103 protein-coding genes and 1 riboswitch (1 of these 104 only partly in view) are annotated in these 114,099 nt (G+C 70.6%); of the genes, 27 read left to right on the top strand and 76 right to left on the bottom strand.

Translation table 11 applies throughout. The features are described 5' to 3' along the window. From G3I60_RS25885 to G3I60_RS25955, 15 genes are all read right to left on the bottom strand, one after another. Positions 1-790, bottom strand: a 790-nt coding sequence (locus G3I60_RS25885; RefSeq protein WP_164607783.1) for an adenosylhomocysteinase, incomplete at its 3' end; no start/stop codon positions are given. Further along, on the bottom strand, positions 768-1,661 hold the full coding sequence (metF, locus tag G3I60_RS25890; protein ID WP_138356801.1) for a methylenetetrahydrofolate reductase [NAD(P)H]: 894 nt from the start codon (positions 1,659-1,661) through the stop codon (positions 768-770). The genes G3I60_RS25885 and metF, both read right to left, overlap by 23 nt. Further along, positions 1,658-5,155: a methionine synthase gene (gene metH / locus G3I60_RS25895; protein ID WP_164607785.1), complete on the bottom strand. Its 3,498-nt coding sequence runs from the start codon at positions 5,153-5,155 to the stop codon at positions 1,658-1,660. Before metH ends, metF begins: the two co-directional genes overlap by 4 nt. After that, positions 5,152-6,135, bottom strand: a complete 984-nt coding sequence (locus tag G3I60_RS25900) for a carbohydrate kinase family protein (protein ID WP_138356803.1) — start codon at positions 6,133-6,135, stop codon at positions 5,152-5,154. Before G3I60_RS25900 ends, metH begins: the two co-directional genes overlap by 4 nt. Before the next feature lie 25 nt (positions 6,136-6,160). Then, positions 6,161-7,369 (bottom strand): methionine adenosyltransferase, encoded by a 1,209-nt coding sequence (metK, locus tag G3I60_RS25905; RefSeq protein WP_138356804.1) that lies wholly within the window; start codon positions 7,367-7,369, stop codon positions 6,161-6,163. A 123-nt stretch (positions 7,370-7,492) separates the two neighbouring features. After that, on the bottom strand, positions 7,493-8,359 hold the full coding sequence (locus G3I60_RS25910) for an NAD(P)-dependent oxidoreductase (protein ID WP_164293541.1): 867 nt from the start codon (positions 8,357-8,359) through the stop codon (positions 7,493-7,495). 17 nt (positions 8,360-8,376) lie between these two features. Further along, a complete protein-coding gene (locus G3I60_RS25915) occupies positions 8,377-8,736 on the bottom strand; it encodes an antibiotic biosynthesis monooxygenase (protein WP_244809613.1) in 360 nt (119 codons plus the stop codon). A gap of 204 nt (positions 8,737-8,940) precedes the next feature. Continuing rightward, positions 8,941-9,786, bottom strand: a complete 846-nt coding sequence (locus tag G3I60_RS25920) for an NAD(P)H-binding protein (RefSeq protein WP_164293540.1) — start codon at positions 9,784-9,786, stop codon at positions 8,941-8,943. Between the two features lie 12 nt (positions 9,787-9,798). After that, the gene (locus G3I60_RS25925; RefSeq protein ID WP_244809611.1) at positions 9,799-11,046 is read right to left on the bottom strand and encodes an FAD-dependent monooxygenase; all 1,248 of its coding nucleotides are present in this window, start codon (positions 11,044-11,046) and stop codon (positions 9,799-9,801) included. Then, positions 11,039-12,295, bottom strand: coding sequence for an NAD(P)/FAD-dependent oxidoreductase (locus tag G3I60_RS25930; protein WP_164293539.1), 1,257 nt, complete (start codon positions 12,293-12,295; stop codon positions 11,039-11,041). Before G3I60_RS25930 ends, G3I60_RS25925 begins: the two co-directional genes overlap by 8 nt. A gap of 59 nt (positions 12,296-12,354) precedes the next feature. After that, complete coding sequence (locus tag G3I60_RS25935; protein ID WP_138356809.1) at positions 12,355-13,212, bottom strand: LLM class flavin-dependent oxidoreductase; 858 nt, start codon at positions 13,210-13,212, stop codon at positions 12,355-12,357. A gap of 89 nt (positions 13,213-13,301) precedes the next feature. Then, positions 13,302-14,780 (bottom strand): right-handed parallel beta-helix repeat-containing protein, encoded by a 1,479-nt coding sequence (locus G3I60_RS25940; protein WP_164293538.1) that lies wholly within the window; start codon positions 14,778-14,780, stop codon positions 13,302-13,304. Positions 14,781-14,994: 214 nt separating this feature from the next. Further along, positions 14,995-15,657, bottom strand: coding sequence for a TenA family protein (locus G3I60_RS25945; protein WP_164293537.1), 663 nt, complete (start codon positions 15,655-15,657; stop codon positions 14,995-14,997). Position 15,658: 1 nt separating this feature from the next. After that, positions 15,659-16,411 (bottom strand): SDR family NAD(P)-dependent oxidoreductase, encoded by a 753-nt coding sequence (locus G3I60_RS25950; protein ID WP_138356812.1) that lies wholly within the window; start codon positions 16,409-16,411, stop codon positions 15,659-15,661. A gap of 118 nt (positions 16,412-16,529) precedes the next feature. Continuing rightward, complete coding sequence (locus tag G3I60_RS25955) at positions 16,530-17,594, bottom strand: methyltransferase (protein WP_138356813.1); 1,065 nt, start codon at positions 17,592-17,594, stop codon at positions 16,530-16,532. A gap of 196 nt (positions 17,595-17,790) precedes the next feature. Here G3I60_RS25955 and asnB point away from each other — a divergent pair, with 196 nt between their 5' ends. The 4 genes from asnB to G3I60_RS25975 all read left to right on the top strand — a co-directional run bounded on the left by asnB (position 17,791) and on the right by G3I60_RS25975 (position 22,333). Further along, a complete protein-coding gene (gene asnB, locus G3I60_RS25960; RefSeq protein WP_164293536.1) occupies positions 17,791-19,647 on the top strand; it encodes an asparagine synthase (glutamine-hydrolyzing) in 1,857 nt (618 codons plus the stop codon). 133 nt (positions 19,648-19,780) lie between these two features. Then, entirely contained in the window at positions 19,781-20,785 is a 1,005-nt protein-coding gene (locus G3I60_RS25965; RefSeq protein WP_138356815.1) for an ATP-binding cassette domain-containing protein, read from the top strand. A gap of 25 nt (positions 20,786-20,810) precedes the next feature. Next, positions 20,811-21,620 (top strand): ABC transporter permease, encoded by an 810-nt coding sequence (locus tag G3I60_RS25970; RefSeq protein ID WP_138356816.1) that lies wholly within the window; start codon positions 20,811-20,813, stop codon positions 21,618-21,620. 17 nt (positions 21,621-21,637) lie between these two features. Continuing rightward, entirely contained in the window at positions 21,638-22,333 is a 696-nt protein-coding gene (locus G3I60_RS25975) for a class I SAM-dependent methyltransferase (protein ID WP_138356817.1), read from the top strand. Between the two features lie 76 nt (positions 22,334-22,409). Here G3I60_RS25975 and G3I60_RS25980 read toward each other — a convergent pair whose 3' ends face one another. The 8 genes from G3I60_RS25980 to G3I60_RS26015 form a co-directional block, all read right to left on the bottom strand. Further along, on the bottom strand, positions 22,410-23,180 hold the full coding sequence (locus G3I60_RS25980) for an SDR family NAD(P)-dependent oxidoreductase (RefSeq protein WP_164293535.1): 771 nt from the start codon (positions 23,178-23,180) through the stop codon (positions 22,410-22,412). A gap of 30 nt (positions 23,181-23,210) precedes the next feature. Beyond that, positions 23,211-23,912, bottom strand: coding sequence for an SDR family NAD(P)-dependent oxidoreductase (locus tag G3I60_RS25985; protein WP_164293534.1), 702 nt, complete (start codon positions 23,910-23,912; stop codon positions 23,211-23,213). A gap of 18 nt (positions 23,913-23,930) precedes the next feature. Beyond that, complete coding sequence (locus G3I60_RS25990; protein WP_164293533.1) at positions 23,931-25,142, bottom strand: cytochrome P450; 1,212 nt, start codon at positions 25,140-25,142, stop codon at positions 23,931-23,933. Between the two features lie 44 nt (positions 25,143-25,186). Further along, on the bottom strand, positions 25,187-25,855 hold the full coding sequence (locus G3I60_RS25995) for a TenA family protein (RefSeq protein WP_138356821.1): 669 nt from the start codon (positions 25,853-25,855) through the stop codon (positions 25,187-25,189). Between the two features lie 101 nt (positions 25,856-25,956). Further along, positions 25,957-27,309: an NAD(P)/FAD-dependent oxidoreductase gene (locus G3I60_RS26000; protein WP_164293532.1), complete on the bottom strand. Its 1,353-nt coding sequence runs from the start codon at positions 27,307-27,309 to the stop codon at positions 25,957-25,959. 142 nt (positions 27,310-27,451) lie between these two features. Beyond that, positions 27,452-28,642, bottom strand: coding sequence for a nucleotide disphospho-sugar-binding domain-containing protein (locus tag G3I60_RS26005; protein WP_331284073.1), 1,191 nt, complete (start codon positions 28,640-28,642; stop codon positions 27,452-27,454). Positions 28,643-28,766: 124 nt separating this feature from the next. Continuing rightward, positions 28,767-29,027: a ferredoxin gene (locus G3I60_RS26010; RefSeq protein ID WP_244809609.1), complete on the bottom strand. Its 261-nt coding sequence runs from the start codon at positions 29,025-29,027 to the stop codon at positions 28,767-28,769. A 5-nt stretch (positions 29,028-29,032) separates the two neighbouring features. Next, positions 29,033-30,226, bottom strand: coding sequence for a cytochrome P450 (locus G3I60_RS26015; RefSeq protein WP_164293531.1), 1,194 nt, complete (start codon positions 30,224-30,226; stop codon positions 29,033-29,035). A 250-nt stretch (positions 30,227-30,476) separates the two neighbouring features. Between G3I60_RS26015 and G3I60_RS26020 the strand changes: the two genes are divergently transcribed. Together G3I60_RS26020 and G3I60_RS26025 are read left to right on the top strand one after the other, a co-directional pair. Next, positions 30,477-31,487, top strand: a complete 1,011-nt coding sequence (locus tag G3I60_RS26020) for a methyltransferase (RefSeq protein WP_138356825.1) — start codon at positions 30,477-30,479, stop codon at positions 31,485-31,487. A gap of 50 nt (positions 31,488-31,537) precedes the next feature. Continuing rightward, positions 31,538-32,557 carry a methyltransferase gene (locus G3I60_RS26025; RefSeq protein ID WP_164293530.1) on the top strand — a complete coding sequence of 340 codons (1,020 nt, stop codon included), beginning with the start codon at positions 31,538-31,540 and terminating at the stop codon, positions 32,555-32,557. A 171-nt stretch (positions 32,558-32,728) separates the two neighbouring features. On the opposite strand, the gene G3I60_RS26030 is transcribed toward G3I60_RS26025, so the two are convergent. Continuing rightward, positions 32,729-33,937 (bottom strand): cytochrome P450, encoded by a 1,209-nt coding sequence (locus G3I60_RS26030; protein WP_164293529.1) that lies wholly within the window; start codon positions 33,935-33,937, stop codon positions 32,729-32,731. Positions 33,938-34,396: 459 nt separating this feature from the next. Here G3I60_RS26030 and G3I60_RS26035 point away from each other — a divergent pair, with 459 nt between their 5' ends. Beyond that, positions 34,397-35,689, top strand: coding sequence for a cation:proton antiporter (locus tag G3I60_RS26035; protein WP_164607787.1), 1,293 nt, complete (start codon positions 34,397-34,399; stop codon positions 35,687-35,689). Between the two features lie 186 nt (positions 35,690-35,875). On the opposite strand, the gene G3I60_RS26040 is transcribed toward G3I60_RS26035, so the two are convergent. Beyond that, positions 35,876-37,267: an NAD(P)/FAD-dependent oxidoreductase gene (locus tag G3I60_RS26040; protein WP_138356829.1), complete on the bottom strand. Its 1,392-nt coding sequence runs from the start codon at positions 37,265-37,267 to the stop codon at positions 35,876-35,878. Positions 37,268-37,545: 278 nt separating this feature from the next. On the opposite strand from G3I60_RS26040, the gene G3I60_RS26045 reads away from it, so the two are divergent. Further along, on the top strand, positions 37,546-39,663 hold the full coding sequence (locus G3I60_RS26045) for an MMPL family transporter (RefSeq protein ID WP_164293527.1): 2,118 nt from the start codon (positions 37,546-37,548) through the stop codon (positions 39,661-39,663). 80 nt (positions 39,664-39,743) lie between these two features. Here the strand turns inward: G3I60_RS26045 and G3I60_RS26050 are convergent, their stop codons facing one another. After that, on the bottom strand, positions 39,744-40,763 hold the full coding sequence (locus G3I60_RS26050; protein WP_138356831.1) for a methyltransferase: 1,020 nt from the start codon (positions 40,761-40,763) through the stop codon (positions 39,744-39,746). 211 nt (positions 40,764-40,974) lie between these two features. On the opposite strand from G3I60_RS26050, the gene G3I60_RS26055 reads away from it, so the two are divergent. Then, the gene (locus G3I60_RS26055; RefSeq protein ID WP_138356832.1) at positions 40,975-42,582 is read left to right on the top strand and encodes an FAD-dependent monooxygenase; all 1,608 of its coding nucleotides are present in this window, start codon (positions 40,975-40,977) and stop codon (positions 42,580-42,582) included. Between the two features lie 175 nt (positions 42,583-42,757). On the opposite strand, the gene G3I60_RS26060 is transcribed toward G3I60_RS26055, so the two are convergent. The 13 genes from G3I60_RS26060 to G3I60_RS26120 form a co-directional block, all read right to left on the bottom strand. Then, positions 42,758-43,615: an LLM class flavin-dependent oxidoreductase gene (locus G3I60_RS26060; RefSeq protein WP_164293526.1), complete on the bottom strand. Its 858-nt coding sequence runs from the start codon at positions 43,613-43,615 to the stop codon at positions 42,758-42,760. A gap of 2 nt (positions 43,616-43,617) precedes the next feature. Beyond that, the gene (locus G3I60_RS26065; protein WP_138356834.1) at positions 43,618-44,355 is read right to left on the bottom strand and encodes an SDR family NAD(P)-dependent oxidoreductase; all 738 of its coding nucleotides are present in this window, start codon (positions 44,353-44,355) and stop codon (positions 43,618-43,620) included. 11 nt (positions 44,356-44,366) lie between these two features. After that, on the bottom strand, positions 44,367-44,687 hold the full coding sequence (locus tag G3I60_RS26070; RefSeq protein ID WP_164293525.1) for an antibiotic biosynthesis monooxygenase: 321 nt from the start codon (positions 44,685-44,687) through the stop codon (positions 44,367-44,369). Further along, complete coding sequence (locus tag G3I60_RS26075) at positions 44,677-45,000, bottom strand: antibiotic biosynthesis monooxygenase (protein WP_138356836.1); 324 nt, start codon at positions 44,998-45,000, stop codon at positions 44,677-44,679. The genes G3I60_RS26070 and G3I60_RS26075 overlap by 11 nt, the downstream gene beginning before the upstream one ends. After that, on the bottom strand, positions 45,000-45,752 hold the full coding sequence (locus G3I60_RS26080; protein WP_164293524.1) for an SDR family NAD(P)-dependent oxidoreductase: 753 nt from the start codon (positions 45,750-45,752) through the stop codon (positions 45,000-45,002). The genes G3I60_RS26075 and G3I60_RS26080 overlap by 1 nt, the downstream gene beginning before the upstream one ends. Positions 45,753-45,762: 10 nt before the next feature. Next, on the bottom strand, positions 45,763-46,224 hold the full coding sequence (locus tag G3I60_RS26085) for a DUF1772 domain-containing protein (protein WP_138356838.1): 462 nt from the start codon (positions 46,222-46,224) through the stop codon (positions 45,763-45,765). A gap of 27 nt (positions 46,225-46,251) precedes the next feature. After that, a complete protein-coding gene (locus G3I60_RS26090; RefSeq protein WP_164607790.1) occupies positions 46,252-46,707 on the bottom strand; it encodes an SRPBCC family protein in 456 nt (151 codons plus the stop codon). A gap of 41 nt (positions 46,708-46,748) precedes the next feature. Then, positions 46,749-47,990, bottom strand: coding sequence for a ketosynthase chain-length factor (locus tag G3I60_RS26095; RefSeq protein ID WP_138356840.1), 1,242 nt, complete (start codon positions 47,988-47,990; stop codon positions 46,749-46,751). A gap of 2 nt (positions 47,991-47,992) precedes the next feature. Beyond that, the gene (locus tag G3I60_RS26100) at positions 47,993-49,270 is read right to left on the bottom strand and encodes a beta-ketoacyl synthase (protein ID WP_138356841.1); all 1,278 of its coding nucleotides are present in this window, start codon (positions 49,268-49,270) and stop codon (positions 47,993-47,995) included. Then, complete coding sequence (locus G3I60_RS26105) at positions 49,267-49,695, bottom strand: cupin domain-containing protein (protein WP_138356842.1); 429 nt, start codon at positions 49,693-49,695, stop codon at positions 49,267-49,269. Before G3I60_RS26105 ends, G3I60_RS26100 begins: the two co-directional genes overlap by 4 nt. Next, entirely contained in the window at positions 49,692-50,027 is a 336-nt protein-coding gene (locus G3I60_RS26110; protein WP_138356843.1) for a TcmI family type II polyketide cyclase, read from the bottom strand. The genes G3I60_RS26105 and G3I60_RS26110 overlap by 4 nt, the downstream gene beginning before the upstream one ends. Before the next feature lie 203 nt (positions 50,028-50,230). Beyond that, on the bottom strand, positions 50,231-50,611 hold the full coding sequence (locus G3I60_RS26115; RefSeq protein WP_138356844.1) for a SchA/CurD-like domain-containing protein: 381 nt from the start codon (positions 50,609-50,611) through the stop codon (positions 50,231-50,233). Between the two features lie 69 nt (positions 50,612-50,680). Beyond that, positions 50,681-50,938: an acyl carrier protein gene (locus G3I60_RS26120; RefSeq protein WP_138356845.1), complete on the bottom strand. Its 258-nt coding sequence runs from the start codon at positions 50,936-50,938 to the stop codon at positions 50,681-50,683. Positions 50,939-51,186: 248 nt separating this feature from the next. Here G3I60_RS26120 and G3I60_RS26125 point away from each other — a divergent pair, with 248 nt between their 5' ends. From G3I60_RS26125 to G3I60_RS26135, 3 genes are all read left to right on the top strand, one after another. Further along, complete coding sequence (locus G3I60_RS26125; protein ID WP_187145135.1) at positions 51,187-51,648, top strand: DUF1772 domain-containing protein; 462 nt, start codon at positions 51,187-51,189, stop codon at positions 51,646-51,648. Beyond that, the gene (locus tag G3I60_RS26130) at positions 51,645-52,178 is read left to right on the top strand and encodes a hypothetical protein (protein ID WP_164293522.1); all 534 of its coding nucleotides are present in this window, start codon (positions 51,645-51,647) and stop codon (positions 52,176-52,178) included. Before G3I60_RS26125 ends, G3I60_RS26130 begins: the two co-directional genes overlap by 4 nt. 173 nt (positions 52,179-52,351) lie before the next feature. Continuing rightward, complete coding sequence (locus tag G3I60_RS26135; protein WP_138356847.1) at positions 52,352-52,720, top strand: SchA/CurD-like domain-containing protein; 369 nt, start codon at positions 52,352-52,354, stop codon at positions 52,718-52,720. 33 nt (positions 52,721-52,753) lie between these two features. Here G3I60_RS26135 and G3I60_RS26140 read toward each other — a convergent pair whose 3' ends face one another. From G3I60_RS26140 to G3I60_RS26150, 3 genes are all read right to left on the bottom strand, one after another. Further along, entirely contained in the window at positions 52,754-53,596 is an 843-nt protein-coding gene (locus G3I60_RS26140; protein WP_138356848.1) for an AfsR/SARP family transcriptional regulator, read from the bottom strand. Positions 53,597-53,617: 21 nt separating this feature from the next. Next, positions 53,618-54,337: a thioesterase II family protein gene (locus G3I60_RS26145; protein WP_138356849.1), complete on the bottom strand. Its 720-nt coding sequence runs from the start codon at positions 54,335-54,337 to the stop codon at positions 53,618-53,620. 138 nt (positions 54,338-54,475) lie between these two features. Next, positions 54,476-55,285: an AfsR/SARP family transcriptional regulator gene (locus G3I60_RS26150; protein ID WP_138356850.1), complete on the bottom strand. Its 810-nt coding sequence runs from the start codon at positions 55,283-55,285 to the stop codon at positions 54,476-54,478. 284 nt (positions 55,286-55,569) lie between these two features. Here G3I60_RS26150 and G3I60_RS26155 point away from each other — a divergent pair, with 284 nt between their 5' ends. The 4 genes from G3I60_RS26155 to G3I60_RS26170 all read left to right on the top strand — a co-directional run bounded on the left by G3I60_RS26155 (position 55,570) and on the right by G3I60_RS26170 (position 60,990). Next, positions 55,570-55,815, top strand: a complete 246-nt coding sequence (locus tag G3I60_RS26155) for a hypothetical protein (protein ID WP_138356851.1) — start codon at positions 55,570-55,572, stop codon at positions 55,813-55,815. Positions 55,816-55,851: 36 nt separating this feature from the next. Beyond that, positions 55,852-58,137 (top strand): TOMM precursor leader peptide-binding protein, encoded by a 2,286-nt coding sequence (locus G3I60_RS26160; RefSeq protein WP_164293520.1) that lies wholly within the window; start codon positions 55,852-55,854, stop codon positions 58,135-58,137. Positions 58,138-58,175: 38 nt separating this feature from the next. Next, a complete protein-coding gene (locus G3I60_RS46875) occupies positions 58,176-59,807 on the top strand; it encodes a SagB family peptide dehydrogenase (protein ID WP_138356853.1) in 1,632 nt (543 codons plus the stop codon). Positions 59,808-59,922: 115 nt separating this feature from the next. Then, on the top strand, positions 59,923-60,990 hold the full coding sequence (locus G3I60_RS26170) for a sensor histidine kinase (protein WP_232485772.1): 1,068 nt from the start codon (positions 59,923-59,925) through the stop codon (positions 60,988-60,990). Between the two features lie 16 nt (positions 60,991-61,006). On the opposite strand, the gene G3I60_RS26175 is transcribed toward G3I60_RS26170, so the two are convergent. The 3 genes from G3I60_RS26175 to G3I60_RS26185 all read right to left on the bottom strand — a co-directional run bounded on the left by G3I60_RS26175 (position 61,007) and on the right by G3I60_RS26185 (position 63,890). Next, positions 61,007-61,612, bottom strand: coding sequence for a DNA-binding response regulator (locus tag G3I60_RS26175; protein ID WP_138356855.1), 606 nt, complete (start codon positions 61,610-61,612; stop codon positions 61,007-61,009). 147 nt (positions 61,613-61,759) lie between these two features. Beyond that, positions 61,760-63,487: a fatty acyl-AMP ligase gene (locus G3I60_RS26180; protein ID WP_164293518.1), complete on the bottom strand. Its 1,728-nt coding sequence runs from the start codon at positions 63,485-63,487 to the stop codon at positions 61,760-61,762. Positions 63,488-63,593: 106 nt separating this feature from the next. Continuing rightward, entirely contained in the window at positions 63,594-63,890 is a 297-nt protein-coding gene (locus tag G3I60_RS26185) for a DUF6059 family protein (protein ID WP_138356856.1), read from the bottom strand. A gap of 209 nt (positions 63,891-64,099) precedes the next feature. On the opposite strand from G3I60_RS26185, the gene G3I60_RS46880 reads away from it, so the two are divergent. Then, entirely contained in the window at positions 64,100-65,269 is a 1,170-nt protein-coding gene (locus G3I60_RS46880) for a cytochrome P450 (protein ID WP_343240936.1), read from the top strand. Here G3I60_RS46880 and G3I60_RS26195 read toward each other — a convergent pair. The 11 genes from G3I60_RS26195 to G3I60_RS26245 are packed head-to-tail and all read right to left on the bottom strand — an operon-like array spanning position 65,259 to position 78,131. Next, on the bottom strand, positions 65,259-65,741 hold the full coding sequence (locus tag G3I60_RS26195; protein WP_164607792.1) for a DUF4260 family protein: 483 nt from the start codon (positions 65,739-65,741) through the stop codon (positions 65,259-65,261). The genes G3I60_RS46880 and G3I60_RS26195 overlap by 11 nt on opposite strands. Next, positions 65,741-66,817 (bottom strand): alpha/beta hydrolase, encoded by a 1,077-nt coding sequence (locus G3I60_RS26200; RefSeq protein ID WP_164607793.1) that lies wholly within the window; start codon positions 66,815-66,817, stop codon positions 65,741-65,743. Before G3I60_RS26200 ends, G3I60_RS26195 begins: the two co-directional genes overlap by 1 nt. Continuing rightward, on the bottom strand, positions 66,814-68,088 hold the full coding sequence (locus tag G3I60_RS26205; protein ID WP_343240935.1) for an FAD-dependent monooxygenase: 1,275 nt from the start codon (positions 68,086-68,088) through the stop codon (positions 66,814-66,816). The genes G3I60_RS26200 and G3I60_RS26205 overlap by 4 nt, the downstream gene beginning before the upstream one ends. After that, complete coding sequence (locus G3I60_RS26210; RefSeq protein ID WP_244809605.1) at positions 68,085-68,912, bottom strand: 4'-phosphopantetheinyl transferase superfamily protein; 828 nt, start codon at positions 68,910-68,912, stop codon at positions 68,085-68,087. The genes G3I60_RS26205 and G3I60_RS26210 overlap by 4 nt, the downstream gene beginning before the upstream one ends. Beyond that, positions 68,905-69,816: a 2-oxo acid dehydrogenase subunit E2 gene (locus G3I60_RS26215; protein ID WP_203673877.1), complete on the bottom strand. Its 912-nt coding sequence runs from the start codon at positions 69,814-69,816 to the stop codon at positions 68,905-68,907. Before G3I60_RS26215 ends, G3I60_RS26210 begins: the two co-directional genes overlap by 8 nt. Then, complete coding sequence (locus G3I60_RS26220; RefSeq protein ID WP_164293515.1) at positions 69,813-70,040, bottom strand: phosphopantetheine-binding protein; 228 nt, start codon at positions 70,038-70,040, stop codon at positions 69,813-69,815. Before G3I60_RS26220 ends, G3I60_RS26215 begins: the two co-directional genes overlap by 4 nt. A gap of 37 nt (positions 70,041-70,077) precedes the next feature. After that, positions 70,078-71,106 (bottom strand): 3-oxoacyl-ACP synthase III family protein, encoded by a 1,029-nt coding sequence (locus tag G3I60_RS26225; protein ID WP_164607796.1) that lies wholly within the window; start codon positions 71,104-71,106, stop codon positions 70,078-70,080. Positions 71,107-71,135: 29 nt separating this feature from the next. Beyond that, the gene (locus tag G3I60_RS26230; protein WP_164607799.1) at positions 71,136-74,087 is read right to left on the bottom strand and encodes a type I polyketide synthase; all 2,952 of its coding nucleotides are present in this window, start codon (positions 74,085-74,087) and stop codon (positions 71,136-71,138) included. Then, a complete protein-coding gene (locus tag G3I60_RS46885; RefSeq protein ID WP_138354164.1) occupies positions 74,084-74,485 on the bottom strand; it encodes an acyl carrier protein in 402 nt (133 codons plus the stop codon). Before G3I60_RS46885 ends, G3I60_RS26230 begins: the two co-directional genes overlap by 4 nt. Before the next feature lie 29 nt (positions 74,486-74,514). After that, a complete protein-coding gene (locus G3I60_RS26240; protein WP_138354165.1) occupies positions 74,515-76,323 on the bottom strand; it encodes an acyl-CoA dehydrogenase in 1,809 nt (602 codons plus the stop codon). Next, positions 76,317-78,131: an acyl-CoA dehydrogenase family protein gene (locus tag G3I60_RS26245; RefSeq protein WP_164607801.1), complete on the bottom strand. Its 1,815-nt coding sequence runs from the start codon at positions 78,129-78,131 to the stop codon at positions 76,317-76,319. The genes G3I60_RS26240 and G3I60_RS26245 overlap by 7 nt, the downstream gene beginning before the upstream one ends. A 311-nt stretch (positions 78,132-78,442) precedes the next feature. Between G3I60_RS26245 and G3I60_RS26250 the strand changes: the two genes are divergently transcribed. Next, complete coding sequence (locus tag G3I60_RS26250; RefSeq protein WP_164293512.1) at positions 78,443-79,309, top strand: thermonuclease family protein; 867 nt, start codon at positions 78,443-78,445, stop codon at positions 79,307-79,309. Between the two features lie 83 nt (positions 79,310-79,392). Here G3I60_RS26250 and G3I60_RS26255 read toward each other — a convergent pair whose 3' ends face one another. Next, positions 79,393-79,608, bottom strand: a complete 216-nt coding sequence (locus G3I60_RS26255; RefSeq protein WP_164293418.1) for a hypothetical protein — start codon at positions 79,606-79,608, stop codon at positions 79,393-79,395. Between the two features lie 110 nt (positions 79,609-79,718). On the opposite strand from G3I60_RS26255, the gene trxA reads away from it, so the two are divergent. From trxA to G3I60_RS26270, 3 genes are all read left to right on the top strand, one after another. After that, positions 79,719-80,087 (top strand): thioredoxin, encoded by a 369-nt coding sequence (gene trxA / locus G3I60_RS26260; RefSeq protein WP_138354169.1) that lies wholly within the window; start codon positions 79,719-79,721, stop codon positions 80,085-80,087. A gap of 108 nt (positions 80,088-80,195) precedes the next feature. Further along, a complete protein-coding gene (locus tag G3I60_RS26265) occupies positions 80,196-81,926 on the top strand; it encodes an AMP-binding protein (protein WP_164293511.1) in 1,731 nt (576 codons plus the stop codon). 52 nt (positions 81,927-81,978) lie between these two features. Then, the gene (locus G3I60_RS26270) at positions 81,979-83,703 is read left to right on the top strand and encodes a bifunctional 3'-5' exonuclease/DNA polymerase (protein WP_164607803.1); all 1,725 of its coding nucleotides are present in this window, start codon (positions 81,979-81,981) and stop codon (positions 83,701-83,703) included. 43 nt (positions 83,704-83,746) lie between these two features. Here G3I60_RS26270 and G3I60_RS26275 read toward each other — a convergent pair whose 3' ends face one another. From G3I60_RS26275 to G3I60_RS26325, 11 genes are all read right to left on the bottom strand, one after another. Further along, on the bottom strand, positions 83,747-84,598 hold the full coding sequence (locus G3I60_RS26275; protein ID WP_239070254.1) for a hypothetical protein: 852 nt from the start codon (positions 84,596-84,598) through the stop codon (positions 83,747-83,749). A 36-nt stretch (positions 84,599-84,634) separates the two neighbouring features. Beyond that, on the bottom strand, positions 84,635-84,859 hold the full coding sequence (locus G3I60_RS26280; protein ID WP_164607807.1) for a hypothetical protein: 225 nt from the start codon (positions 84,857-84,859) through the stop codon (positions 84,635-84,637). After that, positions 84,856-85,248, bottom strand: a complete 393-nt coding sequence (locus G3I60_RS26285; RefSeq protein ID WP_138354174.1) for a hypothetical protein — start codon at positions 85,246-85,248, stop codon at positions 84,856-84,858. The genes G3I60_RS26280 and G3I60_RS26285 overlap by 4 nt, the downstream gene beginning before the upstream one ends. A gap of 48 nt (positions 85,249-85,296) precedes the next feature. Continuing rightward, positions 85,297-86,865: a HAMP domain-containing sensor histidine kinase gene (locus tag G3I60_RS26290; RefSeq protein ID WP_343241967.1), complete on the bottom strand. Its 1,569-nt coding sequence runs from the start codon at positions 86,863-86,865 to the stop codon at positions 85,297-85,299. Then, positions 86,862-87,584, bottom strand: a complete 723-nt coding sequence (locus G3I60_RS26295; protein ID WP_164607809.1) for a response regulator transcription factor — start codon at positions 87,582-87,584, stop codon at positions 86,862-86,864. The genes G3I60_RS26290 and G3I60_RS26295 overlap by 4 nt, the downstream gene beginning before the upstream one ends. Before the next feature lie 67 nt (positions 87,585-87,651). Next, positions 87,652-88,632: a lysylphosphatidylglycerol synthase transmembrane domain-containing protein gene (locus G3I60_RS26300; protein WP_138354176.1), complete on the bottom strand. Its 981-nt coding sequence runs from the start codon at positions 88,630-88,632 to the stop codon at positions 87,652-87,654. Positions 88,633-88,973: 341 nt separating this feature from the next. Beyond that, on the bottom strand, positions 88,974-91,037 hold the full coding sequence (locus G3I60_RS26305; RefSeq protein WP_164293506.1) for a PQQ-dependent sugar dehydrogenase: 2,064 nt from the start codon (positions 91,035-91,037) through the stop codon (positions 88,974-88,976). A gap of 277 nt (positions 91,038-91,314) precedes the next feature. Next, positions 91,315-92,076, bottom strand: a complete 762-nt coding sequence (locus tag G3I60_RS26310) for a dienelactone hydrolase family protein (RefSeq protein ID WP_164293505.1) — start codon at positions 92,074-92,076, stop codon at positions 91,315-91,317. A 124-nt stretch (positions 92,077-92,200) separates the two neighbouring features. Further along, positions 92,201-92,833 (bottom strand): hypothetical protein, encoded by a 633-nt coding sequence (locus tag G3I60_RS26315; RefSeq protein ID WP_164293504.1) that lies wholly within the window; start codon positions 92,831-92,833, stop codon positions 92,201-92,203. Next, on the bottom strand, positions 92,830-95,937 hold the full coding sequence (locus G3I60_RS26320) for a DEAD/DEAH box helicase (RefSeq protein WP_164293503.1): 3,108 nt from the start codon (positions 95,935-95,937) through the stop codon (positions 92,830-92,832). Before G3I60_RS26320 ends, G3I60_RS26315 begins: the two co-directional genes overlap by 4 nt. A gap of 54 nt (positions 95,938-95,991) precedes the next feature. Next, complete coding sequence (locus G3I60_RS26325; RefSeq protein ID WP_164293554.1) at positions 95,992-97,797, bottom strand: ricin-type beta-trefoil lectin domain protein; 1,806 nt, start codon at positions 97,795-97,797, stop codon at positions 95,992-95,994. 337 nt (positions 97,798-98,134) lie between these two features. Between G3I60_RS26325 and G3I60_RS26330 the strand changes: the two genes are divergently transcribed. Continuing rightward, positions 98,135-98,962, top strand: coding sequence for an SDR family oxidoreductase (locus G3I60_RS26330; RefSeq protein WP_164293502.1), 828 nt, complete (start codon positions 98,135-98,137; stop codon positions 98,960-98,962). 213 nt (positions 98,963-99,175) lie between these two features. On the opposite strand, the gene G3I60_RS26335 is transcribed toward G3I60_RS26330, so the two are convergent. After that, positions 99,176-100,753, bottom strand: a complete 1,578-nt coding sequence (locus tag G3I60_RS26335) for an acetolactate synthase large subunit (RefSeq protein WP_164293501.1) — start codon at positions 100,751-100,753, stop codon at positions 99,176-99,178. Positions 100,754-101,150: 397 nt separating this feature from the next. Here G3I60_RS26335 and G3I60_RS26340 point away from each other — a divergent pair, with 397 nt between their 5' ends. After that, positions 101,151-101,675: an SgcJ/EcaC family oxidoreductase gene (locus tag G3I60_RS26340; protein WP_164293500.1), complete on the top strand. Its 525-nt coding sequence runs from the start codon at positions 101,151-101,153 to the stop codon at positions 101,673-101,675. A gap of 180 nt (positions 101,676-101,855) precedes the next feature. Here the strand turns inward: G3I60_RS26340 and G3I60_RS26345 are convergent, their stop codons facing one another. Further along, entirely contained in the window at positions 101,856-102,623 is a 768-nt protein-coding gene (locus G3I60_RS26345; protein ID WP_164293499.1) for a (2Fe-2S)-binding protein, read from the bottom strand. Positions 102,624-102,753: 130 nt separating this feature from the next. Here G3I60_RS26345 and G3I60_RS26350 point away from each other — a divergent pair, with 130 nt between their 5' ends. Beyond that, entirely contained in the window at positions 102,754-103,617 is an 864-nt protein-coding gene (locus G3I60_RS26350; protein ID WP_138354185.1) for a serine protease, read from the top strand. A gap of 123 nt (positions 103,618-103,740) precedes the next feature. On the opposite strand, the gene G3I60_RS26355 is transcribed toward G3I60_RS26350, so the two are convergent. The 3 genes from G3I60_RS26355 to G3I60_RS26365 form a co-directional block, all read right to left on the bottom strand. Further along, positions 103,741-104,751, bottom strand: a complete 1,011-nt coding sequence (locus G3I60_RS26355; RefSeq protein ID WP_164293498.1) for an enoyl-CoA hydratase/isomerase family protein — start codon at positions 104,749-104,751, stop codon at positions 103,741-103,743. A 69-nt stretch (positions 104,752-104,820) separates the two neighbouring features. Beyond that, on the bottom strand, positions 104,821-106,074 hold the full coding sequence (locus G3I60_RS26360) for an MFS transporter (RefSeq protein ID WP_164293497.1): 1,254 nt from the start codon (positions 106,072-106,074) through the stop codon (positions 104,821-104,823). An 85-nt stretch (positions 106,075-106,159) separates the two neighbouring features. Beyond that, the gene (locus tag G3I60_RS26365; protein WP_343240932.1) at positions 106,160-107,560 is read right to left on the bottom strand and encodes a GH1 family beta-glucosidase; all 1,401 of its coding nucleotides are present in this window, start codon (positions 107,558-107,560) and stop codon (positions 106,160-106,162) included. Positions 107,561-107,710: 150 nt separating this feature from the next. Here G3I60_RS26365 and G3I60_RS26370 point away from each other — a divergent pair, with 150 nt between their 5' ends. Together G3I60_RS26370 and G3I60_RS26375 are read left to right on the top strand one after the other, a co-directional pair. Continuing rightward, the gene (locus G3I60_RS26370; protein WP_164293495.1) at positions 107,711-108,403 is read left to right on the top strand and encodes a TetR/AcrR family transcriptional regulator; all 693 of its coding nucleotides are present in this window, start codon (positions 107,711-107,713) and stop codon (positions 108,401-108,403) included. A gap of 39 nt (positions 108,404-108,442) precedes the next feature. Further along, a riboswitch (ZMP/ZTP riboswitch) is annotated at positions 108,443-108,535 on the top strand. A gap of 21 nt (positions 108,536-108,556) precedes the next feature. Next, positions 108,557-110,032, top strand: a complete 1,476-nt coding sequence (locus G3I60_RS26375) for a glycine hydroxymethyltransferase (protein WP_164293494.1) — start codon at positions 108,557-108,559, stop codon at positions 110,030-110,032. A gap of 131 nt (positions 110,033-110,163) precedes the next feature. Here G3I60_RS26375 and G3I60_RS26380 read toward each other — a convergent pair whose 3' ends face one another. The 3 genes from G3I60_RS26380 to G3I60_RS26390 all read right to left on the bottom strand — a co-directional run bounded on the left by G3I60_RS26380 (position 110,164) and on the right by G3I60_RS26390 (position 113,244). Beyond that, complete coding sequence (locus tag G3I60_RS26380) at positions 110,164-111,324, bottom strand: serine protease (RefSeq protein ID WP_164293493.1); 1,161 nt, start codon at positions 111,322-111,324, stop codon at positions 110,164-110,166. Between the two features lie 155 nt (positions 111,325-111,479). After that, positions 111,480-112,394 carry an SDR family oxidoreductase gene (locus tag G3I60_RS26385; RefSeq protein WP_164293492.1) on the bottom strand — a complete coding sequence of 305 codons (915 nt, stop codon included), beginning with the start codon at positions 112,392-112,394 and terminating at the stop codon, positions 111,480-111,482. Position 112,395: 1 nt separating this feature from the next. Further along, positions 112,396-113,244 carry an SDR family oxidoreductase gene (locus tag G3I60_RS26390; RefSeq protein WP_164293491.1) on the bottom strand — a complete coding sequence of 283 codons (849 nt, stop codon included), beginning with the start codon at positions 113,242-113,244 and terminating at the stop codon, positions 112,396-112,398. Positions 113,245-113,323: 79 nt separating this feature from the next. Between G3I60_RS26390 and G3I60_RS26395 the strand changes: the two genes are divergently transcribed. Then, positions 113,324-114,099, top strand: the 5' portion of a protein-coding gene (locus G3I60_RS26395; RefSeq protein WP_164607811.1) for an enoyl-CoA hydratase family protein. 49 nt of this gene lie beyond the right edge of the window; the window shows 776 of its 825 coding nt (coding positions 1-776); the start codon lies at positions 113,324-113,326; its stop codon lies beyond the right edge, outside the window.

Raw genomic sequence — 114,099 nt, forward strand, 5'->3', positions numbered from 1 at the left:
CGCCGATGAGGACGTCGGTGGCGCGGTTGATGCCGTCGATCAGGGAGTGGCGGCAGCCGTACTTGTTGTCGAACTTCGACTTGGTGACCGCGTCATTGACGTTGATGGCCGGGAAGAGCAGCGAGCCCTCCTGCATCATCTCGTACAGGCGGTGAACACCGGTGGTGGTCTCCTCGGTGACGCCGCGGATCTCCGACGCCAGCTGCGTCCACTTCTGGGAGTTCTCACCGATGGTGCGGCGGAGGAGCTGGAGGATGTGGCCGTACTCCTCGGAGTCGTCGGCGGCGGTGGCCGGGACCTCGCCGGCCTTCTCGAACTCGACGCCCTTGTGGATCAGGAGGGTGGCGTCGCCGCCGTCGTCCAGGATCATGTTCGGGCCGCCGGTGGGGGTGTTCGGCCAGGTCAGCGCCTGCTCCGTGCACCACCAGTACTCCTCCAGGCTCTCGCCCTTCCAGGCGAAGACCGGCACACCCTGCGGGTTCTCGGGGGTGCCGTTCGGGCCGACCGCGATGGCGGCGGCCGCGTGGTCCTGGGTGGAGAAGATGTTGCAGGACGCCCAGCGGACCTCGGCACCCAGCGCGACCAGGGTCTCGATGAGGACGGCGGTCTGGATCGTCATGTGCAGCGAGCCGGTGACCCGCGCGCCGGCCAGCGGCTGCGCCTCGGCGTACTCGGCACGGATCGACATCAGGCCGGGCATCTCGTGCTCGGCCAGCGTGATCTCCTTGCGGCCGTAAGCGGCCTGGGAGATGTCCGCGACCTTGAAATCAGCGGCGGTGAGGAACGGCATCTGCACTCCTAATGTTTCGGTGAATGTCCAAGGCGGCCGTGGACCGATTGAGGGTGATGTAGTGGAGCCCCGGAGCGCCGGCGTCGAGCAGGCGCTGGGCCAACCGGGTCGCGTGGTCGACCCCGATCCGGTGGGCGACGTCCGGGTCGTGCTCGGCCGCCGCCAACTGGGCTGCCAGATCGTCCGGGAACGTCGCATTGCTCAGTTCGGCGAAGCGGCGGATCTGCCGGACGTCGGTGGCGGGCATGATCTCCGGGATGATCGGCAGATCGCATCCGGCGGCGGCCACCCGGTCCCGGAGCCTGAAGTAGTCCTCGGCCCGGAAGAACATCTGGGTGATGGCGTAGTCGGCCCCGGCCCGCGCCTTGGCGACGAAGTGCCGGACCTCGGTCTCCCAGTCGGGTGAACGCGGGTGGCGCTCGGGGAAGGCCGCGACGCCGATGCTGAAGTTCCCCGACCCCTTGACCAGCGTGACCAGTTCCCGGGCGTGGTTCAGCCCGTCCGGGTGCGGCACCCACGCACCGCGCGGATCGCCCGGTGGATCACCGCGCAGCACCAGGACGTCCCGGACGCCCGCGTCGGCGTACTGCCCGATGATGCGCCGCAGTTCACCGACCGAGTGCCCGACCGCCGTGAGATGGGCCACCGGGCGCAGACTCGTCTGGGCGGCGATCCGCTGGGTGACCGCGATGGTGCGGGAGCGGGACGAGCCGCCGGCGCCGTAGGTGACCGAGACGAAGGTGGGGGCGACGGCCTCGATCCGCCGGATGCTCTCCCACAGCGAGCGCTCGCCCGCGTCCGTCTTCGGCGGGAAGAACTCGAAGGAGAAGGACCGGGTTCCCGAGGCCAGGATCTCGCGCAGCGTGCTCATGAGGGGCCTCCATGAGCGTTGAAGTAGCTGGCTTCCGGGTGGTGGATGACGATCGCGTCGGTGGACTGCTCGGGGTGCAGCTGGAACTCCTCGGAGAGGTTGACCCCGATGCGTTCCGGCTGGAGCAGGTCCATGATCTTGGCGCGGTCCTCCAGGTTGGGGCAGGCCGGGTAGCCGAGGGAGTAGCGGCAGCCCTGGTACTCGGTGCGGAACATCGCGTCCAGGTTGTCCGGGTCGGCGCCCGCGATCCCCAGCTCGGACCTGACGCGTCCGTGCCAGTACTCCGCAAGCGCTTCGGTCAACTGGACGGACAGCCCGTGCAGTTCCATGTAGTCGCGGTAGGCGTTCGCGGCGAAGATCTCGTTCGCCGCCACCGAGACCCGGTTGCCGACGGTGACGACCTGCATCTCGATGACGTCGGTCTCGCCGGAGTCCTCCGGGCGGAAGAAGTCCGCCAGGCACAGCCGGCGCCCGCGGCGCTGCCGGGGGAAGGTGAAGCGGGTCCGTTCGCCGCCGTCCTCGCCCAGGATGATCAGATCGTCGCCCTTGGACACGCAGGGGAAGTAGCCGTAGACGATGGCCGCTTCGAGCATGTTCTCGGTGTGCAGGCGGTCCAGCCACATCCGCAGCCGCGGCCGGCCCTCGGTTTCCACCAGCTCCTCGTACGAAGGACCGCTGCCGCGAGCCGACTTCAGGCCCCACTGGCCCTTGAAGAGCGCGGCCTCGTCCAACCAGGCCGCGTAGTCCTTGAGCGGTGTGCCCTTGATGATGCGGCTGCCCCAGAACGGCGGGGTGGGGACCGGGTTGTCGGTGACCACGTTCGACCGGACCGAACCGCGTTCCTCGTCCGGCTCCTCGATGACGATGGCCGGACGTACCGGTACCCGCCGCTGCTTAAGCTCCGGCAACGTCGCGCCCGGCACACCGCGCTTGACGGCGATCAGCGCGTCCATCAGCCGCAGGCCTTCGAACGCGTCGCGGGCGTAGCGGACCTCGCCCTCGTAGATCTCGTGCAGGTCCTGCTCGACATAGGCGCGGGTCAATGCTGCGCCACCCAGAATGACGGGGTAGTCGGCGGCCATCTTGCGCTGGTTGAGCTCCTGCAGGTTCTCCTTCATGATCACCGTCGACTTCACGAGGAGTCCCGACATCCCGATCACGTCGGCCTTGTGCTCGGTCGCCGCGTCCAGGATCGCCGCCACCGGCTGCTTGATCCCCAAATTCACGACGTTGTAGCCGTTGTTGGACAGGATGATGTCGACGAGGTTCTTGCCGATGTCATGGACGTCGCCGCGCACGGTGGCCAGCACGATGGTGCCCTTGCCGTCGGCGTCGGACTTCTCCATGTGCGGTTCGAGGTAGGCGACCGCGGTCTTCATGACCTCCGCGGACTGCAGCACGAACGGCAACTGCATCTGACCGGACCCGAACAGCTCGCCCACGACCTTCATGCCCTCCAGCAGGGTGTCGTTGACGATCGCCAGCGCGGGACGGGTCGTGAGCGCCTCGTCCAGGTCCCGGTCCAGGCCGTTCTTCTCCCCGTCGATGATCCGCCGCTGCAGCCGCTCGTCCAGTGGCAGGGCGGCGAGCTCCTCGGCGCGGCCGGCCTTCACCGACTTCATGTCGACGCCCTCGAAGGCCTCCAAGAAGGCCTGCAGCGGGTCGTAGCCCTCACGGCGCCGGTCATAGACCAGATCAAGAGCGATCTCCCGCTGCTCCTCGGGGATACGAGCGATCGGCACGATCTTCGCGGCGTGCACGATCGCGGAGTCCAGACCTGCCGCAACGCATTCGTTGAGGAACACGGAGTTCAGTACGACGCGGGCGGCCGGGTTGAGCCCGAAGGAGATGTTCGACAGGCCGAGGGTCGTCTGCACCAGGGGGTGGCGGCGCTTCAACTCCCTGATCGCCTCGATGGTGGCGATGCCGTCCTTGCGGGACTCCTCCTGGCCGGTGGCGATCGTGAAGGTCAGGCAGTCCACCAGGATGTCGGACTCATGGATGCCCCAGTTGGTGGTCAGATCCGTGATGAGGCGCTCAGCGATGGCGACCTTGTGCTCGGGGGTGCGGGCCTGGCCCTGCTCGTCGATCGTCAGCGCGATCAACGCGGCACCGTGCTCCGAGGCCAGTGCGGTGACTTGCGCGAAACGTGACTCAGGTCCGTCACCGTCCTCGTAGTTGACGGAGTTGATGACGGCGCGACCACCGAGCTTCTCCAACCCGGCCTTCAGTACAGGAACTTCGGTGGAGTCCAGCACGATGGGCAACGTCGACGCGGTCGCGAAACGGCCCGCGATCTCACTCATGTCGAGGGCGCCGTCGCGGCCGACGTAGTCCACGCACAGGTCGAGCAGGTGCGCGCCCTCGCGGATCTGGTCGCGGGCCATCTCGACGCAGTCGTCCCAACGGCCTTCGAGCATGGCCTCACGGAACTTCTTCGAGCCGTTGGCGTTCGTCCGCTCACCGATCGCCAGATACGACGCGTCCTGCTTGAACGGCACCGTCTGGTAGAGCGACGCGGCACCTGGTTCGGGGCGCGGGTTGCGCGGCGACAGGTCCAGGCCCCGCACCCGCTCCACGACCCGCCGCAAGTGCTCGGGGGTGGTGCCGCAGCAGCCGCCGACCAACGACAGCCCGTACTCCCGCACGAAGGTCTCGTGCGCGTCAGCGAGGTCCTCCGGCGACAGCGGGTAGTGCGCGCCGTCCTTGCCCAGCACCGGCAGGCCGGCATTGGGCATGCACGAGACGGCGATACGGGCATGCTGCGACAGATAGCGCAGGTGCTCGCCCATCTCGGCCGGCCCGGTAGCGCAGTTCAGCCCGATCATGTCGATACCGAGCGGCTCCAGCGCCGTCAGCGCCGCACCGATCTCGGAACCCAGCAGCATCGTGCCCGTCGTCTCGACGGTCACATGCGTGATGATGGGCAGGTTGCTTCCGAGTTTCCGCAGAGCGCGATGCGCGCCGAGGATGGCGGCCTTGGTCTGCAGGAGGTCCTGAGTGGTCTCCACCAGGATCGCGTCCGCGCCGCCCTCGGCGAGCCCGGCCACATTCGCCTCGTAGCCGTCCCGCAGCGCCACGTAGGGTGCGTGGCCGAGCGTGGGCAGCTTGGTGCCGGGGCCGACGGAGCCGAGCACCCAGCGCGGCCGGTCGGGCGTGGCGAAGCCGTCCGCCACCTCACGGGCCAACCGGGCGCCCGTCAGGGACAGTTCGTGGATCCGTTCGGGGATGTCGTACTCCCCCAGTGCCGCCAGGTTGGCGCCGAAGGTGTTGGTCTCGACGCAGTCGACACCCGCCGCGAAGTACTCCTCGTGCACCGACCGGACGATGTCCGGCCGGGTGACGTTCAGAACCTCGTTGCACCCCTCCAGGTTCTCGAAGTCGTCCATCGAGGGGTCCTGGGCCTGCAGCATCGTGCCCATCGCGCCGTCGGCCACCACCACCCGGGTGGCGAATGCCCGACGCAGCGCGTCCGACCGGGCGGCCGCGCTCATGACACGCCCACCAGTTGGGGCTCGATCGCATCGGCCGCCTCGTCGCCGTGGGCGATCTGGATACGGGCGGTGAGCTCGGCCGGTGAGATCTCGTACTCCTGGGTCCCGATGGATTCCAGCACCACTGACGCCAGCGCGCAGCCGAGCTGGGCGGAACGGATGTCGGACCACTTCCAGGCGACGCCTGCCAGGAAACCCGACCGGAAGGCGTCACCGACTCCCGTCGGATCCACCACCGTGGCGTCCGGCACCGCGGACACGGAGAGGGTCGGCTCGCCGGCCCGCGCGATGTCCACACCGTCGGCGCCGCGGGTGGTCACCCAGGTGCCGACCTGGTCGAGCAGCTGGGAGTGGGTCCATCCCGTGCGCTCCTGGAGCAGCGAGGCCTCGTAGTCGTTGGTGAACAGGTAGGTCGCACCGGTCACCAACTGCCGGGCCGATGGTCCGTCGAGACGCGCGAGCTGCTGCGAGGGATCGGCGGCGAACGAGATGCCCAACTCACGGCACTCCGCGGTGTGCCGGAGCATCGCGTCCGGGTCGTTGGGCGAGACCACGACCAGATCGAGACCACCGGCCCGCTCCACGACCGGGGCGAGGGCGATCTCCCGGGCCTCGGACATCGCACCCGCGTAGAAGGTCGCGATCTGGTTCTGGTCCGCGTCGGTGGTGCAGACGAAGCGCGCGGTGTGCCGGGTCTCGCTCACCCGTACCGAGGCGGTGTCGACGTCGTTGCCCTCGAGCCACTGCCTGTACTCCGCGAAGTCGACGCCCGCCGCCCCGACCAGCAGGGGCCGGATTCCCAGCCGTCCCAGGCCGATGGCGATATTGGCCGCCACCCCGCCCCGCCGGACCTCCAGGTCGTCGGCGAGGAAGGAAAGAGATACCTTGTCGAGCCGGTCGGCGAGCAACTGCTCGGTGAAGCGGCCGGGGTAGAACATCAGATGGTCGGTCGCAATGGATCCGGTGACGGCGATCTTCACAACTGTTTCTCTCCTTTGGCTGAGGTCAGCCCCGCACTGCGGCGACCAGCTTTTCGGTGCGGTCGGTCCGCTCCCAGGTGAAGTCGGGCAGCTCCCGGCCGAAGTGCCCGTAGGCGGCGGTCTGGGCGTAGATCGGCCGCAGCAGGTCGAGGTCCCGGATGATCGCGGCGGGACGCAGGTCGAAGACGCTTCCGACGGCCTCCTGGATCTGCTCGACCGGTACGGTCTCGGTTCCGAAGGTCTCCACGAACAGCCCGACCGGAGCGGCCTTGCCGATCGCGTAGGCGACCTGTACCTCGCAGCGGCGGGCCAGGCCGGCGGCGACGACGTTCTTGGCGACCCAGCGCATCGCGTAGGCGGCGGAACGGTCCACCTTGGACGGGTCCTTGCCGGAGAACGCGCCACCACCGTGCCGCGCCATACCCCCGTAGGTGTCGACGATGATCTTCCGGCCGGTCAGCCCCGCGTCACCCATCGGACCGCCGACCTCGAACCGGCCGGTCGGGTTGACCAGCAGCCGGTAACCGTCGGTGTCCAGGCCGATGCCGGCCTCGGCAAGTGCCCTGAGCTCCGGCTCCACGACGTATTCGCGCACGTCGGGTGCGAGCAGACCGTCAAGGTCGATGTCGGAGGCGTGCTGGGAGGAGACCACCAGGGTGTCCAGCCGCGCCGCCTTGTCGCCGTCGTACTCGACGGTGACCTGGGTCTTGCCGTCGGGCCGGAGATAGGCGATGGTGCCGTCCTTGCGCACATCGGTGAGCCGTCGGGCCAGCCGGTGGGCGAGGGCGATCGGGAGCGGCATCAGTTCCGGGGTGTCGTCGCAGGCATAGCCGAACATCAGGCCCTGGTCGCCGGCGCCCTGGCGGTCGAGGTCGTCCTCGCCACCCTCGATGCGGGATTCGTAGGCGGTGTCAACGCCCTGGGCGATGTCCGGGGACTGCGCTCCGATGGAGACCGAGACACCGCACGAGGCGCCGTCGAAGCCCTTGGCGGACGAGTCGTAGCCGATGTCGAGCACGGCTTCCCGGACGAGGGTGGCGATGTCGGCGTAGGCGTTGGTCGTCACCTCTCCGGCGATGTGCACCTGCCCGGTGGTGATCAGGGTTTCCACGGCGACCCGGGATGTCGGGTCCTGCCGGAGCAGCGCGTCCAGGATGGTGTCGCTGATCCGGTCGGCGATCTTGTCGGGGTGACCTTCGGTCACGGACTCCGATGTGAACAGGCGGCGGGACACGGTTCCTCCAGATGGTCGGCAACCTCAGGCCATGTTGCGTGCAGTGCCTGCAAGGCCGCTCAAGACGGGGTTGACGCGGTTACGGCGTCGGGGGGCGGCTCTCAGGAGCCGAACGCGGACTGGTCACGCCTTGGTGTGCTCGACGAGAACCGACGCGTCCTTGTCGCCGTCCCCGGCCTCGATGACCTCGGCGAACCGGGCGCGGACCATGTCGAGGACCGGCAGCGTGACACCTGCCTCCTGTGCGGCCTGGTTGGCCAGCCGGAGGTCCTTCTCCATCAACTCGGCTCGGAAGAAGGCTGGTTCGTAGGTTCCGTTGAGCATCAGATTCGCCCGGAAGCGCATCACGACCGAGCTGAACCCGCTGCCGACGATGGAGGAGATGAGCATGTCGCGGTCGAGTCCGGCGCTCACCCCGTAGGCGACGCTCTCGGCGAGTGCGGCTACCTGGGCGCCGAGCAGCAGGTTGAAGATGAGCTTGATGGTGGTGGCCATGCCGGGTGCCCCGGCCGGCACCACTTCGGAGCCGATGGTGTCGAGGATGTCCCGCACGTAGGCGATGTCATCGTCCCGGCCCGAGGCGAACACCCGAAGCTCACCCTTGCGGGCCTGGAAGGGATTGCCCACCACGCACGCCTCCACCCGGCGTACGCCCAGCTGCGCGAGGCGCTCCGCGGACTCCCTGGCGTAGCGGGGCGAGACGGTGGAGGTGTCGATCACCACGGTGCCGGGCTCCAGCACCGGCGCGAGCAGGCCGAACAGGATCTGCTCCACGGCGTGCTCGTCGCTCAGGCTGAGTATCACCACCCCATGGCCGGTCGCCGCCTCGACGGGGGTGGCGGCGGCCCGGGCTCCTGCGGCGACCAGCGGCTCGGCCTTGCTTGCCGTGCGGTTGTACACCGTGAGCGGGTAACCGGCGTCGAGCAGGGTGTGCGCCATTCCGCCACCCATGTTTCCCAGTCCGATGAAGGCGAGCTGCTTCGCGTCCATGTCACTCCTCGCTGAGGTCAGGCGGTCGCTGCGGCGGCGCCCAGACCGCCGAGGTCGTACACGATCTGGCTGAGGATCATCTGACCCCCGACCCGGAAGGGCTTCAGTCGGCGACGGTGCTCGACATGCGCCTCACTGCGCTCGAACGCCCGGAAACTGGGTTCGTCGATCCAGTCGGTGAAGACGTAGTAGACGAACTCCTCCTCGGCGCTGCGCACCAGCACCTGGCCGAGGTTGGCGGGATCGAGGGCGATCACCCTTGCGACCTCCAGCCACGCGTGCTCGAAGTTGACCGCCGCCCCCGGGCGGATCTCCATCCGCAGAATCACCCGGAAGGGCGGGGCATCGGTGCCGCCACTGCTCGTTTTGCCGTTCACGTCTCACCGCCGGTCTCTTGGACGCCGCCGGAGCACCTCCGGTGGTCGGCGGAACGCTGGCAGGACCCGATCGAGACCGGCTCAAGGGGCACCCCTGTCGCGATGTGACGGCCGGCGGTCAGGACGCTGGACGGCCCTCGGGCACGCACCCCGCCGCGCGGAGGTGTGCATGCCCGAGGGCCGTTTCTGTGAAGTCAACTCCGCTCAGCTGTAATCCTCCTGATGGTCCTTCAGCCAGCTGTCGAAGGTGCGGGGAGGAAGACCGGTGACGGACTCCACGGTCGGCAGCGGGATACCACCGCGCGCCGGATCAGGATCACTCTGCACGGCCAGCAGCCCTTCGGTGAACTCGGCGGACAGACCCGCGCCGACCATGGCCTGCTGGGCCTTCTCCACCGGCATCTCCACGTAGCTCAGAGGCCGCCCGAGCAGCTTGGCGATCCGCTGGACCGCGTCGTCGGTGGTGAGCGCCTCCGGGCCGGTGACCGTGTAGTTACGGCCCTCGTGGCCCGGGGTGACGAGGGCGGTCGCGGCCACCGCGGCGACGTCCGCCGGATGCACCAGGGCGCGGGCGATCGTCCCGTACACCCCGTAGACGGTGTCGTGGGACCTGATCGACGCCCGCCACTGCAGCGCGTTGGTCATGAAGGTCGCACCGCGCAGCATCGTGCACGCCGCGCCCGAGTCCGCGAACGCGCGGTCCGCCTCGGCGTGCGCGCGGCCGTACGAAGTCTCGACCGGCGGCAGCGCGGCCACCGAGGACATCCGCACCACCCGCGCCGTACCCGCGCGCCGTACCTCTTCGGCCACGGCGAGGTCGTAGGACAGGGCGTCGGGGCCCGCGGAGAGCATGAACACCGCGTCCACCCCCTCCAGCGCGGCCCGGATGCTCCGGCTGTCGTCGAGGTCTCCCGTGTGGACCTCCACCTCGCTGTCGAAGACGGCCCGGGACGGGTTCCGGCTGAAGGCCCGGACCTGCTTCCCGCGCTCGACCAGCCCGTTGACCACCTCTTTGCCGACATTGCCGGTGGCTCCGAAGACCAGGATCATCGTTCGTCCTCCTCAAGGACGCCGGGTGGAAACCGGCCCGGCAGGTTCCGGAACCGGGACCGGTTCCGGCAGCGCCGGGGGGTGCCAGTCGCCAACACCGGCCACCCCTTTCTGTCCGGCACGCGGTGGCGCGATTCTCAGCTTCACGTTGCGCACCAGTAGCTCCAGGCGCCGCTCGTTCAGCTTCAGCTCTCCCATCCGGCGGGAGGCCTCGACGATCGCCTGTGACCGCGGCCGCCGCAGTTCGTCGTAGCCGGCGAGCGCGCGGGGGATGTCGGCCTCGGCCGCCAGCACGGAGCAGAGCACGGCCGAGTCCTCCAGCGCCTGGCAGGCACCCTGTCCGAGGTCCGAGGTCATGGCGTGGGCGGCGTCGCCGAGCATCACCACACGGCCCGAGACATAGCTGGGCAGCGGCTGTGCCAGCTCGAAGACGTCGTGGCGCAGCACCCGGTCGGGCGGCGTGGCGGCGATCAGCGCGGGGATCGGGTCATGCCAGGAGCCGAACCGCTCTCGCACCTGCGCGTGTTCGTCGGGGTATCGGACACCTTCGGGAAGATTGGCCACGGCGAACCAGTAGACGCGGTCCGCGGCCAGTGGCATCCGCCCGAACTCCCGGCCGCGGCCCCAGGTGCTGCCGCCGGGCTCGGCGCTGCCGTCGCACCCCTCGGCGATGCCCCGCCAGACGCTGTGGCCGCTGTAGACCGGCGGTGGCACCTGCGGCCAGCGGGCGCTCCTGATCCGGCTGAACGTGCCGTCCGCGGCGACCACCATGTCGCCGTGCACGGTCCGCTCGCCGCCCTCGGTCCGGTAGCTGACGCGGGCGCCGTCGGTCACGTCGGTGACCTCGGTGACGTCGGCGCCGGTGTGCAGCGATGCCTCCGGCAGGGCTGCGCGCAGCGTGCCGTGCAGGTCCGGCCGGGGCAGGACGATGATCGACAGTCCGCGCTCGCGCAGGAAGGCCGGATCGGCCGGCCGTTGCAGCCGCCGCCCGGACGCCGCCCGCAGGCCCTCGCCGCCGGGATCCATGGTCGCCGAGAGGGCGCGTACCGCATCGCCGACCCCGAGCCGGTCGAGCGCGCGCTGGGCGTTCGTCAGCAGCGAGATACCCGCCCCCGACTCACGCATCCGATCGGCGCGCTCCAGTACGGTGACGCGCCAGCCGAGCCGGTGCAGCCCGACAGCCGCGGACAGGCCGCCGATGCCGCCGCCCACCACCACGGCATGGCGGCCGGCACCGGCCGAACCGTTCCGATCAGACACTGGACACGCTCGAAGGTGTCTGTCCCCCGTCGACATCAATCTGGATGGACCACTTGGCGATCTTCAACGACATGTCGACGGCCTCGGTCGCGTACTTGACCATCTCCGTCTGGTACTCCGTCACGGCATCGGTCAGTGACTGCTCACCGCGGCTCACCCGGGTCAGTGCCCGGGTGAGTGCGGCCCCGTCGCGCAGCGCGGTGTTGGCACCGACCCCACCGGTGGGAGGCATGGTGTGCACCGCGTCCCCGAGCGGGACCACATTGCCGGGCTCCCAGGGCTCGACCGGCGACGTCGCCCGCAGCGCGACCGGGTGGGTCTCCTCGGGTTCCGCGTGGGCGAACACGGCCCGCAGGTCCGGGTGCCAGTTGGTGGTCCGTTCCAGCACCAGCTGCTTGAGCTCCTCGCCGCTCATCGCGAAGAACGTGTCGTCGGACAGCCCCAGGGAGTCCTGGTGCACGCTGAAGACCGACATGTAGTAGTCGTCGGTCTTCTCGAATTCCAGTCCTGGCCACAGCCGGGCCGAGGCGTCGTCCGGCTGCTCGCGGAAGACCATGGGCATCAGTCCGAGGTGGTATCCGTCCGAACCGATCACATAGACGAAGCGGTCCTTGAAGGCATCCGGCAACCCGGCAGCGACGGCCTGGGCCCTCGGGGTGCGCGACAGGACACCCCGCACGCCCAGGTCGAGCGCGCGGTCAGCCGGCCGCAACTGGGTGCGCACCGTGGAGTTCACCCCGTCGGCGGCGACCAGCACATCGCCCACGTCCGAGTCGCCGTCGTCGAAGTGCGCCACCACGCGGCCGCCCACCTGCTCGCAGTGGGTGAACCGCTTGCCGAAGCGCACTGTGTCGTCCAGGCCGGCGAGCAGGATCCGGCGCAGCGTCGCCCGGTCCACGGCGTCCACCTTGTCCGGTGAATCTCCGCGCGGATCGCTGAACGTGGGCGCCCACTTCGGTTCGAGGTGCTCGTCGTACGCCGCCAGGCCCTCCTCGCCGCGCTGGTTCGAGGTGGCGCTGAGGAGCTCCTGCAACCGGGGAGGCAGGACCTCTCGCAGCGCCTGCTCCCCGTCGGGGCTGATCCTCAGCCGGTACCCCTGCATCCGGCCCCGGGCGGACTGATCGCGTTCATAGACGGCGACGTCCTCAATACCGACCTGCTTCAGCCCCTGGGCGAGGCACAGTCCGCCGATGCCACCACCGATGATGATGATCCGAAGCGGCCGGCCCGAATCGCGGGCAGTGTCCATCAACTACTCCTGTTACGAGGTCGGGGCCGGATGCGGGTGTGATGCGGAGGCGCTGGTTGTCAGCGCAGCACCACGTCGGCTATCCGGTCCAGGTGATCGGGATCGGCCGTGACCGACAGCAGCAGCAGCTCGTCACAGCCGTTCGCCGCGTAGGCGTCCACCACTTGGCGCAGCCGGTCTTCCTCAGTGATCGCGCCCGCCGCGAGGTGCTCCGCCACCTTGCCCATGTAGGCGTAGTAGCTGAGCATGTGCTCGGTGGCGAGTTCCTTGCCGCCGGGACCGAGCGACACATAGCAGTTGGCGGCCATTCTCGGCGTACCGGTGCGGCCCTCCTCGGCCCACAACTTCGCGAAGTTCGCGACCAGTTCGCCGAACTTGTGCGGTGGTCCACCGGGTGAGATCCAGCCGATGCCGTACTTCGCGGAACGGCGCAGGCCGCCCGGCGAGTGGCCGCCACCCCAGAACGGGATGTCACCGTTGGTGGGGCGGGGACCGACACCGGGAACCGGTCCCCTGCCCTGCCAGACTTCGCGCATCTCTTCGATCATGGCGTCCAGGCGGCGCCCACGCGTCGCGTAGTCGGTTCCGGTCGCCACGTAGTCGTCCTCGCGCATCCCCGCGGAGAGCCCGAGTATGAGCCGCCCGTCGGAGAGCCGGTCCAGACTGGCGAGCTGCTTGGCCAGCTCCACCGGGCTGGGCCTGGTGGCGGCCAGCAGAATCGCTGTCACCAGGTTGATCCGCTCGGTGACCGCCGCTGCTGCGGCGAGCGTCACAATGCCCTCGTAGTTGTCGTAGACGACCCGGTCCGTCACCGTCAGGCTGTGAAATCCGAGACGGTCGGCGCGGCGCGCGAACTCGATCAACTGACTACTGTCGGCGCCGTGCACGGCGGTCGGCAGGCAGACCCCGATATCCATGGCGTTCCTCCTCGAGCTCGTGTCCCGTGATTGTGTGAGTGACGGCTGGGGAGCCGGTCGAGCCGCGGTTGACGGCCCTGCGCCGTGTCCTAGACGTGGACGCAGGGTGACTGGTGCGGCCCGATGTTCGGCGGCGCGTCGTGCGGCACCGGGAATCCCAGGAAGTCGTGTCCGGTGTCACCGGCGATGAGGACACCCGCACCGATGGCGGGCGATCCGCACTTCAGCAGGTACCCCAGGGGGCCGGCGCCGGGCCGGACGAACGCCGGGTCCGCGGCGACGGCGTGTGCGTCGACCGTCGGTGCGGAGGTGACGTTGAAGTACAGGTTGTGGTCGAAGGACGCCATCGGGTCGCCGATCGTCGAACCGCCCGGCCTTCCGGAGAAGATGTTGTTGCTGTACGCGACAGCCGTCTCCCCGAAGTTCCCGATCAGCCCACTCGCGTACTTGGTGTGGATCACATTGTTGTAGAAGCGGACATCCGGCTGCACGCTGCCGCAGCCATTGGTGACCAGCGGGAGTTCGGTGGTACCGAACAGTGCGCCCCGGTCGTTCTCGCTGACGTTGTAGCGGATGGTCGCCCCGGCGCTCTTCTCGCCCGGATTCGTGCACAGCAGCATGAACCCGGCATTGTCGTGGCTGTAGTTGTACTGGTAAAGAACACCGGCAGCCGCGATGTCGACGTCGAAGGCGAAGGCAGGCGGAGAGGAGGAGCCGTGCGACACGTCGTTGTACTGCATCACCGGACGGTCGGAGTTCCACGACCAGATTCCGGCGTGGAAGGCCGTGGCGCGCTTCCCGAATCCGTCGATCACATTGCCTTCGACCAGCGGGTCGATGCCGTTCTGTACGACGATCCCGTCACCGCCGAGATCGGACAGCCGGTTTCCGGCGATCCGCACATGGGAGATCGGCACGAAGGTGTTCGTTCCGGAGGTGAGCAGCGGGCGGAGCGACCATTGGGACGATGTCGCTATTCCGTAGCCGTCGACGCCGGAGACGGTGTTTCCCGTGACCTGGATCCCGTCGAACCCGGTGGCCACGGTGGATCCGGTGGCCTTGAACAGGATGCCCGCACTGTCCTCGTTCGCCGGTCCCGTGGCGTCGATGCCCACCACGTGATGGACGTTCACGCCGTCGATCACGTAGTGATGGCCGGTGCCGTAATCCTCCAGCAGCACGTAGATCCCGGTGCGCGAGGTACCGTTGCCGGCTGCCCGGTCGGAGATGTCGAGGTTCCGGAGCTCCCAGTACTGCACGTTGTGCAGGAAGACCACCGCGCGGGCGCCGTCGGCGACGATGGCCGGACGCGCTCCCGAACCGTAGGAACCGGCGACGATCGGCCGGTCCTCGGTACCGGAACCCTTTGGCGAAAAGGTGCCTTGGCAGGTGGTGCCGCTGCGTAGCAGAATGGAATCACCAGGGTGGAAGACCAGCGCGTTGACGTGGTCCAGAGTCCGCCATGCCGACCCCTGCGCCGTACCGGCCGCCGCGTCGTTCCCGGCCGCGCAGTCGAGGTAGTACCGCTGGCCGCCCTGTGAATCGGCGGCGGCCGAGGTGCTTGACACACCGAGGGTCATTCCGGCCATCAGGCCGAGAACGAGAACGAGTACTCTCCGGGCCGGTCTTCTGTCCTGACCCCCGCGACGCGCTCTGTTCGAGCGCCAGGTGATAACCATGCCGTTGCTCCTCGCGGTAACTTTGGCCGAAAATCGTTGTCTCGGCGAGTCTGCGACGGCGTGGTCAACCCTTGCTCAAGAATTGCGTGAACCGGGCGGAAGGTCAGACGCTCCAGGCTTGCAGCCGGAAAGCAGAATCGGCGAAAGCCAGTTCATGCCGTGCGCCGAACAGGAAGTGTTCGGCCAGCGTGGCACGGTCGGTGGGCGAGCACTGCTCGCCGAATTCATCGATCATGCTCAGATAGGCTTCCACGTAGTCGTGGAAACCGCTTTCCGGGCAGTACTGATCGATCCACGCCTCGTACCGCGACCCGGGCACGCACCGTTCCCGCAGATCGCGCGAGACGGCCTGGTGGAACCAGGTCATGGGCAGCAGCCCGCCGAACGCGGCGCCGAACGAGACCGCCGGGGCCGCCAGCATGAAGCAGGTGTGTGCATGGGTCGCGGGACTCACCGCCACGGTCCGCACCGTCCTGCCGAGCTCCGTCGCCAGGGCGGCCAGTTCGCCGTCCATCCTGCCGACCGCGTCCAGGGTGACGCTCGCCGCTCCGCTCATCAGGGCGCTGTGCGCGTCCTGGTCGGCGATCGCGGCCGTGCGGGCCAGCGCCCGCGCATAGGCCGGCACGGCATAGCGCGCGTCCTGCTCCGCGAAGTACCACAGCGAGTCCGCAGGCAGCGTGCCCTTGCGCAGACCGTCCCAGAAGGGATGCTCCAACACTGCGGCCAGCACCGGTTTCGCGATCGCCGACAGCTCGTCCCGCAGCATCTCAGCGCCCGCCGGCGGGATGGATGACCTGCCCGTTGACATTGCCGTTCGCCTCGGACGACAGGAAGACGATGAGCCGGGCCACATCGTCCGCGGTGCTCAGACGGCCGCTGGGCGTCTCCCGTACGGCGACCTCCAGCAGCGCCGGGTCCACCGCCTCCAGGCTCTCGGTCAGGGTGCCGCCGGGCGCCACCACATTCGCCAGCACGCCGTCGCCGGTCCACATGAGTCCGCGGACAAATCCGTGCAGGGCCGCCTTGGCCGCGCTGTAGATCTCAGAACCGGGGTTTCCGTGGGTCGCGGTGACCGAGGACAGCAGGACGACCCGGCCCCAGCCGCGTTCCCGCATCCCGCCCAGGGCCTGACGCACCGTCCACAGATGGCCTTCGACGTTCTCCCGGTACTTGGACAGCCAGAAGTCCATCGGGAAGTCCTGGTACTGGGGCATCTCCTGGGGGTTGATCCACTCCCAGGTCTGGGCGTTGGCCACCACCACGTCGACGCCGCCCCACCGGTCCTCGATCGAGCGCACAGCCTGCTCGATCGACTCGGGTACCGCGAGGTCGTAGGGGACCGCGCAGGCCCGGTCCGCTCCGCCGAGTTCCTGGACGAGCTCCTTCGCCGCCACCTCGTTGCTGTGGTAGGTGACCGCGACCCGTGCGCCCTCCGCGGCGAACACTCGGGCAGTGGCCCGGCCGATGCCCCGCGTGGCGCCGGTGACCAGCACCCGCTTGTCCGTCAAACCCAGATCCATCTCGAACTCCTGAGGCCGTTACCACAACTCCGCCGTACGGTCCCGCCCGCCGCCCCTGCCGGTCCGGCGCCACGGGCTCCCCGTACTGGAGCCTGGCACGGATTCCCGGCGCGCGCTCCTAGACCGGCCGGTACTCCAGCAGGGCGATGTCACCCGGGACCGGCTCGTTGGCCGGCGCGAAACCGGCTGCGGCGGTGAGGTGGTTCCATTCCTCGCGACTGCGCTCACGGCCGCCCAGCACGGCGAGGGACTCGACGTCGATCAGCTTGCCGATGTCCCACTCGCCGGGACCGCGCAGCAGGTTCTCCACGATGAGCAGCCGCGCCTCGCCGTTGCCGCCGATGGCCTCCCTGATCCGGCGCAGGATCAGCTCGGCCTTGTCGTCGGCCCAGTTGTGCAGCGTGTGCTTGATGAAGTATGCGTCGCAGCCGGCGGGCACCTCGACGAAGAAGTCGGTCGGGACGATCTCGACCCGGTCCGCCAGCCCGTCGTCCGCGAAGGTCTCCTTGGCGTCGGCGACCGTGTGGGCCTGGTCGGCCAGTACGCCGGTGACTCCGGCGTGGCGGCGCAGCACCTCGGCCAGGAACTGGCCCCTGCCGCCGCCGACATCCGCGATCCGGGGAAAGCGCCCGAAGTCGAATTCGGCGAAGATCCGGTCGGTACCGGGATAGTGGTTCTGCTTCATCGCCCGGTCCAGCACCGCGCCGCTGGCCGGATTGGCCTTGGTGTACTCGTAGTACGACATCCCGAAGACGTTGTTGAAGGCCGCTTCGCCGGTGCGGACGCTGTGCGCCACATTCTCGTACGGCCGCCAGAGGGTGGGGTCGGAGGCGAACAGGAACATGTCCCGGATGCCGTCGGTGGCGTCCGAAACCAGACCCGCCGAGACGGGCGTCAGTACGAAGCTGCCGTCGGTCCGCTCCTCCAACACGCCGGCCGCGGCGACCGCACGCAGCACCCGGTAGAGGGCGTCGGCATCCGTGCCCGTCGTCTCGCTGATCTGCGCGACGGTCCGCGGTCCGTCGGCCAGCGCGTCGGGCACTTTCAGCTCCACCAGCGCCCGCAGCGCCCCGATGACCCACTTGGCGTAGAGGAATCCGAGCACCTGCTGCTGTGGGGGGAGGCTCGCGTCGAACCATCCGGCTGTGCCCTGGGCCCCGGAAGCGCTGTCCTGCGCGGTCATCGACGTCCACCTCTCGTCCGGATCAACGTCCGCACAGGTTCGGGGCTCCGCCTCGAACCTCACTTGAACCACGGTGGAGGCCTGGTGGAACGGCGGGATCTAGCAGGCGTCAAGGTCCCTTCGAACCGGCACCCGCATGCTGCCGACGACTTTCGGAAGACAGACGGCTTTCAGAACACAACTGAGGGAGACACAGATGTGCGGCATCGCCGGCTGGGTGGACTTCGGGCAGGACCTGTCGCAGAAGCGGTCGGTGCTGCAAGCGATGACCGACGCGGTCGCCAAGCGAGGTGTGGACGACCAGGGGCTGTGGGTCAGCAGGCACGCCGCGCTCGGGCACACCCGTACCGCGATCATCGATCTGGCCGACGGCGTGCAGCCGCTCACGGTGGAGGAGGACGGGCGCCCCGTCGCCGTCATCGTCTACAACGGTGAGGTCTACAACTACAAGCAGCTGCGTACCGAGTTGCAGGGGCGCGGCCACCAGTTCCGCACCCGCAGCGACACCGAGGTGGTGCTCCGCTCCTACCTGGAGTGGGGCCCGGACTGCGCCAAGCGGCTGGAGGGGATCTTCGCCTTCGCCATCTGGGACCTGCGCCGCGAGGAACTGCTCCTGGTCCGCGACCGGTTCGGCGTCAAACCGCTCTTCTACCACCGGCTGCCCGAAGGCGTCCTGTTCGGCTCCGAGCCGAAATCCCTGCTGGCCAACCCGCTGATCCGCCCGGTCGTCGACGCCGACGGCCTGCGGGAGATGTTCGCCGTCGCCAAGAAGCCAGGGCAGGCGGTCTTCCGCGACATGCGCGAGCTGCTGCCCGGCCACACCCTGACCATCGGCAGCGCGGGCGTCGTCGACCGTACCTACTGGGAGCTCGAGGCCCGGCCGCACACCGACACACTGCAGGAGACCATCACCAACGTCCGCTCGCTGCTGGAGGACATCGTGCTGCGCGAGCTGGTGGCCGACGTGCCGCTGTGCACCGCGCTCTCCGGCGGCCTGGACTCCAGCTCGCTCACCGCGATCGCCGCCCAGTGGCGCTGGAAGCTGGACGGCGCGCGGCTGCGCACCTTCGTGACCACATTCGACGACTACGCCGAGAAGTTCCAGGCGGACGACGTCCGCTTCTCGCCGGACGAGCCCTTCGCGATCGAGGTCGCGGAGCACCTCTCCTCCGACCACGTCAACATCCGGCTGAGCAGCCACGACCTGATGGACCCGAAGACCCGTCTGGCGGCGCTGCTCGCGCAGGACGCGCCCTCGACGCTCGGCGACATGGACACCTCGAACTACCTCACTTCACGCGAGATCAGGACGCACTCCACGGTGGCGCTGGTCGGCGAGGTCGCGGACGAGATATTCGGCGGATACAACTGGATGTTCAATCCGGAGACCGTGGGCGCCGACGCCTTCCCCTGGGTGGCGCATGAGGCGCTGCAGCCGAGCTCCATGAAGGGACAGGGCCGGGGGCTCTTCGACGACGGGCTGCTGCAGAAGCTGGACATGCGGCGCTACTACACGGACTCCTTCCACGAGGCTGCCGCGGAGGCACCGCACCAGGAGGGCGAGAGCCCCGAGGAGTACCGGATGCGGGAGATCGGCTATCTCACGCTCACCCGGTGGATGCCGATGCTGCTGGACCGCAGCGACCGGCTCTCCATGGCCCACGGCCTCGAACTGCGGGTGCCCTACTGCGACCACCGGCTCGTCGAGTACCTGTACAACACTCCGTGGAGCTTCAAGACCTTCGACGGCCGGGAGAAGGCCATCCTCCGGGCAGCCGTGCGCGATCTGCTGCCGGCGTCCGTGCTGGAGCGCAAGAAGAGCCCGTGGCCGGTCACCCAGGATCCCGCCTACACGGCGATGCTGCACGAGGAACTGACCGCGCTGATCAGCGATCCGAACTCACCGATCCTGCCGTACCTGGACAACAAGGCGGTGGAACACACGTTGCGCAACCCGGGCGCCGCCAATGACTGGCCGAGCCGGATGCACATCGAGACGGCGCTGCAGTTCAACTCCTGGCTGTCGCACTACAACGTGGAACTGGTGGTCTGACGGACAGCCGATCGCGTGTCGTGCCGCCGTGCCGCCGATCAAGTCCCGCTCCAGTGGCACTCCGGTGCCGTTTTACACCATGGGCCGGAGGCCATGCCCTCACACGGATGCGAAGCAAACGAGGTGAAATCTTGTGGCGCTGACGATTGAAGCTCGAGGACTGGTCAAGCGTTTCGGAAAGAAGACCGCCCTCAACGGACTCGACCTGGAGGTCGAGTCCGGGAGGGTGGTGGCGGTGCTGGGCCCCAACGGGGCCGGGAAGACGACCTTCGTGCGGGCGGTGGCGACCCTCCTCTACCCGGACGAGGGTGAGCTGCGCGTCGTCGGCCACGACACCCGGCGAGAGCCGGAGGCGGTCCGCCGGGCGATCGGCCTCGCCGGCCAGTTCGCCGCCGTGGACCAGGCCATGACCGGCCGGGAGAACCTGGAGTTGGTGGCCCGGCTGTTCGGCCAGCGGGCCAAGCAGGCCCGCGCCAATGCCACCGCCATCCTGGAGCTGTTCGACCTGACCGACGACGCCGACCGGCTGGTGCGCACCTACTCCGGCGGTATGCGGCGCAAACTGGACCTGGGCGCCAGCCTGGTGAGCGCCCCGCGCCTGCTGCTCTTGGACGAGCCGACGACCGGGCTGGACCCGCGCAGCCGGCTCGATCTGTGGGACGCGATCGACGCCCTCCTCGAACAGGGCACCGATGTCCTGCTGACCACGCAGTACCTGGACGAGGCCGATCGCCTTGCCAGCCACATCGTGATCATCGATGAGGGGCGCACGGTCGCCTCCGGGACCCCTGCCGAGCTCAAGAGCAGGATCGGTGGCAAGGTCTTCGAGGTCCATGTGCACGACCGCGCGGACCTGCCCAAGGTCGCCGCCGCGCTGGCCCGCGAGAACGGCGCCGAGCCGCAGGTGGACGAGGCGACGCGGTGCGTCAGCGTGGCCGCGGGACCCGGCAACGACGACACGGCCCAGTGGCTGATCGCGGGACTGCGGTCGATCGAGGGAACGGCCGTGGATCTCGCCGACATCAGCGTGCGCGAGCCCAGCCTCGACGAGGTGTTCCTCGCGCTGACCGATCAGCGGCCGGAGGAAGAGGTCGGAGCCAACAAGCAGCACGCCCTGTCCGCCGCCGAATCGGTGTGACCGGATCCGGAAGGATGGAATGCCCATGACGACCGCGGTCGCCACATCACAGAGCAGGGCCGGCCTGCTGACGAGTACGGGGCTCCTGGCGAAACGGACCACGCTGACGTTCTGGCGAAGGACCGAACTCATCGTGCTGAGCGTCCTGCAGATGACGTCGATCATGCTGACCTTCCGCTACATCTTCGGCGGCGCCATCGGCACGAGTCAGGGCCTGGACTACGTCGACTTCTCCGTCCCGGGCTTCATCACCGCCGGTGTGCTCTTCCAGACGCTGGGCACCGCCATCGGGATGGCCGAGGACGTCGAGGGCGGCTTCATCGACCGGCTGCGGTCGATGCCCTTTCCGTCCTCGGCCGTGCTGACCGGCCGGGTACTGGCGGACACCGGGATCCTGGCGTTCGTCCTGGCGATCACCACAGGGGTCGGTTTCGCCGTGGGCTTCCGGCTGCACGCATCCGTCCTGAGCGGGTTGGCGGCGTTCGCGCTGTGCCTGCTGTTCGGGGTCGCCTTCAGCTGGGTCTTCATCGCCGTCGGGCTGTTCACCGGCAACGTCAAGTCCGCACAGGGCGTGTCGATGGTCGTCTTCATCGTGACCTTCGCATCGAGCGCCTACGTGCCGGTCGGGACCATGCCGGGATGGCTCCAGGCATTCGCCGAGAACCAGCCGGTCACCGTGATGGCCGACGCGGTGCGGGCGCTCACCTTGGGCAGCCACGCCCATGCTCTGCTCGGTCATGACGCCGGGTACTTCGTCTCACGTTCGCTGATCTGGACCGCCGGGATCACGGTTGTCTTCGCTGCCCTGGGCAGCGCCCGTTTCCGGCGCCGCTGAGAACACTGGAGAGCCATATGACGAGCGACACTCCCGCCTCCGCTCCCGAGTCCGCGGAGCTGGACCCACGGATCGTTCATGCGCAACAGGTGTACAGCCGCAGCAGGCTGGGGATCTACGACAAATGGGTGCTGGGGGTGTTCTGCCGTGTGGTGTGGCGCTGCCCGGCCGGAGTCATGCGGCGGCTCTACAACTCCTCCGCCGGCAACCGTCACCTGGACATCGGCCCCGGCACCGGTTACTTCGTGGACAAGTGCCGGTTCCCGACCAAGACGCCGGAACTCACCCTGCTCGACCTCAACTCCGAATGCCTTGACATGTCCGCGGGCCGACTGGCCCGCTACCGGCCGGCGATCTGCCAGGCCAATCTGATGGAACCGCTGCCACTGCCGAGCCGGCACTTCGACTCGGCCGCCATGAACCTCGTGTTCCACACCATCCCCGGCGGCTGGGACACCAAGGGCATCATCCTCAAGCATGTCGCGGAGACCCTCCGGCCCGGTGGTGTGCTGTTCGGCACCACCGTGCTCGCCGAGGGCGTTCCGATGAACAGGCTGACCAGCAAAATGGTGCTGGAGCAGCACCGGCGCGGCAACTTCCAGAACCAGGGGGACGACCCGGCGGGCCTCGAACGGCAGCTGGCGAAGTACTTCCCCGAGTACCGTGTGACGATTCGCGGTGCGGTCGCCATCTTCACCGCGACCGCCGGCTGACGTAAACAACAAGGAGTCGGCCCCAGCCTGATGGCTGGGGCCGACTCCTTGTTGTTCCCGCTCGCGGGTGACCCGGTCAGCGCACGGCGGCCCGACTCATGCCGCCGTCGATGAAGTAGTCGGAGCCGGTGATGCTCGGCACCTTGCCGGAGGCCAGCAACAGCACCAGCGCCCCGATCTCATCGGGCTCGATCATCTTGCCGGTGGAGAGACCGGCCATCTTGGGGACGGTCTCCAGGAACTCCTCGGTCGTGATCCCGAGCCGGCGCGCGATCTCCGGATTGGTCCACAGCCGCGTCCGCACCGGTCCCGGGGAGATGGTGTTGACGGTGACGCCCTGCGAACTGAATTCCAGGGAGAGCGATTTGCTGATGTTGGCCAGTGCGGCCTTGGCAGCCGAATAGTGGCCGAGTGCCGGGTCCGCCATGCTCGCGTTCATCGAGCCGATATTGATGATCGCGCCCCTTCGCTCGACCAGACTGGGCAGCGCCGCTCTGGTCGTCCTGATCATGCTGAAGACATTCAGCTCGAAGGTGTGGCGCCAGGTCTCGTCCTCGATGTCGAGGAACCCGGTCGCCAGCTTCACCCCGCCACCGACGTTGTTGACGAGAATGTCGACGCCCCCGAATTTGCCGAGCGCGTGTTCCAGCAGCGCCGTCGGTCCCGCCTCGGTGAGCAGATCGACCTCGAACACGTGCGGCGTGGCGTCCAGCAGCTCCGGGCTGATGGTCCGGGAACCGCCGAGCACCTGGGCGCCCGCCGCGGCGAGTGCCTGGACGGACGCCAGCCCGATCCCGCTGCCGGCCCCGGTGACCACGGCCGTTTTGCCGGTCAAGTCGAATTGCATCGGATCTCCTGTTCCTGGGACGCCGCGGGCTCAGCCCGGTCCGCGTTTCTCGGTGAGGAAGTGCCCGGTCGGTCCGTCGTCCGGAAGGGTCGCCACCTCGGCGATGAACCGGGCGGCAGCTTCAGGGAGTTGCTCCTGGGTCGGCATCATCCGGGTGCGCACCCGGCCCGGGTTCACGGCGTTCACCAGGACACCGGTCCCGGCGGTCTGGGCCGCCAGCATGGTCGTCAACCCGTTGAGCGCGCTCTTCGAAAGGGAGTAGCCGGGAGTACCGGCGAAGAGCCGGCCCCCGAAGTCGGCGGTGGTGCCGCTGGAGATGATCACCACCCGGCCCCATCCCCGCTGGACCATGGGCGGAACGAACTCCTGCAGAACGCGCCAGGTGCCGAGCAGGTTCACCCGCAAGGTCCGTTCGACGAGTTCCAACGGCACGGAGAGCGGATCGGTGCGGGCGTCCAGCAGTACGCCGGCGTTGCACACCAGCACATCGACGGGCCCGGCCTCCGAGCCGGCCAGCTTCACGCTGTCCGGATCGGTGACATCCAGTACGCACGACCGCACTCCGGGACCGATCCCGGCAGCCGCGGCCTGGCCCTCGCCGGCCAGCCGCGCGGCCACCACCACCTGGAGCTCCCGGTGGTGGAGCTCGGCGGCGACCGCGCGGCCGATGCCGCGGTTGGCTCCGGTGATCAGGGCGGTACGCGGCGGGGTCGCCGCGTTCTCACTGGTCATTCGTCACATCCACCCGGGTCAGCGAAATCGCATGGGCAGGTACTTGATGCTGTTCATGAAATTGGTCTCGGGGCGCACCGGCGTACCGGCGATCTCCAGCCGCGGCAGCAGGTCAACGATGCCTTCGAGGAACTGGCGCAGCTCCATGGTGGCCAGCGCGTTGCCGATGCACACATGCGGACCGCCGCCGCCGAAGGCGAGGTGCGGGTTGGGAGTGCGGGCGATGTCGAACCGGTCCGGGTCGGTGAACACCTGTTCGTCCCGGTTGGCCGACGTGTACCACATCACCACCCGCTCGCCCGCGCCGATCGGCTGGCCGGCGATCTCGGTGTCGACGAGTGCCCTGCGGGCGAAGTGGGTCACCGGAGTTACCCAGCGCAGCACCTCGTTCGCGGCGCCGGGCATCAGGGTGCGGTCGCCCCGTAACGCGGTCAGCTGGTCGGGGTTCTCCATCAGGGCGAGGACGCCGCCCGTGACGGAGCAGTATGTGGTCTCGCTGCCGGCCGTGATCAGCGTGGAGGCGAACAGCCCGACCTCGTCCGGGGTGAGCCGGTCAGGGAGCCCCAGCCGCTCACCGTTGAAGCGGGCGGACAGCAGGACGGAGAAGCAGTCGTCGGTGAGGTTCTTGGCTCGGTAACGGGCGAAGTCCAGCAGGTACTCGTAGATCTTCTGGAAGGAGTCCAGGCCGCCCTCGGCGGCGGCCGCCTCGTACTCCGCGTCACCCAGGTTCACCGTCTGGCCGGCCCAGCCGAGCATCATGGCCCGGTCGCCGGCCGGGATGTCGAGCAGCTCGAGCAGGACCTCGAAGGGGAGACGCAGCGCGATGTCCTCCGCCAGGTCGAACTCGCCCTTCTCGGCCACCTCGGCGAGCAGCGAGTCGACGATGCGGCGGATCGGCCCCTCCAGAGCGGCGAGCCGTGCCGGGGCGAACGCCTTGAAGGTCAGTTTGCGCAGTCTGGTGTGGTCGGGGCTGTCCAGGAAGGTGATGATCGGCGGGCTGGGGTCCACCTTGCGGATGGAGGTCATGGTGGTCGGGCTGGACGAGAACCGCTTGGTGTCCCGGGAGACCTCGGACACGTCCCGATGGCGCGTCAGGTACCAGAACCGCTCGCCGTCGGTGTCCTTGCCCAGCGGCAGCCCTTCGGAATGGCGCAGTTGGCGGAAGTAGTCGTAGGGGATCCCGTTGTTGAACACCTTGGGATCCATCAGGTCGAGATCGTTGGTGGCCATTGCTCGCCTTTCTCGTCGGCCCGCCGGTGCGGTGGCCGCTCGTCTCAGACCGGCCACGAGGGCTGTCCCGCGCAGCATTCGGCGAATGCCCACTCGTACCGGATGCTGAGGGAGAACTGGTCGATGATCACCCGGCGCTGGGCGGCCGAGGAGCTCTCGCCGACCCGGTCGGCCATGTCGCGGAAGGCCTGCACCGCGTACTGGTACGACTCACCGGGGTGGTAACTGCGAATCCAGGGCACGTAGCGCGTGCCGGGTACGGCGTTCCGCAGGAGGTTGTCGGACACCTCGGCGTTGAACCACACCATGGGCAGCAGCGCGCCGACGCCCGCATGGAAGGAAGAGGCGCTGGCAGCCGTGAAGAACGAGGTGTGCGCGTGGGTGGCCGCGTGGATCGCCGGCCGGGCGTCGAGTTCCGGCAGGCCGAGTTCGCCGGCCAGCGAGAGGTACGACGAGCGCAACTCGTCCCTGGCGTCCAGCGTGCCGGTGACCGACTGCCCGAACAGAAAGGTGTCCGCCTCGTCGGGCGCGACGGCCGCGCAGCGGGCCAGCGCGCGGGCGTAGGCCGGCAGCAGGAATCCGGCGTCCTGCTCGACGAAGCGTGCCAGTGACCCGACCGGAAGCGAGCCGTCCCGCAGGCCGGCCCAGAAGGGATGGTCCAGCACTTTCCGCAGCACCGGGCCGCAGATCTCGGCGAGTTCCTCGTACAGCATCTGTTCCCTCCCGCGCGCCGTGTTCTCCCGATGAGGGACCGTATCGACCACTGCTCGAATGAGCCTGGTGGCGTCCTGGACGGTTGACCGGCCGAACCGTCCTAGTCCTCCCGGCCGTGCCCGCGGTAGGACCGGTCGGAGTCGGCCAGTCGGCGCTTGAGGGCAGGCAGGTGATTGACGACGCGCATCGTGGTACGCAGCGCGGCCAGCAGGATCCGGCCGACGAACGGCTGGTCGGGCCCGGTGCCGCCGCCCGATTTACGGGACTCCTTGACGGCGTCGAACCCGTACTCGATCATCTTCGTCTCGTAGTCGCGGATGGCCGCCAGCAGCGGTTCCCGCCCTTCGTGGGCGGCGACGAGCATCCGGCACAGCAGCCGGGCGTCGCGCAGTGCCGTATTGGCGCCGACCCCCCGGCCGGGGGTCATGGTGTGGATCGCGTCGCCGAGCAGCGTGACGTGGGTGGTCTCCCACTGCGGAATGGGGACCGCGGTACGGATCTTGATCGGGAAGCAGCTGTTGGGGTCGGCGAGCTCGAAGAGCTTGCGCAGGTCTGGGTGCCAGTCCGTGGTGCGCTCATTGACCAGCCGGTACAGGTCGGGGCCCTTCATCTTCAAGGTGTCGTCCGGCAGCCGCTTGGCACGGGTGACATAGCCCCAGTTGATGTAGTCACGGGTGTTGTCGAAGGTCAGCCCGGGCCACTGCCCGAGGAGCTCGGCGTCGCTGGAACCGATGCCGTCCTTGGGGGCGCCATCGGCGTCCCAGGGGAACTCCATCGCGTGGTAGATGCAGAAGACGCCCTTGGGTGCGTAGATCATCGAGATGCCGCGCCGCATCTTCGGGGTGAGCAGCGCCACGGTCTCATCGGTGACCGGTACCTTGCCGGTGATGCCGATCGGCCCGCAGTCCTCCAGCCGGGCGTGCGGCAGGTACTGCCGCCGGACCCGCGAGTTGCTGCCGTCCGCCGCGACCAGCACGGTGCCGTCCACCGAGCTGCCGTCCTCGAAGAACGCCGTGACGGAACCGTCGTCATTGGTCCGGTAGCGCTTGAAGGTCTTCCCGAAGTGGACGACGTCCTGCAGGCCGGTCAGCAGTACCTGACGTAGCGTCATCCGGGACACGGACTTCTCGCTGTCGACCGCGTCGTCGGACTTGAAGCCGTCCAGCGACAGGACCTCCTTGCGCCCCTCGGTCAGGAAGTTCACGTACTCCGGCGGCCGCGCGCAGGTGGCCAGGAACGTGGCGTACAGATCGGGGGGCAGGCAGTCGCGCAGGGCGCGGGTGCCGTCCGGGTTGATTCCGACCCGGTATCCCTGCAGCCCGTCGGCCCGTGTGGCGTCCCTTTCGTAGACCGCGACACTGACTCCGGCGCGCTTGAGGCCGTGCGCCAGGCACAGCCCGCCCGTTCCCGCGCCGATGATGACGACATGCAGAGTGGAGGTGGGCGCCGACATGAGGAACTCCTCATCCAGGGGTGATCGACCGGACAGGGCCTGGGCCCTGGCCGGCCGGGAGTCCTGCGAGGCTCGCACCGGGGCACTGAGAGCCGGTCGAAGAATCCTGGACACGGAGTCGGGGGGCGGCCGGCCGCGACCGTCACGTCGCGGGTGCGCCCGCAGCGATGCTCTCCAGCTCTCCGACGACCTGCGCCGGTGCGGGTTGCCGGCGCATCTCCTCCTGCAGCCGTTGGGCGCTCTCCCGGTATCCGGGCCCGGCCAGCAACTCGGCGAGCCGCTCCCGGATCGGCTCCGGTCCGTCCACCGGCGCCGGGAGGACGACTCCGGCGCCCGCCTCGGCGAGCCGGCCCGAGTGCCGCACATGGTCGGGCAGCCGGGGAACGAGGAGTTGAGGCAGACCCTGGGACAGGGCGGTCAGCAGCGTCCCCGCGCCGCCGTGGGCGACCATCAGGTCGCACTGGGGCAGCAGCAGGTGCAGTGGTGCGGACTCCACCACGTCGACGCCGTCCGGCAGCGTGCCGAGCAGCTCCCGCTGGCCGCGCGTGCTCGCGACCACCACATCCACGTCGAGGCCGTCGATCGCCCGGGCCACGTCGCCGGCGAGGAAGAGCCCGGGATCCAGCCGGCCCATGGTGGTACCCCAGCTGATGCAGACACGGGGCCGGCCCGACCGTTCGGGCAACCGAGGCGGCGCCAGCCCCGGGCCGTTGTACGGGATGTACCGCATCGGCAGGCGCCGCGAGGCGGTGGGGACCTGCAGTCCCCCGGGGCACGGGTCCACGGTCCCCACCCCGAACGGGTCCACGCCGTCCAGGCCGAGCTTCTCGCTCAGCGGACCGAGCGCACCGGTCACGAACCGCCCGACGACGCTCATCAGATCGGTGCCGTAGAGATGGCGCACGGCCGGGATGCCCAGCTTGGCGGCGGCCAGCGGCCCCGCGAAGGCCGTGGGATCGAAGACGACCAGGTCGGCGCGCCATTCCCTTCCGAGCTCGACGAGGTCGTCGACCATGGCCTGGGCCAGGTTGCTCAGCAGGTCGAGGACGCGCGGACCGCCGCCGGATCCCGGCTGCGCGGAAGGCGGCGTCAGCACGATGTTCCGGAAGACCGCCTCCGCGTCCACATTCTGCCCGACCGGTGCGGCGGGCAGGCCGGTACGCAGAACGGCGTACGTGAGGGCCGGCTGACTGGCCATCAGCACATCATGACCGGCGACCCGGCAGGCCCACGCGAGAGGCACCATCGCGTAGAGGTGTGACGGCCACGCCCAGGAAGTGAAGACGATACGCATACCGCCATGGCAGCACGCGGCGCTTGCCGCTGCCTCCATTGCCGCTTGAGGGCTCGCCGCACCCCGGCCCCGGGTACGGAGTGCGGCGGCCCGGCGGACACGGCCGGGCCCCGCCGCTCCCAGGAGGGGAACGGCGGGGCCCGGCCGGAACTCTGCCCGGTGCTCAACCGGTCGCGGCCTGCCCTGAACCGCTGTCGGCGCCGTCGGCTCCGGCGCCGACCGCCGGTTCCTCGATCCGGATCGACCGGGTCGGACAGCTCCGCTGGGCGTGCAGCAAATCCTCACGCAGCTCCTGCGGCGGCTCCGCGTTCACGACGAGTACCAGGCCGTCCTCGTCCTGGTCGAACACCTGGGGCACCCGGTAGACGCACAGGCTGCTCGTCACACACGTGTCCTGGTTGGCGGAGACTCTCAGGCTGCCCACCGCCGTCACCAGGTCACAGGGACGTTGGTGTACCCGGCGAGGAAGCCGCCCTCGGGACGCACCAACTCGTCACCCGGGATGGCCAGTTTCAGTCCGGGGAAGCGCTGCAGCAGGCCCTCGGTCGCCTCCTGCAGCTCCATGCGGGCCAGTGCCGCGCCGGCGCAGAAGTGGATGCCGGCACCGAAGGTCAGGTGGTGGTTGTCCTCGCGCCGGATGTCCAGCTTCAGCGGGTCCTCGAAGACCTCCTCGTCGTGGTTGGACTCCTGGGAGAGCAGGACCGAGGAGCCCTTCGGGACGATGGCGCCGTCGGACAGTTCGATGTCCTCGACCGCGTACCGCAGCGTGCCCAGCGAGGTGCCCATGATCTGGTAGCGCAGCAGCTCCTCCACCGCCGACGGCACCAGCGACAGGTCGGCCTTCAGATCGTCGGCGACCTCCGGGCGGTGCAACAGGACGGCCATGCTGGTACCGAGCTGCGAGGCCGTGGTCACATAGCCCGCGATCAGCAGGGTCTTGACCCAGTTCTGCAACTGGTAGTCGGTCAGCTTGCCCGGGTCCTCCCGGCTGATCTCGATCAGCTCGCTGATCAGGTCGTCACCGGGCTGGGCCCGCTTGGAGTCGATCAGTTCGGTGAGGTAGTCCCAGTACTGCTTGCGGCACTCCTCGACCTCGTCCTCCGGCAGCCGGGTCACCGACAGATAGCCGTCGATCAGTCGGCGGAACTTCGTGCGGTCCTCCGCGGGCACTCCCAGCATCTGGCAGATCACCAGGATGGGGAGCGGATATGCGAACGCCTCCATCAGCTCGGCGGGCTGCGGTCCCGCCTCCATCTCGTCCAGCAGGTCGATGACGACCTTCTTGACGAACACGCGCAGCGCCTCGATGCGGCGGGCGCTGAACGCCCGCATCACCACGGAGCGCTCCTCCAGATAGCGCGGTGGATCGTTGTCGACGTTCGGGTCGCCGAACAGGTCGTTGCTGGCGGACACCCTCGACGCCCGGCCGAACGTGTTGCGGCTCAGCCGCTCGTCTGCGAACAACCGCCGTACGTCCTTGTACCTGGTGACCAGCACGGCGGGTTCGCCGCTGGGCAGAGTGATCTCCACGAGCGACCGCTCGCGCAGTGCCTTCCACTCCTCAGGGATGTCCGGGGTCGGGGCCCAGGGGATGGGGTAGCCGACGGGGCACGACTCACTCATACGGGAACCGCCCTCTCAATACACTCACCGCTTGTATCGCGCACAGCTTGGGCGCTCGGTCTGGTGACCGGCTCGAAGCCCGGTCGATACCCGCCCCACCGCACCCGCCCGAGGCGGGGACCACCTCCCAGCGGTAGCTATGAGGTGCCCTTCATGTCCGCCCCATGTCCGGCCGGACAGGCCCTAGCGCCAGTCGAGCAATCCTCGGTCCGCCGCTGCGAGATTGCCGCCGGTGAAAGGAGAACCGCCCATGACATCGACCGGAGCGGACCCTGGGACCGCAGCGGGGATCATCCGGCTCGGCACCGCGTTCTGCGACGCCAAGGCCCTGCTCACCGCCGTCCGTCTGGATCTGTTCACGGTCCTCGCCCAGAACCCGGCGACCGCCGGTGAACTGCGCACGCTCCTACGCCTGCACGGCCGCGGGCTGCCGGAATTCCTTGCCCTGCTGGCCGCCCGCGGCCTGCTGCGCCGGGACGTGGACGGCCGCTACCACAACGCCGAGGGCGCCGATCGCCATCTGGTCGCCGGCCGTCCGGGCGCCGTCACCGGCTTCCTGATCGGCGCGGACATCAATCTGTACGACGTCTACGGGCGGCTGGGAGAGGCACTGCGCACCGGCAAGCCGCAGGCCGACGGCGACTTCGCCGGAATGCTGCAGGACCCGGTGGCGGTCGACCGCTTCGCGCGGATGATGGACGGCCTCACCGAGGGGTTCGGCGCCAAGCTTCTGGACGCCCTGGACGGCACCAGGTTCCGCACCGTGCTCGACGTCGGCGGCTGCCGGGGCCATCTGACCGGGCAGCTGCTCGCCGCCCGTGACGACCTGGTCGGGCATGTCTTCGACCTGCCCCAGATGGAGCCGGTCTTCGACGAGCACATGGCCGAACTCGGCCTCACGGAACGGGCGCACTTTCACGCGGGAGACTTCTTCAGAGATCCGCTGCCGCCGGCAGACGTGATCATCTTTGGCCACAACCTGAGTGACTGGGACCCGGACCAACGCCGGCTGCTGCTGACCAAGGCATACACGGCCCTGAGCCCCGGCGGCACAGTGCTGGTCTACGACCGGATGCTCGGCGAACGCCGGGACGACACCGAGAACCTGGTGGCCAGCCTGAACATGCTGCTGGTCACCGAAGGCGGCAGGGAGTACACCGTCGCCGAGCTGGGAGCACAGGCCCGAGCCACTGGCTTCAGCTCCATCACCCACCGGCCACTGGCCGACCACGACACGCTGGTGTCGTGCCGGAAGGACTGACCGCCGCCGCGCCGCGCGGCGGGCCGAACTAAGGAACCATGGGGAGTGCAATGAGCAGTCAGATCTCTGGACAGCCGGCGACCGCGGCGGAATACCTTCCGCTTTCCTTCGGCTTCGCCCTGCACCAGATAGGCGCCGCCGTGTCATCGCTCGGCGTCCTCGACGCCCTGGCCGACGGGCCGCGTACCGCCGCACAGTTGGTCGAGGTCACCGACGCACATGCCGGCAGCCTGCGTCGCCTGCTGTACGCCGCCACGAAGGCCAAGCTGCTCACCGTCGACAGCGAGGGCTACCACCTCGCTCCGCTGTCGGCCTTCTTCGGCCCGCTGTCCGACTACCACGCCGCGCCCGAGATCTGGGCGGCCTGGGGAGCTTTCGAGGAGTCGATCCGTACCGGTGTGGACGCGTTCCAGATCGCCAACGGCGCACCGCTGTTCGACTACATCAAGACCAATCCCAAGCTCGCGGCCACCTTCCACGCCGCGATGTCCGCAGGCAGCGACGCCCAGGTGCCGGCGATCGTCGAGCACTTCGACTTCAGCCGGTTCAAGACCATCGTGGACTGCGGTGGCGGCAAGGGCACCCACCTGACCGCCATTCTGGCCGCCAATCCACACCTTCAGGGCACCGTCTTCGACACCGCCAACGGTGTGGTCGAGGCCGCTGCCGTGATCGAGGCCGCCGGGGTCGGTGACCGCTGCGAGGTCGTCGTGGGCTCGTTCTTCGACTCGGTTCCCGAGGGCGCCGACCTGTACGTGCTGAAGAACATCCTCCACGACTGGAACGACGAGGAGAGCGTCCAGATCCTCTCCAACATCCGCAAGGCGATGGCACCGGGCGGACGGGTGGTCGTGCTGTCCTCAGTACTCTCCGAGGGCGAGGACGAGGACCCGGGCGACGCGCTGGGCGGTGCCATCTCCGACATCGAGATGCTGGTGATGACCACCGGTCTGGAGCGCAGCCAGAGCGAGTATGCCCAGCTGTTCACCGACGCGGGACTGAAGCTCTCGACCGCGACCGCGCTTCCCTGCCCCTGGCTCTACTACGCGCTGGAGGCCACCGCCTCCTGAATCCGCAGCAGGGCAGTCGGTCGGGCGGGCCCGGAGCAAGCAGCTCCGGGCCCGCTCGGCGCTGCCCTGGCGAAGCCGATGCGACGCAGCGGCCCAGTGGCGCAGCGAGAAGCCGGCCCCGGCTTTCGACCGGGACCGGCTTCGTTTCGCGCTGTCACTTCCCGCGGTGGATCAGGTGTCCCAGGTCACCGGGAGCGAGTGGACTCCGTAGAAGACCTTGTCCACACCGGTGGGCACTTCCTCGGCCGGCACCGCGAGCCGCAGCCCGGGCAGTCTGCGCAGCAGGGCCTCGAAGGCAATCTTCATCTCCACCCGCGCGAGATGGGCGCCGAGGCACTGGTGCACACCGAAGCCGAACGCCATGTGCGGCGCCCCCTGGCGGCTCACGTCCAGCTGGTCCGGATCGGGGTACACACCGGGGTCACGGTTGCCCGCGGCCAGTGAGGTGACGACGGTCTCGCCGGCCCTGATCAGCTGCCCGGCGATCTCGGTGTCCTCACGCGCCGTGCGGGTGAGGCCGAACTGCACGATGGTCAGGTATCGCAGCAGCTCCTCGACAGCCGTGTCGAGCAGATCCTCGTTGGCCCGCAGTTTCGCGGCCTGGTCAGGGTTCTGCAGCAGGGCGAACGTGCCGAGGCCGAGCATGTTGGCGGTGGTCTCCAGCCCGGCGATCAGCAGCAGCGCGCTGATGCCGACGACTTCGTCGTCGTTGAGCGGACTGGTGCCGTGGTGCAGCAGGTCGCTGACGATGTCGTCCCCGGGCGCCGTGCGCTTGGCACGGACGAGTTCGCCCAGGCTTCCGTAGAGGCCGTCGCTGGCCTCGCGCAGTTGGTCGGCGTCGGTCTTCAGGGAGAGCATCGCCAGGATCCAGCGCTGGTACTCGGCCCGGTCCGGCTCGGGGATGCCGAGCATCTCGGTGATGACGCGGGTCGGGATGGGCTGGGAGAACCAGCTGACCAGATCGACGGGCGGGCCGTGGTCGATCATGGCGGTCAGCTGGTCGTTGATGATCTGTGTGAGTCGGGGAGTGATCTCACGGGTGCGCTTGCGGGTGAAGTACCGGCTGACCTGCCGGCGGTACCGGCTCTGCTCGGGAGGGTCCATCGCGGAGAACACCCCGGGCGGTACCTGGAGCTCCTCCTCGGGCAGCGGCAGGTCCGTCGCGGGGGTCACCTGGATGAGGGGCGGGCTGAAGCGCTGGTCCGCCAGCGTCGCGCGCACGTCCTCGTAGCGGGTGACGAGCCAGCCGATCCGCCCGCCCGGAAGCCGCAGACGGCTCAGCGGCCGTTCGGCACGCAACTGCGCGTATTCTTCCGGCGGATCGAGCGGGCAGCGTCGCTCGGCCGGCAGGTTCATCGGGTCGGGCAGCGGGATGGGCATCCACACACCTTCTTGCTGTGTCGTCGGGTCCGTACCGGGGCCGGGTAGGGCCTGTCCAGCCGGACAGACCCTGGCACCGGTCGGTACTCCAGCAGGGCGATGTCGCCCGGGACCGGTTCGTCGGCCGGCTCGGGGCCGGCCATCGGCGGTGGGACGGTTCCATTCCTCCAGGCTTCCGCGCACAGGTTCCCGGCTCCCGCTCGAACTCCGATGGGGATGCGGTCGACCGGTGCCGCCCGGGCGGGCGCGGCGGCCCCGTGGCGGCGGGTCCTGACTCGTCTGCCAGGCGTCCTTGAGGCAGGCCCGGTACTCATCGGGGGCATGTCAGTCAGGTGACGCGACATCCAGTGGTGTGGGAGCCCGGTACCGACCGACGGGCGGGGCCCCGACGGGTCCCGGTCACCCGCTCCCCGCGGGGCATGACATGACACTGTCCGCCACATACGAGGAGTAGACGCCATGACAGGAAGTCAGGCTGCCACACTGTTCTTGGGAATCGCCGTAATCCTGCTATTAGCCCGGCTGTTGGGCGCCGGCGCGAAGGCCATCGGCCAACCTCCCGTGCTGGGTGAGATCCTGGGCGGGATACTGCTCGGCCCCACGCTCTTCAACGGCGCTGTCGCCCGGCACCTCTTCCCTGCCTCGGTCGGTCCGTTCCTCTCGGCACTGGCCAACCTCGGGCTGATCCTCTTCATGTTCGTCATCGGCTTCGAGCTCGAACACTCCCTGGTGCGCGGCCGCGGCCGGATCGCCGCCGCGGTGTCACTCAGCTCGATCCTGCTGCCGTTCGGCCTCGGGGTGCTACTGGCGCTGCACCTGAGCCACCGTCACCCGGCCCACAGCACCGCCGGTTTCGTCCTCTTCTTCGGAGCGGCGATGTCGGTGACCGCCTTTCCGGTGCTCGCACGGATCCTGACGGACCGCGGAATGCAGCGCACACCCGTCGGCAGCCTGGCGCTGGCCTGCGCGGCCGTCGACGACCTGCTGGCCTGGTCGCTGCTGGCGGTGGTGACCACCATCGCCAGCGGTACCGGGCAGTGGCACACCCTGCTCGCACCGGTCTATCTGGCCCTGATGATCGGCGTGGTCCGACCACTGTTCCGGCGGCTGTTCGCCACGCACTCGACGTCCGGCCGGCTCTCGCCGCAGGTGCTGACCCCGGTGCTGATCGGGCTGATGCTGTCCTGCTGGGCCACCGAGTGGATGGGCGTGCACTTCATCTTCGGCGCCTTCCTCTTCGGACTCGTCATGCCGCGCGGCGGCCCGCAGGTCGTCCGCGAAGGACTGTTGAACAGCTTCGAGAACGTCGGCATGGTCTTCCTGCTCCCGGTCTTCTTCGTCACCGCCGGGCTGAAGGTCGACCTGTCGCACCTGAGCACGCGCGATCTGGGCGAGCTCGGACTGATCCTGCTGGTGGCCATCTCCGGCAAGTTCATCGGAGCCTTCACCGGGGCGAAGCTGCAGGGCGTCTCCACCCGGCACTCCGGCGTACTGGCCACCTTGATGAACACCCGCGGGCTGACGGAGCTGGTCATCCTCACCGTGGGCGTGCAGCTCGGCGTCCTCGACAAGGGGCTGTACTCGCTGATGGTCGTGATGGCCATGGTCACCACCTTCATGGCAGGACCGATCCTGCGGCTGATCTACCCGACCGAGCAGATTGAACGCGACACCCTGCCGGCATCGCTGGTGGTGGTGGAACCGAACCTGGAATCCGAGCGGGAAGCCGAGCGCGTCGCGCACTCGGCCTAGAAGTCGGGCCACACGGCAGCGGGCGGAGGGGGAACTCCCCTTCCGCCCGCTGCCGTGCTGTGCCGTGCTGCCGAGTGTGCACGGCGAACGGCTGTGGGCGGGGAGCCTCAGCTCCCGCCCCCGGCCGCTGGGCCGTTCCCGGGTCCTTCACGGACAACCGGTGTCAGGACGCCGCCCGCACCGCGCTCACTCGCCGGCCCGCCGCAGACCGAGCTTGGGGAAGAAGGAGAGATACAGCCCCCTCACTGCGCTCTCCTCGGTCATCGGCGCCGCCTTCTGCTCGTGCACCCGGTTGAGGTTGTTCAACGGGATGGGGTCGCCGCTCTCCGCGCCGGTGAGGTGCTGCTGCACCTTGGCGTAGACGTCCTGGGCGTCCTCAAGGTCGGCGATGCCGGTGATGATCCGGTCGAAGGCATCCTGGATGTTGAGCCCGTCGCGCTGCTGCTCGGTGAGACGCTGCGCGTTGTAGAAGTGGTAGTCCTTGCCGCGGTAGCTCTCGTAGAAGACGGACACCAGGACCAGCAGTCGCTCGTAGGCGTGGCGGTAGACCGTCCCGTAGAACTCCCAGGCCTGCTCCTCCGTCACCTCTCCGCGCAGCACGCTGGAGATGGAGGCGGCGGCCAGCATGGCGCTGTAGGTGGCGAGGTGGACGCCGGTGGACAGCAGCGGGTCCAGGAAGCAGGCGGCGTCGCCGCTGAGCAGGAAGCCGGGGCCGCCGAAGGACTCCGCGGCGTAGGAGTAGTCCTGCTCGACCTTGAAGTCGGCGACCCGCTCCGCGCCGGCGATCAGCTCCTGAATGATGGCCGACTGCTCGACCGACTGGTCGTAGACGGCCTGGATGCTGCCCAGTTCGGCGCGCTGCGCGTTGAACCTGTCCCTGCCGGTGACCAGCCCGATGCTGGTGGTGCCGTCGTGCAGCGGGATCACCCAGAACCAGCCCTCGGCCGTCGAGGCCACCCCGATGGCGCCCGCGGGGCCCTTGGGCAGCGGCTTGGCGCCCTTCCAGTACGTCCAGGCCGCGACGTTGCGGAAGACCTCGTGGAGCTTGCGGTTCTTCAGGTGCTTGGTGGCGATGACACCGTTGCGGCCGGAGGCGTCGACGATGTAGTCGAAGGCGATGCGGCCCTTACTGGCGGCGTCCTTGGTCTCGGCCCACAGCGCGGCCACCGGACGGTCCCCGTCGAATTCCAGCTCCTTGACGGAGATGCCCTCGACGACCTCGACGCCCAGCTCGCGGGCATGGTCCAGGAGGATCTCGTCGAACTCGGACCTGACGACCTGCCAGGCACTGGGGTTGTCATCGCCCATGGCGCTGAAGCGGACCTCCCACTCCTCGTCCCCCCAGAAGAAGTAGGCGCCTCCCTTGGGCTGGAAGCCGTGGCGTTCCACCTTGTCCCATACGCCGAGCAGCTCCAGGATCGGCCGGCAGGACGGCAGGATCGACTCGCCGATGTGATAGCGCGGGAAGCGCTCCCGCTCCAGCAGCGTGACTTCGAATCCCTCCTTCGCCAACAGGCCGGCCGCGGTGGCTCCCGCGGGTCCGCCTCCCACTACGAGGATCTGGGTCGACTCACGCATGGACATCTCCATCCTCCGACGAATGCAACTTCAGGTAGTGAGGGCACGCGATCGGCACACCGTGTCCCCACCGGGTGGAGGTCCGCTGGACGGGTGCTCGAAAGGGCCGGTCACCGGCCGGGCCAGCGGGCGGGACTCCCCCGATACAGGCCCGCTTCAGGCCAACAGGGGCCGAAATTGTACGCGCCGGTCGCTCGACCTGCGCTCAAGCCCCGAGCGGGACCATGAGCACCCCCGCATCACGCGATGTGTCACCGAATGTACGGAGGAACCCCACCATGACCCCTAGGCGCACGGAGGCGTCAGGTCGCCGGCTGCGGTGGCTGGTGCCGCTGCTGCTCATCCTCGGATGGCTCCTGGTGAGCGGTGCGACCGGCTCGTTCAGTCAGAAACTGGGCGATGTGGCCACGAACGACGGCGCGGCGTACCTGCCCGCCAAGGCCGAGTCAGTACACGCCGACCAGTTGCAGTCCACGTTCTCCGACAACAAGACCTACCCCGCCGTAGTGGTCTACGAACGGGCGTCCGGTGTCACCTCCGCCGACCAGGCCGCCGTACGGTCCGACGCCGCCGCCGCGGGCAAGCTGGCCGGTCTGCGCGGCCCGGTGAGCCCGGTGAGCGTGTCGAAGGACGGCCGCGCCCTGCAGTTCACCGTTCCGCTCGTCAACGAGGCCCAGCCGGTCAGCGACGCGGTCAAGGTGCTGCGGGCGAACGCGTCGCAGCACCCGGGGCTGGCCGGGCATGTCACCGGACTCGGCGGGATGTTCGCCGACTTCGCCGGGGCGTTCAGCAATATCGACGGGCAGCTGCTGCTGGTCGCCGTCGGACTGGTGATCCTGGTCCTGCTGCTGGTCTACCGCAGTCCCACGCTGCCGTTCCTGGTCCTGCTCGGAGTCATGTGCGCCAGCGGCGTGGCCGGGGCCGTGGTCTACGGGCTCGCCAAGCACGGCTCGATCACCTTCACCGGCCAGAGCCAGGGCGTGCTGTCAGTGCTGGTGGTCGGCGCGACCACCGACTACTCGCTGCTGCTCATCGCCCGCTACCAGGAGGAACTGCGCCGCACCCAGAACAAGTACGAGGCCCTGGGCACCGCCTGGCGAGCGATCCTCAAGCCGGTGCTGGCCTCGGGCGGTACCGTCATCCTGGGCACCCTGTGCCTGCTCTTCAGCAACCTCAACAGCAACCGCAGCATGGGACCGGTCGCCGCGATCGGCGTCGCGGCCTCCATGCTGGCCGCACTGACCTTCATCCCCGCCGTCCTGGCCCTCGCCGGCCGTGGCGTCTTCTGGCCGTTCCGGCCCGCCTTCGGTACCGCCGAGCGCACCGGTAGTGGTCTGTGGGGCCGGGTCGCGGGCCTGGTCGGCCGCAAGCCCAGGAGGGTCTGGCTCACCGCGGGCGTCGTGCTGCTGCTCGCTGCCTGCTTCGTCCCGCAGTTCAAGGCGTCCGGGATCGCCATCACCGACAGCTTCACCAAGACGACCGACTCCTCGACCGGCCAGAAGGTCCTCGGCGCCCACTTCGCGGGCGGCGCGGGCACGCCGGTGTCCATCATCACCAAGGCCGCCGCGGCGGACCAGGTCGTCGCGGCCACGAGCAAGGTGAGCGGTGTCACCTCCGTCACCCGGCTGAACAAGGTGGTCAACGGGCTGGCCGAGGTCGACGCGGTGCTCGCCGCCACCCCCGACGGACCGGCGGCCGTGGCCACCGTCAAGCAGATCCGGGTCGCGGTGCACGCGGTTCCGGACGCGGATGCCAAGGTCGGCGGCTTCACCGCCATCTCCATCGACACCCGGGCCGGTGGAATCCGGGACCTCAAGGTCGTGGTTCCGCTGGTGCTGGTGGCGATTCTGATCGTGCTGGCGCTGCTACTGCGGGCGCTGGTGGCGCCGCTGCTGCTCATCGGCACCGTGGTGCTGTCGTACGCGGCCACCATGGGAATCTCCGCACTGGTGTTCAATCACGTCTTCCACTTCGCCAACGCCGACCCGTCGGTCCCGTTGATGGGCTTCGTGTTCCTGGTGGCATTCGGTGTGGACTACAACATCTTCCTCATGCACCGGGTGAGGGAGGAGTCGCTGGCGCACGGCACCAGGGCCGGCACGCTCACCGCGCTGCAGCGCACCGGCGGGGTCATCACCTCGGCCGGCGTGGTGCTGGCCGCGACCTTCGCGGCGCTGGCGGTCCTGCCGATGGTGTCGATGGCCGAGCAGGCGTTCATCGTCGCGTTCGGCGTGCTGCTCGACACCATCGTGGTCCGGTCCCTGCTGGTTCCAGCGCTCGCGCTGCAGCTGGACGACCGCACCTGGTGGCCGTCCCGCCGCGTGTTCGGCACGCAGATCCCGCGGTCCCGCACCGGGGTCGCGGACAAGCAGCCGGAGCCCGAGCCGGCGAGCTGACACAGCCCCGTACACAGCACTCCGCCCCCGGTCCTGGAAGAGGACCGGGGGCGGAGTGCTGTGTACGGCAGTGGCGGTGCTCAGGCGGCCTTACGGGCGACAACGAGCGTGTCGTAGTCGCCGAGCAGCTTGACCTCGGTGCCGGCGAAGCCGGCGTGCTCCGCGTATCCGACGATCTCCGCGGCCGGGTATTCGGAACCGCCGTCGGTGACCAGCAGCATGTCGAGGCTGATCACCAGGTTCTCGGCGTGCTCCGGCTCGTCGTCGAGCATCCGGTCGTAGACGAGCAGCGTTCCACCGGGCAGTACAGCGTCGTACGCCTTGTGGATGAGGTAGCTGCGCTGGCTGGGGTCCCAGTCGTGCAGGACATGGCCCATGACCACGATCTCAGCCTGCGGCAGCGGGTCGCTGAAGAAGCTGCCGCCGTGGAACTCCACCTTGCCGGGGATGCCGAGTTCCTCGGCGAGTTCCTTCGCGAAGGGCGCCATCTCCGGAAGATCGAAGACATGCCCGGCCAGATGCGGCTGGGCCTTGACGATCTGGGAGCACAGATTGCCCCGGGCGCCACCGACGTCCAGTACGGACGTGAATCCGGACCAGTCGAACGCCTCGATCAGCTGGGCACCGAGAACGTTGGTGAAGGCATCCATGCTGCCGATGAACTGGCGCAGGATCGCGGGGTTCTGCGTGACTTCGTCGTAGTGGCTGCCCGACTGCTGCTTGCCGGTGCGCAGCGCCTCCTCCAGCCGACCCCAGGCCGGGTAGAGGTTGCGGCTGGACCGCAGCAGGAAGCCACCCACATAGGCGTCCCCGGTGCGGACCAGGTGCTTGGCCGTACCCGGCGCGTTGCGGTAGACGCCGTCGGTGCGCTGCAGCACCTTCAGGGCCACCAGCAGATCGAGAAAGTCGCTGAGGCCCCGGCCGTGCAGTGACAGCAGCCCCTTGATCTCCTCGGCGGTCGCCCCGCCGGACGGGGCCTCCTGCAGTTGCGTGAACAGATCGAGTTCCACGGCGGTCAGCAGGGCCTTGGCATCGCAGAACGCGTTGCCGAGCCGGAGGATCCCGGCGGCCGTACTGACGTCCGGGGGGGTGGTCGTCATCGGGCGGACTCCTTCCTGGACGCCTGGCCACCAGGCGCCGGTGTCATCGTCGTGACGCTCGCAGCCGGCCGTGGAGCTGACCTCGAACACGCCTCGAACCGCAGGCGGGCCAACGGACCCGACCGGGAGGCCAGGCATCCTTGAGCACCGGTCAGTACCCCTTACCTGTGCCGCGGACAGTCCGCATGGCAGTGTTCCTGAGGGGATACGCATGTATGACGTGAACATCCCTGTACTGATCGTCGGTGCCGGACCGGTCGGGCTGTCCACCGCCCTGTTCAGCGGGCGCCACGGGATCAGTACTCTTCTGCTGGAAAAGCGCACGGCGACCTCCACGCTGCCGCGGGCCCCCGGCCTGCAGTCGCGCACCCTGGAGTTGTTCCGTGCCGCCGGAATCGGCAAGGACATCCGGGCCCTGGAGATGGGAGACTCGCACCCCTTCTTCGAGGGCGGGATCATCCAGGTCGACACCTTCGCCGACATCGACAACGCCGTCGTCCTCGAGTCGCCCTCACTGGACGGACCCACCGTCAGCCCCGAACGCGTGATGGGCTGCGGCCAGGACCGCTACGAGCGGGTCCTGGTCGACAAGGCCCGGGAGTTCGGTGCCGACATCAGGTTCGGAACCAAGCTGATCGAGTTCACCCAGGACGACGAGGGCGTGACGGCCGTCGCCGAGGAGCTGGAGACCGGTCGGCGCTACACCATCAGGGCCGGCTACCTGGTCGGCGCGGACGGCGCCAACAGCCATGTGCGGACCGAGCTGGGCGTGGAACGCAGCGGCCGCGGAACGGTGTTCGACGCTCTGAGCATCTACTTCAAGGCTCCGGAGCTGGAATCACTGATCAAGCACCGCCCGTTCATCCTGTGCTACGCCAATGTCAACGGGACTCTGATGGGCCTGTCCCGGCTGCACGGCTGCGACCCCTTCCTGGCCGCCCCGATCTACTTCCCGGACAAGGGCGAGAAGCCCGAGGACTTCACCGACGAGCGCTGCATCGACATCGTCAGGACCGGCTCCGGCCGTCCCGACATGGACGTGGAGATCGTCGCCAAGGTTCCCTGGCAGGGCGCCCAGCTGGTCGCCGAGCGGTTCAGGACCGGACGGATCTTCCTGGCCGGGGACGCCGCCCATCTGCACCCGCCTGCCGGCGGGTTCGGAGCCAACACCGGCATCCACGACGCGCACAACCTGTCGTGGAAACTGGCCGCCGTCATCAAGGGCTGGGCCGGGGACGTCCTGCTGGACAGCTACCACGAGGAGCGGCACGCGGTCGGCTCCGCCATGGCCGAGCAGGCCATGGTGCGCAACCGCATCCGGCACGGCTACGCCACCGACGAGGACCGGGCGACGATGGTGGACGACATCATCATCACCCTCGGGTACCGGTACAAGTCGGAGGCCATCACTCACGACCAGACCGGTCCGGTGCTCACTCCGCACCTGGAACTGAAGGGCGAGCCCGGCACCAGGGCGCCGCACCTATGGGTGGAGCGGAACGGTTCGAAGCTCTCCACCATCGACCTGTTCTGGGACTCCTACGTGCTCCTCACGGACGCCTCCGGCGCCGCGTGGGCCGAGTCCGCGGTGAAGGCCGCCGCAGAGCTCGGTGTGCCGCTCAGGGCCCACCTGGTGGGCCCTGGCGCCGAGCTGACACCGGGCGAGGAGCGCGACTGGGGTTCGGTGTACGGCGTGGGCCCGGGTGGCGCGGTACTGGTCCGCCCGGACGCGTTCGTCGCATGGCGCTCGCAGGGGCCGGTGGCAGACCCGCAGCAGGTGCTGACCGAGGTCCTCTCCCGGGCCGCCGGCCTCGGGTAACCACAGCTCCGTCCCACAGCCGCCGGAGGCGCCCGTCACACCTGACGTGACGGGCGCCTCCGGCACTCCACCGCCCCGCGGCCCCACCCGCAGGCCAACACGCACACAAGATTCCGGCCCGGACTCATGGTACGAGTCCGGGCCGGAATCTTGTGTGCGAAGTCCCTGAAAGGGGCTACAGGGCCGCCTTCGCGAGCAGACTCACCTGCTGGGGGTCCGCGGTGCACGGCAGCAGGATCAGCTCGTCACAACCGGCCTCCGCGTACGCCTGGGCCGCGTCACGGATCTGCGCCGCGTCCACGAGCACGCCGCTGGCGGCCCGTTCGGCCTTCACGCCGATGAACGAGTAGTAGTCGCGCAGATAGCGGCCCGCCGTCGATCCGGCGTCCGGGCCGAGGCACGCGTACACCAGCGAGACCATCCTGGGCCGTTCGGTGCGCCCGGCCAGCGTCCATTCGTGCTGTGCCTGGCGGACCAGTTCCCCGTAGGCCGTGGCCGAGCTGCCGCCCGCGATCCAGCCGGTGCCGAATCTCGCCGAACGCCTCATCGCGGTCCGGGAATGGCCTCCGACCAGCAGCGGGATACCGCCCTGCCCGGCGGGGAGCGGACCGATGACGGGCCCCGGACCCTCCCCGCTCCAGATGTCGCGGAGTTCACCGAGGAGTTCGTCCAGCCGTGCTCCCCGACCGGCGTAGTCGGCGCCGGTGGCCTTGTAGTCGTCGTCACGGCCTCCGGCGGCGACACCGAGCGTGAACCGCCCCCCGGAGACCGCGTCGAGGGTCGCCGTCTGCTTGGCGAGCAGCGCCGCCCCACCGCGATAGCCGGCTATGAGAATGGTGCTGGCCAGCTTGATGCGGGTGGTGACCGCGGCCGCCACCGCCAGCGACATCAACGGTTCGAAGTTGTCGTACACCAGCCGGTCCAGCACGCCCAGAGTGGTGAAGCCTGAGTCCTCGGCCGCACGCGCCCAGGCGGCCAGTCCGGGCCCGGACTTGTCGGGAACGGTGGTGGGCAGCCCGAGTCCGATGTCCACGGTCAGACCCCGCCGTCGACATTGAGCGTGGCGCCCGAGATGTAGCGGGAGGTGTCGCCGGCCAGAAAGAGCACGGCGCCCGCCACGTCCTGCGGAGTGCAGATCCGGCCGAGCGCGGTCATCCCGACGATCCGCTCCACGGCCTCCGGCGGCAGACCGGCGCCCGGTTCGGTCTCGGTGAGACCCGGCGCGATGGTGTTCACGCGGATCGAACGAGGCCCGAGTTCCTTGCACAGCGCGCGGGTGAGCCCGATCAGCGCGGCTTTGGAGGCGGTGTAGTGCACTCCGCGGACCCGGCCGCGCAGCGCCACCGAGGATCCGATGTTCACCACCGAGGCACCGTCGACGAGCAGGTCGAGCGCGGCCTGGGTCATCAGGTAGGCCGAGGTGACGTTGTGGTCGAAAACCCGGTGCCATTCGGACTCGGGCAGCTCCGCGAACCAGACCTGGCCGTCCACTCCGACATTGTTCACGAGAACGTCGAGCCCCCCGACGGCCTCCCTCACCTGTGCGGCCACCGTACGGACGTCGGCGGCGTCGGTCACGTCCGCGCGCAGCAGCAGATGTCCGTCACCGGTCTCCTTCAACTCGCGGGCGAGTGACTCGCCGTCCTCCCCCGCGCTGCGCGACACCACCACGACGCGAGCGCCGGCGCGCGCGAAGGCCAGTGCCGCCGCCCTTCCGATGCCGCGCGTACCGCCGGTGATCAGTACGCGTTTGCCGGCCAGTCCCTGCTCCATCTGCTCCTCCTTCAGTACGCCGCGTCGACCCGGTAGATACCGAACGGAGCGGAGAGTCGTGTGTCGCGGTACGGCCGCAGCGGAGCGGTGTCCGCGCGGTGCCCGGCGCCCTCTTCCCATGACTGGAAGGCCGCGAGATCCGCCCACCGGCTCACCACGGTCAGGGCCGAGGGGTCGAGGGCGGACTGCAGCAACTCATTGGCGAGCATTCCCGGCACGTCGGCGAGCCGCCGGCTGACCACGTGGTACGCCTCGCGTACCGCGGCCAGCTCGGCCTCGTCCCGGGCCTGGTGATGGATCATCACCAGGACCTCGCCCACCTCAGGCGGCATGGGCGGCTCCCTGGATGTGCTCGACCACCCGCATGGTGTCGAAGGTCGCCGAGGCGCGGTAGGCGTGCAGTCGCTCGCGATGGGCGACGTGCGCCTTGCCGTCCTCGAACGCCCGGAAGCCCGTCTCGTCGACCCAGTCGCTGACGATGTAGTAGGTGTCCTCGTCGGCGGTGCTGCGAGCCAGCCACTGGCCGATGTTCGCGGGGTGGCCGGTGACCGCGTCGGTACCGCTGCGCCACTCCTGCTCGAACTCCGCCGACAGACCGGGCTTGATCGTCATTTCCAGCATCACCCGGAAGGCTCCGCCGGCCATCAGGAGATTCCCCCGTCGACCGAGATGGTGGCACCGGTGACGTAGCGGGACAGGTCACTGGCGAGCCACAGGATGGCGCCGGCGACCTCGTCGGTCCGGCCGAGCCGGCCGAGCGCGGTCTTGCTGCTGTAGCGCTGGACCATCAGGTCCTGCTGCTCCTGCGGCAGGTCGTGGAGCGCCTCGGTCTCGATGACGCCGAGGGCGACCACGTTGATCCGGATACCCTGGGAGCCCAGCTCCTTGGCGAGCGAGCGGGTGAGCCCGACCAGTGCCGACTTCGTCGCCGTGTAGTGCGCCCGCAGCGGGATCCCCGCCTCCGCGCCCTTGGATCCGATGCTCACGACGGAGGAGCCCTCGCCCAGTAGCGGCAGGGCGTTCTGCGTCACCAGGTGGGTGGCGGTGAGGTTGGTGGCGACGATGCGCTGCCATTCCTCGAACGGGAGCTTCGCGTAGGGGATGTGGCTGATGGTGCCCGCGTTGTTGACCACCAGGTCGAGGTGGCCGTACAGGCTGCCCGCCTGCTCCAGCAGGCTCGCGACCTGCGCGGGGTCACTCAGGTCGGCGCGCAGCACGTGGTGGTCGCCGCCGATCTCCTTGAGCTCGCGCTCCAGGGTGGCGACCCGCTCCCCTTCCTGTAGGTAGCAGGTGATGACATCGACGCCGGCGCGGGCCAGTGCGAGCACTATGCCGCGTCCGACACCACGGGTGCCGCCGGTGACCAGCGCCTTCTTTCCTTGCAGTTCGAGATCCATCTGTTCCTCCTCAAAGAAGCGTGGCCAGCGCCGCGCAGTTGGACAGCAGGGCGAGCATGGTGATCACGCTGCGCCGCTTGTTCCACAGGCCCCACTGGCTGCGGCGCTCCGTGGCGTCGAAGCCGGTAGGCAGGTTGTCCGGGTCCACGGTGCGGATCCACCGGTTGACGGGGACGTTCTTGGCGAAGGAGATGACCACGGTGCAGAGCGCGAGCAGTGCCGCGGCGGTGAAGCAGGCCCTGGCCCAGCCGTCACCCACACCGGCGGCGAGAACGCTGTCGCCCAGCAGGGTGCCCAGCGTGCAGATGGGCATGTACGGGTCGTAGCGGCCGGAGAAGAACGCGTGGGTCCGGACGTAGCCGTCGTCGGGCAGACCCGCGAGCAGTGGCCAGCCGCCGAGCAGCGTACCGAGCATGCATCCGGCCGCGAGCCCGTTCATCAGCAGCACGAGAGGGATGAGGAGAGCGGGCACCGGTGACCTCCGGGGGTACGTCCGCGGCTACTTCCGGAGGGAAGCGGCCTCGACCTTGTCCTTGATGAGCTTCATCTGGATGGCAGTGTTCCGATTCAGGTGTTCGGTCATGCCGGCATCGTCCGCGGGTGCCTGCGGCTTCATGTGGAAGTCCTGCACCCAGCGCATCCGCACGCCTTCGGGCGTCTCGGTGTACTCCCAGTAGATGTTCATGAACTCGAACGGCCCGGTCTCCACCCGGTGCGCGCGCACCGTGCGGGTCACCGGGTCGGGGGTGCGCTCCGACACCCAGCTCCACACCCGGCCTTCGTCGTCCGGGTGCATGGTCAGCCGGAACGTCACGGTGTGCCCGTCCTGTTCCAGGATCTCGGCCTTGGCGTACTCGCTGAACAGATCCGGCCAGTTGACCACGTCGTTGGTGGTCTCCCAGACCTCGTCGATCGGTGCGTTGATCACTATCTCGTTGTCGGTGTGCCCGGCCATCGCCACTCTCCCTTGTCTCTCGCCTTCGTCCCGCTCCGCTGTCAGGAAGCCGGACGTCCCAGTACCAAGGCCGCGTTGAAACCGCCGTGTCCCCGGGCCAGGACCAGTACGGTGCGCAGCGCGGCGGCCCGTGGTTCGCCGAGCACCAGATCCAGGCCGTACCCGGGAACCGGTGACTCGGGTCCGACGGTGTGTGGGATCACCTGGTCACGCAGGGCCAGCGCGGCGGTCGCCACGTCGAGGGCCGCACCACCGCCGTAGAGCCGTCCGGTCAGCGTCTTGGGAGCCGTGACCGGCACGCTGCCCGGCCCGAAAACGGCCCGGATCGCCGCGGCTTCCGCCGCGTCCTGTGCGGGAACACCCGACGCGTCCGCGAAGACCACGTCGACCCCGGCGGGTGTCACTCCGGCGTCCGCGAGGGCCGCCTCCAGAGTGCGGCGCAGCGCCGGCGGGCGCTCGGATCCGGGGGCCGGGTCGAACCCCGCCGCGTAACCGAGCACCCGGGCGTAGCCGCCGGCGCCGCGAGCCTCCGCGTCCGCGGCCCGTTCCAGGATCAGCATCGCGCCACCCTCACCGGGCACATAGCCGCTGGCCGCGGTGTCGAACGGCAGGTAGGCCCGTCCCGGGTCGCTGACGGTGGACAGGTTCCCGGTGCTCAACTGGGCGGTCAGGCCGTACGGACACAGCGAGGCGTCCGTTCCGCCGGTCACGACCAGCCGGGAGCTGCCACGCAGCAGCCGACGGCTCTGCCCGATCGCGTCCAGCCCGCCGGCCTGCTCGCAGCAGAGCACACCGCAGGGTCCGCGCATGCCGTGCCGGATGGAGATCTGACCGGTGGACGCCGCGTAGAACCAGGCGATCGACTGGTAGGCACCGACCCAGGACGGGTCGTGCTGGTACAGGTTCTCCATCTCGTGCTGGCCGAACTCGGTGCCGCCGGAGGAAGCCGCGGTGACCACGGCCATCTCGAACTCGGGCAGTTCGGCCGGCACCACCTCGGCATCCTCCAGCGCCTCGGCGGCGGCGGACAGACCCAGGTGGGTCCAGCGGTCCGTCTGGTGGATCAGTCGGCTGGGCACCCTGGCCTTGGTGTCGAAGTCCGCTACCTCTCCGGCGAGTTGGACCGGATAGCTGGACGGGTCGAAACGGGTGATCCGGCCGATGGCCGGCTTCCCGGCCAGGACCGCCGCCCAGTGCTCGTCCGCCGTCAGACCCGTCGGCGCGGTGACTCCCAGACCGGTGATCACCGGGGCGGCCGACGATCCGTTCGTCGCGCTGCTCACCGTCAGCTCCTCTCATACGGGACAGCGCCGGGCCTGGCCAGCACCATCGCGCTCTGGAAGCCGCCGAATCCGCTGCCCACGCTGAGCACCACATCCATGGCGTGGTCCCGGGCGGTGACCGGCACGTAGTCCAGGTCGCACTCGGCGTCGGGGTTCTTCAGGTTGGCGGTGGGCGGGACCACCTGGCGGTCCAGGGCCAGCGCGCAGGCCGCGACCTCGATGGAACCGATCGCTCCCAGCGAGTGGCCGACCATGGACTTGATGGAGCTGACCGGCACGTGGTAGGCGTGGTCGCCCAGGCTCCGCTTGAACGCGGCGGTCTCGTGCCGGTCGTTCTGTTTGGTGCCCGAGCCGTGGGCGTTGATGTAGCCGACGGCGGTCGGGTCGAGTTTCGCCTGGTCGAGGGCGGCCCTGATGGCCTCCGCCATCTCCCGGCCCTCGGCCTTGAGACCGGTCATGTGGAAGGCGTTGCTGCGTCCGGCGAACCCGACGAACTCCCCGTAGATGCGGGCGCCGCGAGCTTCCGCGGCCGACTTCTCCTCCAGGATGAGGACCGCCGAGCCCTCGGCCAGGACGAAGCCGTCGCGGTCCCGGTCGAACGGCCGCGAGGCGTGTTCCGGGTCGGCGTTGTTCGGCGTGGTCGCCTTGATCGCGTCGAAGCAGGCGGCGGTGATCGGGGAGAGCGGGGCGTCGGTGGCGCCCGCCAGTACGATGTCGGCGGAACCCTCCTCGATCAGCTGCACTCCATGTCCGATGGAGTCCAGACCCGAGGTGCAGCCGGTGGAGACCAGGGACACGGGGCCCTCGGCTCCCACCGCGTGGGCGACCTCCACCGCCAGGGTGCTGGGCACCATGTAGCCGTAGAGGTGCGGTACCCCGTAACTGCTGTCGACGAGCCAGTTCTTGCCGCCGTCGCTGAGGGTGACGTACTCCTCCTCCAGGCCCATGGTGCAGCCGACCGCGCTGCCGATGGACACCGCGATCCGCTCCGGCGGGAGCGCGGCGAGTTCGGCTCCGCTGTCCGCGAGCGCCTCGCGTGCGCACACCACGGCGAACTGCGCGGCACGGTCCATCCGGCGGATCTGCTGGGGGGTCAGACCGGCGGCGGCCGGATCGAAGTCGACTTCCGCGGCCACCTGGGAGCGGAACGGCGCGGGATCGAAGAGGGTGATGCGCCGGGTGGCGGTGCGGCCGGCGGAGAGCTGATCCCAGAAGCCCTCTCGGCCCAGGCTTCCTGGTGCCAGGACACCGATCCCGGTGACCACCGCGCGACGGCTCACGGGGCCCCGCCCACGTTCGGGTTGGGCGCCTGGGGGTTGGTCGGCTTCTCGGTGTCCACATGGCCGAGGTCGGGCCGGGGTGCCAACGGGGAGAGGTGGAAGGCACAGTGCGCCTGGACCTCACCGATGTTGACCAGCCGGTGGCGTACACCGATCGGCACCAGCAGGGAGTCCCCCGGGCCGAGTTTGAGCGGTTCACCGTCGAGCGTCATCTCCAGTTCTCCGGCGATGACGTGGATGAACTCCTCGGAGTACGGGTGGTAGTGCTCGGTCACGAACTCCGACGGGTCCAGGTACATCACTCCGCCGAAGCCCGAGGTCGAGCCCGCAGTCACCGGACTGAGCGTTACCCGGATGTCGCCACCGCGCTTGCGGTTGGACGCGACCTCGTTCGCCGAGATGCGCACAGGCTGCTGCGTGGTCATTGGATCCTCCCCTGCTCCGGAGTCCACACGTAGAAGGGCACGGCCATGGCGTCCTTGGGCTCTTTCCAGTTCGGGTCGTACGGTGACACGCACTCCGCGAGCTTGCGGTTGATGTCGTCGTAGAGCGGGTGGCTGCGCGCCCGGTAGAGGCCGTCGGTGATGTCCTCGTCCGCCTCGACCAGGTGAAAGTACAGATCGTGGAAAGCGAAGAGGGTCCGTCGCGACACGCCGATCATGTGCGGCAGATCCGACGCATCCGACTCAGCGAAGATCTTCGCGATGTCGTCTGCCTTACCCGGCTGCATCTTCGCCACGATTAATGTCCGGTGCACCGTCGACCTCCTTCATACGAGTTCCTCGAACCATCAGCCGGAACCGTCACAGCTGGCTCTAAAGACCTGCTCGAATCGGACTGCATCGCGCATCGGAGCGCGTCGGAGCCGGTGGGCCGGGCGGCCGGCCGGGGACGCGCCGGAGCTCCGTGCGATCGGCCCGATCGCACGGAGCTCCGGGAGACGACCCCGTCAGGGTGCGGTCACGCCTTGGTCTCCAGCGTTTCCACGTCGAGTTGGAGGAGGCTGCGCATGGAGGCATTCCGGAAGTACTCGCCGAACGCCCGCGGGGACGATGTGTCCCGCTCCTCCTGCAGATAGGGAGCCAACCGGGCCTCGGCCGCATGCACGCCCGGTTGGGTGGCCATGTGCTTGCCCACGGCAGCCAGATCACCCTCGTAGTGGATGACCCGGACCATCACATCGTCCTTGATGAAGAGTCCGGTCCCGAGAATGCGACCGGTCTGCTGACCGTCGTCGGACCGCAGGTCCGCGGTGTCCACCCGGTTGAAATTCTCGAAGATCTTGGCGATCTCATCCTCGTGACCGGGCTTCACCCGGTACATGATCGCTCCGTACGGCATCCGATTCCTCCCACAGAATTCGATCTCGACAGCGACCGGTCGCCCGGCGGGACGGCCGTGCCGTGCTGGTCAGCTGGGTTGCGCCAGGCTGGTATTGATCATCTTCAGCAGGATGCGCGGTGTTTCCGCCTCGACCACGGCGTCGTCCGAAAGGTCGATCCTGCGCTCCCGCTTGATGACACCGGTCACCTGGAGCAGCGCGAGCGAGTCGTATCCGAGTTCCATGAAGGGGGTGTCCTGGACGTCTCCGTCGAGGTCGACACCGTCGGGCTCGCCCGCGCACTCGCGCAGCTTCGCGGTCAGCTCCTGCAGAGTGAAATCACTCATCCGGTTTCCTCTCCTCACTGTCGTGAGCCCGCTGAAGGACCCGGACGGCAGCGTGACCACCCTTCCTCCAGAAGGACTTGAGCCGGAGTGGGCCGGGGCGGTCGCGAGCGCTCCCCCGGCGCCGCGGTGCTGCGGAGCCCGGCCCGCGGCCGCGTCCCGGATTCGACCGGTCTTCCAGTACCCGCCGAGAGATCCCTGCGACGTTGCCGCGAACTGACCGTGGACCCACAGTCGAGAGAGGGATGAGCATGGTGTTGCTGCAAGTGCTGAGCGTCGCCGTGATCCTGGGCACCGGCATCGTCGCCGGAGTGCTGTTCGCCGTGGCGATCAGTGTCATGCCCGCGTTGATCGCGATGCCTGCGGACCGGTACATCACGACGCACAGGCTTCTCGGCCGCCGCTACGACCACATCATGCCGTACCTCGTCATGACCTCCGTGGTCGTCGACGTCTTCGCGGCCTTCCGGACCGAGTCCACCGCGAGCCGGCCGCTGTTCGCCGTGGCGGGCGCTTTCATGGTGGGTGTCGCCGTTGTCTCCCAGACCCGGAACGTGCCGATCAACAACCGGGTGAAGAGCCAGGACGAGAACAACCTCAGCCCCGACTGGCAGGACCCGCGTCAGCAGTGGCGCAACTGGCATGCGTTGCGTACCGCGTTCGCGATCGTGGCCCTGATCCTGACCGCCTCGGCCGTGGCAGTGCTCCGATGAGCCCCACCGCGCGGCCCCTGATCGAACTGGGACGGCCTGGCGACGAGGGCCTGCCTGACAACGCGGCCGTGATCGCCGCGCTGTCCGCGCCTGCTCCGGGACCCATGGCGCAGCGGTTGCTGCTGCTGCACTTCACCGGCCGGCGCACGGGGCGGGCGTTCACCATCCCGGTGGGCGCGCACACCCTCGACGAGGATCTGGTGCTGGCCACTTCGGGCAACTGGCGGCACAACTTCGCGGGGGGTGGGGATGCCGAGATCACCTGGCAGGGGGACCGCCGGCCCGCCCGCCTGGATCTGGTGACGGACCCGGTCCGGATCGCGAACGGCTATCTCCGGCTGATCCGCCTCTATGGTCCCGCCGCGCAGCGCCGGCTCGACCTCACGATCCACCCGGACCGCCCGCCGACCACCGCGGATCTGCGGGACGCGGTCGAACGGTACGGGCTCAGTCTCATCGACGTACGACTGTCCGCCCCCCGGCCTCCTGCCCCCGCGCATCCCGGGGCGCAGGACGCAGCCGGCACATAGCCACGATCACCCGAGTCGGCCCGGCCCTCGCGCGAACATCTCGTGCGGGGGCCGAGCAGCGCTCCAGTGCCGCGAGAGCGCGAGGGTGACGATAGGTGCCGGGGCCGTTCCCGGCCCGCATCGGCGGGACCGAGCAGGTCCGCCGACCCCCTTGCCGCCTTCGGAGGCCGCCCATGCCGTTCGCCGCCATCACCTACGACATCAAGGCCGGTTATGAGAAGGAGATCGGGGAGATCTTCGGCGGATTCCGTCGGGTGGGCTCCCCCGTCGTCGAGGGCGCCGACGGCGCGGAGACGACCCGGATCCTCGCCACCGCTGTCTTCATCAGGGACGCCACGATGGTCCGGGTCATCGAGTACGAAGGCGACCTCCAGGACGTGGCCCGCTTCATGGCCTCCCAGCCCGGCGTCCAGGAGGTGGAGCGCAAGCTCGCCCCGTATCTCTCACGGCCCCGCGACACCGGTACGCCGGAGGGTTTCATCGCCACCTTCAACCGGAGCCTGCTCACCTGCCTGACCCAGATCTCGGCCCGCGAATCGTGATCCACGCGCCGGCCCGCCCTGTCACTGTGCCGGTCAGCCGGCCCGCACCACTCGCAGCGGTCCCCCGCCGGTCAGCGAACCGACCGGGTCGCATTCGAGTCCCGGGTCCGACGCGAGCATCGCCTGCTGCAGTTCCTGCAACGCCGCGGACGGGTCGAGTCCCAGTTCCCTGCCGAGCACCACGCGCATGCGGTGGTAGGCCTCAAGGGCGCCGCCCCGGCGGCCGGCCCGGTACAGGGCGAGCATCAGCTGACCCTGCAACCTCTCGTGCGTGGGGTGTTGGGCAGCCAGCCCGGCCAGTTCGCCCAGAATCTCGTGGTGCCGGCCGAGCTGCAGATCGGCCTCGATGCGCTGGCTGAGGATGCTCATCCGCGATTCCTCCAGCCGAGTCACCTCCGCCTCCAGCAACGGGCCGACCTGCACGTCCACGAGCGCCGGGCCGCGCCACAGTGCGAGCGCCTGCTGGAACAGCAGCGCTGCCCCGGAGTGGTCGCCGGACTCCAGGGCCCGGTGGCCGGCACCCGCCAGCCGCTCGTACTCCACGGAGTCCACCACACCGCCCTGGGTGTCCAGCAGGTAGCCTCCCGCCTCGGTGACCAGGACGCTCTTGGCTCCCAGCGGCAGATCGCGCTGGTCCTCACCGGCCAGTGACCTGGTGATCAGGTTCCGGATCTGCAGGATGTACGTCTGCAGGGTGGTCTGCACGCTGCGCGGCGGATTGCCGCCCCACAACTCCTCGATCAGCGAACTCACCGAGACCACCCGGTCCGGCTGCAGGGCGAGCAGGGCGAGCACCTTGCGGGGCTTGATCGCAGTCGGGACGACTGATTGTCCCGCCTGCGTCACCCGGCAGGGGCCAAGCACACCAATGTCCATCTTCTCGGCTCCTCTCGAGGGTCAGATGGCCGGTTCCAGCGGACGCCGCTCTTCGAGCTCGGCGCGCAGCAGATCGGCCAGGTCGGCGTCCCTTACGAACAAGTGGTCCCCGGGCACCGAGCCCGTCCGGAAACCCTCGGGCGCGTAGCGGGACCAGGCATGTACCGCACCCGGCGGTACCAGCAGGTCGTCCTGGCCGGACACGGCCAGCACCGGGCACGGGAGCGGGTCTCCCGCCGCGGCCCGCAGGCCGGCGGCGAGCAGCAGATCGTCCCGCATGATCGCCATCGTGAGTTGCAGCCACTGCGGCCGGTCCAGCAGCTGGCTGGTGATGCCGCCGGACGCCCTCATCACCGAGAGCACCCGTTCGTCGGACCCTTCCGCACCCTCCAGGTCCGGCATCCCCAAGTGCGGTGCGGAGCAGGCTCCGACCGTCAGCACCTCGGGCGGACGTCCTCCCGACCTGTGGTGGTGGAGGGCGAAGGAGTAGGCGACCAGGGCGCCGAGACTGTGCCCGTAGAGGGCGTAAGGTCGGTCGAGAAAGGGCCCCAGCTCGGCTTCCAGCTCGCGCGACAACTGTTCTCCATCGGTGACGCGCTCTTCACGCAATCGCGTCTCACGTCCGGGGAGCCGTACCGGGATAACGGAAATGTCAGAGCCGAAACGATTCTGCCATCGAGCGAACGACATTGCGCCGCCACCCGCGTGGTGAAAGCAGAAGAGCCGAAGCCTGGCGGCCATTTTTGGTCTCACCGCCAGATATCCACCCACAGCCGACCGCCTCCTGGACTTGTTCCGCCCGCATCCGGACGGATGCCGCGATCGTCCACAGGCCGCCTGGAAGGTCACTGGACGCAGGCTGGAGCAGCCGGCCGGGCCTCAGCCGATACTCGCCACTCCGACCACCGCGCCGGGGTGAACCCCGTCGAGTACCGGGTCCGCGGAGAGAATCGCCCGTTGCAGGCGCTGCACCCGGGCGGAAGGCTCGAGCCCCAGCTCGTCCACGAGACCGGACCGCAGCCGGCGAAATGCCTCGAGCGCCTGCGAAGGGCGGCCGCACCGGTAGAGCGCCAGCATGAATTGTGCGTGCAGGTTCTCGTGCAGCGGGAATTCCGCGGTCAGACCGGCCAGTTCGCCGAGCAACTCATGGTGCCGGCGCATGGCCAGGTCGGCGTCGAGCCGGCGCTCCAGCGCCGCGAGGCGGCTTTCCCTCAGCCGCATCACCTCGACCTCGAGCAGCGTTCCGTGCTGCAGGTCGACCAGCGCCGGCCCCCGCCACAGGTTCAGTGCATCACTCAGCCGGCGGGAGGCCCGGGCGACGTCCCCGGCCTCGTAGGCCGCGTATCCCGCCACCGTCAGCTGGTCGAACTGCCAGGCGTCGATGGCCGCGGAGTCCATGCTCAGCTGATAGCCGCTGTGCCGGGTGGCCAGCACGTCCTTCGCTCCGGTGACCGACCCCAGCGCCGCGCTCAGTTTCCGGCGGAGCTGCAGAATGTACGTCTGCAGCGTCGTCGGAGCACTGCGCGGCAGATCGGAACCCCACAGCTCCTCCATCAACCTGGCGACAGTCACGACATGGTTGGCGTTCAGAGCGAGAACGGCCAGGATCTGCCGCGGCTTGGCGGCGCTCGGCACAATCGAAGTGCCGGCTTCGCTCGCCGTCAATGGTCCCAAGACGTTGATCTCCATCGGTGCCGTCCTCTCCCCGTTCCACGCCGCCGTTGTGTCGTCTCGACCCGGCGATCGCTGCGCACATAGGAGCACGAGCAAAGGTTCCCATCGAGGGCATTGACCTGAACAGTGAGATCTTCACGGGTTTCAGGGGAGGGCGGGATTCCGAGATCATGAAATCTTCACATGAGTTCCATGACCGACCCACTGTTCGCTGCCCGATTTTCAGCCGCACACTCCTCGGTGTACCGCCAGGAACGCATCAACCGGCCATGAACAGGTCACAGAACTGGAGAACGAGAATGGACGCAATAGAGCAGGACTGGCGCTTCGCGGAGCTGGTGGCGCTCAGTTGGATCGAGCCGGCCTTAAGCCTCCGGTACGCACAGAACCCCTCCCAGGTACTCGCCGAGTTCGGCTTGCACGTCGCCGGCGACGTCAGCACCCCCGCCCTCCCGCCGGCACCGCAACTGGCGCTGGTGATCGAGGACTTCACGGGTGAGATGAAGGCACGCGGCTCCGTCAGTTGTTTCTGCGCCAAGGGATGATCCACTAAAACCGTGCCGGCACAGGGGGATGCTGCTATGACGGAGTTCAAGGCTCATCTGCGCGCTGAGGTAATACCGGGCGAAGGGACATATCTCTTCTCCGAGCGGGACGTGAAGATGATCGACTGTCCGCAGTTGGAGCTCATGGCTCCGCTCATGGACGGCCGCCGGGGAATCAACGAGATAATCCGGGACGCCGGACGGGAACTCGCCCCGGAGCAAATCGGATACGTATTGGCGCAACTCGCCAATGCCGCACTGGTCGACTTCCGGCGTACCGCACGCACGTTGGAGAACCCGGCCAGGACGGGGCTCGCGTTCTGGGAACTGGCCGGGCTCGACGGCGCGCAGACCGCGGCCCGGCTGGCGGACGGATCGGTTCGCATTCTCACGGTCGGCGCGGTCGACGGCAGCGCGGTAAGGGCCGCGCTGCAGGCCACCGGGGTGTCGGTCCACGCCACCTCCGCGGTGACGGGGTCCAGCTGCGGAATTCCGGGCGCCGACCTGTCCGTCGTGGTCTGCGACGACTACCTGGCCAGCGAACTGGCCGCGGTCGACGCATCGCATCGCGCGGCCGGACGGCCGTGGCTGCTGGCGAAGCCGCACGGGGCCGACATCTGGCTCGGCCCCGTGTTCCAGCCGGGTGAGGGCCCGTGCTGGAACTGCCTCGCCCACCGACTGCGCGGTCACCGGGAAGTGGAGAATCACGTCCAGCGCACGTTGGGGCGTTCCGGTCCACTGCTGATTCCGCAGGCCTCCATACCCCCGAGCCAGGGGGTGGGACTGCACATGGTGGCTCTCGAAGCGGCGAAATGGATGGCTGGGCACCGCTACCACGGGCAGCAGTCCGTACTGACCCTGGACAACTTCACGATGACGGCCCGTCATCACGCGGTACAGCGCCGCCCGCAGTGCGCCTTCTGCGGGGATCCCTCTCTCAGTACCGAACGGATCGGACGTCCGCTGCCGTTGCGTTCGCGTTCCAAGGCGTACGCGAACGGCAGCGGCGACCGGTCCGCCTCTCCCGAGAACGTCCTGGCCCGCTACCGGACGCAGGTCAGCCCGCTGACCGGGGTGGTGAGCCGGCTCGACCCCGACCCGGCCGCGCCACCCGGACTCCAGGTGTACCGGGCGGGCCACAACATGGCGCTGGGGACGCCGGGGCTGCGCTCCTTGCGGCACGGCTTCCGCGGTATGAGCGCCGGCAAAGGTGTGACCTCGGTGGAGGCCGAGGTCGGGGCGCTGTGCGAGGCGCTCGAGAGGTTCTCCGGTGTGTTCACCGGCGAGGAACTGCGCGTACGCGATTCGCTGCGGAACCTCGGCGAGCCGGCCATCCACCCGAACCGCTGCCAGCTCTTCGACGAGCGCCAGTACGCGGACCGGGACCGCTGGAACGCTGCGCACGGGGACTTCCAACAGGTGAACGAGGAGTTCGACGTCACCGCCGACGTGGACTGGACACCGGTCTGGTCGCTCACCGAGCAGCGGCAGCGGCTGCTGCCGACCAGCATGCTGTACTACAACACCCCCGAATCCTCCGGCGGCGGCTTCTGCTCGGCCGACTCCAACGGGTGTGCGGCCGGAAGCAGCCTGGAGGACGCCATCGTGCAGGGCTTCCTCGAACTCGTGGAGCGCGATTCGACGGCCCTGTGGTGGTACAACCGCACCCGCCATCCGGGGCTCAGTCTCAGCGCGTTCGAGGAGCCCTGGATCGCCGAGCGGCGCTCCCTGTACGCGGGCCGGAACCGCGAGCTGTGGGCCCTGGACCTGACCGCCGACTTCGGCATCCCCGCGGTTGCGGCCCTGTCCCGGCGTACGGACAAGGAGGACGAGGACATCGTGATCGGGCTCGGCGCCCACTTCGACATGCGTGTCGCGCTGCGCCGGGCACTCACCGAGCTCGACCAGATGCTGCCCTTTGTCATGAACGCCCGCCCGGACGGCGGGGGTTACGAGTGTTCGGGCAACGACATCCTGGATTGGTGCCGTACCGCCACCGTCGCCAACCAACCGTATCTGCTGCCTGATCCGCTGGCTCCGATGTCCACCCCGGACGACTACCCGTACACCGCCCATCCGGACCTGCTCGACGACGTCATGGGAATCCAGCGCCTGGTGGAGGCCAAGGGAATGGAACTGCTCGTCCTCGATCAGACGCGGCCCGACATCGGCCTGCCGGTCGTCAAGGTCATCGTGCCGGGGCTGCGCCACTTCTGGGCCCGCTTCGCACCGGGCCGCCTGTTCGACGTTCCGGTCCTGCTCGGCCGTCGCACGACGCCGCTGGGGTACGAGAACCTCAATCCGGTTCCTCTCTTCCTCTGACATCGCGTCCGCAACACCGCATCCGAAGGAGACCTCCTGTGCATTCAGAACCACGCCCGGACGTAGGCACCGACCTGCGCAGGGTCTCCTTGTGGTCGCTACGGGAGGACGTCCATCTGGAACGGGCATCCTCCGCCGGCGGGGCGGTGCTGCACAGCCGGTGGGGGGACGTGCTCCTGACCGGTCCCGATGAGCTGGTCTACGAATCGCTGCGCAGGATGAGCTTCGGGCCGGTGGACCTGGAGAACATCCTGCGCGCCACCCCCCGGCCGCACGGCGAGATCACCGCGAGCGACCGGGCCCGCCTGCTCACACTCCTCGACAGCGTCTCCTACCTCGTCGTCCGCTCGCTGGGCCTGGACGACACCGAACCGCAACTCCTGGACATGGTCCCGATCGCCCGCGGCGCCCGGCTGGACATCCGGGCGGTGCCGCCCGACCAGCCGATCAGACTCTCCCGGTTCGCCGTACTGCAGACCAAGGACGAGCTGCTGGTCCTGGACTCGGCGCTGTCCCTGCACCGGGCGCAGTTCCGCCGGCCAGAGGCGGCCTGGGTGATCGGGGTGCTCGGCAAGGCGACCACTCTGAAAGCGGCAACGGCCGCGCTGCCGGTGGCGGAGGGCGTGGTGGCGGACATCATCGCCTACCTCGCCGCCGCCGGCATGGTCACGCTCGGCGAACAGGACGGGAACGGGGTGGTGGTCTTCGCCGAGGACCACGATCCCTCGCTCATCACCTGGACCCCGAACGAACTGCTCTTCCACACCCGCACCCGGCTCGGCCGCCATGACGGCGACTTCGGGGCCACTTTCCCCTATCTCGGCCAGCTGTCCCCGGAACCGGCGGTCAAGAGCGCGCCCGACGGCGTACGCATCCCGCTGTACCGGCCCGATCTCGACACGGTGCTGGCGGCGGACCCGCCGCTGACCGCGGTACTGGAGACCCGCCGGTCCACCCGCACCTATGCGGAGGAGCCGCTCAGTGATCGGCAACTGGGTGAGTTCCTCTACCGGATAGCGCGCATCCGTTCCCTCTACAGCAGCATCGGTCTGGAGCCCGCCTCCTATCCCGCCAGTAGCCGTCCTTATCCGAGTGGCGGATCGGCCTATGAGCTGGAGTGCTACATCACTCTCAGCCGCTGCGTGGGACTGGCGGCCGGCAATTACTACTACGACCCCTACGGCCACTGTCTGGTACGGCTGGACGACCCGTCGAACTCCGCTGCCGAACTGCTCGCACAGGCGAGCGCCGCCGCGGGTATGACCACGACGCCACAGGTCCTGATCACCATCACCGCCCGCTTCCGCAGGTTGTCATGGAAGTACAGCGGTATGTGGTACGCCCTCGCGCTCAAGCATGTGGGCGTGGTCCAGCAGACGATGTGCTTGGTCGCCACGGCGATGCGGCTCGCTCCCCTGCCGCTGGGCAGCGGAGACATCGAAACGTCGGCGCAGGCCTTCGGACTGGACTGGCGCGAGGAATCCAGTATCGGCGAGCTCCTTCTCGGCCCGCTGGCACCGGACGACACCTCCGCGGAGGCAGAAAGTGCCATGGGATACCCCGTCAATGACAGTGATTGGGGCGAACGATGCGCGGCAACAGCAGGTCATGTTCAGCCTGTAGCGAGTAGTCTTCCGGCACGGCCTGGTGCTCAGCACGATGACCGCTGATCCATTGCTGCAGGGGAGACAGGTAATGGTCGGTGTACGGGGGCAGGTACAACACGATTTGCCAGGGGGCGACATTCCTGTGCCCCGGCTCGGCCGGGCGATCGTGGCCTTGACCATGCTGGGGTATCTGCTGCTGGGAATCGTCAGCATGCTGGCCCGCCAGGTGCCGACTTCGGAGATGGCATGGGGCGCCGGCATACTCGTTGCGCTATTCCTGCTGCAGAACCTCCATTCCCTCCCCAATCGGGGCGGTGACAGACCTCGTTACTGGATCTGGACGCTGTCGATGCAGGGGCTGCTCACCTATATCCCCTTCTTGATCCTGAAGGACAGCTGGGTGGGGATGCCGGGCTACTTCGCCGGATCACTCCTGTTGTTCCTTCGTGGCAAAGTCTCCTGGCTCAGCGCGTCGGCCGTGGCGATCAGCATGTTCTTCATCGAACAGCACCTCGGGTCCGACGGGTTCAGCGCCTTCTACTACGCGTGTGGTGTCGGCACCATCGGCCTCTCCGTCTTCGGCCTCACCCGGCTGGGAGACCTGCTGGTGGAGGTACAGGCCGCCCGCGCCGAACTCGCCCGGCTGGCGGTGGCCCGGGAGCGGGACCGGGTCGCCAGGGATCTGCACGATCTGCTCGGCTACAGCCTCTCCGCGATCACCCTCAAGGGGGAGCTCGTCTACCGGCTGGTCAACAGCCACCCGGAACGCGCCTGTGAGGAGATCTCGACGATGCTGGCCATCTCCCGCCAGGCACTGTCCGACGTCCGCATGGTGGCGAGCAGTTACCGCGACATGTCGCTGGCCGCCGAGATAGCCGCCACCCGGGCCGTGCTGGTCTCGGCCGACATAGCCACCGTGGTGACCGTCGACTGCGGCCCGCTCGAGGACCGGGTCAACACCGTGCTCTCCACCGTGCTGCGTGAGGGGGTGTCGAATCTGCTGCGGCACAGCAAGGCGCAGAACTGCGTCATAGAAGCGATCCTGGACAAGGGCGTGGTGCGCCTGCGGGTGGAGAACGACGGGCTCAACACCTCCCCGTCCGTCACCGCCCGGCGCGACGGCAGGGGCCTCGACAACCTCTGTACGAGACTCGGCGAGCTGGGCGGCACGCTCAACGCCGCGGCCGCCGAGGACGGCTGGTTCCGGCTGACCGCCCTGGTACCGCTGAGTGGCGCGGCGGCGTAGAGCTCACGCCGGGCCGTTACAGCCAACCGGCGTCGCGGGCGATCCTGATGGCGTCGACCTTGTTACGCGCGTTGAGCTTGGCGAGAATCGTCGTCAGATAGTTGCGGACCGTGCCGACCGACAGGAACAGCCGGGCGGCTATTTCCACCGCCTCCGCACCGTTGGCGGTGAGCCGGAGGACTTCGACCTCCCGCCGGGTGAGCGGGTTCTCGCCGGTGTCCCAGGCGGCCAGGGCCAGTTGGGAGTCGATCACCCGCTCTCCGGCGCGCACGCTGCGGATCGCCTGGGCCAGTTTGGCCGGCGGCGCGTCCTTGAGGATGAAACCGGAGACATGCGCGTCCAGGGCCCGGCGGAGGTTGCCGGGTCTGCCGAGGCTCGTGAGGATCAACGTCCGGCACGACGGCATCTGCTCATGCAGGTCCGCGGCGGCGGTCAGACCGTCGATGCCCGGCAGGTCGATGTCGATCACTGCCACATCGGGGCGTGTCCGAACGGAGGTGGGCACGATCTCGTCCCCGGACTCGACCTCCGCGATGACCTTGATGTCGACCTCGAGGTTCAGCAGGGCGACCAGCGCACCGCGGACCATGTGCATGTCCTCCGCGAGGAGAACGTGAATCATGCGTCGCGCCTCCCGGCTCCCAACTGCCAACTTCCGGGTCACAGGATCGCAGATTCAGCCACGTTAGGCATACGGATGAGCAGATTACGTGAACGGCCGATACCAATGGTCGCAGGAAACGACCTCCGGCCCGGTCCTGAGCCGGTCCTACCCGTGCCGCACCAGACGTTTGAGGTCCGGGTCGACGACCTCGTGCAGGGGGCGGAGCCGGTCGGTGAGGAACAGCTGGCGCATGGCGGCGCGTTGCAGTTTTCCGCTGGTGGTCCGGCGGACCGTCCCGGGCCGGACCAGCACCACGTTCCGCACCGGCATCGCGAACTCCCGCGACACGCTCTGCTGGACCGCCGACACCAGGCCGGGCAGATCCGCGTCGAAGGTGCGCCCTGACCTCACCTCCTGGACGACCACCACATGCTCGCGGTCGGAGTCGACGGCGAAGACCACCGTCGAGCTGAACAGGGCGCTCACCCGCTGGACGGTGCGCTCCACGTCCTGCGGGTACAGATTGCGCCCGGCGACGATCATGACGTCCTTCAGCCGGCCGGTGACGAACAGCTCGCCGTCCCGCACCACTCCGAGGTCCCCGGTGCGCAGGAAGCCGCTCTCACCGGTCGAGGTGACCGCCTGGAATGAGTACGCGGTCTCCGATGGCCGGTTCCAGTACCCCTGGGCGACGCTGTCGCCACGGATCCAGATCTCGCCTATCGCCCCGGGCATCTTCACCCGGCCGCTCTCCGGGTCGACGATCCGCAGGTCGAAGTCCCGGACCAGACCGGAGCCGACGAGGGTGCGGACGGACCGGCCGGGCATGGGGTCCTCCAGCCGGTGCCGCTCCAGCGCGCCGGCGTCCACCGGCAGCTGGGGCGCCCGGCTGCCGGGGATGCCGCCGGACACCAGCAGCGTCGCCTCCGCCATGCCGTAGCAGGGGTAGAGCGCGGAAGGGTCGAGACCGGCGGGCTTGAACTTCTCGGCGAAGGCGCACAGCGTCTCCGCCCGCACCGGCTCGGCCCCGTTGACGGCGTTCTCCCAGCGGGAGAGGTCCAGTTCGGCGACCTGCTCGTCGGTGACGCGCTGTACGCACAGCTCATAGGCGAAGTTGGGGCCGCCGCCGGTGGTGATCCCGTACTCGGAGACCATCTGCAGCCAGCGCACCGGACGCCGTACGAAGCTCATCGCCGGCATGATCACGCCCTGCGCGCCCAGCCACAGCGGGTGCAGCAGATGGCCGACCAGGCCCATGTCGTGGTGGAAGGGCAGCCAGCCGCCGATCCTGGACCTGGCCCCGGTGCCCATCGCCCGCTGGATCGCCCGCTGGTTGGCGAGCAGATTGCGGTGCGAGATCATCACGCCCTTGGGCTCGCTGGTGGAGCCCGAGGTGTACTGCAGGAAGGCGAGGTCGTCCAGCGAGAGGTCCGGGCGCCGCCAGTCGTCCGGGTCGGCCGGCGCGATGGCGTCGGCGGGCAGCGCGTCGGTCGCCAGGCACACCACGTCGCCGTGGCCGGCCTCGGCCAGCAGCTGGGAGATGACCGGCGCGTGCCGGGAGTCGGTGAGCGCGAACGACGCGGCGGAGTCCTTGACGATGCCGGCGACGCGTTCGATGTGCCGGCGGGTACCGCCCGGCGGCGGGGCGGGCACCGCGACCGCTCCGGCGTACAGACAGCCGAGGAAGCAGGCGATGAACAGCGGACCCTGGTCCTGGAGTATCAACACCCGCTTACCGGCCGCGTTGTGGTCCTGCAGCCAGGCGCCCAGCCGCCGGGCCTCCCGGTCGAGGCGGCCGTAGGTGATCCGGTCGACGGTCGCGGCCCCGTCGCGTCCCTCCCCGGTGAAGGCGAAGGCCTCTTGGCCGGTCCGCGCCTGCGCTTGCTGCCGCACTAATTCTGCGAAGTCCGCTTGTCCAGACAAGGCTGCTCCCCCGTTGGCGTCGCCGTACGGGGTCAGAATGAGCTCGTCGCCTCAAACCCGCCTTGAACCTGAGTGGTCAGGGGCGTTCGAACTCGTGGACAAGGCCCAGCTGGCGGGCGGCTTCCCGTTCGAAGGCACTCAGCGGGACGTCCGGACGGACCGTCTCCGGGTGCCCGTCGGCAGGGCCCGCGTAGCCGGCGATCGGGTCTGCGTAGTCGTGGCCCGGCTTACGCTGCTGCCGTCCCAGCCCCGCGGTCCGGCCCGACGGGTAGAGGTACGGGGTGATGGGCACGTAGAACGTCCCGTAGGTCACCAACGCCCGGTAGACCGGGCCCAGGAAGTAGGTGACAGACCACTTGGCGAGCTGGCTCATCTAAGGCCTCCGTGGGATTCCGCGCCTCCGTCCGGCGCTGCGTCCATGGTGTCCGCAGCCGCTCAAGGACGACTCCAGCACGAGTCATGGAAGTTCTGATCCGGTTCCACCGGATCTCCTTGACGGGACGTCGACCGGATCACGAGCCCGGCGGCGGACGCTCGGCCGGGGCGCGCTCCGGCGCTCCACCGCCCCCGAGGAGTGTCACTGTGACCACCTACCCGCCGCCCCGGCCGTCCGCGACGCAGGTGCCACCGGCCTACGAGGAACTCCGCGCGGGCTGCCCGGTCGCCCGGGTCACCCTGCCCAGTGGCGACCCGGGATATCTGGTGAGCCGCTACGAGGATGTCCGTGAAGTGCTCGGCGGCGCCGACTTCAGCCGAGCGGCCACCGTCCTCCCGGAGGCGCCGAAACTGACCGCGATGCCGTTCGACGCCGGCGGTCTGTTCACCCTGGACCCGCCCGAGCACACCCGTCTGCGGGCCCTGGTCACCGCCGAGTTCACCGCGGGCCGGGTGCGCGCGCTGCGGCCGCGGATCGAGCAGGCCGCCGAGCGGCTCGTCGACGAGATGATCACCGCGGGCGAGGGCGTCGACCTCATCGGCGCCTACGCGTTCCCGCTGCCCGCCTTCGTCATCTGCGAACTGCTGGGGGTGCCCTACGAGGACCGGGACCGCTTCCGCGGCTGGTCCGACGCGCTGCTGTCGCTCACCGCGCACTCCCCCGAGGTGATGCGGGCCAACCGCGACGAACTGGTGGGGTATCTCGCGGACCTGGTCGGCGCCAAGCGCCTCGAGCCCGGCGACGATCTGCTCAGCGCGCTGGTGCAGGCGCACGACGAGCACGGCAGCCTCAGTCATCTGGAACTCCTCACGATGGCGATGACGCTGCTGGTCGCGGGGCACGAGACGACCGCCGGAATGATCGGCACCTGCGCGTTCACCCTGCTGCGCGAGCCGGACGGCTTCGCGGCGCTGCTGCGCCGGCCCGCCTCCGTGGTGGAGGAACTGCTCCGCTACAACCCGATGGGCGACGGCGGCCCGCTGCGCGTGACGCTGCGGGACACCGAGGTCGCGGGCGTGCCGATCCCCGCCAACAGCGCCGTCATCGCGTCGATCTGCTCCGCCAACCGCGACGAGCGGGTCTTCCCGGACGCGGACAGCCTCCACCCCGGCCGGCCCGGCCCGTCGCATCTGGCGTTCGGTCACGGTGTGCACCACTGCCTGGGCGCGCCGCTGGCCCGCGCCGAACTGGAGATCGCGCTGACGACGCTGGCCCGCGCGCTGCCGAAGCTGCGGCTGGCCGTTCCCGAGCAGGACATCACGATGCACACTGGACTGCTGGTGAACCGGCTGACGGCGCTGCCGGTCACCTGGTGACGTAGCCGGCCGCGTCCCGCGGTCCGTAACCGCAGGCGCGGTCCCAGCCGATGTGCCCGAGCCAGGCCAGGCCCGCGACGGCGAGGCGGCGGCGGCCGGTGAGGGCCGCCGCCGTCAGCAGGACGGCCGGGACCGCGGGCGAGTGCAGCACGTTGTACGGGCGCACCGCGTAGGACGGCATCCGGTGCCAGGTGGGCGCTCCGGCGATGCCGAGCAGCAGGGCGGTGTCCGGCACCACCGCGCAGAACCACAGCACCTTGTCGTGTCTCCCGCCCAGCGCCACCGCGCCGCCCAGCGCGCCCAGGCCCACTGCCAGGCTCACCGCGCGCGCGACGGGGTGGCGGTGCGCCCAGGTGGCCGGAGCGCCGCTCCAGCGGGCCGTAGCGGGGGCCGACGGCGGGGCCGGGGGCCGGCCCCGCGAGGCGGTGTGCGTGACCGGCGGGGCGGTTGCGCCGCGGGGGTTCAGGGTCATCAGGCGGCTTCCGGTACCGCGCCGGGCGTCGCCGGCGCGGCGGCGGCGACCGCGGCCCCCAGCAGCAGCCCGCGGGTGTGGTCGAGGTGGGCGGGCGCGCCGTGCACGTCGTCGAGGACCGTCACCTCGCCCGGGACGGCCGCTCTGCGGAGCACGGCGGCCTCGCCCAGCGGCACGATCTCGTCGCGCAGCGCGGCGATGTAGTGGACGGGGATCCGCAGCGCGCCGAGCTCCTCGTCGGTGAGGCCCCAGCCGCGGGTGTACCCGAAGACGAGGGACGGCGGGACGCCGGTGGTGTGGGCCAGCGCGGCGAGGGTGGTGCGGGGCACCTGGCGCTGCCAGGCCTCGTCCTCGAAGAAGAGCCGCAGCGGGGCGCCCACGGTGGCGACGCAGGCCAGCCGGGAGTCCACCAGGGCGCAGCGCAGCGCGAGATGGCCGCCGAAGCTGAGCGCGATGGCGGCGGTGCGGCTGACATCGGCGCGGCCGGACAGCGCGTCGAGGATCGCCGAGAGCATGCGCGGGGAGCGCGGCCCGTACGGCACGGTGTTCTCGCCCACGCCGGGCAGTTCGGTGACGGCGAGCGCGACGCCGAACGCCTCGGCGTGCACCAGCAGCGGCGCCCACTGCTCCTTGACGCTGACGATGCCACCCATGACGACGATCAGCGGTTTCGGGTCGGTGGCCGACAGCCCGGCGGTCCAGCAGACGGCGGTGCCGTCCTCCAGCGGGACCTCCAACCGCTCGATGCCCGCGCCCTGTTCCGCCCGCCAGGTGTCGAACGCGGCGACGCAGCGGCGCTGGGCCTCCTGGCGGGGCGCGTCCCCGGGGTACGGGAAGCGGGCCATGGCGTAGTGGCGGGAGGCCTCCAGGTGCAGTCCCTGGCCGGTGAGCCGGTCGCCCTCCGCGCTCCAGACGCGTCCCCAGGAGCGCGGACGGTCGCCCCACGGCTCGGTGATCCGGGCCAGCAGCTCCTGGGCGGCGCCGGGTTCGATGCCCTGGGCCTGTGCGTGCAGCAGGGACAGCCCGCGCAGTTCCTCCAGGCCGATGGCGTCGTCGGCACCGAGCCGTGTGGTCATGTCCGCGCCTCCTGCTCGTGCTCGTCGTGGTCCTCGCGCCGTGCGCCGCGGGCCCGCTCGGCCCGCTGGTCGGCGAAGTACGCCGGTTCCAGCATCCGGGCGCGCAGCCGGGCGGAGGTGTCCAACGCCCGGTAGACGCCGCGGCGCACCGCCACGGCGGCCGGGGCCGACCAGGTGAAGATCCGCTCCTGGCGCAGTTGCAGCCGCCGGGAACGGGCCACCTCGCGGGACCGCTGTCGCTGGAACTGTCCCGTGGCGCGGTCGAGTCCGGCTGGTTCCCCGCTGTGGAGCGCCGCGGCGGCGAGCGGCGCGAGGGCTGCGGCGTCTGCGAGGGCGTGGTTGACGCCCTGGCCGAGGACGGGCGACAGGGTGTGCGCGGCGTCGCCGATCAGTACGACGCCCGGCGCCGACCAATGCGGCACGGTGGTGCTGAAGATGTCCAGCAGCGCGGTGTCGGACCAGTCCCGCAGCGTCTGCCGGGCGGGCTCCGCCAGTTCGGGGGCGAGTTCACCGAGCCGGCCGTGCAGCGCGTCCAGTCCTGACCTGCGCAGTTCGCGCAGCCCGCCCTTGGGGATGTTGAGGCCCACCCGGACGGTGCCGCCGGAGTCGGGGAGCAGCAGGGCGTGCCGGTCGCCGCGGATCCGGATCCGGTAGGCCGCGTCCGTCCACTCGACGGGGCGCGGCAGCCGCATCCAGATCACGTCCCGGTCCAGCGGCCGTACCCGGGCGTCGAGTTCGGCGAGTTTGCGGATCCTGCCGTAACGGCCGTCCGCGCCGACGGTGAGCCGGGCGCGGATCTCGCACTCCGCCCCGCCGGGCCCGGCGGCCCGCACGCCGGTGGTCCGGCCGTCCGCGGACAGCAGGCCCTTGGCGGTCCAGCCGCGCAGCATCCGGAAGCCGTCCTGGCACCGCGCCGCGGCCTCGATCTCCGCGAGCAGCAGGGACTGCGGGATCTCCAGCGGGAATCGGTACGGATAGGGGAAGGACTCGAAGCCGACGTCGAGTACGGTCCTGCCGCCGTCGGCGACCTCCAGCCGGCGCACCGGCAGGGCGATGGCGCGCAATTGTTCCAGGACGCCGCAGCGGTCCAGCAGCCGGACGCCGTCCGGGGACAGCGACTCGCCGCGGAAGTCGCGGCGGCCGCCGGCGGAGCGTTCCAGCACGGTCGTGCGCACCCCGAGCCGTACCAGTGCGAGGGCCAGCGCGAGTCCGGCCGGCCCGCCGCCGACCACGACCACGTCGGTCCCGGCGGGCGGCGGGGCGGCGGTCACGCCGCCACTCCGGCTCCGGTCAGCGGCACGTCGGTCGCGGCGGTGGCCTCGGCGGCCGGCTGCGGCGCCTCGGCCGGCTGGTGCAGCAGCGCGGTGACCAGGCCCTCGTCGAGCATGGTGCCGGCCCGGGTGTCGTCGGTGTCACCGAATCCCGCGTCGTACAGCGCCCAGCTGGCGGTGTAGCGGCCTTCGACACGGCAGGTGCCGAACGCCCACTCCTCACCGGTGCCGGGCGAGCCGTCCGGTCTGAGCACTTGGACGGGATGGCCGCTCGGCCCGAAGCCGAACTCGTTGAACCGGAACCGCATGCCCTGGCCGATGGCCTTGCTGTACGCCTCCTTCAGCGTCCACAGCCGCACCATCTCCTGGTTGCGGTCGCTCTCCCTGACCTGGGACAGCATGGTGCGCTCGTACGGGGTGCACACCTGCCGTTCGATGCCGGAGACCAGCATGGAGCGGTCCTCCAGCTCGGCGTCCACGCCGATCCAGCCGCGCCGGGTAATGCCGACCAGCAGCAGTTCCTCGGTGTGGCTGAGGCTGATGTCGATCTGGTCGCAGCCGCGCAGGTACGGGCGGCCACCGGGCTTGTAGGCCAGCTCCACGGTGGCCGGCGGTGCCTGGATCGCCTGCGCCGCCACGTGTTTGAGCAGCAGCCGGGAGGCGGCGAAGCGCTCCCGCACATGGTGGTGGCGCATCGCCTGGTAGCGGTGCCAGTCCCGTCCGAGGACCGGGCGCAGCTCCGGGTCGTCGAGGTTCTCGGGCACCCAGTCCGACAGCAGGGCGTGGACCATGACGCTGCCACGCTCGTCCAGCGCCTCAACCACGCGGTGCCACGGGCCTTCCGGACTGGTCACCCTGATGGGCCGGCCGATCACCGGAACGGCGTTGGGGGGCGTCCCACCCCCCGGGAAGAGCGGCATCGCATGCCTCCAGGAGTAGTGCCAGGTCGTCCAGTACGTCGGCGGCCGCCGCGCCGTCGAGCACGCGGTGGTCGAAGGTCAGACCCAGGCGCAGCACCGGCGCCACGGCGACACGCGTCGCACGGGCCACCGGAACCTCGGCGATCCGGCCCGCGGTCAGGGTGACCGCGGTACCACCGTAGGAGTGGAAGGTGTCCACCCTGCGGTGGCCGAGAGAGCTGACCGCCACGGTCCCGAGCAGTTCGGCCCGGCGGGCCCCGCTGCTCACGGCCGTCCGGAAGGCGAGGTGCCCGAGCGGCGGGGGCAGCCGGCCGAGCCGGCGCACCCCCTCCGCTCCCGGCAGGTCCTCGGCGGCTCCGTTCCGGTAGCGGTCGACGAGTTGCTGGATTCCGGCCAGGTCCAGCCGGTCCACGTCGGGCAGCACCGCCACGCGCACCGCGCGCCGGCCCTCGTCGGCGGTTCCGCTGTCGATGGCCAGCTTCGCGTGCACCCGTTCGTAGCGCAGGGTGCGCGGCACGATACCGCCGGCCGTCGTCGCGTTGGCCTCCGGGTGGTCGGCCAGTACCCGGCCGGCGGCGTACAGCAGATAGCTCACGACGGAGTACCGGCGGCCCTCGGCACGGGCCGCGGCCCGGTGTGCCTGGACGCCGGTCATGTCGATGTCGGCGCCCAGGTGCACGGGGGCCGCGGCACGGGCCCACCGCAGGAAGTACCGGGTGTGGCGGCGGGCCCGGTCGGACCGCGCGGTGTCCTGACGTGCCGTGGTCCGGCCTGTCCCGGCCTGACCCGACGCGGCCTGGGGCGTCACAGCCCCACCGCCAGCGCGTGGATCTCGGCGAGGGTGCCGGCCGTGACGACCTCGGCCACCGGCAGCGGCCTTCCGGCCTCCTCCTCCAGCACCGCGACGAGCCGGAACAGCAGCAGCGAGTCCCAGCCGGGGAGCGCCTCCAGTGGCGCCCCGGCGTCCTCCGGGCGCAGGAACAGGCCCAGTTCCCGGTTGAGCAGGGTGATCATGTCCTCGACTCCTGTCACTGTGCCTCCTCCTTCATTCCGTTGTCCTGCACGGTCCTCATGACGCCTCCAGGGCGAAACCGGCCGATATCCACCGGCTGGACTCGACGCAGGCGCACAGCGCCCGCGCTCCCGGGGTCAGCAGCGGCAGCAGCTGTTCCAACTGGCTCATCACCAGGGCGTTCCCGGTGTTCCCGGTGTCGGCGACACAGGAGATCTCGACGGCCTTCTCGACCCCGAGCCGCTCGCGGAGCGCCGCGGTGATCCGCCGGGTCATCAGACCGCCGAGCTGCGGCGGCAGCAGGTAGCCCAGGTCGGGCGCCGACCAGCCGAGGGTGTCCAGCAGGTCGGCGCAGACCTGTTGGGCCAGTTCCGGGACCAGGCACTCGACGGCCTTGTAGTCCTCGGAGACCGGCGGCAGCGCGCTGTCGCGGTCGGCGGCGCCATACCACTCGACGTGCTGGCCCGGTGGCTGGCCCGGCAGGGCCAGCCGGTGCCCGAGCCCGTGGAAGGCGGCGCTGCCGGGGGCCGGGGCGGCGCTCACCACGGCGGCGCCCGCGCCGTCGCCGAAGATCACGTAGTTGACGAGCTGGGCGGGCGGCATCCGGCGGAAGTCCTGCTCCAGGTCCAGGTGTTTGGCGCAGACGTCCCCGCCGAGGACCAGTCCGTACGGCCCGCCGGGCCCGGCGGGCTGCTGGGCGAGCAGCGCCTCGGCGAGGGTGAACGCCTGGACGGCGCCGGAGCAGCCCGACTGCAGCTGGTAGGCCGGGATGCCGGCGGCGCCCAGCCGGTCGGCGACGACGGCGGCCGTGGTGGGCATCAGGGAGTCCGGGGTCGCCGTTGCCAGCACCACGAAGGAGAGGTCGCGCATGGTCAGCCCGGCCCGCTCCAGGCTGCGGACGGCGGCCTGTTCGCACAGGTCGGCCAGCAGGCAGCCGACGCCGCCCGCGAGGTCCACGGCGAAGTGCCGGGTCCGGGTGCCGATGAACATCTCCACCCACTCGGCGGAGAGCCCGAGCCGCCCGGCCAGCACCTCGTTGCCGATCGCCGGGCCGGGCAGCGCGGTGGCAGCCGCGAGCAGGTGCATGCCGGGCTCCGAGGGCGGGCGCCGGGTCATCAGGCGGGGACCCTGGCGAGCTGCTCACGCAGATAGCCGATGAGGGTCGTCACCGAGACCAGGCTCGACATCATCTCCGGGATCGACAGCTCGCCCAGCGCCGGTACCGCCTCCTCCAGCCGGTACTTGAGCTCCATGAACATCACCGAGTCGAAGCCCAGGTCGTCGTAGAACCGGTCGTCGTCGCGCAGGGTGCCCTCCTCGGCGCCGGTGATCCCGGCGACCGTCTCGCGCACCGCCTCGGCGAGCCCGCCGCCGTCGTGCTCGGGTGCCCGCGGGCCGGAGTCCGCGCGCACCAGCGACAGGACCGGGCTCCCCGGTTCGCCGGCCGGCGCCGCCGCGGGTCGGGGTGGCTCGTACCAGAACCGGGCCGAGGTATCGAAGCTCTGCGGCGCCAGCTGGGCGTGCACCTTGTCCTCGGGGCGGTAGAGAAGCTCCCAGCGGATGTCGACCCCGGCCGTGTAGAGCGCGGCCGCCGCCTCGGCCGCGGTCAGCGCGCCGCTGTGGGCGTCACGGACGACCGAGATCCCGGGCAGCCCGCTGCCTCCGGGCAGCCTCCGGGCGAGGGGCAGCAGGACGGGTTTGGGGCCGAGTTCGACGAGATGCGTGACGTCGGAGCCGAGCAGCGCGGCGGCGGCCTCGGCGAACCGGACGCTGCCGGTGATGTGTTCACACCAGTAGTCGGCGTCGAGCGGGCGTCCGGCGAGCAGGCCGCCGCGGACGGTGGAGAAGAACGGAATGCGCGGCTCGCCCGCGGTGATCCCATCAGCCGTCGTGCGGAAGCCGGGCAGCACCGGCTCCATCAGGACCGAGTGGAAGGCGTGCGAGACCTTGAGCGGGGTGCAGCCGACGCCGCGCGCGGCGAGCTGTTCGCGGATCCTGGCGAGGCCCGCCAGATCGCCGGACAGCACGGACGCGGCAGCGCCGTTGGCGGCGCCCAGACCCACCAGCGGTTCGCCCGCGAGGACTTCGCGCAGGTCGTCGGGGTGCGCCCGCACGGCGAGCATCCCGCCGCCCTCGGGCAGCGCCTCCATGGCGGTGCCGCGGGCCGCGACGAGCGCCGCGGCGTCCTCCAGACCGAGCGCGCCCGCGGTGACGGCCGCCGCGAACTCGCCGATGCTGTGCCCGAGTACGGCGCCGGGCCGCACGCCCAGCTCCTCCAGGTAGCCGGCCAGCGCGTACTGCACGGCGAAGACGGCGGGCTGGGTCCAGCCGGTGCGGTGCACCCGCTCGTCACGGCCGAGCAGCAGCTCGGTGATCGAACCGCCGAGGTGCGGTTCCAGGGCCCGGGACGCCTCGTCGAGGTAGTGCCGGTAGAGCGGCGACTCGCGGTACAGCCGGCTCGTCATCCCGGGGTACTGGGCGCCCTGGCCGGTGAAGAGGAACGCCACCACCGGGGGTTCCGGCGGCTCCGGCACGCCCTCGCCCGCCTCCGCGGCGGCGTCCAGGGCGGCGGCGAGCCCGGCGGTGTCCTCGGCGGGGATCGCGATCCGGTACGCCATGCCGGTGCGGGTCAGGTTGCTGGTCCAGCACAGCGGAGTGACCGGCTCCTGGGCGCGGCCCGCGAGCGACCGGGCCTGGACCACCAGGTTGCGGCGCAGCGCCTCGGCCGTGGGCGCGGTCAGCGTGAACACCCCCGGGCTCTCACCGCTCTCACCGTTGTTGGTCTGCGGGGCGGCGATGGGGGCGGTCTGCCGGGGCGCGGAGGAGAGCACCACATGGGCGTTGCTGCCGCCCATGCCGAAGCTGGAGACGGCGGCGAGCATCTCGCCCTCGGGCAGCGGCAGCGGTTCGGTCAGCAGCCGCAGGCCGTGCGCCGCCAGGTCGAGTCCCGGGTGCTCGCCGCCCACGGTCCTGACCGGCGGGACGAGCCGGTGCTCCAGCGCCAGCACGGCCTTGATCAGGCCCGCGATACCCGCCGCGCCCTCGGCGTGGCCGATGTTGCCCTTCACCGAGCTGATCGCGCACGGTTCCGGCCGCAGCCCGCCGTACACGTCGCCGAGCGCGCGGGCCTCGATGAGGTCGCCGACCGGGGTGCCGGTGCCGTGCGCCTCGACCCAGCCGATCCGCTGCGGCTCGACCCCGGCCCGCTTGCAGGCGGCCTGGATGACCTCGCGCTGGGCGCGCCGGGACGGGGCCATGATGCCGTTGCTGCGGCCGTCCTGGTTGACGGCGCTGCCCAGCAGCAGCGCGCGGACCGGGCGGCCCGCTTCGCGGGCGCCCTCCAGTCGCTGCAGGACGACGGCGCCGACGCCCTCGGCCCGGCCGATGCCGTTGGCCTGCGCGCCGAAGGGTTTGCAGCGGCCGTCCGGGGCGGCGAGCCCGGACTGGCCGTAGATCTCGTCCAGGACGTCGGACATCACCAGGTTGACCCCGCAGGCCAGGGCGATGTCGCATTCGCCGGACAGCAGCGCGCCCATCGCGAGGTGCACGGCGATCAGCGCGGACGAGCAGGCGGAGTCGACGGTGAGGCTCGGACCGCGCAGATCCAGCTGGTACGAGAGCCGGTTGGCGAGGATCGCCCGGCCGGCGCCCGTGCCGGTGCGCGGGGTGATCGCCGCGTCGTCGGCCAGCCGCAGCCGGGACCAGTCGTCGGCCATGGCGCCCACGTAGATCCCGGTGCCGCTGCCGGCCAGGTCCCTGGGGTTGATGCCGGCGTCCTCCAGGGCGCGCCAGGCGGTCTGCAGCAGCAGTCGCTGCTGCGGGTCCATGGCGGCGGCCTCGGCGCGGCCGATGCCGAAGAAGGCGTGGTCGAACGCGTCGGCGTCGTCGATGAATCCGCCGTCGGGCCGGGCCGCGGGCACACTCGCCCGCCGGGTGTCCCCGACCCGGCGGGAGGCGGGTCTCGGCCCGACCCCGTCGGCTCCGGCGGCGAGCAGGTCCCAGTACGCCCCCGGGTCGGGGGCCCCTGGGAAGCGGCAGTCCAGGCCGAGAACGGCGATCGGGTTCACCGCGGTCCACCTCCCGGGGTGTTCCGCGTCCAGCCCGCCGTCCCGGGGGTGTCGCGGGGGTCGCTCGGGTCGCCGCCCGCCTGGTTCCCGCCGATCGGCTCGCCGTAAGGAGCCTGCGTCAGCGGGCCGGTGGCGCTGCGGGCGGACTCGGAGGCCAGATAGCGGGCGAGGGACTGCACCGTGGGGTGGTCCCAGGCCACCGTCGGCTCCAGGTAGAGCCCGAATCCGTCCTCGATGTCACCGAAGATGCTCAGCGCGGCCACCGAGTCGATGCCGTACTCCGCGAAGGGCACGCTGATGTCGATGTCCGCCGGGGGGCGCCGCAGGTACTGGCCGAGCTTCTCCAGGAGCCACCCGCGAAACTCCCGCTCCTGGACAGCGCTGCCGGGAACCACCATGTCCGACTCCTCTTGTGTCTCGGTGCCGCTCAACCGGCCAGGGGGCTGTCGTAGAGGTCGTAGCTGCGTTCGCCGTGGTAGCGGTCGAGGACCTCGCCGAGCAGCCAGTCCACCTCGTCCCGGGTGCGTTCCGGGACGGGCAGCCCCAGCCGCCGGGCGATCCGGGCGAGCGCGGCCGTCGGCCAGGCCGGGTCGGCCAGGAACGGCGAGCCGCCCCCCAGTTGTTCGCGCCATACGTTGAGGACGGCGGATCCCGCGAGCACCAGGGCGTACCGGTCGGCGAGCGCGTAGGCGTGCGGGCTGGCCAGTACGGTGCGGTCCTCGGGCGGCATCTCCGTGCACTCGCCCTGCAGCTCGCGCAGTTCCTCGACGAGCGAGCGGACGAGTTCGATCAGTGCGGCCGCGTCGGTCCCCCCGCTGCCGGTGGCCCGCAGCCAGTCGTACCCGGTCACCAGGGAGGCGGCGAGCGCGTCACCGTCCGCCGCGAGCGACAGCCGGCTCGTGTCGAGCGGCGGCAGACCCTCCCAGCTGCGGAAGAGCGAGGCGGGGGCGGGTTCGCCGGCGAACCACGACTTGCGGGCCAGCCGCGGCAGTTGGGGAATGATCGTGGCTTGGCAGGCGGCGGTCCCGGCGTGTCCGAGGCTGGTCATCGGCAGGTCGCGTACGTGCTTCTGGAAGATGCCGTACTCACCGTTGCGTACATAGAAGTTGGCGCCCAGCACGATCGAGAGGTCGTAGGTGGCGTCCTGCAGGAACTTGGGCACCAGGTACTTCACCACCGCCGCGTACACGCTGGTCTGGCCGGGCAGCAGATGGACCGCCCGGGTGGCGGCCAGCGCGAGGGAGTCGCAGATCAGCAGGTCGGTGAAGGCGCCCGCCACGGTGGACCGGGCGTGCGGGATCTCCAGTACCGAACGGCCGTACAGCTGCCGGTCGACGGCGAAGCCGACCACGGTGCGCAGCGCCGTGTCGGCGCCCGCCAGCACCATCGCGGGAATGGCGCTGCGGGTGATCTGGAAGGACCGCAGGGCGATCTCCACGCCTTCGCCGAGCCCGCCGACGAGCGCGTCGCCGGGCAGCGGGCAGTCACGGAAGTGGAAGCCGCCGATCTCGCAGCCCTTCACCCCGACCGTGCGGTAGCGCGGCAGATGCTCGAACCGGTCGGCGGGGAGCACGCTCTTGTCGACGAGCAGCACGGAGTGGCTGCGGGCGCCGGCCTCCTTCGCGGTGCGGCTGAACAGGACGAGGGCCTCGGCGCGCCCGGCGTTGTTGATCACTTCCTTGCGGCCGTCCAGCCGGAAGCCGGTGCCGTCGGGGAGCGCGGTGAACTCGTTGCGGACGAAGTCGTTGCCGTGTGCCAGCTCGTGGTAGGCGATGGCCAGCCGGCCGCCGCCCATCAGCAGGTCGGCGGTCCAGCGGCGCTGCTCGGGCGTACCGGCCGCCCACACCGCGACCGCGGCGAGGAAGGACGTCACTCCGTAGCCCAGCGCGAGTGAGGCATCCCGGCGGAAGACCGGTCGCAGCACCCGGGCGAGGGTGTCCACCCGGGCGAGCCGCCCGCCGAGTTCCACCGGCACGAACTCGTGGTTGAGGCCGAAGCCGGTGAGCGCGTCCTCCGCGGAGGGGAGGAGTTCGCTGCGGTCGTCGGCGGCGAGCAACGCGTCGTGCCCGAAGGGGTTGTCCGGGTCGCGGGGGTCGCCGAGCAGTTGCTCCAGTTCGGCGACCCTGGCCTGGATGGCGACTTCCGCCGGGTCCACCGACCGGAGCCCGGCCGGCTGCGCCGGTCCGGCGTCCGGGACGGGGCCCGGCTGCGGGCGGGAGCTGTTGTCCTTCAGCATGATGGCGGTCCCTCGGCTATCGGGCAGGGCAGCAACGAGAAGAGACTGCCGTCCTGGTACTGCTGGGTCAGCTGTGTGTAGAGCCGCTCGAACAGCGGGTCCTCCGCGGCGCCCGCGGCCGGGCGCGCCTCCAGGCGGGCCAGCAGCCGGTTCAGTACGGCTTCGAGCCACAGACCGTCCTGCCAGAGCCCGCCGGTCCCGCCCGCCTCCGCCTCACGGTGGCTGTGCAGCCACAGTCCCAGGCAGGCGGCCCCGGCGAAGCAGAGCCCGTACTTGCGTGCGTCGGTGAAGCTCTCGGGTGAAGCGGCCGCCACCGTTTCCATCCGGCGGGCGATCCTGCGGTGCAGCGCGTCGGCCGCCACCCGCAGTTCCGCGGCGCACCGGGCGGCGCCGCCGAGCGCGGGGTCGAGCAGCGCCGCGTCCGCCAACCGGGTCACGGAGGCGGGCAGGGTGCCCAGGACGCTGCTGCCGTAGCGGGAGAGCAGGGTGAGCCGCTCGGGGTCGAACGGCGGCAGCGGCCGGCTCAGGTTGAACAGGGTGCCCAACCGCGGGCGGTGGTCCAGCGGCCCGAGGTAGTTGCGGGCCAGCGAACGGAACTGCGCCACCAGCGAGTACTGATTGACGAGGGTGTTGCCGTCGAAGATGCCGACGATGCGGTGGTCGCGGGCCACCTTCTGGAAGCTGCCGTGGGCGAACTCGCCCGACAGGAACGACCGTGCGCCCAGCAGGGATCCCAGCGAGGCGACCTGTCCGTCGATGATGGTCGGCACGAGGTACTTGGCGACGGCGGAGGTGACGCTCAGCTCGCTCGGCAGGGCGTGGATGCTGCGGGTCGCCACCGTGCTGAGCGCCTCGCAGACCAGGAGGTCGGCATAAGCCTCGGCCAGGGTGCGCCGGGTGAGGGGGAGTTCGGTCAGCCGTCGGCCGTAGAGCACCCGCTCACTGGCGAACTCCATGGCCAGCCGCAGCGCGTGGTCGGCCGCGCCGAGCGACAGCGACGGGCAGAGCGTCCGGGTGAGCTGGAGCGACTTGAGGAGCAGCTCCGCACCGCCGCCGGCCCCGCCGACCACCGCCTCCGGGCCCACCACCGCGTCCTGGATGACGACGCCGCTGATGTCCGCCCCGCGGATGCCGTGGGTGGGCACCTTGGGCAGGCAGCGGTAGGTCTCCTCGGGCAGTTCCTCCTTGTCGAGGAGGAGCAGGGTGAAGCCGCGCGGGCCGCCGACGGGCGACGTACGGGCGAGCAGGCTGAGCAGCCGGCCGCGGGTGGCGTTGTTGATCAGCCACTTCTCGCCGTTGACGCGGTAGCCGGGGCCGACCGGTTCCGCGGTGAGCTCGCCCGCCATGATGTCGCTGCCATGGGTGCGCTCCGTCAGGCCGAGCGAGACGCGGGCACCCGCCTTGACCAGCGCACCGAGCCGGACCGCCGCCGCGTGGTCGCCTGAGACCCACACCGACACCGAGCCGAGGAAGGTCTTGCCGTGTCCGACGGCGACCGTCAGATCGCGCCGGGCCAGCATCCGGATGAGCTGCTGCAGGTCCTCGAAGCCGGTGAGCACCCCGCCGTAGTCGGCGGGCACGTAGTAGTCGGCGAGGCCCCAGGCGTCGAGGGCGGCGCACGCCTCGTCGGGGAACTCCTCGGCCTCGTCCAGCCGGACGGCTTCCTGGTAGGAGAAGACGGTGGCCGGGTCGCCCGGGTCCCCCAGCTCCCGGTCGAAGCGGGCCGCCAGCTCCCAGGACGAATGGCGCAGTTGCGGGACCGCCAGGGCGCCTTCCCCGGCACCGGCGCGCCGCAGGACCGTCACCATGGCCGCCGTCCCGGCTTGTGGAACGTCGCGCGTACGTTCACAGCAGGTTCCTTTCGGGTCACTCCGGGCGATGCGTCCGAGGATGTGTACCGGCCCTCGAATCCAGCTCAAGGGGGCGTCCACGCTGTGGGTTGATGAGAAGAATTCAGCCCGCCGTTACCGGCCGGTCCCCGGTACCGCCGGGATTTCTGCGTCACGCTGGAGGGAAGGGAACCGCGCGGGACATCCACCGAGGATCCGCGGGCGGCCCGCGGCGGACAGCCGGCCGCGCCGACCGGGCGGATACGTGGACACGCTGAGGAGGCGTCGCCATGCCCATGCTCGTCATCGAGGGCACGTACCGGATCACCGGAGCCCGTCCCGACGGGGACTCCATCCGCTTCTACCCCACCGATCCGGCGCACTGGGACCTGGTGGAGGGCAAGCACCGGGTGCAGCGCAACGCGACGGGCGGCGCGCAGCTGCGGCTGGACGCGATCGACGCCCTGGAGACGCACTACATACCGGCGCACGGCCATGAACTGCACCAGCCGGCGCCGTACGCCGACCAGGCCGCCGGGGAGCTGCTGTCCTGGCTGGGCTTCACCGGGGTCACCCGCGACGGGCACGGCACCGTGAGCGCGGCGGAGCCGGCGCAGCTGCCCGGCTACCTCCTCACCCGCGGCGCCGATCTGTACGGGCGGTGCGTGGCCCTGGTCGGCAAGGGCGCGGCGCCGGGCACCAGCGGGGAACGGATCCGGGTGGAGGCCGCGCTGCTGGAGGAGACGGCCAACTTCCACCAGCTCGCGGAGGGCCTGGCCTATCCGACGTACTACCGGAACCTGTACGTGGATCTGCGCCAGGCGCTGACCGCGGCGGTGGACGCGGCCCGGTCCAAGGGCGTCGGGCTGTGGTCGCTGGACGTCACCCAGTCAGGGGCGCGGATCGACGGCCTGGAGTCGATCACCTCGGAGGCCGTGATCATGCCGAAGCTGTTCCGACGGCTGGCGGACTACCTGGCGCTGGGCGCGGGAGACCCGTCGCTGGCCGGGTTCGCCGCCTTCCTGGACCAGCGGGGCGACCGCGTGCTGATCGTGTCCCGCGGCCAGTACACCGGCTTCGAGACGGTGGTGGAGGTCTCGGGCCAGACGGTGCGGATGAACCGTCCGCCCGAGGACCTGGTCTTCGACGAGGGCTGAGGCGTCCCGGACCGCGGCAGGGCCGTTCGTGGCCGCTCTCCCGCCGTATCCCGACTGCGGCCGTCACATCCCGCTTCCGGTCGTCACACCCCCGTCAACCGCGGGATCCGTCCGACCAGCTCGGCCCACTCCGCGTCGATCTGCCCCGGTACCATCCGCCCGGCCGACCGCCACTGGTCGGCCAGGGCGGCGTACACCGGGACGTCCGAGCCGTGCGGAATCGTTCCACCCCGGGTGACGCGCCAGGCGGCTCCTTCGTTCGCGCCGCCGCTGTCCCGGGCCCATTCCGTCGTTCCCATGACAGGACCAACGAGACCCACCCACTGATCGCCACTGCACCCGGTCACCCCATCACCCGGATGAGTGAAGTCGCCGGAATATCCGATCGGCACACCCCGTTATGCGCACCATGAGCACTGTCGAGCTGACCAAGGACAACTTCGACGAGGTCGTGACCAAGAACGATTTCGTCCTCATCGACTTCTGGGCCGCTTGGTGCGGCCCGTGCCGGATGTTCGCCCCGGTCTACGAGAAGGCCGCCGAGGCGAATCCGGACCTGGTCTTCGCGAAGGTGGACACCGAGGCGCAGCCGGAGCTGGCCGCCTCGTTCGACATCCAGTCGATCCCGACGCTGATGATCGTCCGCGACCGCGTCGCCGTCTTCGCCCAGCCCGGCGCGCTGCCGGCCGCGGCCCTGGACGATGTGATCGGCCAGGCGCGCGCGCTGGACATGGACGAGGTCCGCAAGTCCGTCGAGCAGGCTCAGCAGGGTTCCTGACGCAGCACCCCGACCGCTCGCCCCGGCCCCCGCCGTCGATCGCCCCCTCCACATCTGACGACTAGTCAGTTATGGTGCGGCTTGCTGTCCAACGGACGGGAGGCGGCGATGGGGAGCACGCACACGGCGGGGGCCGCTCACACCCCGGACACCGGCTCCGCGGCCGGCACCACGGTCGCGGAGCTGGTGCGCGCGCGGTGGAAGGACCACCGGCCGGGCCTGAAGTACCGCGATCTGGTCCTCACCCACCACGAGACCGCCGCCGCGTCGGCGGCCCGCGCCGCGCTGCTGCGCGATCTGCTGCCGCCCGGAGCGCAGCCGCATGTCGGCGTCCTGCTGGACAACGTCCCCGAGTACCCCCTGTGGCTGGGCGCGGCCGCACTCGCCGGAGCCACCGTCGTCGGCGTCAACCCGACCCGGCGCGGCCCGGAACTGGCCCGCGACATCGCCCACACCGAATGCGCCCTGCTGGTCACCGAACGCGCCCACCTCCCGCTGCTCGACGGCCTCGACCTGGGACCGTCGCTCGCCCGCGACCGCGTCCTCGTCGTCGACGACCCCGCGTACGACGTGCTGCTCGCCCCGTACGCGGGCGCCGAGCCGGAACCCGCGCCGGAGGTCACGCCCGGGACCCGGATGCTGCTGTACTTCACCTCCGGCTCGACCGGCACCCCCAAAGCGGTGATCTGCTCCCAGGGCCGCCTCGCCCACGCCGGGCAGGCACTGGTCGACTTCCTGGGCGTGGTGCCCGAGGACGTCCACTACATCTGCATGCCGCTGTTCCACGGCAACGCCGTCATGGCCAACTGGGCCCCGGCACTGACCGGCGGGGCCGCAGTCGCCCTGACCCGGAAATTCTCCGCCTCGGGATTCCTGCCCGACATACGGGCCTACGGGGCCACGTACTTCACCTACGTCGGCCGCGCCGTGCAGTTCCTGCTCGCGACCCCCGAACGCCCCGACGACCGCGACCACCCACTGCGGCACGGCTTCGGCACCGAGGCCGGGGCCGTCGACGCCACCCGCTTCGCGGCCCGCTTCGGCGCCCCGCTCATCGAGGGGTACGGCTCCTCCGAGGGCGGCGCCGCCATCCAGCGCTCCCCCGGCACACCACCCGGCGCCATCGGCCGCGCCGCCCCGGGTGCGGATCTCGCCGTCGTGGACCCCGGCACCGGCCGGGAACGCCCGCCCGCGCGGTTCGACCCCGACGGCCGGCTGCTCAACGGCGACGAGGCGATCGGCGAGCTGGTCAACCGCGGCCGGAGCACGTTCGAGGGCTACTGGAAGAACGAGCAGGCCGTCGCCGACCGGCTGCGCGGCGACTGGTACTGGACCGGCGATCTGTTCTTCCGTGACGCCGAGGGCTTCTTCCACTTCGCCGGGCGCAGCGACGACCGGCTGCGCGTCGACAGCGAGAACCTGGCCGCCGCGGTCATCGAGAACATCCTGGCCCGCTTCCCGGACGCGGCCTCGGCCGCCGTCTACGCCGTCCCTGACCCGGTGGCGGGCGACCAGGTCATGGCGACCCTCGCCCTGCACGACGGCGCCGCCTTCGACCCGGCCGCGTTCGCCGCCTTCCTCGCCGCCCAGCCGGATCTGGGCACGAAGATGCCGCCGCGCTTCGTGCGCGTGACCGCGCGGATGCCGGTCACCGCCACCAACAAGGTCCACCGGGTCGGCCTGCGCCGCACCGGCTTCTCGTGCGCGGATCCGGTCTGGTGGTCCCCGCCGGACGCGGGCCCCTGCGGCGCGGCGTACCGGCCCTTCACCACGGCGGACCGGATGGCGCTGCTCGACGAGTACCGCGCCCAGCACCGCGACACGCTCCTGGACCGCTGACCGGCGGCCTTGCACACGGCCCGTTGTCAGTGCCCCGCTCTACGCTCGACCCGTGAGCACTCCTCTGCCCTCCGCGCCACGCGTCGCCGTCGCACCCGACCCCGTGGGGCACGGCGGGCGGCTGCTGGCGCTGGACGAGGAGGGCGTACCGACCGGGTCCGCCGAGCGGGTGGCCGATCTCGCCGCCGCCATCGCCGCCCGCGAGGCGTCCGGCGGGCCGCGCTGGGTGTGGGCGGCGACCGAGGACCTGTACCCCCGGCTGCTCGACCGGCTGCCGGTACGGCCGGCCCGCTGCCACGATCTGAAACTCGTCGAAACGCTGCTGCTCGGCCGGGACGGCCGGCACGGACAGCCGCGCTCGCTCGGCGCCGCGTGGGCGCGGCTGAACGATCTGCCGGTCCCCGAGGACGCCCGGGAGGGCGCGGCCGACGACCAGCCGGTGCTCTTCGCGGCCGACCGGCACCACCTGCCGCAGGACGCCGATCCGCTGACGGCCGTCGTCGCCGTGCACGCCGAGCAGCAGCGCCGGCTCCAGGAGGGCGAGCACCCGGGCCGGATGCGGCTGCTGTGCGCCGCCGAGTCCGCCGGATCGCTGGCCGCCGCCGAGATGGGCCGCGGCGGACTGCCGTGGAGCGCCGCCGTGCACGACGAACTGCTGACCGGTCTGCTGGGCCCGCGCCCGTCGGGCGGCGCCCGCCCCAAGCTGCTGGGCGAACTCGCGACCCAGGTCCAGGAGGCGCTCGGCAGCCCGGTCAACCCGGACTCCCCCGCCCAGGTGCTGCCCGCCTTCGCCCGGGTCGGCGTCCAGCTGCCGTCGACCCGCTCGCATGTGCTGCGCGAGGTCGAGCACCCGGCGGCGGCGCTGCTGCTGCGCTACAAGGAATTGTCCAGGATCCACGCCGCCCACGGCTGGGCCTGGCGCGAGAGCTGGGTGCGCGGCGGCCGGTTCCGCGCCGAGTACGTCGTCGGCGGGGTGGTCTCCGGCCGCTGGGCGACCCGGGGCGGCGGCGCCCTGCAGATCCCCCGGCTGCTGCGGTCCGCCGTCGTCGCCGACCCCGGCCACCGGCTGGTCGTCGCCGACGCAGGCCAGCTGGAGCCCCGGGTGCTCGCGGCGATGTCGGCCGACACGGGCCTGGCCGCCGCGGCGGCGGAGGGCGATCTCTACGCGGGCATCGCGCGCACCGCGTTCGGCGGCGACCGCAGCCGCGCCAAGATCGGCCTGCTGGCCGCCATGTACGGGCAGACCAGCGGCGAGGCGGGTCAGCTGCTCGCGATTCTCCGCCGCCGCTTCCCCGACGCGATGGGCCTCGTCGAATCCGCCGCCCGCATCGGTGAAGGCGGCGGCGTGGTCCGCTCCCGGCTGGGCCGCACCTCCCCGACGCCGGCCTCCGGCTGGCTGGACACGGAGGACGCGGACCTGGGTTCCGGATCCGGTTCGGGATCGGGTTCCGACGACGGCTCCTCGCCCGACCGGCGGGCCGCCCGTTCCTGGGGGCGCTTCACCCGTAACTTCATCATCCAGGCCAGCGCCTCCGACTGGGCCCTGGCGATGCTCGCCGCCACCCGGCGCCGCCTCGCCGCGATCGGCCCCGAGCCGCAACTGGTCTTCTTCCAGCACGACGAGATCATCGTGCACACCCCGACCGGCCTCGCGGGCCCCGTCGAGGCCGCCGTCGCCGCGGCGGGCGAGGAGGCCCGCCGCCTGGTCTTCGGCGACACCCCGGTCCGCTTCCCGCTGGAGACGAACGTCGTGGAGTGCTACGCCGACGCCAAGTAGCTTCGCGGTCCGACGACCCGGCTCGTTCCGATCGGCTACCCGGCTACAGCGGCCGCACCGGCCGGGGCAGGCCGATCGGGTTCGGGAACGGCAGCACCTGGCCGGCCAGGACGCGGTCCACCACCGGGGCCAGGTCGCTGAACAGCGCCTGCGCGCGGTCGCCGGACAGCGGGCGCAGCAGACGGCCGGCCAGCCGGTCGGTGTCGTCCTCGATCGACCGGCGCTCGTCGCGTCCGCGTTCGGTGAGGGCACCGCCCGCCGCGAGCAGTCCGCGTTCGCGCAGCCGGGCACCGGCGCCCGCCCATTCCTCCGCCGTCCAGCCGCGGTCCTGCCGGATGGAGTCGGCGGGCACCCGGCCGTCGGCGGCCGCGAGGAGGAGTGCCTCGCAGCCGTCGAGGCCGCGGTCGGCGAGTACGGCCAGATGCGCGTCACCGCGGAACTCACGGAGTGAGGTGGTCAGTTGCCACACCTGCTCCACGGGGTCCGCCCGGTCGGGGAGGGCCCGGTTGGCGGCGAACACCGGCCGGGCGAGTGCGGGTGCGTCCGCCACCATCGCGCGCAGCGGACCGGTCAGCCGCTCCGCCCGGCGCTCCAGTTCCGGATCGAGCGCCCGCAGGGCGGCGGCCGAGCGTTCGGCCCGCAGGTCGAGTGCCCGCTCGGGGGTGGTGATGTCCCACGACGCGGGCAGCGCGCGGGCTACCGGTCCGGGGGCGAACACACCGAACGCGGCGGTCACCACCGACGGCTGTGCGCGGCCCAGTGGGGCGGACCGGGTGGCGAAGTACCCCATCCAGTAGCCCTTGAGACCCAGCGAGCGCCCCATCTCGCGGCACTGCGCGTCGAAGTAGACCACCGCGTGCAGTGGTTCCGTGCGCAGCCACAAAGTCCGTGCCATCGACTCCATGGCCGCACAGGTTACGTGAGCCGTCCGTCAGTTGTCGGACGCGGCGTCGGACGCGGCATCGGACTCCGCCGCGTTCGCCGCCGACTCCGCGTCGCCGACGACCTTGTCGAGGTGCGCGAGCTGCGAACCGGACGGCGTGGGAGTGGTGGCGGACCCGTCGGCGCCACCGCCCTTGTCACCGCAGCCGGTGGCGAGCGCGGCGCAGAGCAGCACTGTCGCGGTGACCGCGGCCAGCCGTGATCCCGTGGTCACTTCGAGGTTCCGCTGTTGTTGGCCTGGCACCAGACGAGGACCGACTTGAGGTCCTTCTGGCGCTGCTGGAGCGTCGGCACGAGCGACTTGCGGAAGGTCAGCCGGTCGTTGAGATAGGTCTCGATCTCGCTGTGACCGGCCGACTTGGCGTTGGCGACGCGCTGGGTGAGCCGGGCGACGGATCCCTTCGTGGCGGCGTTCCCGTTGAGCCGGGCGAGCGCTTTGTCGATCCGCGCGTCGGCCTTGGGGGCGCGCTTGCAGACCGCCTTGGCGCCGTCCCCGGTCGGGGGCGCGGACGGCGCGGCGGCCGCGCTTCCCGCCGCGCCGAGCAGCGCGGCGACGGCCGCGCACGCGGCGATCGCCGTCCGGGTGGTGCGAGTGGTGCGCATGGTGTCCTCCTCGACGGACCGGGCACGGTGCCCGGCCGCGGGACGACGCTAGGAGCGGTCTTTGTGGAAACCTTGTGGGGCCTGACCGGGCGCCGTTCCCGTCACGGGTCCCGTCACTGGTCCCGTTCCCGTCGCCGTTTCCCCGCTCAACCAGTCCCTGCGCGACGGGAGTCCGGAGTCCGGCCGGCCGGTCACGGCCAGCGGGAGCCGTACCTCGAACCGGGCTCCCCGGGCGGCACGGCCCTCGCCGGCCGGCCGGTCCAGAATCCGGATCGTGCCCCGGTGCAGGGAGATCTGCTGCGCGACGAGCGTCAGACCGAGGCCGGAGCCGGAACTGTCGGGGCCGCGCCGGAACCGCTCGAAGACCCGCTGCCGGGACTCCGGCGGCACCCCGGGCCCGTCGTCGTCCACGGTGAGCACGACGAACGGACCGGCGACCTCACCCGGCCCGTGCCCGTCCTCCCCGGCGCTCAGTGTCACGTCGACGGCGCCGCCCCCGTGCGTCAGCGCGTTCACGATCAGGTTGTCGACGGCCGAGCGCAGCCCCGGTTCCCACCCGTGGACCAGGAGCCCGGGCCCGCTCCGCACGGTCAGTGCCGTGCCCGGCCGGCTGCCGCGCAGCGCGGCGGCGGCGGACTCCACGACCTCGGCGAGATCGACGGGCCCGAAGGCGTCGGCCTCCACGAGGTCGCCCTGCGCCAGCGCCCGCAGCATCACCAGCAGGCCGAGCAGCCGGGCGTGCTCCCGGCTCAGGTCCGCCACGATCTCGGCCCGTTCGGCGGGGTCAAGGCCGGGGTGGCCACCCAGTACGTCCAGGTTGATCCGCATGCTCATCAGCGGGGTCCGCAGTTCGTGCGAGGCCGCGGCGGAGAAGGAGCGGGCCGTGGCGAGCGCCTCGGCGGTGCGCGCGGCCTGTTCGTCGTAGCGGGACAGCACCGTCCGCAGCGTCAGCGCCAGGTCGTCGACCTCCGCGATCCTGGACGGCTCGTGGTCGAGCCGGGCCGCACTGGTGCCCGGGTCGAGGCCGGCGGCCCGCCGCTGGAGCCTGCGCAGCGGGCGTACGGCGGCGGTGGCGGCGAGCGAGGTGACGGCCGCGGCCAGCGGCGCGCCCAGCAGCGCCACCATCACCACCCGCCGCCGCACGAGCTGGATCTGCGACTGGCTCGCGGTGTCCGGCGAGAAGATCCACAGGGTGCCGGTCGCCGCCGGGCGCTTGGCGACCACCGGCACCGACAGCACCCGCCAGCTCCGCTGCCCGTCGCGGACGGTGACCGGCCGGCGGGCGTCGGCGGGCAGCGTGAAGGACGCGCCGGGCTGCGGCCCGCCGGTCACGGTGCCGTCCGGGCCGATGAGCCGGATGCCGACGTCCAGCGCCGAGGTGAACAGCCGCTTCTCCTTGGCCTGCTCGGCGGCGGCCGACCGGTCCGCCGCGGTGACCCGCAGCAGGTTGCGGGCGTCCTGCGCCATCGCCGCCGCGCGTTCCCGCAGATGGGCGTCGGCCTGGGCGTGCAGATCGTTCGCGACCAGCCGCACCAGCAGCCAGCCCGACGCGAGCACGAGAAGGGGAACGAGCACGCCGACGGCGATCGCGATCCGCGTCGACAGCCGCATGGTCATCGCGCGCCCTCCGCCGGGCTGTCGCGCAGCACGAAGCCGACCCCGCGCACCGTGTGCACGATCCGCGGCCGGCCACCGGCCTCCAGTTTGCGGCGCAGATAGCTCACGAAGGTGTCGACGGCATCGGTCCGCACGTCGAAGTCGTAGCCCCAGACCCGGTCGAGCAGCTGGTCGCGGGTGAGCACGATCCCCGCGTTGCGGGCCAGGGTCTCCAGCAGCTCGAACTCACGGCGGGTGAGGTGCAGCTCGGTGCCGTCGAGGTGTGCGGTGCGGGCCGCCGGGTCGAGCAGCAGGCCGCCGGCGCGCACGGTGTCCGTCCGCCGGGGCGGGCGGCGGCGCAGCAGCGCGTGCAGCCGCAGCACCAGCTCGTCGAGGGCGAACGGCTTGACGAGGTAGTCGTCGCCGCCCGCCTGCAGCCCGGCGACCCGGTCGGCGACCTCGTCCAGGGCCGACAGCATCAGCACCGGTATGTCGTTGCCGTCCTCGCGCAGCGTCCGGCACACCTCGATACCGCTGATGCCGGGCATGGAGATGTCCAGCACCACCACGTCCGGCGGGTCGTCGCGCAGCCCGGCGAGCGCCGGGCGCCCGCCGTCCGCCTCGGTGACGCGGAAGCCGTCCAGGCGCAGGCCGCGGCCCAGCGAGCGGCGGATCGCCGCGTCGTCGTCGACGACGAGGACCCGCCCCCGACCTGCTGGATCGACCCGTGGTTCCACCATGGGACCGCACCATACTCCCGGCCGCTGTGACCACCGGCCGCAGCTCGGGCCGGCGCGGAGCAGGCGCTCAGAGCACGCGGCGCCGCATCAGCGCGGCGAGCACCAGGACACCGGGGATCAGCGGCAGCCAGACCGTCACGAGCCGGTAGCCGAGGACGGCCGACGTGGCCACGACGGCCGAGGCGCCGGCGGTCACCAGGGTGAAGGCCAGGGCGGCGTCGAGCGAGCCGAGGCCGCCGGGGGCGGGCAGCCAGGCCGCGGCGGTGCTCGCGAAGAGGTACGCGAGGACGACTCCGCTGACCGGCACGGGAGCGTTCAGCGCCTGGATCACCGCCACCAGCACGGTGGCGTGCATCACCGGGAAGGCCAGCGATCCGCCCCACAGGGCCGCGACCCGTGCCGACTTGCAGTGCAGGGCCCGCACATCGACCACCATCGTGCCGAAGAAGGTGCGCACCCGGTCCCGGACCCGGCCGGCGAGGAGCAGCAGCAGCGCGCCGGCCACGGCGCAGCCCGCCACCACCGACACGATGACGACGGGGTGGGCAGGGCCGGCCGGGGTGACCCGGTCGACCTTGAGCGCGTGCGGGAAGACGGCGAGCAGTATCAGCAGCATGCCGACGCGTACCACCGCGGCGGCCACGGCACGTACCCCCAGGGCGGCGGCCGAGCGGCCTGGTGGCAGTCCGCGGCGCAGCAGGAACCGCAGGTTGACGGCGTTGCCGCCGACCCCGGCCGGCAGCAGGTGGTTGGCGGCGGACGCGGCGAACTGGGTGGCGAGCAGCCGTCCCGGCGGCAGCGACTCCACCACCGCGCCCTGCTGGGCGGTGGCCGAGCAGATCCAGGTCATGACGGCGGCGGCGGCCGCGACGGCCAGCCACTGGCGGTCGGCGGCGCCGAGCTGGTCGGCGCTGGAGTCGATCAGCGACCAACGGCGGCCCGCGAGCACCGCGAGGGCGAGTACGGGGATCAGGACGGCCATGGAGCGTACCGAGGTCCGCTGCCACCCGCCCTGCCACTTGACCCGTTCAGCCTGGGCAAGCGTCATGGCCCCTCCTCGGTACAGGTGGTCTCGATACAGCGACAATGCGGTTACGGCGATGCGGCGATCCGCCCAGCGTAAGCGTGTCCCGGCACCCGGACTCCCGCACGACCGGCTGCCGGGCGGGCTGTGCGCGTTCCCGCCACTGCGTCAATTCATGCCCCGCACACGGAAAGAGCGGGGGTCCGCGGGCCGAACACTCCGTGAAGGAGTACTCCCGCTCCCACCGCCAAAGGGGTGACGCACCTGCGGAAACGCACCCGCGGAAACGCAAAGCCGGGCGGGGCCCCCTGCTCCCCGCCCGGCGGTCTGCGACCGGTGGCCTCACGGCCCCGGTTCCGGTTCTGCTACTTCAGCTCGATCTGGAAGACCTTGTCCGCGCCGTCGGCGGCGTTGCCGTTGTTGTCGCAGTTGGTCGTGGAGAGCCACAGCGCGCTCTTGCCGGGGATCTTCTCGACGGTCCGCAGCCGGCCGTACTGGTTGACGTAGTACGCCGCCGGAGTGCCCGCGGTGGTCCCGCTGACCGGGATGCGCCACAGCCGCTGGCCCTTCAGCGCCGCCATGTAGATGGCGCCGTCGGAGTAGGCGATGTCACTGGGCGACGCCTGGGCTACCGCCCACTGCGCCTTCGGGTTGGTCATGCCGGAGGTGGAGCACTTGCCCTCACAGGTGGGCCAGCCGTAGTTGGCGCCCGGCGTGATCAGATTCAGTTCGTCGTACTTGGAGTTGCCGAACTCGGCCTCCCACAGCCGGCCCTGCGGGTCCCAGGTGATGCCCTGCGGGTTGCGGTGGCCGTAGGAGTAGATGAGCGTCCCGAACGGGTTGCCCGGGGCGGCCTTGCCCGCGGTGGTCATCCGCAGGATCTTGCCGTTGAGGGAGTTCTTGTCCTGCGCGAGGTCGGGGGTCTGGGCCTCGCCCGTGGTGGCGTAGAGGTAGCCGTCGGGGCCGAACTTGAGGCGCCCGCCGTTGTGGTACTTGCTCTTCTTGATGCCGCCGACGAGCTGGGTGTAGCCGCTCAGCGTCGAGCCGTCGTAGGTCATCCGGACGATCCGGTTGCCCTCCGAGGCGGTGTGCATGATGTAGACGTAGTGGTCGCTGCTCCAGTTGGGCGAGACCGCGATACCGAGGAGGCCGCCCTCACCGTCGGTGGTGACCGCGTTCGGCACGGTGCCGATCTGGGTCCGCGCACCGGCCTGGGTGAGCTTGAAGACCTTGAACGAGTCGCGCTCGGTGATGAGCGCGGAGCCGTCGGGCAGCCAGCTCATGCCCCAGGGGATCGTCCAGCCGGTGGAGACGGTCTTGATGCTGGAGGGGGTCTTGTCGCTGCCGCTGTCGGGCAGGGTCTTCGCCGTGACCTGGTTGCTGGCCGGCGAGACGTTGCCCGCCGCGTCCTTGGCCTTGACGGTGAAGGTGTACGAGGTGTCGGCGGCGAGTCCGGAGACGGTGGCCGTGGTGCCGGTGACGTCGGGGAGGATGACGTCCGTGCCGTTGTAGACGTCGTACCCGGTCACGCCCGTGTCGTCGGTCGCGGCCGTCCACTTGAGCGAGGCGCTGCCGGAGGTCGTCCCGGTGACGGCCAGCCCGCCGGGCGCGGTGGGCGGCTGGGTGTCAGAACTGGGCGGAGTGGTGACGGTGGCCAGGTTGCTGGCCGGGGAGACGTTGCCCGCCGCGTCCCGTGCGAAGACGGTGAAGCGGTACGCGGTGTTGGGGGTCAGCCCGGTGACGTTCTTGGTGGTGGCGGTGCCGGCCGCCTCCGCGATCTTGTTGCCGTCGTTGTAGATGTCGTACGCGGCGACGCCCGTGTCGTCCGTCGAGGCGTTCCAGGCGAGCGCGGCACTGGTCGGCGTCGAGCCGGTGGAGTGCAGGTTGCCCGGGGTGGTGGGGGGCTGGGTGTCGGCGCTGCCGCCGCCGAAGACCTGGAACTCCTGCAGCGAGTAGCCCATGGTGGGCCGGCAGCGGGCGGTGCCGGTGGTGCGGACGTAGCGGGCGGTTCCACTGACCGCGAGGTCGTCGGTGCCGCCGTCGCCCGTGGTGGTGGAGTAGACGCTCTTCCAGGTGCTGCCGTCGGTCGAGAACTCGACCTTGTACGCCGTGGCGCAGGACAGGTCCCAGACCAGCTTGACCGAGCTGATGGTGGCCGCTGTGCCCAGATCGACCCTGATCCACTGGGGGTCGACGTTTCTGACGCTCGCCCAGCGGGTCGCGGTGTCGCCGTCGAACGCGAGCTTCGCGGCGTATCCGGTGCCGCCGTCGGACGACGAGGTGGCGGGCTTGCCCTGGCTGAGCAGCACGGGAGCGGCACTGCCTGTTCCGGCGACGGCCACGAGCAGTCCGGCGGCGGTGGCCGTGACCGCCCCGGTGGCGATCAGGGCTCTCGGGGTGAATCGGCGAGGGGTGGGGGGCCTCGGCATTGCGCGTCCTCCTACGGAATCCGTGCTCGGCCCAGTACTTGATCATGACATGACAAGTCACAGTCGAACTGCGGCGGATGGGCCGAACCTCTACCGCACAGGACGGTAAAGAAACCTTCCAATTGCGTCAATAGATCGGACCAGTTGAGCCCGATTGTTCGATGAACCGAGGGGAGTTCGTTACGCGCATCGACAGCCCTGATGACACATCGGACGTTCAGGGAGAGCGCTCCCCAGCCGGCCGGGAAGCCCGGCCGGCTGGACGAAGCGCCACGCGCTACGCGGGCCGCGGGAGTTCCGCCGCGAAGAGCTCCTGGACGCGGATCCAGGCGTCGTCCGCGGCCTCCTTGCGGTACGAGTCACGGACGTCGCAGAAGAACCCGTGCGGGATCCCGGGGTAGACGATGATCTCGTGCCGCACGCCGGCCTCCGCCAGCCGGGCGCCGATCGCGGCACGGTCCGCGGCGGGGACGGCGTGGTCCTCGTCACCGACGAAGAAGGCCAGCCGGCCGCCGTGCTCGGCGATGCCCTCGGTGAGCGTGAGGGTCGGCCCCGGGCGGCCGAGTCCGATGTCGGAGCTGGCGAGCCAGCCGGCGTAGAACACCGCGGTCGCCGCGAGATCGAACTGAGTGGCGGCCAGATAGGCGAGATGGCCGCCGAAGCTGAAGCCGATCATCCCGACGGACGGGGCAGCGAGCTCCGCGCCCCGCAGATGGTCCACGGCCGCGCGGATGTCCTCGACGGCCCCCTCGCGGGTGAGCCCGCCGCTGAGTTCGAGTCCCTTGAGGCGGCCGTCCGGGTCGTCGGTGAAGTCGATGCCCGTTCCGGCCCGGTGGTAGAAGTCGGGAACGATGACGGTGTAGCCGAGACGGGCGATCCGCTCCGCGACGTCACGGATGTGCGCGGTCAGCCCGAAGATCTCGAAGCCGACGACCACACCCGGGTACCTGCCGGGGGCCTGCGGCCGGACCAGGTGGGCGCCCATGGAGCCGTCGCCGGACGGAATGGTGATGCTTTCCCTGACGATCTCGAATTCCATGATCCAAGCCTAGAACAGGCACTCGGATCCCGACCAATAGCCGCAGTCGCAGCGGGACATCGGAGATCCGATCCCGGCGGTCCGGTGGCGATGGCCCGCCTGCTCGACGTGCCTCAGGACCGGGTCACCAGCCGGTGAACGCCTCGTAGGCCGGCCCCAGCACCTCGGTCAGACTCCGGCCGCGGACGGTGATCGCCGGCCGGCCGAGCAGCAACAGCGCCGAGTCCGCCGGCTCGCGCCGCGGCACGGCGGGCGGCAGCTCCTTCAGCAGCTCCTCGCGGGTGCGCCCGCGCCAGGTCAGGACGAGATACGGATCGGCGTCGAACGCGTCGGCCAGGCTCCGCAGCACCGCGCTGAGATGGGCGCAGGGCAGCGCCCAGTCGGGGCACGAGCACTCCATCGCGAGATCCGGGGTGCGCGCCGGGAAGAGCCGCAGACCGGCCCTGGCGAACAGGTCCTCCGCGTCGGGAGCCAGTTCGTTGTCGAGCAGCCGCGCCCGGCAGTCGGGGTCGGCGCCGACGGCCCGTACGGCGCGGGTCCACTGCGCCGGGGTGAACTCCGCCAGCCCGATCCGCACGTCGTAGCGCGCCTGTCCCTCCCTGACCCGGGCCGTCACGGCGCCGGCCTCGACCTCCAGCCCGGTCACCCCGGCGGCGGGCGGGCCCGGCGGCACGGTCGCGCCGATGGCCTCCAGCCGGTCGGCGAACCGCTGGGACCAGGAGCGCGCCCTGCCGGGCAGCCCCGGCCGCCCTGTCATTCGCTCACCGCGTCGGCGCCGAGACCGACCAGGTCGTACAGCGCGTCGGTCGACAGCTCCGTCAGCCAGTTCTCGCCGGATCCGACGGCAGCCCTGGCCACGGTCCGCTTCGCCTCGATCATCGCGTCGATGCGTTCCTCCACGGTGCCCACGCACACGAACTTGCGGACCTGGACGTCACGGCGCTGTCCGATCCGGAACGCCCGGTCGGTGGCCTGCTCCTCGACCGCCGGGTTCCACCACCGGTCGACATGGATGACCTGATTGGCGGCGGTCAGATTGAGGCCGGTGCCGCCGGCCTTGAGGGAGAGCAGGAACACCGAGGGGCCGTCCGGATCCTGGAAGCGCTCGATCATCTCGTCGCGGGCCCGCTGGGGCACCCCGCCGTGCAGGAACAGGACGTCGGTGTCCAGCCGCTGGGCCAGGTGCCCCTGCAGCAGCGAACCGAACTCGGCGAACTGCGTGAAGCACAGCGTCTTGTCGCCCTCGGCGAGCGCCTCCTCCAGCGTCTCCTCCAGCCGGGCGACCTTCCCCGAGCGCCCCGCCAGCGGCGAGCCGTCGTGCGCGAACTGCGCGGGGTGGTTGCACACCTGCTTGAGCTTGCCGAGCGACGCCAGCACCAGACCCTTGCGCTCGATGCCGCGGCTCTCCTTGATCTGCTCCAGGAGGTCGGTGACGACCGCCTGGTACAGCGCCGCCTGTTCGGCTGTGAGATTGCACAGCACCGTCATCTCCTGCTTGGCGGGCAGGTCCCGCGAGATGGCCGGATCGCTCTTCAGCCGCCGCAGGACGAACGGCCGGGTGCGCTGTTGCAGCGCCTGCGCGGCGGCCTCGCTGCCGTCGCGCTCGATGGGGACGGCGTACCGCTCCTTGAAGCGGATCGCCGAACCGAACAGGCCGGGGTTGGCGAAGTCCAGGATGGCGTGCAGTTCGGCCAGCCGGTTCTCGACGGGAGTGCCGGTGAGTGCGATGCGGTGGTCGGCGGTCAGTTCGCGGACCGCCCGGTACTGGCGGGTGGCGGAGTTCTTGATGTGCTGCGCCTCATCGATGATGACGCGCCGCCAGACGGTCTGCGTGAGCGCCTCGGTGTCGCGCTGCACCAGCCCGTACGTGGTGATCACCAGATCGGCGCCGGCGACCGCTTCCCGCAGCTCGGCGCCGGACAGCCGGCCGGCCCCGTGGTGGACGTAGACCCGCAGCATCGGGGCGAACCTGGCGGTCTCGCGCCGCCAGTTGCCGACCAGCGACATCGGGCAGACCAGCAGCGTCGGCCGGATCTCAGCCGTGTGATCCGGGTGATCCGCGCGATCGGCGTGCTCCGCGTGCTCCACCGCGAGCAGCGCCAGTGCCTGGGCGGTCTTGCCGAGCCCCATGTCGTCGGCGAGGACGGCACCGAGCCCGAGCTCCGACAGGAACTTGAGCCAGGCCAGCCCCCGTTCCTGGTACGGGCGCAGCGTCGCGCCGAATCCGGCGGGCACCGCGACCGGGCGCAGCCGCTGGTCGGCGCGGCCGGAGAGCAGTTCGCCGAGCCGGCCGTCGGCGCTGACGGACGCGACCGGCAGCCCGCCCGCCGTGGCGTCCGGGTCGAGCGCGATCCGCAGGATCCGCCCGGAGTCCGTGGCGCCGCTGCCGTCGCGTTCCAGGAAGGCGAGAGCGGCGGCGATGGTGTCCGGGTCGACCTCGGTCCACTGGCCCCGGATCCGGATCAGCGGCTGCTTGGCGGCCGCCAGCTCGGCGAGTTCCGCGGGGGTCAGCGGCTGGTCGCCGAGCGCGGCCTGCCAGCGGAACGCGACGATGGCGTCCTGGTCGGCCAGGCTGCCGATGTCCACGGCGCCGGGCTGCGGGGTGCGCACGGTCAGGGTCATGCCGAGTTTCTGGGGGCGCTGCCACCAGGTGGGGAGCAGTACGCCGAAACCCGCGTCGGCCAGTGCGGGAGCGGCGTCCCGGAGGAAGCCGAGGGCGCCGGCCCGGTCCAGTGGCAGCCCGGCGGGCCGGTTGCCGCGCAGCGCGCGCCGCACCTCGGGGTAGGCGCGGCCGGCCCGGTCGAGACCGGACAGCAGCGCCTCCTGGGGGCGGGCGGTCTTGCGTTCCAGGGCGCTGAGCGCGGGGCCCTCGCTCCAGACGTCGTCGGCGTGGACCATGAGGGACGGCTCGTCGGACGCCTGGAGCAGGAAGTCCAGCCGCCAGTTGTCGTCGGAGGGGTGGCCGCGCGGGTCGGCGGGGTCCGGGCCCACCGGTTCCACCAGCCGGAAGCAGACGCGCAGCGGGCCGTGGACGGGCGGCTCGGAGCGGTGCCAGGCCGTGAGCCGCTCCTCCAGTTCGGCCAGTTCGTCGGGGTCGGCGCCCTCGACGCGGCCGGTGGGCGAGGTGAGGGCCCGCAGCCACAGCTCGGTGGCGGTCGTGGCGGGGCGCCGGCCGCGCGCGGTGCGCAGCAGCTCGGGTTCGTCGTCGAGGACCGCGCGGGCCTCACGGTCGGTGAGGACGTCGAGCAGGTCGGTGAGGATCGTGGCGGCGGCACGGCCGTCGGGCCGGCCGTCGTGGTGCTCGGCGCGGCACTCCTGCGGCGCGGCGGCGGCGAGCTCGCCGGCCTCCTGCCAGCCGGCGTCGTCACGGACCGGGCGCCAGCGGGCGTACGGCGCTCCGGCCTCGCTGACCAGCACGGGCAGCAGCCTGCCCCGTCCGACCGTGCGCCAGGCCAGGTCGTGGGCGGCGATCAGCCAGCGCAGCGCGGCACCGTAGGGCGCCTCGGGCAATCCCGCGGTCGACAGCTCGCCCAGCAGCAGTGCGGCCTCCGCGGGCTCGAAGAGCAGCGACGGGACGGTCCACGGTGCGACGGGCACGCCCCTGGCGGCGGTGAGACCGCCGAGCTCCGGCGAGGCCAGCGGCGCGCCGTCGCGCGTGGGCAGCAGCAGACCGGTCGGGCCTTCGTGGGCCCGGCCGGCGAGCCAGCCGAGCGCGGATCCGCCGTCGCCGAGCAGCTCGGCGACGGCGGATCCGGGGACGGCGTACGGGTGGCCCGGCGCGGGGACCGGCGGCTGCCGGGAGTCCTCGGCCCACAGGGCGAGCCGCTGATCCGCTCTCCACAGCGCGTGCAGAGCGAACACGGTGCGGCCTCTTCCTGCTGGGCGTGTGATGACACCCGGAAGCCTACGTGCAGGTCAGCCGGCGGGAACGGTCCACTGCTGGTTGGCGCCGCCGGCGCAGTCCCAGATCTGCAGCCGGGTCCCGTTCGCGGAGCTCATCCCGGTGGCGTCCAGGCATCGGCCGGACACCGGATTGACCAGTGTTCCGCCGCTGCCGGGCTGCCACTGCTGGGCGCCCGTTCCGTTGCAGTCGTACAGCTGGGCCTTGGTGCCGTTCGCGGTTCCCCCGGCGGCCAGGTCCAGGCACTTGCCGAGCGCCTTGTAGGTGCCGGCGGAGGCGGTCCACTGCTGGGCGGCGCTGCCGTTGCAGTCGTAGAGCTGGACGGCGGTGCCGTTGGCGCTGCTGCCCGCGGCCACGTCGGCGCACTTGCCGCCGAAGCCGGTGATCGCTCCGGTGGAACCGCCGCCGCCGTTGCCGGGGGTCCCGGTCCAGGTGAAGGTCGCCGAGGCGCCGGCGGGCAGGGTGTACGCGAAGGACTGGTTGCCCCAGTTGACGCGTACGGGCTGGGCGCTGCCGGTGTCGTTGTACGCGATGAGCGCCTTCGAGCCGTCCGGGTTGCGCCAGGCGACGTTGGGCACCGAGGTGTTGGCGGTCGAGGCGATCCGGTAGGCGCCGGGCTTCACGAACTTGGTGAGGTGGCCCATCGTGTAGTACTCGACGGTGTAGTCGACCTGTCCGCTGCGGCTGTCGCCGTTGTGCACGGTGACCAGGCCGGTGCAGGTGCCGCAGCCACCGTTGTGCGGTCCCATGTTCTGGTCGACGGCCAGGCTCCACTTGACCCAGCTCTGGCCCCAGTTGCGGGTGTAGTCGATCAGGTTGTGCATGTCCTCCTTCTGCTGGTTGGCGATCCAGGTGCCGCCGGAGTGTTCGGTGTCGAAGGCCTTCACGGTGGGGTACCTGTTGTGGACGGCGGTCTGCTGGGCGACGTCGCCGCCGTAGCCGTGCCAGGCCATGCCGCCGAAGTTCGGGTCGTTGCGGATCGCCGCGTCGTCGAGGGTCGGGGCGGCGAAGGCGTCGTACTGGTCCCAGTTCCAGTCCAGGGCCAGGACCTTGGTGGACAGCCCGGCGGTGTGCAGCGCGGGCAGCAGGTTGTTCTTGGTGAAGGACGCCAGACCGGAGCCGTTCCACTGCATGGACGGATAGCCCCCGCAGCAGGTGGGCTCGTTCTGCGCCGAGATGTAGTCGACCGGTACGCCGGCCGCCTGGTAGGCCTGCAGGTACTTCGCGAAGTACTGGGCGTAGGCGCCGTAGTACTGCGCCTGCAGCCAGCCCAGGCTCATGCTGCCGTTGTCCTTCATCCAGGCCGGCGCGCTCCAGGGCACGCCCATCACCTTGACGGCGGGGTTGAGCTGGCGGGCCTGCTTGGTCAGCGGCAGGACGTCGGCCAGGTCGTGGGCTATGGAGAAGTGCGCGAGGCCTGGGTCGGTCTGCCCGCTGGGCATGTCGTCGAAGGTGTAGTTGTCGCGCGCCAGGTCGGAGGCGCCCATGGGGTTGCGCAGGAAGTCGATGCCGATGCCGTTGACCGGGTCGAAGAGCTTCTTCATCACCGCGTCGCGGGTGGCGGCGCTGAGCGCTCCGCTGGAGTTCATCAGCCAGGCGGCGGTGTCGGTGAACGACGCGCCCGCGCCCTCGAACTGCTGGTAGCGGGTGTTCTCGTCGACGGTGACGGACTGGCCGGAACCGCTGCCCGCGGTAAAGGCGATCGGCGCCTGCTGTTCGAGCCCCTTGACGACGTTGCGGCCGCCCGAGTCAGACGTGGTGGTCAGCCACACCTGGACGCTCTCGCCCGCCGCGTGCGCGGTGAGCGGCGTGGCCAGCATCGGGGTGACGACGGCGACCGCCGCCGCCAGCAGCCCGGTGACGGCGCGGCGGAGGCCGGTGCGGTGAAGCCTGGTACTGCCCGTGTGGGGACGGGTGAGTGAGCGCATGGGTCCGGTTGCCTTTCTACGGCACTTGCCCTGGTGCGTGACTTAATTCAGACCTTGATTTACTGCTTAGTTCGAGGCGTGAGTTAACTCGTGCGCTTTGAGCGCGTCAAGACTTCGCGCAGGAACGGCCGCTTCCATGGCGCTTCCGTGGCGCGGTCGACGCGCTGACGCGACGAGGAGACGACGGTGATGGCTTTCGAACTGACGCACCGTCATGAGACGGTGCCCCATGACCACACCGACGACAACTCCCCCACTGCACGGCAGGACCGCCCTCGTCACCGGCGCCTCCCGGGGCATCGGCCTCGCCGTCGCGCACGCCCTGGCCGGGGCGGGCGCCGCGGTCCTGCTGACCGCCCGCGACCCGGATGGACTGCGGGCCGCCGTCATGGAGGTACGCGCGCTCGGCGGCCGGGCCACCGGCCTGGCCGGATCGGTGGGCGACCCCGCGCATCCGGAGGCGTGTGTCGCGCTCGCGGTCGAGGAGCTCGGCGGGGTGGACATCCTCGTCAACAACGCCGGTACCAACACCCCGTTCGGCCCGCTCGTCGACGTCGACCCGGACGCCTGGCGGGACGCCTTCACCGTCAATGTGGACGGACCCCTGCGGCTGGTCCAGTGCGCGTGGCGGGCCTGGATGCGCGAGCACGGCGGCACGGTGGTGAACATCTGCACCGAGGGCGCGCACGGCGTCGGCCCCAACATCGGCGCCTACGGCACCAGCAAGGCCGCCCTCCTCCACCTCACCCGCCAGCTCGCCGGCGAACTCGCCCCGACCGTCCGGGTCAACGCGGTCTCCCCCGGCCTGGTCCGCACGGAGATGGCCCGTTTCGTGTGGGAGGGCGCCGAGCCGCAGATCGCCGCCGGGCTGCCCATGGGCCGGATCGGAGAGCCGGAGGACGTCGCGCGCGCCGTCCTGTGGCTGGTCTCCGACGACGCCGGCTGGATCACCGGGACGGATCTGGTGGTCGACGGCGGCACCCGGGTGCGCGGCGCGCGCACCGGGACCGGCGCCGCGTACACCGTCCACGAGCGGCTGCGCGCGCACGGCGGCTGATCGAGGAGGACCGGTGGAGGCCGGCCCCGGTTCGGACTAGGGCGTGTTTCGAAAGGAGCGCCGTTCGCCCGGAGGGCGTGGCCCACGGCGTCCGGTGCGTGCGCTCGCAAGGCGGAGGGTCGTCCTCGTACCGGACGCACTCGGACGAGCCCGACAACGCGGCGAGGGCGCGTGCCAGACGCCGTGGGCCAGGCGGGACTTTCGCAACACGCCCTAGAAGACCGGCGGCACGACGCAGTCGATCAGATGTGGACCGGGCTCGGCCAGCGCCCGCTCGAACTGGGAGGTGAACTCCTCCGCGGTGGTGGCCCGGGTCGCCGGCACGCCCATTCCCGTGGCCAGGGCGACGAAGTCCAGGGCCGGCCCGGACAGGTCGAGCAGCCGCCGGGCGCGCTCACCCGCCGCGGCGGCACCCACCTGCCCGAGTTCCAGGTTGAGGATCGCGTAGGAGCCGTTGTTGAACACGACGGTGGTCACGTCGAGCTCTTCGCGCGCCTGCGTCCAGAGCGCCGAGAGGGTGTACATCGCGCTGCCGTCCGCCTCCAGGCACACCACGGGCCGGCCGGGGCAGGCCACCGCCGCGCCGGTCGCCAGCGGCAGGCCCTGGCCGATCGCGCCGCCGGTGAGGGTGAGCCAGTCGTGCCGCGGAGCGCCGGCCGTCGCGCCGGGCAGCCACAGCCCCGAGGTGTTCGCCTCGTCCACGACGACGGCGCCCGGCGGCAGCAGCGCCCCGATCGCCTGGGACGCGGACTCGGCGGTGAGCGGGCCGGTGGGACGCGCGGGCCGCGGACGGGCCGCCGGCGTCACGTCCGCCGCCTTCACATCCGCCGCCACGTCGTCGGCGAGCCGCTGGAGCGAGGCGGTGACGTCCTCGGCGGCGCCGGCCAGCTCCCGCGCCTCGCAGCCCTCCGGCACCAGGTCGCCCGGCTTGCCGGGATAGGCGAAGAACGAGACCGGCGAGCGGGCACCGGCCAGGATCACATGCTTCACGCCCTCGAGCTGGGCGGTGGCGAAGTCCGCGAGGTAGGCGAGCCGTTCGACCTCCGGCAGCCCCGCACCGCGCTCCAGCCGCGCGGGGAAGGTCTCGCAGAGCAGCTTCGCTCCGGTGGCGGCCGCGATCCGGGCCGCGGCCAGCAGCCCGGCCTCACGCGTCGCGCCGCCGCCGAGCAGGATCGCCGCGGGCTCACCGGACCGCAGCGCCTTGGCGGCGGCCGTCACGGCCTGCTCGGACACCGGACCGGGCTCATCGCTGCGCAGCCACGCGATGGCCGTGTGGGACGGTCCCGGCTCCGACCAGGACACGTCGGCGGGCAGGATGAGCGTGGCGACGGCGCCGTCGGACCCGCTCGACGCGGCGATGATCGCCTGGGTCGCGTCCAGATGCAGATCGGCGCCGTCCGTCGTCCGGCGCACCCAGCCCGAGACCGTGCCAGCGAGCGCGTCGATGTCGGACTCCAGCGGGGCGTCCAACGGCTTGTGGGGCAGGGCGTGGTCGCCGACGATGTTGACGACCGGGCTGTGCGCCCGGCGCGCGTTGTGCAGGTTCGCCAAACCGTTCGCGAGCCCGGGGCCCAGATGCAGCAGGGTGCAGGCCGGCAGGCCGGTCATCCGGCCGTAGCCGTCGGCCGCGCCGGTCGCCACCCCCTCGAACAGGCACAGCACGGCGCGCATCTCCGGCACGTCGTCCAGTGCGGCGACGAAGTGCATCTCGGACGTACCGGGGTTGGCGAAGCACACCTCGACCCCACCCTTGACGAGCGTACGGATCAGGGTCTGCGCGCCGTTCGGCATGGGTGTCCCACCTCTGCTCAGGGTCTCAGGGCCGCATCATCAGCACGCCCGGTTCCGTGCGTAATCCTCCCCCGCGCCAGGGCCTCGCGACAGACCGCCCATCGCACCGGAAGATGACGCGTAATCACCCCGCTTCTCCCGATCGTTGAATTTCCAGAGATTTCGTCATTACTTCGCAGGCCAGCGGAATTCCTATCGGCGCACCGCGCCCGCCACCAGCGGGCCTTCCGGCCGCCCGCGGGGTCGCCCGAATGTGGAATTACACATTCCTGGGCCAGCATGATCCATTCCGGTGCGGGCGCATGCCGGCGGGCTTATTCCTGGAAAACGTTGCGGCGATAGCCGACACCTGTCAGATTCCTTGGCAGGTTTCCACCAGGAGAGACGGGAAGACAGTATGCGCAGACATATCCGCTCGTCGATCATCGCCGGTCTTGGCATCGTCGTACTCGCCGTGGTCGTCCCCGGTGGCGTCGCCAGCGGCGCCATGGCCGATACAGAGGGCGCCGGGCATGGCCACGGCTCGTGCTACGCGGAAAAGGCCGCCCTCGCGGACGTACCGCAGCGAGTCAGCCGGGCGTGGGTCGCCCATGATTTAACAGCGTTCGGTGATGTGTTCACCGAGGACGCGAGCTTCATCGTGCCGGGTGAGGACACTTACCTGAAGAGCCGTGACGAGATCCGGGCGTACATGTCGGCCATCTTCACGGGCCCCTACAAGGACGTCCTTCCGGTCGCGAATGTCCTCAATGTCAAGTGCATCAGCAAGGATGTCGGAATCGTGGTCACCCAGGGCGGCCTGAAGCTTCCTGGCGAGATCGATGTCCCGCCGGAGCGGGTCGGCCGTCAGACATGGACGATCGTGAAGCAGGGCCACGAGTGGCGGGACAGCGCCTACCAGAACAGCCGCATCATGCACTGACATACCGACGAAAGGCCGCGGCCCGCTCCCGCGTTCGGAGCGGGCAACCGGCCGTGCGGCAGAGCGTCGTGACATGGATTCGGTCATCCGCCCGCGATTTACAGGCGATGGCCGAATCCCGTTTGCGAGGTGCGGCCAGTGGGTGAGCGGACACACGTAGTGGCACGTGGTCGCACGCGATCACCGCAGGACGCAGTCGCCGCACAGGCCGCCGCCCGGGACCCGGTAGTACAGACAGCAACTGCGCCGCACGAAGCTGACACCCCCTGCGTCCAGAGTCCCGGTGCCGCTCAGCAGCGGCTCCCGGAAGAGCCGCGCGGTGAGGTCCAGGGCGCTGCGCGCCTCCGCCGTCCGGCCCCGTGCGACGCACCAGGTGTGGAGCACCCGCAGGGAACCGGCCAGCGCGGAGCCGGCGTTCCCCCACAGCAGCCCGCCGGAGACCGGGCAGGCTTCGCGGGTCGCGCGGTGCAGCGGGACCAGATGCCCGGCCAGCACCGTCCCGGCCAGTTGGCCGGCGAGGTCGTCGGAGTCGGGAAGGGCCGACGGGTGCGGCAGCCAGAGGTCGTTCGGGGCGCTGAGAGCCGGGTTCCACCACACCCGGTCGGCGGCCATGTCGGGGACCCGGCCCGCCAGGACGGCAGCGCCCAGGGCCACCGACCACAGCCGGGCGGCCAGCCCCTGAAAGGCGAGGGAGGCGCCCACCCGGAGCTCCGGAGTGCCCAGCCGCCCGGCGACGTCCGCCGCCCGTTCCAGGACGGGGTGCGGCGCGGGAGCGGCGTCCGTAGCGTCCGTGGCGCCCGTTGCGTAGAGCTCGGCGAGCGGCCGGTAGCCGTGCGCGCGGGGGCCGTCGTCCGCGCTGCCCCCGCCGTCCGCACCGGTCTCGCCGGGCCCGGTCCTGACGGCGAAGAACGGCCCCACCTCCGCGACATCCCGCAGCGTCCTGTCCATGAACCGATCATGACGTACCGGCCGAGCCGCGAACGGACCGGACATGAGGCCCTATTGCCGGGGCACCAGCCAATCCCGACAATGCTCATGACAATGCCGAAAGAACTTCGGTCTGGAGAGGACCCCCCACATGAAAAGACCTCTCGTCGGTGTCCTGGCTGCCCTGCTGCTCGGCGGCGCGGCTCTCACAGGCACCGGTGCGGCGTCCGCATCGGCCACAAGCCGGGATGCGGCGCCCGCACACACCGCGAAGGCGGCCGTCACGGTCAACTTCGCGGGCACCGTGGCGCTCAGCAACTGTTCGGGTTCCGTTGTGAAGATGCCGACCTCGGTGCCGACCGACCCCGCGATCGTCATGTCGAACGGGCACTGCCTGTCGGGCGGCTTCCTGGACCCGGGCGAGTCCATCGTCAACGTGGCGTCCAGCCGTACGTTCAGCCTGCTCAACTCGGCCGGGACCAAGGTCGCCACACTGCGGGCCACCAAGGTCGCCTACGCGACCATGACCGACACCGACATCTCGCTCTACCAGCTGAACACCACGTACGCGCAGATCCAGTCGAGCTACGGCATCGCGGCGCTCGAGCTCTCCGCGACCCACCCCGTCGCCGGGACCGCCATCAAGGTGGTGTCCGGCTACTGGAAGCGGATCTACAGCTGCAACATCGACGCCTTCGTCTACCGGCTGCACGAGGACAGCTGGATCTGGAAGGACTCGGTCCGCTACACCTCGTCGTGCAACACCATCGGTGGCACCTCGGGTTCCCCGGTGGTCGACGCCGCGACGGGCAAGGTCGTCGCCATCAACAACACGGGCAACGAGGACGGCGGACGCTGCACCCTCGACAACCCGTGCGAGGTCGACCAGAACGGCAACATCACCGTGCACCAGGGCATCAACTACGCCGAGGAGACGTATCTGATCACCCAGTGCGTCGGCGCGGGCAACAAGATCAACCTCAGTCTGCCGGGATGCACCCTGCCCAAGCCGTGAGCTGAGGCAGCCCCGGAAAAGAACGCCGCTCCCCGGACCTGGGATCCGGGGAGCGGCCGCCGGCCGCTCGTGACCGGCGGCCCGACGCTCGTGACCGGCCGCTCGTGGCCGGACGGCCGGGCCCTACGCGTCGAACCAGCTCAGCAGTTCGGCCCGGTCCGCGTCCGTGAGCGGGTCGGGCGACCAGCGCGGGTTCCGGTCCTTGTCGACCAGCGCGGCCCGCACGCCCTCGATGAAGTCATGGGCGCGGGCGGTACGGCAGGCCAGCAGCAGCTCCCGGTCCAGACAGGCGCCGAGGTCGGAACCGGCGCCGCGCCGCAGCAGCTCGAAGGTGACGAACAGACTCGTCGGCGACATGCGCCGCAGTCCGGCCAGCGTGTCGGCCGCCCAGTCGCCGTCCTCCGCCGCCAGCCGTTCGAGGACCTCCGGCAGCTCGGGTGCGGAGAAGCAACGGTCGATGGCGTCGAGGTGCGCACCGATTTCGGAGGCCGGTGCCGCCACCGCGAAGCGGTCCAGTACCGCGGCCGGCTCACCGCCGCCGGTCAGCGCCTCCTCCAGCGCGGGCAGTTCACTGGAATGCACATAGTGCGTGGCGAGCGAGCAGCCGACCGCCGCCGCGCCCGCGATCCGGGCGCCCGTCAACCCCAGATACCGGCCGACGGAGCCGGGCAGCCGGGGCAGGAAGTGGCTCGCCCCGATGTCGGGGAAGAAGCCGATCGCGGTCTCGGGCATCGCCAGCGCCGCCCGCTCCGTCACCACCCGCGCCGTGCCGTGCACGGAGATCCCGAGGCCGCCGCCGAGCGCGAAACCGTCGATGAGCGCGGTGTACGGCTTGGGAAAGGCCGCGATCAGCGCGTTGAGCCCGTACTCCGCGGCGAAGTACTCCCGTACCGCCGCATGGTCGCCGCGCAGGCTCGCCGCCCGGATCGTGCGGATGTCGCCGCCCGCGCAGAACGCCTTCGGCGAGGTGCTGCGGACGACGACCGACCGGACGCCGTCGTCCTCCCGCCAGGTCTCGAGGGCCTCGGTCATCGCCCGGACCATGGTCAGATCGAGCGCGTTGAGCGCCTCGGGCCGGTCCAGGGCGATGACGCCGGTGCCGTGGGCGACGTGCGTCTGCACGGGGAGGTACATGGTGCCGGTGCTCCGTGGGTTCTCCGCGGCCGCGTCGCCGCGCCCGCTTCTGGCATTCGTCGGTGATCCTCAGTCCACCCCGACAATACGCAGCACCAGCGCACCGCCGAGCAGGGTCACCAGGGCGGTGGCCACGTACAGGCCCGGATAGCCGCCGAAGTGGGCGACGATCGGCGCGGCCACGGCGGGGGCCAGCACCTGCGGTCCGGAATTGGCGATGTTGATGACGCCGAGGTCCTTCGCCCGGTCGGCGGCGGACGGCAGCACCTGGGTGATCAGCGCCTGGTCGACGGCGAGGTAGATGCCGAACCCGGCGCCCAGGACCGCGGCGGCGATCATCACCGCCGTCCAGGTGTGGGCGACCGCCAGCAGCAGCGCGGCCACCGCCATGATCACGCTGCACACGACCACGAACATCTTGCGTCTGCCGATGCGGTCCGACGCAATACCCGCGGGGATCGCGGAGAGGGTCGCGGAGACGGTGTAGATGACGGTCAGCACCAGCACTCCGGTGTCCGGGTCCGGGTGGTGCACCTCGTCGGTGAGGTAGAAGAGCAGATAGAGGGTGCCCAGCGCGTTGCCGAGGTTGATCAGGAACCGGGTGAGCCAGGCCCAGCCGAAGTCCGGGTGGGCGCGCGGATCGACCCACAGGCCGCTCAGCAGCGCCCGCGGACGGAAGGCGGGGCGCAATGCGCGCGGCAGGACGGGGTCCCGGAAGCAGAGCACGTACGGCAGGGCCAGGGCGACGGCCAGCAGTGCCGTGAGCAGATAGCCGGGCCCGACGCCGGAGACGACCGTGGTCACCAGCAGCGCGCCCAGCACCAGGCCGAGTGACTGCATGATCCCCGTCCAGCCGGAGACCGCGGCGCGCTGCCCGACCGGCACCTGGTCGGCCACCGGCGCCGTGACCCCGGCGAGCATCGCGTTCAGACCGCTCTGCGCCAGGCACCAGCCGGCGACGATGCCGGGCAGGGTGTGCTGCGCCGAGGTGATCAGCAGCCCGGCGGCGCCCGCGAGGGCGCCGCCCACGATCCATGGCCGGCGGCGGCCCCAGCGCCCGGTCGTACGGTCCGACAGCGCGCCGGCCAGCGGATTGACGACGACGGCGACCAGCGCGCCGGCGCCGGTCACCCACGCGAGGTTCGCCGCCTTGTGCGCCTCGTCGAGATGCTCCAACTGCAGGGGCAGCAGGATCTGGATCGGGGTGAAGAACGCCATGAACACCGCGAGGCTGGCCAGGCTCAGCGCGGCGGTCCAGCCGGGCCGCACCCGGACGGTGGGTTCGTCGAGCGCGGCCGGCGGACGTGCGGTCACGGCGCGCATGAGCTCTCCTCAGTCCAGGGCAGAACATGAGTACTGCTCATGTTGGCGCGAGTGTAGCCACCCCACCCCGCGCCGCCAAGACTTCTCACCCGGCGCTGGATCCGGATCCGCTTCCAACGGCGGGTCCGGCGTCCCGGTGAGCCGCGATCAGGGAGCGGTACCAGGCGTAGGAGTCCTTGGGAGTGCGGACCTGGGTCTCGAAGTCGACGTGGACCAGCCCGAATCGTTGATGGAACCCTTCCGCCCATTCGAAGTTGTCGAGCAGGGACCAGGTGAAGTACCCGCGTACGTCCACCCCGAGGGCCACCGCGTCGGCCACCGCTCTGATGTGGCCGTCCAGATAGCCGATCCGCGCGGTGTCCGTGATCCGGCCGTCCACGAGTTCGTCGGTCTGGGAGCAGCCGTTCTCGGTGATGTACACCGGTGGCAGGGCGGCTCCGTAGCGCTCCTTCAGTCCGGTGAGGAGCTCGGTGAGGCCGTCGGGTACGACCGGCCAGTCGAAGGCGGTCCGCTCGTAGCCCTCGACCCGGGCCTCGGCGAAGGGCAGGGCGGGGTCGTCGGCCGGGGCCTGGATCCAGGTGGGGTTGTAGTAGTTGACGCCGAGGCCGTCGAGCGGTGCGGCGATGATCTCCAGGTCGCCGTCCAGGACCGCGCCGCCGAGGTCGGGGCCGACGCCGTAGGCCGACAGGTCGGGGTAGCGGCCCAGGAACAGCGGGTCGTTGAAGAGGCCGTTGTGCAGCGCGTCGTACGCGGCGGCCGCGGCCCGGTCGGCGGCGGAGTCCCCCACTACGCGCACCGGCGTGCAGTTGTTGGCGATGAGGACCTCGGCGGCGCCGCGCTCGCGCAGCGCCGCGACCGCCAGCCCGTGGCCGAGCAGCTGGTGGTGGGCGGCCGGCAGGGCGTCCAGCATCAGGGCGCGGCCGGGCGCGTGGACGCCCAAGGCGTAGCCGAACACCATGTGCACAAAGGGTTCGTTGAGGGTGATCCAGCGCCGGACGCGGTCACTGAGTCGGTCGGCCACCACTCCCGCATACTCGGCGAACCGTTCGGCGGTGGCGCGCTCCAGCCAGCCGCCCTCGTCCTCCAGGGCCTGCGGCAGGTCCCAGTGGAAGAGGGTGGGGGTGGGCGCGATGCCGGCGGCGAGCAGTTCGTCGACGAGCCGGTCGTAGAAGTCCAGCCCCGCCGCGTTCGCCGGACCCTTGCCCGACGGCTGGACGCGCGGCCAGGCGACGGAGAAGCGGTACGCGTCCAGCCCGAGGTCCTTCATCAGGGCGACGTCCTGCGGATAACGGTGGTAGTGGTCGCAGGCCACCGCTCCGGTGTGGCCGTCGCGGACCGTGCCGGGGCGCGCGGTGAACGTGTCCCAGACGGACGGCCTCCTGCCGCCCTCGGCGACGGCCCCCTCGACCTGGTAGGAGGCGGTGGAGACGCCCCAGACGAAGGATGCGGGAAGCTGCGGGCGCTGCGGTGTCGACGGGTCCGGCACTGGCTCACTCCTTGACGGGACGGGAACGGGCACGAGATGGCAGATGGCATGGCCTGGCGCATGGCGCATGGCGCAGGACGAACGCAGAACATGAGCAATGCTCACGATAGCGGGTCGCCGATCGCGGACGGGATCCGGCAGAGTGGCCCCATGCAGGAACAGACACAGGACGCCGCCCCCGTCGCCGAACCGGCCGCCGGACCGGCCGCGGGCCCCGCCACCGGACCCGCCTCCGCCGCCGTCCGCCGCAGTCCGGTGCAGCGGCGCAGCGCCGAGCGCGTCGAGCGCATCCTCAGCGCGTGCGCCGTCCTGCTGGACGAGGTCGGCTACACCGCGCTGACCACCAAGGAGGTGGCCCGCCGGGCGGAGGTGCCGATCGGCACCCTCTACCAGTTCTTCCCCGGCAAGGACGGGCTGCTCGGCGCGCTCGCCACCCGCAATCTGGAGCGCTACACCGACCGGCTGTCCCGGCGGATCGCGGCCGAGTCCCCCGGCGACATCGCCACCCTGGTGGATCTGGCCGTCGAGGAGTTCGTCGCGATGCGGCGCGCGGTGCCGGGATTCGGGGTCGTCGACTTCGGCGCCGTGGGCCGCGAGGAGCCCACCGCCCGGCATCTGCTCGACACCGAGATCGACAACAACACCGCGGTCGCCGACCGGCTGTGGGCCCTCACCGGCGGGCTGCTGGACCCCGCCGCCTCGCGGCTGGCCGGCCGCGTCGCCCTGGAGTGCGCCGACGCCGTCCTGCGGCTGGCCTTCCGTACCGACCCGGACGGCGACCCGGCGCTGATCGCCGAGTGCAAGCGGGTGCTGCGCCGCTATCTCGGCAGTCGGACGGATTGAGTCCGCACCGGGCACGTCGCAGGCCGCGCTGCTAGGGTCGGCGTGAGCCGTGACTGGCGCTTGGATGGGACCGACCATCGGGGAGCGGCTCCGTCTCCTGACGATGTGCTGCCGCGCGCCTGGGCTCTTCCCTTCTCGTTCCGGAGGCCCCGCATGGCCGCAGAACCGTCGTCCTTCAGCATCAAGCCCGGCGAATCGACCGAATCCATCGCCTTCCGCAGCGCGCTGGATGTCATCCGGGCCGTCGAGCCGCGCGTCGCGGACGCCATCGGCGCCGAGATCGAGGACCAGCGCGCCCAGCTCAAGCTCATCGCCAGCGAGAACTACGCCTCCCCCGCAGTCCTGCTGACCATGGGCAACTGGTTCAGCGACAAGTACGCCGAGGGCACGGTCGGCCGCCGCTTCTACGCCGGCTGCCGCAATGTCGACACCGTCGAGGCGCTCGCCGCCGAACACGCCCGCGAGTTGTTCGGCGCGACGCACGCCTACGTGCAGCCGCATTCCGGCATCGACGCCAACCTGGTCGCCTTCTGGTCCGTGCTCGCCCAGCGGGTGGAGAGCCCGGCACTGGAGCGGGCCCAGGTCAAGCACGTCAACGACCTGAGTGAGCAGGACTGGGCGGCGCTGCGCCGCGAGCTCGGGGACCAGCGGATGCTCGGCATGGCACTCGACGCGGGCGGCCACCTCACCCACGGCTTCCGCCCCAACATCTCGGGCAAGATGTTCGACCAGCGCAGCTACGGCACCGATCCGAAGACCGGCCTGCTGGACTACACCGCGCTGCGCGAGACCGCGCGCGAGTTCCGCCCGCTCATCCTGGTCGCCGGCTACTCCGCCTATCCGCGGCTGGTCAACTTCCGCATCATGCGGGAGATCGCCGAGGAGGTCGGCGCGACGCTGATGGTCGACATGGCGCACTTCGCCGGCCTGGTCGCGGGCAAGGTGCTCACCGGCGACTTCGACCCGGTGCCGCACGCCAACATCGTCACGACCACCACCCACAAGTCGCTGCGCGGGCCGCGCGGCGGCATGGTCCTGTGCGACGCCGAACTGGCCGAGCACGTCGACCGCGGCTGCCCCATGGTGCTCGGCGGTCCGCTGCCGCACGTGATGGCCGCCAAGGCGGTGGCGCTGGCCGAGGCGCGCAGGCCCGACTTCCGCGACTACGCCCGGCGCATCGTCGACAACGCGTCCGCGCTGGCCGAGGGGCTGCTGCGGCGCGGAGCCTCCCTCGTCACCGGCGGCACCGACAACCACCTGGTGCTCGCCGACGTCTCCGGCTACGGACTCACCGGCCGCCAGGCCGAGGCCGCGCTGCTGGACGCCGGCATCGTCACCAACCGCAACTCGGTCCCGCAGGACCGGAACGGCGCCTGGTACACGTCCGGGGTCCGCATCGGCACCCCGGCGCTCACCACCCGCGGGCTCGGCGTGCCGGAGATGGACGAGATCGCGGGCCTGATCGACACGGTGCTGGCCAACACCCGCCCCGGCACCACCGCGAGCGGCGCTCCGTCGAAGGCGAGTCATGTGCTCGACCCCTCCGTGGCGGACCAGGTCGCGGGGCGCTCCGCCGACCTGCTGGCCGGGTTCCCGCTCTACCCGGGCGTCGACCTGAGTCAGAGCTGAGTCAGAGCTGAACCCAGACCTGACGCACGGAGGCCCGCCCCCTGGAATCCGGGGGGCGGGCCTCCTCTTCAGCTCATTCACTTCACCGCGTTGCCGCCGTGATCACCGGAGCCGTCCCACCTGCCGTCGGGTTAGCGGAACTTCCGGCTGATCGCGTTGTAGACGCCCTGTGCCTCGGGTCCCAGATGCGGACCGGCCAGCCAGGTGTCGTTGGACGGGCCGATCGACGTGTTCGACACCAGGGCCGTCTTGCCGTTCGGCATGGTGGCGAACCAGCCGCCGCCCGAGGAACCACCGGTCATCGTGCAGCCGACCCGGTACTCGGTCGGCATGCTCGCGCCCATCGACAGCCGGCCGGGCTTGCCGATGCAGTCGAACATCCGCGCACCGTCGTACGGCGGCGCCTGCGGGTAGCCCCAGGCACCGATGCCGCTGAACAGCGTGGGCGACGGGGCGCCGAACCACACCGGCAGGGACGCGCCGACGGTCTCCTGCAGGGACTTGCCGCCGCCGTTCTCCGGCTTGACGTGCAGCACCGCGAAGTCGTACGGCGAACCGCCGCCGCCGGAGTGGGTGCCGGTGGCGATCCACTGCGAGGAGGTCTGCGCCCAGTCGGCCCACCATGCGCCGTACGGAGTGACGTTGCGCTGCGGGGAGCTGTCGACGCGGGAGGCGGACAGCCCGTTGTCGTTGTACGACGGGACGAAGATGAGGTTGCGGTACCAGCCGCCCCGGGAGCCGCTGTGAACGCAGTGGCCGGCGGTCCAGACGAGGTTCGACTTGCCCGGGTGCGCCGGGTCGTCGACGACGGTGCCGGAACAGACCTTGGGGCCGTCGGGGCTGTCGAAGAAGATCTTGCCGACCGGTGCCGCGTGCTGGTGGTACGGGCGGGCGACCTCCTTGGCCGCCACCGGGCGCGGAGCGGGGTCGGTGGTCCCCTGGTCCGAGCCGAAGTTCGACTGGACGGTGTTCTGGTTCTCCTTCGCCCCGGACATCCGGGCCGGCTTCCACAGGTCCTTGATGACCGGGTTGGCGAAGTCGGCCGCCTCACGCGCCCACTTGTCCCAGTTCTTCCAGTCGCCCTGCTTCCACTTCTCCAGGTCCTTGATGCTGGTGGGCAGACCGTTCGGAAGTTTGGCGTCGGAACCGGTGTCGGCCTTGGCCGAGGTACTGGCAGCCGCGGTCGGCTTCGCCGCCGCGTCGCTGTCGTCCGGGCCGCAGGCGGTGGCGGTGAGCGCGAGCAGCGCGGTCACCACCGCCGCGGCTCGGGCGGACCGTCGAATGAATGGCATTGAGTTGTTCCCCCATGTACGTGCAGGTACGTGCTTTTTGTACGTTTCTTGTCATGCCCCCATCCGGGGCGGCCTCCACTATGCCGTTTCCCCGGCGGAGTTGGATCACCGGCCCCTCGTTGTCGCAGAACCGTTTCATGGCACGGACGGGATCTTCACGCCCCATAGACCGGCTGCGGGGACTCGGCGTCGGCCAGCAGCTTCAGAGCGGTCTCGCCGGCCTCCGCCGGGGTCCACCGGGCGCCCTTGTCGGCCGTCGGTCCCGGCCGCCAGCCCTCCATGACGGTGATCCGGCCCGCTTCGGTCTCGAAGACCCGGCCGGTGACAGCGGCGGAGGCCGCGGAGCCGAGCCAGACCACCAGCGGGGAGACGTTCTCCGGCGCCATGGCGTCGAAGGCGTCACCTTCTGGCGCGGCCATCGTGTCGGCGAACGTCCGCTCGGTCATCCGGGTACGGGCGGCGGGCGCGATGGCGTTGACGCGGACGCCGTACCGGGCCATCTCGGCGGAGGCGACGAGCGTCAGACCGATGATCCCGGCCTTGGCCGCCGAGTAGTTGCCCTGCCCGACGCTGCCCAGCAACCCTGCCCCGGAGCTGGTGTTGATCACCCGTGCATCGGGGGTGCGGCCGGCCTTGGCCTCGGCACGCCAGTGCGCGGCGGCATGCTTCAGCGGCAGGAAATGACCCTTGAGATGGACGCGCATCACCGCGTCCCAGTCGTCCTCGTCGAGGTTGACGAGCATCCGGTCGCGCAGGAACCCCGCGTTGTTGACGAGGGTGTCGAGCCGGCCGAACGTGTCGAGCGCGGTGTCGACCAGGGCGGCGGCCCCGGCCGCGGTGGCGATGTCGTCGCCGTTGGCGACCGCCTCGCCGCCCAGCGCGCGGATCTCGTCGACGACCTGCTGGGCCGGACCCGCCGAGCCCCCGGCACCGTCCAGCCCGACCCCGAGGTCGTTGACGACGACTCGCGCGCCCTCGGCGGCGAAGGCGAGCGCATGCGCGCGGCCGAGACCGCGCCCCGCACCGGTGACGACGGCGACCCGGCCCTCGCAGATTCCGGCTTCGGTCATGTCAGCTCTCCTTGTTCGCGGTTGACGGGGATGGTGACGATGACGATGGCGGTGACGATGGCGCCATGTCCTGATCGCGGTTGACGGTGGCGGCGTCGAGGAAGGCCGGGCGCTCGCCGCCACCGTGCACGAGCAGGCTCGCCCCGGTGATGTACGCGGCGCGCTCCGAAGAGAGGAAGACACAGGCGTCGCCGACCTCACCGGGCTCGGCCAGCCGCCCGGCGGGAACGGTCCGGCCGACGGCCGCGATACCGGCGTCGTCCCCGTAGTGCAGATGGGACAACTCGGTGCGGACCATGCCGAGGACCAGGGTGTTGACGCGTACGGCCGGGGCCCATTCGACGGCCATGGAGCGCGCGAGGCTGTCCAGCCCCGCCTTGGCGGCGCCGTACGCGGCGGTCCCGGGTGACGGCCGGCCGCCGCTGACGCTGCCGATCATGAGGATCGAGCCGCCGGTCTCCTGACCGCGCATCACCTCGTAGGCGGCCAGTGACGCGGTCAGCGGGGTGGTGAGATTGAGTTCGAGGACCCGGGCGTGCCGGGCGGCGCCGCCGTCGGCGAGCAGCCGGAACGGCGTCCCGCCGGCGTTGTTGACCAGGGTGTCGAGCCGCCCGCAGTCGTCCTTCACCCGCGCGAAGAACGCGTCGACGGAGCCGGGGTCCCGCAGGTCGAGGGGGACGAAGCGGGCCGTGCGGCCGTCCGCCGTGACGGGTTCGTGAGGGGGGCGGCGCGCGCAGACCACCACCTCGGCGCCCGCCTCCAGGAAGGCGCGGGCGATCCCCGCGCCGACGCCTCTCGTGCCGCCGGTGACGACGACGACGCGTCCGGACAGATCGACGGTGACCGTCAACTGGCACCTCCCGCAGCGCTCGATCCGCTGCTACCTTCTACCTAACAAATGTTTGGTGGAAAGGTAGCTGATCCTCATCATGGGTGTCTCCACCTCGGCCCCGCAAGACGGAATCGCCGTCATCACCGTCGACTTCCCGCCCGTCAACGCCCTCCCCGTACAAGGGTGGTTCGACCTGGCCGACGCGCTGCGCGAGGCCGGCGCCGATCCGGCCGTCCGCTGTGTCGTGCTCACCGCCGCGGGCCGCGGCTTCAACGCGGGCGTCGACATCAAGGAGATGCAGCGCACCCCCGGACACCAGGCGCTGATCGGCGCCAACCGCGGCTGCGCCGACGCGTTCGGCGCCGTCTACGACTGCGAGGTACCGGTCATCGCCGCCGTGCACGGCTTCTGCCTGGGCGGCGGCATCGGCCTGGTGGGCAACGCCGACGCCATCGTGGCCAGCGACGACGCGACGTTCGGGCTGCCGGAGCTGGACCGCGGGGCGCTCGGAGCCGCCACCCACCTCTCCCGGCTCGTCCCCCAGCACCTCATGCGCGCCCTGTACTTCACCTCCCGCACCGCCACCGCCCAGGAGCTCCACCGGCACGGCTCGGTGTGGGAGGTCGTGCCCCGCGAGAAGGTGCTGGACGCCGCGCTCGCGCTGGCGCGCGAAATGGCGGCCAAGGACGGCGAGTTGCTGCGGCTCGCCAAGGCCGCGATCAACGGTATCGACCCGGTGGACGTCCGCCGCAGCTACCGCTTCGAGCAGGGCTTCACCTTCGAGGCCAACCTCAGCGGACTCGCCGACCGGCACCGGGACGCGTTCGTGTCGACGAAGTCGGCGAAGTCTGCTGAACCGGCGAAGTCGGCTGG

This window comes from Streptomyces sp. SID13666 (assembly GCF_010548325.1).
GTDB lineage: Bacteria > Actinomycetota > Actinomycetes > Streptomycetales > Streptomycetaceae > Actinacidiphila > Actinacidiphila fildesensis.

Bases quoted from the DNA above. Each gene is read 5' to 3' on its own strand.
- metF (WP_138356801.1), bottom strand. From the start codon at position 1,661: ATGAGCACGCTGCGCGAGATCCTGGCCTCGGGAACCCGGTCCTTCTCC.
- metH (WP_164607785.1), bottom strand. From the start codon at position 5,155: ATGAGCGCGGCCGCCCGGTCGGACGCGCTGCGTCGGGCATTCGCCACC.
- G3I60_RS25910 (WP_164293541.1), bottom strand. From the start codon at position 8,359: ATGGACGCGAAGCAGCTCGCCTTCATCGGACTGGGAAACATGGGTGGC.
- G3I60_RS25920 (WP_164293540.1), bottom strand. From the start codon at position 9,786: ATGATCCTGGTCTTCGGAGCCACCGGCAATGTCGGCAAAGAGGTGGTC.
- G3I60_RS25930 (WP_164293539.1), bottom strand. From the start codon at position 12,295: ATGGACACTGCCCGCGATTCGGGCCGGCCGCTTCGGATCATCATCATC.
- G3I60_RS25935 (WP_138356809.1), bottom strand. From the start codon at position 13,212: ATGGATATCGGGGTCTGCCTGCCGACCGCCGTGCACGGCGCCGACAGT.
- G3I60_RS25945 (WP_164293537.1), bottom strand. From the start codon at position 15,657: ATGCTGCGGGACGAGCTGTCGGCGATCGCGAAACCGGTGCTGGCCGCA.
- G3I60_RS25950 (WP_138356812.1), bottom strand. From the start codon at position 16,411: ATGGATCTGGGTTTGACGGACAAGCGGGTGCTGGTCACCGGCGCCACG.
- G3I60_RS25955 (WP_138356813.1), bottom strand. From the start codon at position 17,594: ATGACCGCGCAGGACAGCGCTTCCGGGGCCCAGGGCACAGCCGGATGG.
- asnB (WP_164293536.1), top strand. From the start codon at position 17,791: ATGTGCGGCATCGCCGGCTGGGTGGACTTCGGGCAGGACCTGTCGCAG.
- G3I60_RS25970 (WP_138356816.1), top strand. From the start codon at position 20,811: ATGACGACCGCGGTCGCCACATCACAGAGCAGGGCCGGCCTGCTGACG.
- G3I60_RS25975 (WP_138356817.1), top strand. From the start codon at position 21,638: ATGACGAGCGACACTCCCGCCTCCGCTCCCGAGTCCGCGGAGCTGGAC.
- G3I60_RS25980 (WP_164293535.1), bottom strand. From the start codon at position 23,180: ATGCAATTCGACTTGACCGGCAAAACGGCCGTGGTCACCGGGGCCGGC.
- G3I60_RS25985 (WP_164293534.1), bottom strand. From the start codon at position 23,912: ATGACCAGTGAGAACGCGGCGACCCCGCCGCGTACCGCCCTGATCACC.
- G3I60_RS25990 (WP_164293533.1), bottom strand. From the start codon at position 25,142: ATGGCCACCAACGATCTCGACCTGATGGATCCCAAGGTGTTCAACAAC.
- G3I60_RS25995 (WP_138356821.1), bottom strand. From the start codon at position 25,855: ATGCTGTACGAGGAACTCGCCGAGATCTGCGGCCCGGTGCTGCGGAAA.
- G3I60_RS26000 (WP_164293532.1), bottom strand. From the start codon at position 27,309: ATGTCGGCGCCCACCTCCACTCTGCATGTCGTCATCATCGGCGCGGGA.
- G3I60_RS26005 (WP_331284073.1), bottom strand. From the start codon at position 28,642: ATGGAGGCAGCGGCAAGCGCCGCGTGCTGCCATGGCGGTATGCGTATC.
- G3I60_RS26015 (WP_164293531.1), bottom strand. From the start codon at position 30,226: ATGAGTGAGTCGTGCCCCGTCGGCTACCCCATCCCCTGGGCCCCGACC.
- G3I60_RS26020 (WP_138356825.1), top strand. From the start codon at position 30,477: ATGACATCGACCGGAGCGGACCCTGGGACCGCAGCGGGGATCATCCGG.
- G3I60_RS26025 (WP_164293530.1), top strand. From the start codon at position 31,538: ATGAGCAGTCAGATCTCTGGACAGCCGGCGACCGCGGCGGAATACCTT.
- G3I60_RS26030 (WP_164293529.1), bottom strand. From the start codon at position 33,937: ATGCCCATCCCGCTGCCCGACCCGATGAACCTGCCGGCCGAGCGACGC.
- G3I60_RS26035 (WP_164607787.1), top strand. From the start codon at position 34,397: ATGACAGGAAGTCAGGCTGCCACACTGTTCTTGGGAATCGCCGTAATC.
- G3I60_RS26040 (WP_138356829.1), bottom strand. From the start codon at position 37,267: ATGCGTGAGTCGACCCAGATCCTCGTAGTGGGAGGCGGACCCGCGGGA.
- G3I60_RS26045 (WP_164293527.1), top strand. From the start codon at position 37,546: ATGACCCCTAGGCGCACGGAGGCGTCAGGTCGCCGGCTGCGGTGGCTG.
- G3I60_RS26050 (WP_138356831.1), bottom strand. From the start codon at position 40,763: ATGACGACCACCCCCCCGGACGTCAGTACGGCCGCCGGGATCCTCCGG.
- G3I60_RS26055 (WP_138356832.1), top strand. From the start codon at position 40,975: ATGTATGACGTGAACATCCCTGTACTGATCGTCGGTGCCGGACCGGTC.
- G3I60_RS26065 (WP_138356834.1), bottom strand. From the start codon at position 44,355: ATGGAGCAGGGACTGGCCGGCAAACGCGTACTGATCACCGGCGGTACG.
- G3I60_RS26070 (WP_164293525.1), bottom strand. From the start codon at position 44,687: ATGCCGCCTGAGGTGGGCGAGGTCCTGGTGATGATCCATCACCAGGCC.
- G3I60_RS26075 (WP_138356836.1), bottom strand. From the start codon at position 45,000: ATGGCCGGCGGAGCCTTCCGGGTGATGCTGGAAATGACGATCAAGCCC.
- G3I60_RS26080 (WP_164293524.1), bottom strand. From the start codon at position 45,752: ATGGATCTCGAACTGCAAGGAAAGAAGGCGCTGGTCACCGGCGGCACC.
- G3I60_RS26090 (WP_164607790.1), bottom strand. From the start codon at position 46,707: ATGGCCGGGCACACCGACAACGAGATAGTGATCAACGCACCGATCGAC.
- G3I60_RS26105 (WP_138356842.1), bottom strand. From the start codon at position 49,695: ATGACCACGCAGCAGCCTGTGCGCATCTCGGCGAACGAGGTCGCGTCC.
- G3I60_RS26115 (WP_138356844.1), bottom strand. From the start codon at position 50,611: ATGCCGTACGGAGCGATCATGTACCGGGTGAAGCCCGGTCACGAGGAT.
- G3I60_RS26120 (WP_138356845.1), bottom strand. From the start codon at position 50,938: ATGAGTGATTTCACTCTGCAGGAGCTGACCGCGAAGCTGCGCGAGTGC.
- G3I60_RS26125 (WP_187145135.1), top strand. From the start codon at position 51,187: ATGGTGTTGCTGCAAGTGCTGAGCGTCGCCGTGATCCTGGGCACCGGC.
- G3I60_RS26130 (WP_164293522.1), top strand. From the start codon at position 51,645: ATGAGCCCCACCGCGCGGCCCCTGATCGAACTGGGACGGCCTGGCGAC.
- G3I60_RS26135 (WP_138356847.1), top strand. From the start codon at position 52,352: ATGCCGTTCGCCGCCATCACCTACGACATCAAGGCCGGTTATGAGAAG.
- G3I60_RS26140 (WP_138356848.1), bottom strand. From the start codon at position 53,596: ATGGACATTGGTGTGCTTGGCCCCTGCCGGGTGACGCAGGCGGGACAA.
- G3I60_RS26145 (WP_138356849.1), bottom strand. From the start codon at position 54,337: ATGGCCGCCAGGCTTCGGCTCTTCTGCTTTCACCACGCGGGTGGCGGC.
- G3I60_RS26150 (WP_138356850.1), bottom strand. From the start codon at position 55,285: ATGGAGATCAACGTCTTGGGACCATTGACGGCGAGCGAAGCCGGCACT.
- G3I60_RS26155 (WP_138356851.1), top strand. From the start codon at position 55,570: ATGGACGCAATAGAGCAGGACTGGCGCTTCGCGGAGCTGGTGGCGCTC.
- G3I60_RS26160 (WP_164293520.1), top strand. From the start codon at position 55,852: ATGACGGAGTTCAAGGCTCATCTGCGCGCTGAGGTAATACCGGGCGAA.
- G3I60_RS26170 (WP_232485772.1), top strand. From the start codon at position 59,923: ATGCTGGGGTATCTGCTGCTGGGAATCGTCAGCATGCTGGCCCGCCAG.
- G3I60_RS26175 (WP_138356855.1), bottom strand. From the start codon at position 61,612: ATGATTCACGTTCTCCTCGCGGAGGACATGCACATGGTCCGCGGTGCG.
- G3I60_RS26185 (WP_138356856.1), bottom strand. From the start codon at position 63,890: ATGAGCCAGCTCGCCAAGTGGTCTGTCACCTACTTCCTGGGCCCGGTC.
- G3I60_RS26195 (WP_164607792.1), bottom strand. From the start codon at position 65,741: ATGACCCTGAACCCCCGCGGCGCAACCGCCCCGCCGGTCACGCACACC.
- G3I60_RS26200 (WP_164607793.1), bottom strand. From the start codon at position 66,817: ATGACCACACGGCTCGGTGCCGACGACGCCATCGGCCTGGAGGAACTG.
- G3I60_RS26225 (WP_164607796.1), bottom strand. From the start codon at position 71,106: ATGCACCTGCTCGCGGCTGCCACCGCGCTGCCCGGCCCGGCGATCGGC.
- G3I60_RS46885 (WP_138354164.1), bottom strand. From the start codon at position 74,485: ATGGTGGTTCCCGGCAGCGCTGTCCAGGAGCGGGAGTTTCGCGGGTGG.
- G3I60_RS26240 (WP_138354165.1), bottom strand. From the start codon at position 76,323: ATGCTGAAGGACAACAGCTCCCGCCCGCAGCCGGGCCCCGTCCCGGAC.
- G3I60_RS26245 (WP_164607801.1), bottom strand. From the start codon at position 78,131: ATGGTGACGGTCCTGCGGCGCGCCGGTGCCGGGGAAGGCGCCCTGGCG.
- G3I60_RS26250 (WP_164293512.1), top strand. From the start codon at position 78,443: ATGCCCATGCTCGTCATCGAGGGCACGTACCGGATCACCGGAGCCCGT.
- G3I60_RS26255 (WP_164293418.1), bottom strand. From the start codon at position 79,608: ATGGGAACGACGGAATGGGCCCGGGACAGCGGCGGCGCGAACGAAGGA.
- trxA (WP_138354169.1), top strand. From the start codon at position 79,719: ATGAGCACTGTCGAGCTGACCAAGGACAACTTCGACGAGGTCGTGACC.
- G3I60_RS26265 (WP_164293511.1), top strand. From the start codon at position 80,196: ATGGGGAGCACGCACACGGCGGGGGCCGCTCACACCCCGGACACCGGC.
- G3I60_RS26275 (WP_239070254.1), bottom strand. From the start codon at position 84,598: ATGGCACGGACTTTGTGGCTGCGCACGGAACCACTGCACGCGGTGGTC.
- G3I60_RS26285 (WP_138354174.1), bottom strand. From the start codon at position 85,248: ATGCGCACCACTCGCACCACCCGGACGGCGATCGCCGCGTGCGCGGCC.
- G3I60_RS26290 (WP_343241967.1), bottom strand. From the start codon at position 86,865: ATGACCATGCGGCTGTCGACGCGGATCGCGATCGCCGTCGGCGTGCTC.
- G3I60_RS26295 (WP_164607809.1), bottom strand. From the start codon at position 87,584: ATGGTGGAACCACGGGTCGATCCAGCAGGTCGGGGGCGGGTCCTCGTC.
- G3I60_RS26300 (WP_138354176.1), bottom strand. From the start codon at position 88,632: ATGACGCTTGCCCAGGCTGAACGGGTCAAGTGGCAGGGCGGGTGGCAG.
- G3I60_RS26305 (WP_164293506.1), bottom strand. From the start codon at position 91,037: ATGCCGAGGCCCCCCACCCCTCGCCGATTCACCCCGAGAGCCCTGATC.
- G3I60_RS26310 (WP_164293505.1), bottom strand. From the start codon at position 92,076: ATGGAATTCGAGATCGTCAGGGAAAGCATCACCATTCCGTCCGGCGAC.
- G3I60_RS26315 (WP_164293504.1), bottom strand. From the start codon at position 92,833: ATGACAGGGCGGCCGGGGCTGCCCGGCAGGGCGCGCTCCTGGTCCCAG.
- G3I60_RS26325 (WP_164293554.1), bottom strand. From the start codon at position 97,797: ATGCTGGCCACGCCGCTCACCGCGCACGCGGCGGGCGAGAGCGTCCAG.
- G3I60_RS26330 (WP_164293502.1), top strand. From the start codon at position 98,135: ATGACCACACCGACGACAACTCCCCCACTGCACGGCAGGACCGCCCTC.
- G3I60_RS26335 (WP_164293501.1), bottom strand. From the start codon at position 100,753: ATGCCGAACGGCGCGCAGACCCTGATCCGTACGCTCGTCAAGGGTGGG.
- G3I60_RS26340 (WP_164293500.1), top strand. From the start codon at position 101,151: ATGCGCAGACATATCCGCTCGTCGATCATCGCCGGTCTTGGCATCGTC.
- G3I60_RS26345 (WP_164293499.1), bottom strand. From the start codon at position 102,623: ATGGACAGGACGCTGCGGGATGTCGCGGAGGTGGGGCCGTTCTTCGCC.
- G3I60_RS26350 (WP_138354185.1), top strand. From the start codon at position 102,754: ATGAAAAGACCTCTCGTCGGTGTCCTGGCTGCCCTGCTGCTCGGCGGC.
- G3I60_RS26355 (WP_164293498.1), bottom strand. From the start codon at position 104,751: ATGTACCTCCCCGTGCAGACGCACGTCGCCCACGGCACCGGCGTCATC.
- G3I60_RS26360 (WP_164293497.1), bottom strand. From the start codon at position 106,074: ATGCGCGCCGTGACCGCACGTCCGCCGGCCGCGCTCGACGAACCCACC.
- G3I60_RS26370 (WP_164293495.1), top strand. From the start codon at position 107,711: ATGCAGGAACAGACACAGGACGCCGCCCCCGTCGCCGAACCGGCCGCC.
- G3I60_RS26375 (WP_164293494.1), top strand. From the start codon at position 108,557: ATGGCCGCAGAACCGTCGTCCTTCAGCATCAAGCCCGGCGAATCGACC.
- G3I60_RS26380 (WP_164293493.1), bottom strand. From the start codon at position 111,324: ATGCCATTCATTCGACGGTCCGCCCGAGCCGCGGCGGTGGTGACCGCG.
- G3I60_RS26385 (WP_164293492.1), bottom strand. From the start codon at position 112,394: ATGACCGAAGCCGGAATCTGCGAGGGCCGGGTCGCCGTCGTCACCGGT.